The organism is Stenotrophomonas maltophilia group sp. msm1, from assembly GCF_032025805.1.
In the GTDB taxonomy this organism is placed as follows: domain Bacteria; phylum Pseudomonadota; class Gammaproteobacteria; order Xanthomonadales; family Xanthomonadaceae; genus Stenotrophomonas; species Stenotrophomonas hibiscicola.
The window spans coordinates 108,922-221,751 of record NZ_JAVSKH010000005.1; the positions used below are offsets into that span (position 1 = coordinate 108,922).

General features: G+C 65.5%; 101 protein-coding genes (2 of these 101 cut by a window edge). 56 read left to right on the forward strand and 45 right to left on the reverse strand.

Features of this window, described 5'->3' with window-relative positions; genetic code table 11:
* The 4 genes from ROV95_RS19515 to ROV95_RS19530 all read right to left on the reverse strand — a co-directional run.
* Positions 1-1,700, reverse strand: partial view of a TonB-dependent receptor gene (locus tag ROV95_RS19515; protein WP_312545941.1) — the 5' portion only. 607 nt of this gene lie to the left of the window's left edge; only the first 1,700 of its 2,307 coding nucleotides appear in the window; it begins with the start codon at positions 1,698-1,700; the stop codon falls past the left edge of the window.
* Between the two features lie 148 nt (positions 1,701-1,848).
* Complete coding sequence (locus tag ROV95_RS19520) at positions 1,849-2,253, reverse strand: hypothetical protein (protein ID WP_312545943.1); 405 nt, start codon at positions 2,251-2,253, stop codon at positions 1,849-1,851.
* A 204-nt stretch (positions 2,254-2,457) separates the two neighbouring features.
* The gene (locus ROV95_RS19525) at positions 2,458-2,790 is read right to left on the reverse strand and encodes a non-heme iron oxygenase ferredoxin subunit (RefSeq protein ID WP_010483575.1); all 333 of its coding nucleotides are present in this window, start codon (positions 2,788-2,790) and stop codon (positions 2,458-2,460) included.
* On the reverse strand, positions 2,787-3,326 hold the full coding sequence (locus ROV95_RS19530) for a GNAT family N-acetyltransferase (protein WP_021202565.1): 540 nt from the start codon (positions 3,324-3,326) through the stop codon (positions 2,787-2,789). The genes ROV95_RS19525 and ROV95_RS19530 overlap by 4 nt, the downstream gene beginning before the upstream one ends.
* A gap of 241 nt (positions 3,327-3,567) precedes the next feature.
* On the opposite strand from ROV95_RS19530, the gene ROV95_RS19535 reads away from it, so the two are divergent.
* From ROV95_RS19535 to ROV95_RS19605, 15 genes are all read left to right on the forward strand, one after another.
* Positions 3,568-8,886 (forward strand): wall-associated protein, encoded by a 5,319-nt coding sequence (locus tag ROV95_RS19535; RefSeq protein ID WP_312545946.1) that lies wholly within the window; start codon positions 3,568-3,570, stop codon positions 8,884-8,886.
* Positions 8,887-8,889: 3 nt separating this feature from the next.
* Positions 8,890-9,831: an RHS repeat-associated core domain-containing protein gene (locus ROV95_RS19540; protein WP_312545948.1), complete on the forward strand. Its 942-nt coding sequence runs from the start codon at positions 8,890-8,892 to the stop codon at positions 9,829-9,831.
* Complete coding sequence (locus ROV95_RS19545; protein ID WP_262088559.1) at positions 9,828-10,157, forward strand: hypothetical protein; 330 nt, start codon at positions 9,828-9,830, stop codon at positions 10,155-10,157. Before ROV95_RS19540 ends, ROV95_RS19545 begins: the two co-directional genes overlap by 4 nt.
* 460 nt (positions 10,158-10,617) lie before the next feature.
* Complete coding sequence (locus tag ROV95_RS19550; protein WP_312545950.1) at positions 10,618-10,878, forward strand: hypothetical protein; 261 nt, start codon at positions 10,618-10,620, stop codon at positions 10,876-10,878.
* Positions 10,879-11,139: 261 nt separating this feature from the next.
* Positions 11,140-11,475, forward strand: coding sequence for a hypothetical protein (locus ROV95_RS19555; protein WP_279937795.1), 336 nt, complete (start codon positions 11,140-11,142; stop codon positions 11,473-11,475).
* Between the two features lie 608 nt (positions 11,476-12,083).
* Positions 12,084-12,644 carry a hypothetical protein gene (locus ROV95_RS19560; protein WP_312545954.1) on the forward strand — a complete coding sequence of 187 codons (561 nt, stop codon included), beginning with the start codon at positions 12,084-12,086 and terminating at the stop codon, positions 12,642-12,644.
* A gap of 3 nt (positions 12,645-12,647) precedes the next feature.
* Positions 12,648-13,091 (forward strand): RHS repeat-associated core domain-containing protein, encoded by a 444-nt coding sequence (locus ROV95_RS19565; protein ID WP_312545956.1) that lies wholly within the window; start codon positions 12,648-12,650, stop codon positions 13,089-13,091.
* 1,267 nt (positions 13,092-14,358) lie between these two features.
* Entirely contained in the window at positions 14,359-14,955 is a 597-nt protein-coding gene (locus ROV95_RS19570) for an RHS repeat-associated core domain-containing protein (RefSeq protein WP_312545957.1), read from the forward strand.
* Positions 14,956-14,975: 20 nt separating this feature from the next.
* Positions 14,976-15,317 (forward strand): hypothetical protein, encoded by a 342-nt coding sequence (locus ROV95_RS19575; protein WP_312545958.1) that lies wholly within the window; start codon positions 14,976-14,978, stop codon positions 15,315-15,317.
* Positions 15,314-15,781 (forward strand): hypothetical protein, encoded by a 468-nt coding sequence (locus ROV95_RS19580; RefSeq protein ID WP_054171181.1) that lies wholly within the window; start codon positions 15,314-15,316, stop codon positions 15,779-15,781. The genes ROV95_RS19575 and ROV95_RS19580 overlap by 4 nt, the downstream gene beginning before the upstream one ends.
* Positions 15,782-16,293: 512 nt before the next feature.
* Complete coding sequence (locus ROV95_RS19585) at positions 16,294-16,707, forward strand: hypothetical protein (protein ID WP_312545959.1); 414 nt, start codon at positions 16,294-16,296, stop codon at positions 16,705-16,707.
* A gap of 43 nt (positions 16,708-16,750) precedes the next feature.
* Positions 16,751-16,972, forward strand: coding sequence for a hypothetical protein (locus tag ROV95_RS19590; protein ID WP_312545961.1), 222 nt, complete (start codon positions 16,751-16,753; stop codon positions 16,970-16,972).
* A gap of 542 nt (positions 16,973-17,514) precedes the next feature.
* Positions 17,515-18,021 (forward strand): hypothetical protein, encoded by a 507-nt coding sequence (locus ROV95_RS19595; protein WP_134730473.1) that lies wholly within the window; start codon positions 17,515-17,517, stop codon positions 18,019-18,021.
* Between the two features lie 686 nt (positions 18,022-18,707).
* A complete protein-coding gene (locus ROV95_RS19600) occupies positions 18,708-19,145 on the forward strand; it encodes a hypothetical protein (RefSeq protein WP_058979329.1) in 438 nt (145 codons plus the stop codon).
* Positions 19,146-19,844: 699 nt separating this feature from the next.
* Positions 19,845-20,147 carry a hypothetical protein gene (locus ROV95_RS19605; protein WP_312545963.1) on the forward strand — a complete coding sequence of 101 codons (303 nt, stop codon included), beginning with the start codon at positions 19,845-19,847 and terminating at the stop codon, positions 20,145-20,147.
* Between the two features lie 176 nt (positions 20,148-20,323).
* On the opposite strand, the gene ROV95_RS19610 is transcribed toward ROV95_RS19605, so the two are convergent.
* From ROV95_RS19610 to ROV95_RS19630, 5 genes are all read right to left on the reverse strand, one after another.
* Positions 20,324-21,580 carry a cysteine desulfurase gene (locus ROV95_RS19610; protein WP_010483557.1) on the reverse strand — a complete coding sequence of 419 codons (1,257 nt, stop codon included), beginning with the start codon at positions 21,578-21,580 and terminating at the stop codon, positions 20,324-20,326.
* Positions 21,577-22,839 (reverse strand): Fe-S cluster assembly protein SufD, encoded by a 1,263-nt coding sequence (gene sufD / locus ROV95_RS19615; RefSeq protein WP_134735517.1) that lies wholly within the window; start codon positions 22,837-22,839, stop codon positions 21,577-21,579. The genes ROV95_RS19610 and sufD overlap by 4 nt, the downstream gene beginning before the upstream one ends.
* Positions 22,839-23,603 carry a Fe-S cluster assembly ATPase SufC gene (gene sufC, locus ROV95_RS19620; RefSeq protein WP_058979323.1) on the reverse strand — a complete coding sequence of 255 codons (765 nt, stop codon included), beginning with the start codon at positions 23,601-23,603 and terminating at the stop codon, positions 22,839-22,841. Before sufC ends, sufD begins: the two co-directional genes overlap by 1 nt.
* A gap of 74 nt (positions 23,604-23,677) precedes the next feature.
* The gene (gene sufB, locus ROV95_RS19625; protein WP_019659402.1) at positions 23,678-25,153 is read right to left on the reverse strand and encodes a Fe-S cluster assembly protein SufB; all 1,476 of its coding nucleotides are present in this window, start codon (positions 25,151-25,153) and stop codon (positions 23,678-23,680) included.
* 18 nt (positions 25,154-25,171) lie between these two features.
* Positions 25,172-25,627, reverse strand: coding sequence for an SUF system Fe-S cluster assembly regulator (locus ROV95_RS19630; RefSeq protein ID WP_005408436.1), 456 nt, complete (start codon positions 25,625-25,627; stop codon positions 25,172-25,174).
* Between the two features lie 206 nt (positions 25,628-25,833).
* Between ROV95_RS19630 and ROV95_RS19635 the strand changes: the two genes are divergently transcribed.
* A complete protein-coding gene (locus ROV95_RS19635) occupies positions 25,834-26,301 on the forward strand; it encodes an SET domain-containing protein-lysine N-methyltransferase (protein WP_026346957.1) in 468 nt (155 codons plus the stop codon).
* Between the two features lie 161 nt (positions 26,302-26,462).
* The gene (locus ROV95_RS19640) at positions 26,463-27,005 is read left to right on the forward strand and encodes a type 1 glutamine amidotransferase domain-containing protein (protein WP_024956948.1); all 543 of its coding nucleotides are present in this window, start codon (positions 26,463-26,465) and stop codon (positions 27,003-27,005) included.
* Between the two features lie 38 nt (positions 27,006-27,043).
* Here the strand turns inward: ROV95_RS19640 and ROV95_RS19645 are convergent, their stop codons facing one another.
* From ROV95_RS19645 to ROV95_RS19660, 4 genes are all read right to left on the reverse strand, one after another.
* A complete protein-coding gene (locus ROV95_RS19645) occupies positions 27,044-27,640 on the reverse strand; it encodes a DUF1439 domain-containing protein (RefSeq protein WP_019659399.1) in 597 nt (198 codons plus the stop codon).
* Between the two features lie 82 nt (positions 27,641-27,722).
* Positions 27,723-28,271 (reverse strand): hypothetical protein, encoded by a 549-nt coding sequence (locus ROV95_RS19650; RefSeq protein WP_021203134.1) that lies wholly within the window; start codon positions 28,269-28,271, stop codon positions 27,723-27,725.
* 55 nt (positions 28,272-28,326) lie between these two features.
* Positions 28,327-28,635 (reverse strand): DUF3861 family protein, encoded by a 309-nt coding sequence (locus ROV95_RS19655; RefSeq protein WP_019659397.1) that lies wholly within the window; start codon positions 28,633-28,635, stop codon positions 28,327-28,329.
* A gap of 282 nt (positions 28,636-28,917) precedes the next feature.
* Positions 28,918-29,316 (reverse strand): HU family DNA-binding protein, encoded by a 399-nt coding sequence (locus ROV95_RS19660; RefSeq protein ID WP_005408442.1) that lies wholly within the window; start codon positions 29,314-29,316, stop codon positions 28,918-28,920.
* Between the two features lie 372 nt (positions 29,317-29,688).
* Here ROV95_RS19660 and ROV95_RS19665 point away from each other — a divergent pair, with 372 nt between their 5' ends.
* The gene (locus ROV95_RS19665; RefSeq protein WP_251102627.1) at positions 29,689-30,120 is read left to right on the forward strand and encodes an OsmC family protein; all 432 of its coding nucleotides are present in this window, start codon (positions 29,689-29,691) and stop codon (positions 30,118-30,120) included.
* A 99-nt stretch (positions 30,121-30,219) separates the two neighbouring features.
* On the opposite strand, the gene ROV95_RS19670 is transcribed toward ROV95_RS19665, so the two are convergent.
* On the reverse strand, positions 30,220-31,098 hold the full coding sequence (locus ROV95_RS19670) for a PhzF family phenazine biosynthesis protein (RefSeq protein WP_312545971.1): 879 nt from the start codon (positions 31,096-31,098) through the stop codon (positions 30,220-30,222).
* 113 nt (positions 31,099-31,211) lie between these two features.
* Positions 31,212-32,087, reverse strand: a complete 876-nt coding sequence (locus ROV95_RS19675) for a PhzF family phenazine biosynthesis protein (RefSeq protein ID WP_312545973.1) — start codon at positions 32,085-32,087, stop codon at positions 31,212-31,214.
* A 75-nt stretch (positions 32,088-32,162) separates the two neighbouring features.
* Between ROV95_RS19675 and ROV95_RS19680 the strand changes: the two genes are divergently transcribed.
* The 4 genes from ROV95_RS19680 (at position 32,163) to ROV95_RS19695 (ending at position 38,194) form a co-directional block, all read left to right on the forward strand.
* On the forward strand, positions 32,163-34,757 hold the full coding sequence (locus tag ROV95_RS19680) for a bifunctional aspartate kinase/diaminopimelate decarboxylase (protein WP_021203041.1): 2,595 nt from the start codon (positions 32,163-32,165) through the stop codon (positions 34,755-34,757).
* A gap of 76 nt (positions 34,758-34,833) precedes the next feature.
* Positions 34,834-36,186, forward strand: a complete 1,353-nt coding sequence (gene murL / locus ROV95_RS19685) for a UDP-N-acetyl-alpha-D-muramoyl-L-alanyl-L-glutamate epimerase (RefSeq protein ID WP_312545975.1) — start codon at positions 34,834-34,836, stop codon at positions 36,184-36,186.
* Positions 36,167-37,576, forward strand: a complete 1,410-nt coding sequence (gene murD / locus ROV95_RS19690; protein ID WP_312545977.1) for a UDP-N-acetylmuramoyl-L-alanine--D-glutamate ligase — start codon at positions 36,167-36,169, stop codon at positions 37,574-37,576. Before murL ends, murD begins: the two co-directional genes overlap by 20 nt.
* An 84-nt stretch (positions 37,577-37,660) precedes the next feature.
* Positions 37,661-38,194, forward strand: a complete 534-nt coding sequence (locus tag ROV95_RS19695) for a hypothetical protein (protein ID WP_312545979.1) — start codon at positions 37,661-37,663, stop codon at positions 38,192-38,194.
* A gap of 87 nt (positions 38,195-38,281) precedes the next feature.
* On the opposite strand, the gene ROV95_RS19700 is transcribed toward ROV95_RS19695, so the two are convergent.
* Entirely contained in the window at positions 38,282-38,875 is a 594-nt protein-coding gene (locus tag ROV95_RS19700) for an SMI1/KNR4 family protein (RefSeq protein WP_312545981.1), read from the reverse strand.
* 133 nt (positions 38,876-39,008) lie between these two features.
* Between ROV95_RS19700 and ROV95_RS19705 the strand changes: the two genes are divergently transcribed.
* Positions 39,009-39,800, forward strand: a complete 792-nt coding sequence (locus tag ROV95_RS19705; RefSeq protein ID WP_312545983.1) for a dienelactone hydrolase family protein — start codon at positions 39,009-39,011, stop codon at positions 39,798-39,800.
* A gap of 282 nt (positions 39,801-40,082) precedes the next feature.
* Here ROV95_RS19705 and ROV95_RS19710 read toward each other — a convergent pair whose 3' ends face one another.
* Positions 40,083-41,081 (reverse strand): polyprenyl synthetase family protein, encoded by a 999-nt coding sequence (locus tag ROV95_RS19710; RefSeq protein WP_019659387.1) that lies wholly within the window; start codon positions 41,079-41,081, stop codon positions 40,083-40,085.
* A 214-nt stretch (positions 41,082-41,295) separates the two neighbouring features.
* Here ROV95_RS19710 and ROV95_RS19715 point away from each other — a divergent pair, with 214 nt between their 5' ends.
* Positions 41,296-42,909: an alpha-glucosidase family protein gene (locus ROV95_RS19715; protein ID WP_312545985.1), complete on the forward strand. Its 1,614-nt coding sequence runs from the start codon at positions 41,296-41,298 to the stop codon at positions 42,907-42,909.
* Between the two features lie 230 nt (positions 42,910-43,139).
* Here ROV95_RS19715 and ROV95_RS19720 read toward each other — a convergent pair whose 3' ends face one another.
* Positions 43,140-45,896, reverse strand: a complete 2,757-nt coding sequence (locus ROV95_RS19720; protein ID WP_026346956.1) for a TonB-dependent receptor — start codon at positions 45,894-45,896, stop codon at positions 43,140-43,142.
* A gap of 275 nt (positions 45,897-46,171) precedes the next feature.
* Positions 46,172-48,226, reverse strand: a complete 2,055-nt coding sequence (locus ROV95_RS19725; RefSeq protein ID WP_312546104.1) for a glycoside hydrolase family 97 protein — start codon at positions 48,224-48,226, stop codon at positions 46,172-46,174.
* 237 nt (positions 48,227-48,463) lie between these two features.
* Between ROV95_RS19725 and ROV95_RS19730 the strand changes: the two genes are divergently transcribed.
* The 5 genes from ROV95_RS19730 (at position 48,464) to ROV95_RS19750 (ending at position 54,974) form a co-directional block, all read left to right on the forward strand.
* Entirely contained in the window at positions 48,464-50,656 is a 2,193-nt protein-coding gene (locus ROV95_RS19730; protein ID WP_312545986.1) for a Six-hairpin glycosidase-like protein, read from the forward strand.
* Positions 50,653-52,140: an MFS transporter gene (locus tag ROV95_RS19735; RefSeq protein ID WP_171952356.1), complete on the forward strand. Its 1,488-nt coding sequence runs from the start codon at positions 50,653-50,655 to the stop codon at positions 52,138-52,140. Before ROV95_RS19730 ends, ROV95_RS19735 begins: the two co-directional genes overlap by 4 nt.
* On the forward strand, positions 52,140-53,855 hold the full coding sequence (locus ROV95_RS19740) for an alpha-amylase family glycosyl hydrolase (protein WP_312545988.1): 1,716 nt from the start codon (positions 52,140-52,142) through the stop codon (positions 53,853-53,855). The genes ROV95_RS19735 and ROV95_RS19740 overlap by 1 nt, the downstream gene beginning before the upstream one ends.
* A gap of 123 nt (positions 53,856-53,978) precedes the next feature.
* Positions 53,979-54,365, forward strand: a complete 387-nt coding sequence (locus tag ROV95_RS19745; RefSeq protein WP_058980773.1) for an SseB family protein — start codon at positions 53,979-53,981, stop codon at positions 54,363-54,365.
* 150 nt (positions 54,366-54,515) lie between these two features.
* A complete protein-coding gene (locus ROV95_RS19750; RefSeq protein WP_312545990.1) occupies positions 54,516-54,974 on the forward strand; it encodes a GNAT family N-acetyltransferase in 459 nt (152 codons plus the stop codon).
* Between the two features lie 504 nt (positions 54,975-55,478).
* Here the strand turns inward: ROV95_RS19750 and ROV95_RS19755 are convergent.
* On the reverse strand, positions 55,479-56,378 hold the full coding sequence (locus ROV95_RS19755; RefSeq protein WP_144435337.1) for a hypothetical protein: 900 nt from the start codon (positions 56,376-56,378) through the stop codon (positions 55,479-55,481).
* 225 nt (positions 56,379-56,603) lie between these two features.
* On the opposite strand from ROV95_RS19755, the gene ROV95_RS19760 reads away from it, so the two are divergent.
* Positions 56,604-56,918 carry a hypothetical protein gene (locus tag ROV95_RS19760; RefSeq protein ID WP_312545991.1) on the forward strand — a complete coding sequence of 105 codons (315 nt, stop codon included), beginning with the start codon at positions 56,604-56,606 and terminating at the stop codon, positions 56,916-56,918.
* 44 nt (positions 56,919-56,962) lie between these two features.
* Here the strand turns inward: ROV95_RS19760 and ROV95_RS19765 are convergent, their stop codons facing one another.
* From ROV95_RS19765 to ROV95_RS19780, 4 genes are all read right to left on the reverse strand, one after another.
* Complete coding sequence (locus ROV95_RS19765) at positions 56,963-57,328, reverse strand: hypothetical protein (RefSeq protein WP_312545992.1); 366 nt, start codon at positions 57,326-57,328, stop codon at positions 56,963-56,965.
* A gap of 22 nt (positions 57,329-57,350) precedes the next feature.
* The gene (locus ROV95_RS19770) at positions 57,351-60,935 is read right to left on the reverse strand and encodes an ABC transporter permease subunit (RefSeq protein WP_312545993.1); all 3,585 of its coding nucleotides are present in this window, start codon (positions 60,933-60,935) and stop codon (positions 57,351-57,353) included.
* 12 nt (positions 60,936-60,947) lie between these two features.
* The gene (locus ROV95_RS19775) at positions 60,948-61,850 is read right to left on the reverse strand and encodes an ABC transporter ATP-binding protein (protein ID WP_019659375.1); all 903 of its coding nucleotides are present in this window, start codon (positions 61,848-61,850) and stop codon (positions 60,948-60,950) included.
* A gap of 131 nt (positions 61,851-61,981) precedes the next feature.
* Positions 61,982-63,013, reverse strand: a complete 1,032-nt coding sequence (locus tag ROV95_RS19780) for a LacI family DNA-binding transcriptional regulator (RefSeq protein WP_019659374.1) — start codon at positions 63,011-63,013, stop codon at positions 61,982-61,984.
* Between the two features lie 139 nt (positions 63,014-63,152).
* Here ROV95_RS19780 and ROV95_RS19785 point away from each other — a divergent pair, with 139 nt between their 5' ends.
* The 6 genes from ROV95_RS19785 to ROV95_RS19810 all read left to right on the forward strand — a co-directional run bounded on the left by ROV95_RS19785 (position 63,153) and on the right by ROV95_RS19810 (position 68,428).
* Positions 63,153-63,548, forward strand: coding sequence for a hypothetical protein (locus tag ROV95_RS19785; RefSeq protein WP_312545997.1), 396 nt, complete (start codon positions 63,153-63,155; stop codon positions 63,546-63,548).
* Positions 63,549-63,719: 171 nt separating this feature from the next.
* Positions 63,720-64,283 (forward strand): single-stranded DNA-binding protein, encoded by a 564-nt coding sequence (locus ROV95_RS19790; protein ID WP_111098242.1) that lies wholly within the window; start codon positions 63,720-63,722, stop codon positions 64,281-64,283.
* Positions 64,284-64,485: 202 nt separating this feature from the next.
* Entirely contained in the window at positions 64,486-65,382 is an 897-nt protein-coding gene (locus tag ROV95_RS19795) for a TIM barrel protein (RefSeq protein ID WP_227853942.1), read from the forward strand.
* Between the two features lie 27 nt (positions 65,383-65,409).
* Positions 65,410-67,095, forward strand: a complete 1,686-nt coding sequence (locus ROV95_RS19800) for a GMC family oxidoreductase (RefSeq protein WP_312545999.1) — start codon at positions 65,410-65,412, stop codon at positions 67,093-67,095.
* Positions 67,095-67,670 carry a gluconate 2-dehydrogenase subunit 3 family protein gene (locus tag ROV95_RS19805; protein WP_312546000.1) on the forward strand — a complete coding sequence of 192 codons (576 nt, stop codon included), beginning with the start codon at positions 67,095-67,097 and terminating at the stop codon, positions 67,668-67,670. Before ROV95_RS19800 ends, ROV95_RS19805 begins: the two co-directional genes overlap by 1 nt.
* Complete coding sequence (locus tag ROV95_RS19810; RefSeq protein ID WP_312546002.1) at positions 67,655-68,428, forward strand: DUF1080 domain-containing protein; 774 nt, start codon at positions 67,655-67,657, stop codon at positions 68,426-68,428. Before ROV95_RS19805 ends, ROV95_RS19810 begins: the two co-directional genes overlap by 16 nt.
* Positions 68,429-68,458: 30 nt before the next feature.
* Here the strand turns inward: ROV95_RS19810 and ROV95_RS19815 are convergent, their stop codons facing one another.
* The 5 genes from ROV95_RS19815 to ROV95_RS19835 are packed head-to-tail and all read right to left on the reverse strand — an operon-like array spanning position 68,459 to position 73,088.
* A complete protein-coding gene (locus ROV95_RS19815; protein ID WP_065198060.1) occupies positions 68,459-68,755 on the reverse strand; it encodes a cytochrome c in 297 nt (98 codons plus the stop codon).
* A gap of 18 nt (positions 68,756-68,773) precedes the next feature.
* The gene (locus ROV95_RS19820; RefSeq protein ID WP_206621306.1) at positions 68,774-69,634 is read right to left on the reverse strand and encodes a sugar phosphate isomerase/epimerase; all 861 of its coding nucleotides are present in this window, start codon (positions 69,632-69,634) and stop codon (positions 68,774-68,776) included.
* Between the two features lie 19 nt (positions 69,635-69,653).
* Positions 69,654-70,778 (reverse strand): Gfo/Idh/MocA family oxidoreductase, encoded by a 1,125-nt coding sequence (locus ROV95_RS19825; protein WP_312546007.1) that lies wholly within the window; start codon positions 70,776-70,778, stop codon positions 69,654-69,656.
* A gap of 12 nt (positions 70,779-70,790) precedes the next feature.
* Positions 70,791-72,008, reverse strand: a complete 1,218-nt coding sequence (locus tag ROV95_RS19830) for a nucleoside permease (RefSeq protein ID WP_312546008.1) — start codon at positions 72,006-72,008, stop codon at positions 70,791-70,793.
* Between the two features lie 27 nt (positions 72,009-72,035).
* The gene (locus tag ROV95_RS19835) at positions 72,036-73,088 is read right to left on the reverse strand and encodes a sugar phosphate isomerase/epimerase family protein (RefSeq protein ID WP_312546009.1); all 1,053 of its coding nucleotides are present in this window, start codon (positions 73,086-73,088) and stop codon (positions 72,036-72,038) included.
* A 95-nt stretch (positions 73,089-73,183) separates the two neighbouring features.
* Here ROV95_RS19835 and ROV95_RS19840 point away from each other — a divergent pair, with 95 nt between their 5' ends.
* The 3 genes from ROV95_RS19840 to ROV95_RS19850 all read left to right on the forward strand — a co-directional run bounded on the left by ROV95_RS19840 (position 73,184) and on the right by ROV95_RS19850 (position 76,500).
* A complete protein-coding gene (locus tag ROV95_RS19840) occupies positions 73,184-74,191 on the forward strand; it encodes a LacI family DNA-binding transcriptional regulator (RefSeq protein WP_058980811.1) in 1,008 nt (335 codons plus the stop codon).
* Between the two features lie 114 nt (positions 74,192-74,305).
* Entirely contained in the window at positions 74,306-75,358 is a 1,053-nt protein-coding gene (locus tag ROV95_RS19845) for a sensor domain-containing diguanylate cyclase (protein WP_019659361.1), read from the forward strand.
* Between the two features lie 116 nt (positions 75,359-75,474).
* On the forward strand, positions 75,475-76,500 hold the full coding sequence (locus tag ROV95_RS19850) for an AI-2E family transporter (RefSeq protein WP_019659360.1): 1,026 nt from the start codon (positions 75,475-75,477) through the stop codon (positions 76,498-76,500).
* Here the strand turns inward: ROV95_RS19850 and ROV95_RS19855 are convergent.
* Positions 76,461-76,754, reverse strand: a complete 294-nt coding sequence (locus ROV95_RS19855) for a hypothetical protein (protein WP_312546114.1) — start codon at positions 76,752-76,754, stop codon at positions 76,461-76,463. The genes ROV95_RS19850 and ROV95_RS19855 overlap by 40 nt on opposite strands.
* Between ROV95_RS19855 and ROV95_RS19860 the strand changes: the two genes are divergently transcribed.
* The 7 genes from ROV95_RS19860 to ROV95_RS19890 all read left to right on the forward strand — a co-directional run bounded on the left by ROV95_RS19860 (position 76,663) and on the right by ROV95_RS19890 (position 83,484).
* The gene (locus tag ROV95_RS19860) at positions 76,663-78,405 is read left to right on the forward strand and encodes a GGDEF domain-containing protein (RefSeq protein ID WP_312546013.1); all 1,743 of its coding nucleotides are present in this window, start codon (positions 76,663-76,665) and stop codon (positions 78,403-78,405) included. The two genes, ROV95_RS19855 and ROV95_RS19860, sit on opposite strands and share 92 nt — an antisense overlap.
* Positions 78,406-78,634: 229 nt before the next feature.
* Positions 78,635-79,066 (forward strand): pyridoxamine 5'-phosphate oxidase family protein, encoded by a 432-nt coding sequence (locus ROV95_RS19865; protein WP_026346954.1) that lies wholly within the window; start codon positions 78,635-78,637, stop codon positions 79,064-79,066.
* 94 nt (positions 79,067-79,160) lie between these two features.
* Positions 79,161-79,745, forward strand: a complete 585-nt coding sequence (locus ROV95_RS19870) for a hypothetical protein (protein WP_312546015.1) — start codon at positions 79,161-79,163, stop codon at positions 79,743-79,745.
* 203 nt (positions 79,746-79,948) lie between these two features.
* Positions 79,949-80,416, forward strand: a complete 468-nt coding sequence (locus ROV95_RS19875; protein WP_312546107.1) for a DUF2975 domain-containing protein — start codon at positions 79,949-79,951, stop codon at positions 80,414-80,416.
* Positions 80,416-80,640: a helix-turn-helix transcriptional regulator gene (locus ROV95_RS19880; protein ID WP_019659355.1), complete on the forward strand. Its 225-nt coding sequence runs from the start codon at positions 80,416-80,418 to the stop codon at positions 80,638-80,640. Before ROV95_RS19875 ends, ROV95_RS19880 begins: the two co-directional genes overlap by 1 nt.
* 43 nt (positions 80,641-80,683) lie before the next feature.
* Positions 80,684-82,225, forward strand: a complete 1,542-nt coding sequence (locus ROV95_RS19885) for a TerC family protein (protein ID WP_019659354.1) — start codon at positions 80,684-80,686, stop codon at positions 82,223-82,225.
* A 122-nt stretch (positions 82,226-82,347) separates the two neighbouring features.
* A complete protein-coding gene (locus ROV95_RS19890) occupies positions 82,348-83,484 on the forward strand; it encodes a metallophosphoesterase (RefSeq protein WP_312546018.1) in 1,137 nt (378 codons plus the stop codon).
* 135 nt (positions 83,485-83,619) lie between these two features.
* Here the strand turns inward: ROV95_RS19890 and ROV95_RS19895 are convergent, their stop codons facing one another.
* The 5 genes from ROV95_RS19895 to ROV95_RS19915 all read right to left on the reverse strand — a co-directional run bounded on the left by ROV95_RS19895 (position 83,620) and on the right by ROV95_RS19915 (position 87,151).
* Positions 83,620-84,258, reverse strand: a complete 639-nt coding sequence (locus ROV95_RS19895; RefSeq protein WP_111098249.1) for a ferric reductase-like transmembrane domain-containing protein — start codon at positions 84,256-84,258, stop codon at positions 83,620-83,622.
* Between the two features lie 14 nt (positions 84,259-84,272).
* Entirely contained in the window at positions 84,273-85,043 is a 771-nt protein-coding gene (locus ROV95_RS19900; RefSeq protein WP_233653119.1) for a putative DNA-binding domain-containing protein, read from the reverse strand.
* Positions 85,036-85,881, reverse strand: a complete 846-nt coding sequence (locus ROV95_RS19905; RefSeq protein WP_312546024.1) for a DUF692 domain-containing protein — start codon at positions 85,879-85,881, stop codon at positions 85,036-85,038. The genes ROV95_RS19900 and ROV95_RS19905 overlap by 8 nt, the downstream gene beginning before the upstream one ends.
* Before the next feature lie 56 nt (positions 85,882-85,937).
* The gene (locus ROV95_RS19910) at positions 85,938-86,411 is read right to left on the reverse strand and encodes an EF-hand domain-containing protein (RefSeq protein ID WP_312546025.1); all 474 of its coding nucleotides are present in this window, start codon (positions 86,409-86,411) and stop codon (positions 85,938-85,940) included.
* A 95-nt stretch (positions 86,412-86,506) separates the two neighbouring features.
* Positions 86,507-87,151 (reverse strand): DoxX family protein, encoded by a 645-nt coding sequence (locus tag ROV95_RS19915; protein WP_312546027.1) that lies wholly within the window; start codon positions 87,149-87,151, stop codon positions 86,507-86,509.
* Positions 87,152-87,493: 342 nt separating this feature from the next.
* Here ROV95_RS19915 and ROV95_RS19920 point away from each other — a divergent pair, with 342 nt between their 5' ends.
* From ROV95_RS19920 to ROV95_RS19940, 5 genes are all read left to right on the forward strand, one after another.
* On the forward strand, positions 87,494-88,282 hold the full coding sequence (locus ROV95_RS19920) for an alpha/beta hydrolase (protein ID WP_312546030.1): 789 nt from the start codon (positions 87,494-87,496) through the stop codon (positions 88,280-88,282).
* Positions 88,283-88,285: 3 nt separating this feature from the next.
* On the forward strand, positions 88,286-88,831 hold the full coding sequence (locus ROV95_RS19925; protein WP_021203082.1) for a redoxin family protein: 546 nt from the start codon (positions 88,286-88,288) through the stop codon (positions 88,829-88,831).
* A gap of 57 nt (positions 88,832-88,888) precedes the next feature.
* Complete coding sequence (locus ROV95_RS19930) at positions 88,889-89,629, forward strand: response regulator (RefSeq protein WP_312546032.1); 741 nt, start codon at positions 88,889-88,891, stop codon at positions 89,627-89,629.
* Positions 89,626-90,939 carry a HAMP domain-containing sensor histidine kinase gene (locus tag ROV95_RS19935; RefSeq protein ID WP_312546034.1) on the forward strand — a complete coding sequence of 438 codons (1,314 nt, stop codon included), beginning with the start codon at positions 89,626-89,628 and terminating at the stop codon, positions 90,937-90,939. The genes ROV95_RS19930 and ROV95_RS19935 overlap by 4 nt, the downstream gene beginning before the upstream one ends.
* Before the next feature lie 184 nt (positions 90,940-91,123).
* On the forward strand, positions 91,124-92,383 hold the full coding sequence (locus ROV95_RS19940; RefSeq protein WP_111101833.1) for an MFS transporter: 1,260 nt from the start codon (positions 91,124-91,126) through the stop codon (positions 92,381-92,383).
* Between the two features lie 4 nt (positions 92,384-92,387).
* On the opposite strand, the gene ROV95_RS19945 is transcribed toward ROV95_RS19940, so the two are convergent.
* Positions 92,388-93,335, reverse strand: a complete 948-nt coding sequence (locus ROV95_RS19945) for a nucleoside hydrolase (RefSeq protein WP_312546037.1) — start codon at positions 93,333-93,335, stop codon at positions 92,388-92,390.
* 148 nt (positions 93,336-93,483) lie between these two features.
* Between ROV95_RS19945 and ROV95_RS19950 the strand changes: the two genes are divergently transcribed.
* Positions 93,484-93,810 carry a hypothetical protein gene (locus ROV95_RS19950; RefSeq protein ID WP_312546038.1) on the forward strand — a complete coding sequence of 109 codons (327 nt, stop codon included), beginning with the start codon at positions 93,484-93,486 and terminating at the stop codon, positions 93,808-93,810.
* A 126-nt stretch (positions 93,811-93,936) separates the two neighbouring features.
* On the opposite strand, the gene ROV95_RS19955 is transcribed toward ROV95_RS19950, so the two are convergent.
* From ROV95_RS19955 to ROV95_RS19980, 6 genes are all read right to left on the reverse strand, one after another.
* The gene (locus tag ROV95_RS19955; protein ID WP_312546040.1) at positions 93,937-96,129 is read right to left on the reverse strand and encodes a TonB-dependent siderophore receptor; all 2,193 of its coding nucleotides are present in this window, start codon (positions 96,127-96,129) and stop codon (positions 93,937-93,939) included.
* Between the two features lie 323 nt (positions 96,130-96,452).
* Positions 96,453-98,141, reverse strand: coding sequence for a malate dehydrogenase (quinone) (gene mqo, locus ROV95_RS19960; RefSeq protein WP_019659330.1), 1,689 nt, complete (start codon positions 98,139-98,141; stop codon positions 96,453-96,455).
* A gap of 191 nt (positions 98,142-98,332) precedes the next feature.
* Positions 98,333-98,779, reverse strand: coding sequence for a GNAT family N-acetyltransferase (locus ROV95_RS19965; protein ID WP_171952333.1), 447 nt, complete (start codon positions 98,777-98,779; stop codon positions 98,333-98,335).
* Positions 98,780-98,964: 185 nt separating this feature from the next.
* Entirely contained in the window at positions 98,965-99,549 is a 585-nt protein-coding gene (locus ROV95_RS19970) for a hypothetical protein (protein ID WP_312546044.1), read from the reverse strand.
* Between the two features lie 198 nt (positions 99,550-99,747).
* Positions 99,748-100,182 carry a hypothetical protein gene (locus ROV95_RS19975; RefSeq protein ID WP_308304934.1) on the reverse strand — a complete coding sequence of 145 codons (435 nt, stop codon included), beginning with the start codon at positions 100,180-100,182 and terminating at the stop codon, positions 99,748-99,750.
* Between the two features lie 158 nt (positions 100,183-100,340).
* Positions 100,341-101,246: a LysR family transcriptional regulator ArgP gene (locus ROV95_RS19980; RefSeq protein WP_019659327.1), complete on the reverse strand. Its 906-nt coding sequence runs from the start codon at positions 101,244-101,246 to the stop codon at positions 100,341-100,343.
* Positions 101,247-101,384: 138 nt separating this feature from the next.
* Here ROV95_RS19980 and ROV95_RS19985 point away from each other — a divergent pair, with 138 nt between their 5' ends.
* Both ROV95_RS19985 and ROV95_RS19990 read left to right on the forward strand, forming a co-directional pair.
* Positions 101,385-102,020, forward strand: coding sequence for a LysE family transporter (locus tag ROV95_RS19985; protein WP_312546109.1), 636 nt, complete (start codon positions 101,385-101,387; stop codon positions 102,018-102,020).
* 167 nt (positions 102,021-102,187) lie between these two features.
* Positions 102,188-104,170: a S9 family peptidase gene (locus tag ROV95_RS19990; protein ID WP_312546049.1), complete on the forward strand. Its 1,983-nt coding sequence runs from the start codon at positions 102,188-102,190 to the stop codon at positions 104,168-104,170.
* A gap of 57 nt (positions 104,171-104,227) precedes the next feature.
* Here the strand turns inward: ROV95_RS19990 and ROV95_RS19995 are convergent, their stop codons facing one another.
* On the reverse strand, positions 104,228-105,982 hold the full coding sequence (locus ROV95_RS19995) for an oligopeptide:H+ symporter (RefSeq protein ID WP_019659324.1): 1,755 nt from the start codon (positions 105,980-105,982) through the stop codon (positions 104,228-104,230).
* Between the two features lie 79 nt (positions 105,983-106,061).
* Positions 106,062-107,210, reverse strand: a complete 1,149-nt coding sequence (locus tag ROV95_RS20000) for a heparan-alpha-glucosaminide N-acetyltransferase domain-containing protein (protein ID WP_312546051.1) — start codon at positions 107,208-107,210, stop codon at positions 106,062-106,064.
* Between the two features lie 200 nt (positions 107,211-107,410).
* On the opposite strand from ROV95_RS20000, the gene ROV95_RS20005 reads away from it, so the two are divergent.
* A complete protein-coding gene (locus ROV95_RS20005) occupies positions 107,411-109,375 on the forward strand; it encodes an oligopeptide transporter, OPT family (protein ID WP_049435318.1) in 1,965 nt (654 codons plus the stop codon).
* A gap of 207 nt (positions 109,376-109,582) precedes the next feature.
* Entirely contained in the window at positions 109,583-111,661 is a 2,079-nt protein-coding gene (locus tag ROV95_RS20010) for a S9 family peptidase (protein WP_019659321.1), read from the forward strand.
* Between the two features lie 308 nt (positions 111,662-111,969).
* Here ROV95_RS20010 and ROV95_RS20015 read toward each other — a convergent pair whose 3' ends face one another.
* Positions 111,970-112,830, reverse strand: the end of a protein-coding gene (locus ROV95_RS20015) for a TonB-dependent receptor (protein WP_312546054.1). Its footprint extends 2,115 nt past the window's final position; only the last 861 of its 2,976 coding nucleotides appear in the window; the start codon falls outside the window, past its right edge; it ends in the stop codon at positions 111,970-111,972.

The window sequence follows — 112,830 nt, forward strand, 5'->3', positions numbered from 1 at the left end:
TCGAGGTTCTTCGTGTCCTGCGGCTTGAGGTCGGCAACGGCCGCGCTCAGGCCGTCCGAACCGTCACCACCGTCCATGCCCGGCGGGGTCGAGGAGGTGCCCCAGGACAGGTAGATGCTGCCGTTGGCGGCCGGCTTGAACACCACGCCGGCCTGGTAGTTCAGGAAGTCGTTGCTGTTGCGCACGCGGGTCGGTGCCTTGCCGGCCACCGGCGTGGTCAGGGTGGTACGGAAGTCGTCGTAGCGCAGGCCGAGGTTGATCATCCACTGCTCATTGAGCTCGATGGTGTCGAACACGTAGGCCGAGGTGGTCCTGGTGCGCTGCTCGACGTCCAGCGCCTTGTCGCTGCGATAGACGATCTGACCGGCCGCCCACGGATCGTTCGGGTTCGGCTTGTTGAAGTCGGTGCAGTTGTAGCCGGTGGCCGCGCCGGACACCTGGCAGCGAGTGCTGTTGGCGCTGTTTTCAAGGGGATTGGCGGTGCCCGGCGACATCAGGTAGCTGCCACGGGTCATCTTCTCGTCGCTGTACTCCAGGCCCGCGCTGTAGCTGTGCTTGAGCGCGCCGGTCTGGAACGCACCGGTCAGGCCCAGCTGGTCGGCGAAGCTCTTGACGTCGACCGCACGGGTGTTGGTGCGACGCCACAAGGTGCCGTACAGGTTGGGGTTGCCCTTGCTGTCGTCCGGCTGGGTCCACAGGTAGTCGTTGCTGGTGTTGCCCAGGCGCGCTATGTTGCGAAGCTTGTGGCCACCGAAGTCGTAGCTGGCGTCCAGAGTGCTGATGTCGGCGCGGGTGCGCTGGAAATCACGGTCGACCAGGCCGTAGTAGTTGTTGCGGTCCGGCACCATCGGCCGGCCATCGCCGTTCCTGGCCACGTTCGGGCCGCTGGAGAACGGATTGCTGTAGGGGAAGCCACCCGCGTCCGGCAGGTCATCGCTCTGCATGTGGTAGTGGCTGGCGATCAGCTGCGCCGGTCCGTTCAGGCCGAACGCGATCGACGGCGCGATGCCCCAGCGGCTGACGTTGGCGGCGTCGCGGCCGGCGATGTCCGATTCGTGCTTCATCAGGTTCAGGCGGGCGGCGATGCCATCCCCCAGCACGTAGTTGGCGTCCACGGTGCCGCGCGCGTAGCTGTCGGTGCCGATGCCCATGCTGGCGCTGGTCTCGTTCTTCAGCTTCGGCGTCTTGCTCACCAGGTTCAGGCTGCCACCACCGGAGTCACGGCCGCCGTAGGCCGAGCTCGGGCCCTTGACCACTTCCACCTGCTCCAGGTCGAAGATCTCGCGGGTCTGCGAGCCGACGTCGCGCAGTCCGTCGACGAACACGTTGCTCTGCGAATCGAAGCCACGGATGAAGGGGCGGTCACCGGTCGGGTTGCCGCCTTCGCCGGCACCGAAGGTGATGCCCGGCACCATGCGCAGCGCATCCTGCAGGTTGGTCGCACCGGTTTCGGCGATCAGCTTCTCCGACACGATCGACACCGACTTCGGGGTGTCCAGCAGCTCGGCGGTGAACTTCGGCGAGGACGGGTTGAACCAGCTGCCGCGCACCTGCACCTTGTCCAGCTCGGTGGCGTTGCGGGAACCGGCGTCGGCGCCGTCGGCAGCCTGCGCAGCCAGCGGAGCAAAGCCCGCGGCCAGGGTGGCGGTGGCGAGCAGGGAAACGCGCGGGGCGTGCTTGCGGGACGTGATGTAGGTCATGGCGAAGGGTCGTGGCGTGGATCGGGAAAGGGGGAGAGCCGTAGCGCAGGCAGCGCGTGGGCACGTGGAGGGCTTCGTCTGTAGAGCCGAGCCGATGCTCGGCTATGGGCGAATGACGTCAGACGCACGGCAACAGCCGCAGGGCGTCTCAGCTGGCGTGCGGTGCGGGCGGTGCGTGGCCGGGGTTCAACCGCAGTGCGGGATCGTGCAGCTGCCAGCGCAGGGAGTTGGAGCGCCACAGCGGAACATGCACGACCAGGGCGGCGCGCGGGGGAGCCAGTCCGGTACAGGGCGTGGTGCCCTCGCCATCCAGCGGCGGCTCCGGTGCTGGCGCGGCAGGGTGCGGGCACTCGTCCGCCGGCGGGGCCGGCATCGGCATGACCTGCTGCAGATCTTCAGCCTGTGCCTGCCAGCCGTTGGCAGCAGGGCCGTTGTCGCGTCCTTCGTGCAGTGCCGACCAGCCCAGCAGCAGCGTCAGCAGCACGGCCACAAGCAGCGGCCACCCTTGACGGGCAAGCTGGCACAGCGTGGCGGTGGGCGCGGGCGAAGCCATGGCGCGAGGGGCGGAGTCGTTACGAAGATGTTACGTAGAATAACATCAACGATAATGATTCGCATGTACGGGGCGTGGCGGCCCCCCGAGGCGGCCACGGGGCGCCCTGGAAGGGTCCTCATGGCCTGCCGGTAGATCCACCCCATGGGTTGATGCTCTCTGGCGGGGCGCCCCGTGAATGGTCTCTCCGGGCGGAGCGCCGCCTCAATCCCGGTCGTCGCGGGTCCAGATGGCGTCGTGCTCGCGCTTCACCGGAAACTTGGGCACAGGGCTGTAGGCCGGCGCGCACAAAGCGCGCCCGTCACGCACGTCGAAGCGCGCCCCGTGCAGCACGCACTCCACACTGCCTTCGGTGGTGTTGAACTCGCCCGAGGACAGCTCGAACTCTTCATGCGTGCACTGGTCTTCCAGGGCGTACAGCTCGCCGTCGAGGTTGAACACCACGATCGGCGTGCCGGTCACCTCGTCGAACACACTCTTCATTTCGCCCGGCAACAGCTCGGCGCCGGCACAGACAAAGGTCCAGGCCTCGCTCACGCGACTGCTCCGGTCAACGGCTTTTCAAGGATCTCGAAGCGCAGGTCGTCGCGCTTGGGGATGCCGAAACGCTCGTCGCCATACGGGAACGGCTTCTTGATGCCGGTGCGGCTGTAGCCGCGACGCTCGTAGAAGGCGATCAGTTCGTCGCGCACGTCGATCACCGTCATCTGCATCACCGGCACGTTCCATTCGCGTGCGGCGTGCGCTTCGGCGGCGTCCATCAGCTGCTTGCCAACGCCGCCACCCTGCTGGGCCGGGTCGACCGAGAACATGCCGAAGTAGCCCTTGCCGTCGACATCGGCGACATGGGCGCAGGCCACCAGCTGGTCCCCGCGCTCGGCCAGCAGGATGGTGGAGCGCGGGCGGTCCAGGTCGGCCTGGATGCCTTCGGCGTCGATGCGGGCGCCGTCCAGCAGGTCGGCTTCGGTGGTCCAGCCGACGCGGCTGGCATCGCCGCGGTAGGCCGAGGTGACGAGGGCAATGAGGGCGGGAATGTCGGCCGGCGTGGCGGCGCGGAAGGTCAGGGTGCTCATGGGGACATTCTAGATGGAGCGGGGAAGGGCACGGGAGGCTGCTGGCTGACGTGACTTTGCCGAGTGTGGCCAATACGTGGACTTGACGCCATCTTCATTATTCGTTCATATCTGTGACCAGCACCCGCCCACCGTGAAGCAACGCGTGGCTGTCTGCCGGCGTGGGTGCCGCCTGGTCGAAGGTCAACTGCCGTTCGGCGCGGGTGGGGCACACAGGGACGTCGACCCAGGGAGGATCTGCATGCAGTCTGGCCTCATTTCATATCCGCGCGCCGCAATGGCTGCCAAGGGTCTGCTTCTCGGTGTCGTTGCCCTGTGCGTGCTGGCACCGGTCGGCGTTTCCGCCCAGATCGTTCCCACCTGGCGGCAGGAGTACGACAAGCGACTGAAGTACGGGGACCTCGTCGAGCCGCTGAAGGGCGAGATCTTCGGTGAGCAGGTCAACCTCTATGACGGTTCGATCAGCTTCAAGGCCACGGATGTTTCGATTCCGGGCAATGGCAGCCTGACGATGACCTTGGGCCGCAGCTACCGCGATGGCGATGGCAGTAGTGAGAGCCCATTCTCGGATTGGGATCTGGATATTCCGTCCATGTCCGGCGTCTATGGTGATCTACCGGAGACCGCTGCTGTCGGCTACTGGGCGCCTGCTGCGCGCTGCAGTACGGTGGCGGCGCCCCCCGCGCTGGAGGTCTGGAACCGTCGCCAAACCCAGACCGTCAATTTCAGTCCCACTACATTCTGGGATGGCGTGCGCCTTTCCCTGCCAGGCGGTGGCGGTGAGCCGGTCCTGGGAGGCAGCGGTGATGCGCGCCAGCCGCAGCCACAGTTTGGCGAACCGGCGCCTTGGAATACCAAGGGCGGCTGGACGTTCAGTTGCCTGACCGCCCTGAAGAGCGGACAGCCGGGACAAGGCTTCCTTGGTCATGCGCCCGACGGTACCAAGTACTACTTCGACTGGATGGTCGCCAAGCCCCACAACGGTGCAACGCTGCAACCCTACGGGCCAGAAAGCAATGCACTGCTGAATCGAAAGCGTGTGTTCCTGTACCCATCGCAGGTTGTGGATCGCTTCGGCAACTGGGTGCGCTACGAGTGGAGTGGCGACCGGCTGTTGCGCATGGTTGCCAACGATGGCCGCGAGATCAGCCTGGCCTACAACGCGAAAGGACTGATCGCGTCCGCAACCGCTGCAGGGCGCACCTGGACTTACGGGTACACGGAGGCCGATATCCTGCGGACAGTGACGCTGCCGGACGGAACCCAATGGGTCTACAACCTGCCGCCGCTGTCAGTCACCCACAAGTATGCCGACTACATCGGGCAGAGCATCTGGGAGTACATGGACTACCCGGCCACATGCTCGCGCGTCAACAAGATCGTGCCCAGCGAGATCACCCTGAGCATCCAGCATCCGTCGGGTGCGCTGGGAACGTTCCTGTTCCGCCCGTTCCGCCACGGGCGCAAGAATGTAAAGCTGGATTGCCAGACCTCTGGCGACAATCACCTGTTTGCCGATGGCTGGAACTACACGCCGGTCTACCGTGACGCAATGTCGCTGGTGACCAAGACCATCAGCGGTCCGGGCATGCCCACTGCACAGTGGACTTATCAATACACCAATCTCAACGGTGCTTTCGCCCAGGACCTGGGCGGTCCAGTAATCCCGGTGGGCCAGGCAGAGCCGAAGATCACCACCGAAACGCTGCCCGATGGTGTCGTTCGCGTCTATGAGTTCGGCAAGGAAGTTGCCTACAACGATGGCCTGTTGTTGTCGACGACAACACGATCGGGCGGCGCGGTCGTGCGCATTGACCGCAACAACTACTATCCGGATGCCCAGCTGGATGCGGCGCCCTTCCCGAAGGAGGCCGGCAAGGACTTCAAGTACGGTGCCAACGATCTCAAGGCCCATTACAACCGCCCCGTCCAATCCACCGTTGTGGAACAGGATGGCGTGCAGTTCACCCGCACCGTGCAGGCCTTTGATGCATTTGCGCGCGAAGTCACCGTTGTCGAAGCGAATTCCGCCGGCCAGAGTCGCACCAGCAGCACCAGCTACTACGACAATCCCGCGCTATGGGTGAACGGCCAAGTGGCGCGCAGTGTGCTCAATGGCATCGAGCAGTCGCGCACCGAATTCGATACGGCCAAAGCACTGCCGTTACGCGCCTATGCATTCGGCCGCCTGGCGCAGCAGGTGACCTACGCAGCCGACGGCACGGTTGCCTCGGTGGCCGATGGCCGCGGCAATACCAGCCATCTGTCGGGATGGAAGCGTGGCGTTCCGCAGCAGCTGCGCATGCCGGCCACGCCCGAAGCGCCCAATGGCGCGGTGCGCACGGTTGCCGTCGACGACAACGGTTGGATCACCTCGCTGACCGACGAAACCGGCGCAACCACCAGCTTCAGCTACGACAGCATGGGCAGGCTGCGCAGCCAGCAGTACCCTGGCGGCGACAGCGTGAACTGGAATGGCGTAACCATGGACCTGCAGCGGCTGGGTGGCGCGCAGCTGGGGGTGCCCGCCGGTGCGTGGAAGCATTCCCGCACGCAGGGCGGGCGGCGCACGGATACCTACCTGGATGCGATGTTCCGCCCGGTGCTGGTGACCGAAAACGCCAACAACGTGCTGGACAGCGCCGTGGTGACCCGCTACGACACCAGCGGCAAGACCGTGTTTGCCTCGTATCCCACGCGGCAGTTCTCCGATATCAATGCCACCCTGACCGGCACCACGACGCAGTACGACGCGTTGGGCCGCCCCACGGCGGTCAGTCAATCGTCCGAGCTGGGGGCACTGGTTACCCGCACCGAGTACGTGGGCAATCTGTCGGTGAAAGTGACCAACCCGCGAGGCCAGGCGACGACGACACGCCATCTTGCCTACGACCAGCCCAGCTATGAGATGCCGCTGACGCTGCAGCACCCGGAAGGCGTGGTGACCGAGATCCAGCGAGATACGCTGGGCAAGCCGCTGGCGATCACCCGCCGCAATGCAGACGGCAGCCAGTCGCTCACCCGCCGCTACGTCTATGACGGCTACCAGCAGCTGTGCAAGACCATCGAACCGGAAACCGGCGCGACCGTGCAGGATTACGACGCGGCAGGCAACGTGCTGTGGTCGGCGGCTGGCACGGGTTTGACCAGCACCACCGACTGCAACCGCAGTGAAGCGCTGGCCAGTGGACGTGCGGTGAAGCGTAGTTACGATGCTGCCAACCGCCTGTCGACCCTGATCTTCCCGGATGGGCGCGGAAATCAGATCTGGTCCTACGCGCCTGATGGCCTGCCTGCCGAGATCAGCACGCAGAACGATCCGGCCCGGCCGATGGTCGTCAACCGCTACCAGTACAACCGCCGCCGCCTGCTCAGCGGCGAAACCCTGCAGCATCCGGATCTGGGAAGCCTGAGCCTGGCCTATGGCTACGATGCCAACGGCACACTGGCCAGCAATACCTACCCGGGGGGGCGTGTCGTCAGCTATGCGCCGGATGCACTGGGTCGGGCGACGACGGTCGGCGGCTATGCAAAGGAGGCCAGTTACTTTGCCAATGGCGCGTTGGCCCGCTTTGTCTATGGCAACGGGATCGTGCACACGTTGACCCAGAATGCCCGCGGACTGCCTGACCGCAGCCGCGATGCCACTGCAGTGGCCGCAGTGCTGGATGACAGCTACGACTACGATGCTGGCGGCAATGTGATGGCCATTTCCGATGGTCTGCCCGGGGCGCCAGGCAACCGGGACATGACCTATGACGGCCTGGACCGGTTGCGGACGGTCACTGCACCGGGCTTCGGCAATGCACTGTATGAGTATGACGCGCTGGACAACCTGCGCCGTGCCAAGGTCGGCAGCCGCGATCGTACGCACTATTTCGATCCGACCAATCGGCTGGTCAACGTGATCGAAACCGGAACCGGGGCAACCGTGACCGGTCTTGGCTATGACGTGCAGGGCAATCTATCGGTGCGCAATGGCCAGGCTTTCGCGTTTGATTACGGCAACCGGCTGCGTGCGGCGGGTACAGCAGAGAGCTACGAGTACGACGCCCACGGGCGCCGGGTGAAGGCCAGCGCCAGTGGCAAGGGGGCAATCTACTCGTTCTACGACAACGGCGGTGTGCTGCGATTCCAGCGCAACGAACGTACCGGCAAACAGACCGACTATCTCTACCTGTCAGGCAGCCTGGTGTCCCAGGTGCATGGCGAAGCCGCACCCAGCGTTCCCGCGCTGAGTGCGCCGGGCTACATCACCCAGGGCAGCGTGAACCTGACCTGGAGCCCGGCCGGTGGTGCCAACCGCTATGAGCTGCAGCGCGCCCTTGCGGGCACCTGGAGCACGGTCTTTGATGGCGCGGCGCAATCGTTCACCAGCACCGGCCTGGTCACGGGAACCTATCAGTTCCGGGTGCGCGGCTGCCGGGCGGTGTGCGGCGGATGGAGCAATGTCGCATCAGTGGCCGTGGCACTGGCGCCATCCACCGTACCGACCTTGAACCTGCCTGCCACGGCCTTCAATGGCAGCTACAGCGTGGGGTGGTCTGCGGCTTCCGGTGCCGAGCGCTATGAGCTGGAGGAAAGCGCCAATGGTGGCGCTTGGGCCCAGGTGCACAACGCCATTGGTCAGTCCAAGGCCTTCAGTGGCAAGGCAGCGGGAAGCTACAACTACCGGGTTCGCGCATGTAACCCGGTGGGGTGCACGGGATACAGCGCCACGGCTGCGGTGACGGTGGTGTATCCGCCTGCCACTGCGCCAGGTCTTTCTGCGCCGGCACGCGCTGCGCCGGGCAGTATCGGCATCGGCTGGAACGGGGTGGCTGGTGCCACGCGCTACACCCTGCAGGAAAGCAGCAATGGTGGTGGATGGGTCACGCTGTTCGACGGCAACGCGGGTTCCTATGCCACCGCTGCGCGCGGGGTCGGCAGCTATGGCTATCGGGTTGCCGCCTGCAATGGCGCAGGCTGCGGACCGTGGTCGGCCACGTCGACGGTAGCGGTGATCGGACCGCCGACGATCGAGCCGGTGATCAGCGCGCCGGGCCTGGTGAACGTGCCGCAGTACAGCCTGAGCTGGTCGGTGCCGGCCAACAGCGAGAGCTTCGTGCTGGAGGAGAGTGCCAACGGTGGTGGCTGGACGGTGGTGCATAACGGCGGCGGGAACAGCTTTGGTGCCAGCCGTGGCAATGGCAGCTACGCCTATCGCGTGAGGGCATGCAATTTCGCGGGGTGCAGTCCCTACTCGGGCATCGCCAGTGTCTCCGTCGTGCTTCCTCCTGCAGCCACTCAGATCTACGTGGCGGAGTGGCTCAGCACGCGCAAGGCGCCCTATCAGGTGCAATGCAGCGTCGGCTGGCGCGCGGTTCCGGGGGCAACGGAGTATCAGCTTGAGCCTTCCGGAGCTGGACGGCGCCTGTACACCGGCCCCAATACCTACGTGCAGTCGAGCGGCGGGACCTACTGCGCCAGTCTCTACATTGTCAGGGCCTGCAACGCCGGTGGTTGTTCGGCATGGTCCGCAGACTTCCCCGTCACCCGTGGCGTATTGAACTGGGACTAAGCCATGAATGGACTCTGTTCGCTGTTGATTCGGGCGGTACTCGCGGTGGTGGTGCTGGCGGCCTGTGTGGCTCCGGCGGTCGCACAGGAAGTCGTCGAGTACATCCACACTGATGCACTGGGTTCACCGGTGGCGATCACCGATGCCAGCGGAAACGTCATCGAGCGTACGGTGTATGAGCCGTATGGGGCGGTGGTGAATCGGCCGTTGAAGGATGGGCCGGGATATACGGGGCATGTGACGGACTCGGGGACCGGGCTGAGTTATATGCAGCAGCGGTATTACGATCCAGAGGCGAGCGCGTTTCATTCTGTCGATCCCGTTGCTGCTACAGAAGTTGCGTTCGGACGGTATCACTACGCGCAAAGTAATCCATACGCGTTTACTGATCCTGATGGACGGCAAGCATGCGGAAAGGACACGGGGTGCAGGTTGGACAAAGGGGGGGAGCGCGGTGGAAGTATTGGTGGGTCGAGGATTTCGGCAGGAAACAGAAATTCGGAGCCTTCAATTCCTCCTGCGGGGAGTATGGGGGAACTGATCGAAAATACCGGGGAGCGTGCAATCAGAAGGACGTCGTTCACAGCAAGTGGTTCTCTTGCCCTGGGTCTTGGCGCGGAGGCTACCGCGACCAAGACGACGCGCCCGTGGCAAAGTGACCGGCTAGGCGTTTACAAAGTGATGGGCTTGGGCGGATTCATCGGCGCCCAGGCGAATTTCAAGGTGTTCTCTTGGGGTGACCCCAAAGGGACAACTGATCTGGCGCTTAAGGGTAACCCTCTGGGATACTTTAAGGTGCGAATAGGCGATGGCCTCGCTATTGGTTTGAGTGCCCGTTTCAATGATCACGGCGGAGGGTCTCTATCGGTTTCTGCTGGCGGTGGCTTTGGTGGACAGGCAATAGTCAAGCCTCCCGCGATGGGGGGATGGGAGAAAGAGCTATGAGCTGGTTGTTCTTGCTTTCAATTCTGGGAATCATCATCTTCTATCCAGCATATTTCTACTTTCTTCACGAGTTCAAGGTGAGACTGGAGCGTGATCATCCGGAGTTGAGCAGGCGCAAACGTCCGGGAGTTTCTTTGGAATTTGAAGGCGCCTATCAACGGCTCCGCGCAGTGAACAGAGGGCGCCTGGATGGAGTGATCTTGAGTAAGAGTGTTTGTGATTCGCATCGGCTGGCGAGCCGATTCCTGTACTTGGGGATGACTTCCTTCATGGTGCTTCTCATGCTGGGGCTTTACGACTCTGTATGGGGTGGCGGCAAGCGTTGATGCATGGTCGACATGTTTAGCGATTGTCGTTGAGGCTGCTATCAGCGTATCCGCAGCTGACGCCGCCTTCGCAGATGTCATTCCTGATCGTCGTACGGCATGTCAGAGTAGGTAGTCGCTGAAAACAAGAACACCACGGTTTACCGTGGTGTTCTCGCATGTCCTTGACTACGGCGAATCCTCAGCCAAGCAACTTACGCACCTGGTCAATGCGGTCACGAGTTGCTCGGCCTCGGCGTGCCGAGTCGGGCAGGGTGGCTAGGTCGTGTGCAAGCGCGCCATCGTTCAGGAACGAGATTACGGTAGCCTTCTCCAGCGCTTCGCCGATGCGATGCTGAACAACGATACGGCGTCTCCGCATCGACTTAGCAATTTCAAGGGGTTCTTCAGGGGCGAAGGTCGGCTCGACGCAAAGCGCCTTGATAAGCAACTTTAGGGAAAGTGACTTGGTTCGGTTTTGATGAAGATCGAAATTTTTCTATCTGCAGCCTTATCGATGCCGCTTCTTGCCTCCTGTGTGCAGGACCGCGGTTGTCTTCTTCGGGGGGGGGCTAACCCGGACCACGACAGCTCCTCATCTCAGAAGATCCATGCTGATATGGATGAACTCATACATTCGCGCCCTGTGGATGGGGCGCGGGAAGTGAAGGCAGAGTTGGTGGTATCGCAGCTCGAACGCTCTCGGAAGGTCGGAGAAATGGAAGGATCTTCTATGTATTGACTGATGGCGGCGGGAGATCCTTGACTGCGGGAACTTGCGGCACTGACGAGCGGTCAATGCTAGAACGAACCCTGGCGCGTACATCGCGGCCGAAGACTACTTCTTTAAGGTGAAATGATGGATCCCGGACGTCGGTGGTTTGCAGTTGTTACGCTGGTTTTCATCCTTGGCGCTTGTTCTTCATCCAGTCAGGAGGGGCGCGCGGCGGGGGCTCCAAGCGCCTGTAAATTTCGAGGCAATGACTTAGGGTATGAAACGTGCATGACCACGATGTCTGCGCTGTTGTCTCAGCCAGAAAAATTTGACGGGCGATTGGTTTCTTTCTATGCATGGATAGATCAGGTCAACGGTGTGATCTTGCTCTTTCCTTCGCGTGATGAACTGGACGCAAGGAACTCATTCAGTTCATTGGTGGCCTATCCAGAATCAAGCCCGGATGCCTTTCGAGAGATTCCTTCGGTTGAGAGTGGGGAGGAGAAATTCCTGCGGGTGACCGGCACGTTTCGCTGGAATCGCGATGGTGCCCCCAGGCCCCCAAGTGCTCCAGTGGATGTAGATCGAATGGGGGTGATGGAAGGCGTTCATTTGGGTTTATAGCGAATGAGTCGAGTGGGTTGGTGACAGGCGCTTGGCGAGCGTTGTCGGCACAGCTTGTCGTTGCTCGTTTGGTGCATGATGGAAGTGCTCGCCTCGTGGGCGTTCTATGCAGAGTTGCATTGGTTGGCGCTTGCGTTCTTTCCTACGCAAGTCGACGTTTATGCCCGACATCCAGCGGGTCGATCTGGGCAATTGTTAGGAACGGAAAGGCCGCAGTCTCCCGCGGCATTCTCGTCTTGCTCGCTGCTACTCAAAACACACCCCAGCAACTTCCGCGCCGTCGCCAACGCCGTCATGAACGGTTCGATCTTGGCGTGCGCCATGTAGGACGCTAGGGAGGTACGGCAGGTGGCCCCGACGCTGAAGTGCTGCATCAGCGGGCGGGCGTGGTGCGGGCCCTATCGCACTTTCATTCTTTCAGATTGTGCAGGATCACCAGTTGTTCATGGACGTGCTCGCCGCTGAGCACGGGCGAGACCGCGGCGGCCTTCCCTGCACCTCCCCGATAATCCGCAGGCCGGCGAGGCGGTGCAGCTCTTCGGTGAAGCGCGCCAGTAGTTCCACCTCGCGTGCTTTCGCGTTTTCCTGGCCTGGCTGCTACAGGAGAGATGATCGGGCCGCCGACGATCGAGCCGGTGATCAGCGCGCCGGGCCTGGTGAACGTGCCGCAGTACAGCCTGAGCTGGTCGGTGCCGGCCAACAGCGAGAGCTTCGTGCTGGAGGAGAGTGCCAACGGTGGTGGCTGGACGGTGGTGCATAACGGCGGCGGGAACAGCTTTGGTGCCAGCCGTGGCAATGGCAGCTACGCCTATCGCGTGAGGGCATGCAATTTCGCGGGGTGCAGTCCCTACTCGGGCATCGCCAGTGTCTCCGTCGTGCTTCCTCCTGCAGCCACTCAGATCTACGTGGCGGAGTGGCTCAGCACGCGCAAGGCGCCCTATCAGGTGCAATGCAGCGTCGGCTGGCGCGCGGTTCCGGGGGCAACGGAGTATCAGCTTGAGCCTTCCGGAGCTGGACGGCGCCTGTACACCGGCCCCAATACCTACGTGCAGTCGAGCGGCGGGACCTACTGCGCCAGTCTCTACATTGTCAGGGCCTGCAACGCCGGTGGCTGTTCGGCATGGTCCGCAGACTTCCCCGTCACCCGCGGCGTATTGAATTGGGACTAAGCCATGAATGGACTCTGTTCGCTGTTGATTCGGGCGGTGCTCACGGTGGTGGTGCTGGCGGCCTGTGTGGCTCCGGCGGTCGCACAGGAAGTCGTCGAGTACATCCACACTGATGCACTGGGTTCACCGGTGGCGATCACCGATGCCAGCGGAAATGTCATTGAGCGTACGGTGTATGAGCCGTATGGGGCGGTGGTCAATCGGCCGTTGAAGGATGGGCCGGGATATACGGGGCATGTGACGGACTCCGGGACCGGGCTGAGTTACATGCAGCAGCGGTACTATGATGTGGAGACTGGGGCATTTCTATCCGCCGATCCAATAGCTTCATCAGTGGCTGCTTTTGGGCGCTACGCGTATGCGCTGGGGAACCCGTATCGGTTCCTTGATCCGGATGGAAGGCAGCCCAAGGATGCTCGGCAGGCTATTACTGGGAGCAAAATATAAAACAATGGCATTGCGGCCGGGGTAAGAGTGGCGGCAATCGGAGGGGCTCTCCCGTCTGGCTTTACAAAGGAAAATGCACAGGCTCGATATGATGCCATGAAGGGTGTTGTTGATGCTACGAAGGTAAAGATGGAGTCAATTCCGAACGCGAATTCAGACAACGCTGCCAAGATTTTTTCAAAGGTTTATCAGAAGTACTCTGTTAGATTCGGATGGGAAGTGAGTGCGGAAATCGTGATGAAGAATAGCGGTGCCTTTCACCTTTCCGATATTGGGATATCCAGTCAGGTTCGTGACGTGGACTGGCTGGGTGGGACTGCCGGTAGGCCTCTCGTAGGGGGATCAATATCCACACGCATCCAGCATTGGACGGATACAATCGTGCCTACTCGCCATTCTCATATTGGGATGTTGAAACGTACAAGAAAACAAATTCGATTAATTACGTTTCGGATCCGTCGGGGGTCTATAGGCTGAACAAGGATGGTGTGTCGGAGGTTGTGAAATGAGAATAAATTATCAGCTTTTCGTGACCTTCTTCTTGGCGATTTCCGTGGTCGGTTGCGGTGATCAGGAAGGACGGCAGACGCCGCCCGCAAAGGATTGTGGGATCGGTCAGAATCCAGCTTGCCGAGTCGGCTTCCGGGCGCTGGCTGCGACCCCCCGTCTATTCGATGGGAAATCGATACGCGTGGAAGGCTATCTCGGAGTTAGTCGAGGGCTCTTTGTATTGAACTCCAGCAAGGAGCTGTTCGAAGCTGGAGTGACTGATGAGACCCAAGTTCGCATCAGGGGCCCAATAGATCTCCAGCGTGACGTTTTTAATCGGTATGCCTATTCGTGGGTATCAGTGACTGGGGAGTTCAGGCTTAGGAGGACGGACGGGTCGACGGATGATCTTCTTCTCGGCGAAATGCATGCCCCACTTGACGTTCAGTCGTTGAGAGTCCCAGGTCCGATTCCAAGAGCGACTTTCGGAGACGTGTCCGTTGATCTCGAAGATCTGAAGTGAGTTTCAAGTATCAATCGCGGCTCCCATGAAGCGGTTCGTGATAACAGGGATTTTCTGATGGTATCCGAGGCGGGTGCCGACAGGTCACTGCATACTGGACGGCGCCTGTACACCGGCCCCAATACCTACGTGCAGTCGAGCGGCGGGACCTACTGCGCCAGTCTCTACATTGTCAGGGCCTGCAACGCCGGTGGCTGTTCGGCATGGTCCGCAGACTTCCCCGTCACCCGCGGCGTATTGAATTGGGACTAAGCCATGAATGGACTCTGTTCGCTGTTGATTCGGGCGGTGCTCACGGTGGTGGTGCTGGCGGCCTGTGTGGCTCCGGCGGTCGCACAGGAAGTCGTCGAGTACATCCACACTGATGCACTGGGTTCACCGGTGGCGATCACCGATGCCAGCGGAAATGTCATTGAGCGTACGGTGTATGAGCCGTATGGGGCGGTGGTCAATCGGCCGTTGAAGGATGGGCCGGGATATGCGGGGCATGTGACGGACTCCGGGACCGGGCTGAGTTACATGCAGCAGCGGTACTATGACTTCCAAACTGTCGCATTTCTGGGGGCTGATCCAGTTGCAGCTAGTTCGGAAGGGGCTTCATTCAATCGCTATCGCTACGCTTCTGCCAATCCGTATAAGTTCAAGGATCCGGACGGCAGGGCAGACATGAACGTGTTCAGTGAAGCTGATCCGAACGGGCTGAGAGCGGCAGGAGATGCGCTCAACATTCCGGGCAAGTTCACGGTCGCAGGGCACGCCAATAACATGGTCATTCAGGACCAGCGAGGGGGCGCATGGAAAACTACTCCTCAGTCAGCTCATGGGATATGGCTCGGACCCAGTTTGGGCTAAAACAGGGCCAGGAAATATTCATGGCAGGTTGCCACCTTGGGGCGGAAATCGGTCAGGCAAAGGCTTTTGCTCAGGGATGGGCGAACCTGAATAAGTCGTCCGTCTATGCTCCCAACGGATTCGTTCGCTATCCAAAAAACTACAAGCCTGGAGATGATATGACGCTCCGTGTCAGTATGGGTGAGAACGGAACCGGAGGTGCAGGTGTATGGCAAAGGTTCTCGCCTGGAGGGACGGGGCCGACGGGTCCCGCCATTCGTTCGATTACGATCAAAGCTGATGGTTCAATATCCTATCAGTTTGCTGAGCCTGAATTGGGGTCCAGAATTCGTAGAATAGAAACGGTGAAGGTGAAGCAATGAAAATTCTTTCGAATTCCGTTGTTTTGTCTTTGCTGCTTGTTGGCTGCGGTAACGGGGAGCCCCAGGAAGAGCGGCTTTCCCGAAATGAGAAACATGATGAAGCGCCAAGTTTGGCCCTTTCCGAGGAAGAATTGGAACGTCAGATTTCGATGGCTGAAAACGGGAATGCAGAGGCCCGTCTAAAGCTCGAATGGCACTACTCGACGCGTGGCGACATGGAGCGGTATCGCTACTGGCTTGAGGAGGGGGTCGCACGAATGGACGTTAGTTCAATGCAGCGATTGGCACTGTTCCTCTCCCTTGAGCAAGGCGGGGGGGACTGTAAGCGCGCAATGCAAATCCTCGAGGAAGGCTTGCGTCTTGATCCGCCGGAGACTACGCGCGAACTGATGGAGATGGATCTTCAGAGATTGCGGCATGAACGGGTCGGGGTTCCACCTTGCGGGGTGGGGCTCTCCAATTAGAGGCAGCAGTTGCGCAAATGCCGATAATAATTCGTTCGGATTCGATGATAGGAACGGGTGGTGCGGAGCGCATTCTGGTTTGAACACGAGGTTATTGGTTGGGCAGGTCTCGATGAAGATCATAGTTTCTCTATCTGCTGCCTTATCGATGCCGCTTCTCGCCTCCTGTGTGCAGGACCGCGGTTGTCTTCTTCGGGTGGCCAACCAGGACCACGACAGCTCCTCATCTCAGAAGATCCATGCTGATATGGATGAGCTCATGCATTCGCGTCCTGTGGACGGGGCGCGGAAAGTGAATGCAGAGTTGGTGGTATCGCAGCTCGAACTCTCTCGGGAGGGTCGGAGAAATAGAAGGATTTTCTATGTACTGACTGATGGCGGCGGGAAATTCTTGACTGCGGGGACTTGTGGTATTGACGAAGGCCAGTGTGCCTCGGTCATCGTGAAGCGAATGATCGGGGCCTGTGAAAGGATGTAGATTGCGCGTGCGCTAAGTTTTGGGAGGGGATTCAGTGAAAAATTCCCAAGTGCTTGATCGCTTTGGGCGGCTGGTCGATATTATTGTAGCGGCGCTTTGCTTGTTAGGGCTTGCAGCCTGTGGCGGGAGAGATGGAGGTTTGGGTGTGGTCATAAATCATGAGCCAAGAAACGCAGCGGCTAATCACTACGCACAGGCGCTCGAGTCAGTTTTCAGTTCCGAAAGTGTGCCAGAAGCGCAAATATGCAGGGTGCATTTAATTGATGTCAGGAAATCATTTGATCAGGCTGGAAGCGAAAGATTGAGGGTATATTTCGTCTTAGCCGATCATCAAGGTGTCGTCAGGTCGGCGGACACCTGTGGGCTTCCTGTAAATGAGTGCGTGACGATTGTTGCCGAGAGGTCGAGGGCGGGCTGGCGGCTGGAAAAAGGGCTGGCTCTCCACTGATTCGGGCGGTACTCGCGGTGTTGGTGCGTGTGGCCTGAATATAGTGCTGGCCGCTGCCCAGGAAGTGGTCGAGTACAGTTACACCGATGCGTTGGTTTCAACGGTGGCGATCACCGCTGTCAATGGAAATGTCATCGAGCGTACGATGTATGAGCCTTCTGGTGAGCTGGTTCAGATGGCCATGGCTGAAGGGGCGAGGGGCGAAAGGCTATCCCAAGTAGAATGGGAGCACGTTGTCGTCAAACAGTCGCTGACGCGCTATTGATAGAATCATTACTGCAAACGCGGGGGGGGGGGGGCAGGCGGCCCACGGTGTTCCTTCCTGGGTTTCTCGACAAGTGGCGGGAGTGCTGTGAAATCCACAAGTTCATCTCGATGCCGACGACGAGCGATGGTTCTTCAAGGGCTTGCGCTAACTTCAGCGCTATGTCTCGTATCTGTCGCTGGTTGTTCGCTACATGAAATAGGAAGCGGTCGACTGGATGACGACTGTCTTTTGGTGGTGGCTGACTATGTAAAGTCGTCGCGGGGGTGGGGTGGGGATATCTACAACATTGCTCCTGAGGGGACGGTGGCAGGGTTGCGCGGATATGCAGTAATGCATCGCTCGGACGACGGGAAACTACCGTCCGAGGAGTTGAAATCATTTCATGTCGATTTGGATTCCAAGTGCAAGGCTGTTGTTGATGAACTTGGCTATCAATGATTCTGCGAATTTTTCGGCTGGCAGAGGAGGGGCGGTTTGCGGGAGTGCAGCGAAAGTGAGCGGTATCCCATGGCGCTGGATGGCGACGCGGGGGGGTGGGCGTGAATGTTGATTTCCGGTTTTTCGTGGTTATTGTTTTTATTTTTTATGGGGCTGGTTGCAGGTATCAAGAAGGTGTGGGCGTACCGTTTGGAACGACCTGTGGCGTCGAGGGCAGCTCCGCCTGCCGGGTCAGCTTCCGGGAACTGGCTGCTACGCCCCGGCTATTCGATGGAAAGTTGGTGCGGATGGAGGGCTATCTCGGGGTGAGCCGGGAGCTCTTTGTACTGAATTCAAGCAAAGAGTTGTTTGAGGCCGGAGTGACTGAGGAGACCCAAGTTCGAATTAGAGGGCCAATAGATCTGCAGCAAAGCGTATTTGATGAATACGCGTATTCATGGGTCTCGATAATCGGGGTGTTCAGGACAAGGGAGAGTGACAATTCGACAGGTGATCTGCTGCTTGGCGAAATTCACGCCCCCCTTGAAGTTCGCTCCCTACGAATCCCTGGTCCCGTTCCACGTGCGGAATTTGGAGATGTGCTCGTCAATCTTGAAGATTTGAAGTGAGTGATAGGTTGTGGAAATGGCGTTATTTGCTTTCATTTCTGCCTTCTGTGGCAGGAAAGCGGGATGATCCACAGGCGCGCCTAACATGTGATCGCATGGTCTCCATGTTAGGATTGACACTTGCCAGACAGAGACTTCGGAACATTCTCGATGGCTGGCAGAGTCACAGATATCACAGTACGCCATTTCACTCCTGGGCTGTTCAATTCTACACGTTGCGCGATTGCGTCTGTGTCATTGCGAGCTGATCGATCACGTCGATAGGCTTTGGGGCAATTTCCGCTTGGTTGAAGAATAGGAGGTTTCGCATTGAGCGCTATCGATGTAAAGAATCTCGTTCTAGCCTGTCTGCGGAGGCTTTTGGAATCCGAGCCTGCTTCCGTGGAGCAGGTGTCTAGCTGGTACCAGAGGGCGGAATTTATCAAGAACGTGCTTCGGTCAAGTTCGTATGAAATCGGTGTTCCTCACGTGATATGGCACTATCTTGATGATGGCGATATCCGTATTCGCGATCCCCGCTATGCCGAAGCACAGGTGTTGGCCGTTAGGCGGAGTATTGATGAGTGGGCTTGAGTGCATTCAGAGAAGCTATGAAAAATACATGTTGCTGGCCAGATTTCATTGCGGCATCTCTCTCAAACTCTAACCCTCCGGATCTCCCTCTCCTCCGGGAAGACTGGGCTGGGATGGCGTTTGATCGCAACCTGTATGAGGATTTTGCTCCGAATGATGTTTGGGTGGCGTGGCTGAGCGCACTTTCGGAGCACTTTGCAGATATCGCGATGTGCGCGGTTCGATGTTCAGAGAGCTCCGACGGCGGAAACCCCGTGGAAATTGAGCGAGGTCTGGATGGCCTGCGCTCCTACTGGTTGGAAGATGGGAACTTCATGCGTGATCATTTCTTGTTTTCGCGTGATGGTCGCTGGGTTGTAAAGCTGGATCAGGACGTGACGTTATTTGCGGGAGATGTCACTTTCCTTGCGGATGTTGTCGCGCGACTTGGTGGTGTAGAGCATGTCGAGAAGATGATGCGACGGGACCTGATTGGTACAGCTGAGGACGTAGTTGGTCTCGGTGGGTACGTCAAGGGGCTTCTTGCGCCATTGAACGCATCGAATCCATAGCTGATTGCTACGTAGAAGATTGGGTGTGCGGGCGCTATGTGATGGAGTAGCTTCAAAGGGCCTGCAACGCCGGTGATTGTTCGGCATGCTCCGCAGGCTTTTCCGCCACCCGCGGCGTATTGAATTGGGACTAAGCCATGAATGGCTCTGTTTGCTGTTGATTCGGGTGGTACTCGCGGTGGGGCCGTGGCTTGTGTGGCTCCGGCAGTCGCACAGGAAGTCGTTTCAATGTTCGGAGGCTGCAAGAAATGGCGAACTGCAAGTTGGGTGCTGAGCACTCAACCGCGTGGAGTGGTCGAATCCAATCATGCCTGGCTGCTGTGGTTATTTCGCTGGGGTTGCAGGGTTGTGATTGGTTGTCGGATCCGGTGATTGTTGTAAAGAATGTTGGAAGGGGCGTGATTTATGGCGTCAGCTTGGAGGTTGGCGGTGGTGTGGTAGGCGTAGGATCAATTCCTGTCGGTGAAAGCAGGGTTGTGAAGCCTGAGGTCGCTACTGATTCCTCACTTCTTGTAACTTACTACGAGAGCAGTGTCCGCGTGGTTTGCCATGGGGATGTGTATTTTACGAATAATCTGTACGTCAGAGTTGAGGCGGATGTGGGTGGAGGGGTTTGCCGTATTGCAGAAATTGCGGATTGATTTGATCTTCGGCGCCTGTTTGACGAGTTTTTATAGCGCGTAGCCAGGGTGAAGAACGATGAAAAGCCTTGTTGAGAGCTTCCCCATTTGGGCTTCCATCATCCTAGGTGCCATGTGGATAAACGCATTTGCGGCTCACAGGATGTTGCTGAAAATCGAGCGTGAACGGCCGGAAGTACTCGCTGCAGTCGGAATCATCAAGGTTGATTGGTGGCTTAGGTGCTTGCGCGGTATTGCAGTGCTTGCCCTTACTTCCAAAGGGCAGGCGCTCCATCAGGGGGAACGGTGGGTGTTGAGGGGCGTCGTGATGATGTACGTCTTCTTGATTGTCTCCGGGGTATCCATGCTTGTTGGCATGTAGGAGACGGTGCCTCAAGGCCGTTGATGGTGGATGGATCGGCATTAGGGTGAGATTGCCCGTTCCTGGCATCACTCAGCATTTCCCCGTTACGCCTCTGCTTGCTTGCGTCCAGCGCGCAATAAAAAACGCCGCAGTTCCCTGCGGCGTTCTCGTACTTCCCTGATTCTGGCGAATCCTCAGCCCAGCAGCTTCCGCACCTTGGTCAGTGCGGTCATGAACCGCTCGATCTCGGCATGCGTGTTGTAGAACGCCAGCGAGGCACGGCAGGTAGCCGCGACGCCGAAGTACTGCAGCAGCGGGTGTGCGCAGTGCTGGCCCGAGCGCACGGCCACGCCTTCCAGGTCGAGCAGGGTCGCCAGGTCGTGCGCATGCGCACCGTCGATCAGGAACGAGACCACGGCGGCCTTCTCCGGCGCTTCGCCGATGATGCGCAGACCGTCGACGCGGCGCAGCTCTTCGGTGAAGTGCGCCAGCAGTTCGGCTTCGCGTGCTTCCACGTTCTCCTGCCCAAGCTGCTGCAGGTAGTCGGCAGCCACACCCAGGCCGATGAAACCGGCAATGTTCGGGGTGCCGGCTTCGAACTTGTGCGGGGCATCGTTGAACACGGTGCCGTCGAAGCTGACTTCCTTGATCATCTCGCCGCCACCGAGGAACGGCGGCATCGCGTCCAGGTGCTCGCGGCGCGCCCACAGTGCGCCGGTACCGGTCGGGCCGCACATCTTGTGGCCGGTGATGGCGTAGAAGTCGCAGCCTATCGCGGCGACATCGACCTTGCGGTGCGGCACGGCCTGCGAGCCATCGACCACGGTGATGATGCCGCGCTTGCGCGCTTCACGGCAGATCTCGCGTACCGGATTGACCGTGCCCAGCACGTTGGAGACATGGGTGACGGCCAGCAGCTTGACCTCCGGGGTCATCGCCGCGCGCAGCGCATCCAGATCGAGTGCGCCGTCAGGCGTGATCTCGGCCACGCGGATGGTGGCGCCGGTACGCTGCGCGACCAGCTGCCACGGCACGATGTTGGCGTGGTGCTCCATGCGCGTGATCAGGATCACGTCACCGGCCTTCAGCCGCGGCAGCGCCCACGAATAGGCCACCAGGTTGATGGCGAAGGTGGTGCCACTGCACAGCACCAGGTCGCTGGGCCGGACGTTGAGGAAGCGCGCCAGCGTGTTGCGTGCGCCTTCGTAGGCGTCGGTGGCTTCGCTGCCCAGTGCATGCACCGCGCGGCTGACGTTGGCGTTGTAGCGGCGGTAGAACTCGTCCACCGCGCCGATCACCTGCACCGGCTTCTGGCCGGTGTTGGCATTGTCGAAATAGACCAGCGGCTTGCCGTGCACTTCACGCATCAGCAGCGGGAAGTCGAGGCGGACGCGGTCCCAGTCGGGGGCGCCGGTGCGTTCTTCGATCGGGCGCGGCGTGGACAGGTTCATGCCACACCCGCCTCGGCCAGTGCCTTGTCCAGGCGACGTGCCAGCTGCGCACGCAGCGCGTCGGGCAGGATCTTCAGCGGCTCGTGGCAGAACGCGGCGCTCAGCAGTGCCTGCGCCTGTGCCTGCGGCAGGCCGCGCGAGCGCAGGTAGAACAACGCGTTGGCGTCGAGCTGGCCGACGGTCGCGCCGTGCGCGGCCTTCACTTCATCGGCGTCGATCACCAGCGTCGGCTGGGTGTCGATCTCGGCATCGGCCGACAGCAGCAGGTTCTTGTTGGACAGGTTCGCGTCGGTGCCATCGGCGCCTTCGCGGATCTGGATGCCACCATGGAACACCACGCGGCTGCGGTTGGCGGCGACGCCGCGCCACAGCAGTTCGCAGGCGGTATCGCGTGCGATGTGGTCGATACCCAGGCGGGTTTCGACGTGGCGGCGGCCATTGCCAAGCAGCACGCCGTTGGCGGTCAGCTGGGCATTGTCGCCTTCCAGGCGCACGTTCAGTTCATGGCGGCTGAGCGCGGCGCCCAGTTCCAGGTCCACGCGGTGGTACTGCGCGTCGCGGGCCAGCACCGCGTCGGTGCGCAGGAAGCTGGTCTGGCGCGCGCTGCCGGCCTGCACGCGGGCGTGCTTGAGCACGGCATCGCGGGCGACATGGGCATGCAGCACGGTATTGTCCAGGTGGGCGGAGTCGCCCACGCTGAAGCGATGCTCGACTACGCCCAAGCTGGCGCCGGCACGCAGTTCGATCAGGTGGCGGTGATGCCAGGCCAGGTCGGTGTCACCGGCGACGCTGGCGAACACCAGCTGCAGCGGCACGTCGACCTGCACGCCTTCATCCACGCGCAGCACCACGCCTTCATCGGCCAGCGCAGCATTCAGGCGGGCGAAGATCTCCTCGCTGCGCTCGTAGCGGCGGCCGAGGAAACGCACGGCGTCTTCGCCAGCGGCCAGTGCGGCCGACAGCGGCTGCAGCTGCACGCCGGCCGGCAGGGCCTGCACGTCGCTCAGTGCGGCATCCAACCGGCCGTTGACGAACACCAAGCGCGGCGCTGGGATGTCGTCCAGCAGGGCGGCGTCCAGCGCCGGGCCCTGCAGCGGTGCCGCAGCGAACGCACGGCGTTCCAGCTGCCGCAGCGAGGTGTACTTCCAGGCCTCGTTGCGGGCGGCCGGCAGGCCGTCACGCAGGGCCGCATCCAGCACTTCGCGGCGCGCATCGCTGCCGCAGAAGGCCTGGGCCATCGAATCAAGCAAGGCGCTCATCAGACCGCCGCCTCGGGCACGACCCGGTCCTTCAGGAAATCATAGCCGTGCGCTTCCAGTTCCAGGGCCAGTTCCGGGCCACCGGTCTTGACGATGCGGCCATCGGCCAGCACGTGCACCACGTCCGGCTTGATGTAGTCCAGCAGGCGCTGGTAGTGGGTGATGACCAGGAACGAGCGATCAGCAGCGCGCAGTGCGTTGACACCATCGGCCACGCTCTTCAGTGCATCGATGTCCAGGCCCGAGTCGGTTTCGTCCAGGATCGCCAGCTTCGGTTCCAGCACGGCCAGCTGGAAGATCTCGTTGCGCTTCTTCTCGCCACCGGAGAAGCCTTCGTTGACGCCACGGTGCAGCAGTTCGTCCTTCAGGTGCAGCACGGCCAGCTTCTGGCGCACCAGCTTGAGGAACTGCATGGAATCGAGTTCCTCCTCACCGCGTGCCTTGCGCTGGGCGTTCAGTGCCGCGCGCAGGAAGTAGGTGTTGTTCACGCCCGGGATCTCCACCGGGTACTGGAACGCCAGGAACAGGCCGGCAGCGGCGCGCGCTTCCGGGTCCTGCTCCAGCAGGTCGACGCCGTCGAACTGCACGCTGCCTTCGGTCACTTCGTAGCCTTCGCGGCCGGCCAGGACATTGCCCAGGGTGGACTTGCCGGCGCCGTTCGGGCCCATGATGGCGTGCACCTGGCCCGGCTGGACGTCCAGCGACAGGCCCTTGAGGATTTCCTTGTCGCCGATGCGGGCGTGGAGGTTTTCGATCTTCAGCATGGTGGGGATTTCCGTGGGGCGGGCCGCGGCCCGCCGGTAAAGAGAATGCGTTTGCGAGGGGTAGGGGCGGGCGGTCAGCCCACCGAACCTTCCAGCGAGACTTCCAGCAGCTTCTTGGCTTCCACCGCGAACTCCATCGGCAGTTCGCGGAACACCTGCTTGCAGAAGCCGTCGACGATCATCGACACCGCGTCTTCCTGGCTGATGCCACGGGCGCGGCAGTAGAACAGCTGGTCGTCGGAGATCTTGGAGGTGGTGGCCTCGTGCTCGACGGTGGCGCCCGGGTTCTTCACCTCGATGTAGGGGAAGGTGTGCGCGCCGCACTGCTTGCCGATCAGCAGCGAATCGCACTGGGTGTAGTTGCGCGCGCCATCGGCATTGCGGTCCACACGCACCAGGCCGCGGTAGGTGTTCTGGCCGCGGCCGGCGCTGATGCCCTTGCTGACGATCTTGCTCTTGGTGCGCTTGCCGACGTGGATCATCTTGGTGCCGGTGTCGGCCTGCTGGCGGTGATGGGTCAGCGCCACGGAGTGGAACTCACCCACCGAGTCGTCGCCCAGCAGCACGCAGGACGGGTACTTCCAGGTGATCGCCGAGCCGGTCTCGACCTGGGTCCAGGTGACCTTGCTGCGCGCGCCGCGGCACTCGGCACGCTTGGTGACGAAGTTGTAGATGCCGCCAACGCCGTTCTCGTCGCCCGGGTACCAGTTCTGCACGGTGGAGTATTTGATCTCCGCGTCTTCCAGCGCGACCAGCTCGACCACTGCGGCGTGCAGCTGGTTCTCGTCGCGCATCGGCGCGGTGCAGCCTTCCAGGTAGGACACGTAGGCCTTGTCCTCACACACGATCAGGGTGCGCTCGAACTGGCCGGTGTGGCCGGCATTGATGCGGAAGTAGGTGCTCAGCTCCATCGGGCAGCGCACGCCCTTGGGAATGAACACGAAGCTGCCATCGGAAAACACCGCCGAATTGAGCGCGGCGAAGTAGTTGTCGCCCACCGGCACCACGGTGCCCAGGTACTGGCGGACCAGTTCCGGATGTTCCTTGATGGCCTCGGACATCGAGCAGAAGATGATGCCCTTCTCGGCCAGTTCCTTGCGGAACGTGGTACCGACGGACACCGAGTCGAACACCGCGTCCACCGCCACGCCTGCCAGCTTGGCACGCTCGTGCAGCGGCACGCCCAGCTTGTCGTAGGTGTCGAGCAGTTCCTTTGGCACGTCATCCAGCGAGGCGTACTTCGGGCCCTTGGGCGCGGAGTAGTAGCTGAGCGCCTGCAGGTCGATCGGGGCGATCTCCAGCTTGGCCCAGTCCGGCATCGGCAGGGTCAGGAAGTGGCGGTAGGCGTCCAGGCGCCACTGCGTCATCCACTCCGGCTCGTCCTTCTTGGCCGACAGGGCACGGATGGTGTCCTCGTCCAGGCCCGGCGGCAGGGAGTCCGATTCGATCTCGGTGATGAAGCCGGCCGAATACTTGCGGCCGAGCTGCTCGTGGATCTCGCGGTTGGGGGTGTCGTCGTGGGCGACGTTTTCGATGGTTTCGGTGGCCATGGGGGGGCTGCCTGTGGATCAGGAGACGACGTCGACAGCGATGGTGCGGCGCTGTTCGTCATCGGCAAGGGGAAGAGGGGGCAGGATCTGGGCGAGGGTGACATCGCGCAGGGCCTCGGAGACCACGTCGTTGATCAGCCGCCAGCTGCTGCGCGCGCCGCACTTGGGCGCCATGCCGCACTGGTGGTGGTCGTGGCTGCATTCGGTCAGGGCCAGCGGCCCTTCCATCGCTTCGACCACTTCGAACAGCGAGATCTCGATGGCCGGGCGGGTCAGGCGGTAGCCGCCACGGACACCGCGCAGGCCTTCGACCAGGCCGGCCTGGGCCAGTGGCTTGAGCACCTTGCTGACGGTGGGCGGCTCCAGGCCGGTGAATTCGGCCAGCTCGGTGGCACTGAGCACCTCGCCCGGACGGGCGGCAAGCACGGTCAGTACCACGGTGGCGTAATCGGTGAGCTTGGTGACACGCAACATGGGGATGCGAGTGGTTCTTAAAGCGGACTGAAATTGTACGCTTTTATTCGCCGCCGTCCAACCCGGGCATTCAGCCGGCGCTGGGCCGGGCGGGAGGACGCGCCGGGCCGTTGCCGGGGCGCCATGCTGCGCTACCGGGGTGATTTTCGCAATCACCCGGAATGGGCGAGAATCCAGGTTCCATCCGCTGCAAACAGCCCGTGCCGATGCCGAAGAAGATCCAAGCCCGCAAGTCCGCCATCCATGGCAACGGCGTGTTCGCCGTGGCCCCGATCAAGCAGGGCGAGCGCGTGATCCAGTACAAGGGCCTGCTGCGCAGCCACGGCGATGTTGATGCCGATGACAGCGGCGACGTCGAAAGCGGCCACACCTTCCTGTTCACCCTCAACGACGACTGGGTGATCGATGCCAACTACAAAGGCAATGACGCGCGCTGGATCAACCACAGCTGCGAGCCGAATTGCGAGGCCGTGATCGAGGAAGACGAGGACGGCGACAGCCGCGGTGACAAGGTGTTCATCGAGGCGCTGCGTGACATCACGCCCGGCGAGGAACTGACCTACAACTACGGCATCACCCTGGCCGAGCGTCACACTGCCAAGCTGAAGAAGATCTGGGAGTGCCGCTGCGGCTCGCCCAAGTGCACCGGCACCATGCTGCAGCCCAAGCGCTGACCGGTACCGGGTAGGGCCGGCCGCTGGCCGGCATGGCGCGATGCAGGTGCCGGCCAGCGGCCGGCACCACCTGGAGCTCTCCACCTGCCGTGCACGGCAGGGTCACTGCCCTGCAAGGGCCGTTCTTCCATTCTGTCGGCACCCCCAACCGGAGTGCACCCATGGCAGAACGATTGAAGGGCAAGCAGATTGCCATCCTTGCCACCCACGGCTTTGAACAGTCCGAACTGACCGAACCCAAGCGGCTGCTGGAAGCCGAAGGCGCGCGCGTCAGCGTCGTGTCGCCTGCAAAGGAGGCGACGATCAAGGGCTGGAAAGAGAAGAACTGGGGCGACGCCGTTGCAGTGGATATTCCGCTGGATGAGGCCGATCCGGCCAGCTTCGATGCCCTGGTGCTGCCGGGAGGGGTCATCAATCCGGACACGCTGCGTACCGACGAGGCTGTACTCGGCTTTGTCCGCGCAGTAGACGAAGCAGGCAAGCCTGTGGCGGCGATCTGCCATGGCCCGTGGCTGCTGATCAACAGTGGCCTCGCCGATGGCCGCGAGCTGACGTCCTGGCCGTCCCTGCAGCAGGATCTGACCAATGCGGGGGCGAACTGGCGCGATGCCGAGGTGGTGGTCGACGGTAACGTGATCACCAGCCGCAAGCCGGATGACATTCCGGCCTTCAGCGAGGCGGTGGTAAAAGCACTTGCCGCGTGATGCCTTGCCGGTAGTGCCGGCCCCTGGCCGGCACTACCTTATTTGCCCAGCAGGCCCGCTGGCACCAGGTTGCCCAGGTTCTGGTTGAAGGTGACCACCAGCTTGCCGTTCTTCACCTGTGCCGACTGCACCTGCAGGGCGCCGAGCATGCCGGCCACGGCCGGGTCCAGCTTGTAGATCGGCTCCCGCTGGGCGTAGTCGCTCAGCCAGGCGTTGAGCAGGCCGCGGGTACGGGAGTCGAGACGACCGCCCTGGTTGGCCGGGGTGAAGTCATCCACGCTCGGCTGCTGCAGGTGGAACCCCTGGGTCTGCGCGTCGTAGCGCAGGCCGCTGCTCAGCTTCACCGTACCCAGTTTGGCCGGGCTACCACCGGCAGTGGCCAGTGCCACGTCCATGCCAAGGTTCAAGCGCTCGCCGGCCGGAAGGCTCAGCTGCGGGTGGCTCATCGTCAGGGCGATCAGGCCGCCGAGCGCGTCCTGCGTGCGCGGGAAGCTGCCATCAAGGTACTGCTGTACGTCGCTGGCACCGACCGACAGTTCCCGGCCGGAAATGGAAGGCGCAGCCTGGGCGCCGATTGCAGCGGCGATCAGCACGGTGGAGGCCGCGAGGCGGGTCATCAGGGAACGCAGGCGCATGGCAGAGACCGATGGATGCGGAATGGATGGTTCAAAGAGTAGCCTTGCCGGCTGAATCGCGCGTGCATGCCGCCGCAACGGTTCAGTCCAGCGATGGCCGCAGTTGTGCCGACTGGATCTGCCAGGCGCTGCCGTCGGCGCTGGGTTGCACCCGGTACCAGCCGCCGAAGCGGAAGGTGCCCTCAGGAGTCACCGCGCGGATCCGCACCGGAACCTCCAGCAGCTGCGGCGGCTGGTGGCCGTCGCGCGCGATCGGCAGCTCGCTGGTCAGGCGCAGGCTGCGTACGTCCGTCAGCTGGCGCAATGCGGCATCGTCAGCGCGCCGGGCATCGCTGGGCGGGAAAGTCCACGCGGCGTCGGCGGCCTTGCGATCGCGATTGAGCAGGGCCATGACATACGCGTTGAGCATGGCCGCGGGCAGCTCGGCGTCGGCCGCGACGGCAGCAAACAGGGGATCGACATCGATGGCCCGCGCAGCCGCTGCATCGCTTGCTGCGGCGGTCTGCGGCTTCGTGCTGGCAGTCGTGCTGGCCGCTACCGGCGGTGCGGCATCCGCTGCGTCGGATTGCGATGGCGGCCTGGAGCAGGCCAGCAGCACCAGTGGTGCGATCAGTATCAGGAACCTGCGCATGCCAGCCTCCTCCCCGAGGCGAACGGAAGGAGGCAGTGTATCGGCTGTGCGGCGATCAGCGGGAGGAGGGCAGCTGTTCCAGTGCATCCAGCGCCGGCAGCACCTGCGCGGCGATGGCGGCCAGGGCATGGCCTTCTGTTTCGGCGTGGCGCTGCACGATGTCGCGCAGCAGCTGGGTGGCGATCACCAGGGTCGCGCGCTCGTCGCCGCTGACGCCAGCGGTGCGCGGCGCCGCTTCCAGCAGGCGCATGAGGTCTCGGCTGGCGCGATGTTCCAGTTCGATGGTGCAGCGCCCGGTGCACTGCAACCCGTCCTTTTCGATGGGGGTCACCGAGATCCGGTAGCGGGTGGAGGGGCTGGCCATGGGGGTGCTCGCCGTAGCTGTGGAGGATGTGCTCACCATAGGCAAGGCCACGGCCGGCTGCGACGGCTGGCGCCGCACGCAGTGTTCCACCCGGTACGTTCCGGGGCCTGCACAGGGCGCGCCCTGCCAGTGACGGCGGGCCTGAGCGGTCGTTTCCCGATATGCGGCAACGCTGTGTTGCGGATGGCCCCGGGGCGGCGCATCCACGCATGGCGCGGGAAGCGCGCAAAAAAAACGGGACGGCCAGAGCCGTCCCGTTGCAATCCGCGTTGGGGCGCGCGCTTACAGCGCGGCGTCCTTCAGCTTCTTCAGCGGACGCACCTTCAGCTTGGTGGTGGCCGGCTTGGCAGCGAACCACTGCTCTTCCTTGGTGAACGGGTTGATGCCCTTGCGCTTCGGCTTGGCCGGCACATTGACGGTGGTGATCTTCAGCAGGCCCGGCAGGGTGAACGAGCCAGCGCCCTTCTTGTGCACCGAGGAGGCGACGGCGCTTTCCAGCGAGGCCAGCACAGCGCGGACGTCCTTGGCGACGACGCCGGAGGCTTCAGCGATGTGTGCAACCAGGCCGGACTTGGTCAGCACTTCCTTGATCGGCTTCGGAGCGGCCGGCTTGGCGGCTGCCTTCGTCGCGACTTTCTTCACTGCCTTCTTCGGGGCAGCCTTCTTAGCGGTCTTTGCCATGGTTTCCTGTTCCGTGAACGGTTGGTTGTTTGGTCGGCGCCGAACCCCGTCGGCAAGCGCAATGTAGGGCAACTCTTGGGCGCCGCCAATAGCCCGAAGCGCGGAAAGTGCATGTTTTTTCATATCCAGGCCGATTCAGTACATGGCCGGCGGTGGGGGCTGGGGGCGTGTCAGCGTGCTCGAAGCCCGCCGCCTGCCCATTGGTGCACTGCGCGAAACCACTGAAAACAAGAGGAAAATGCGTTGCGCGCTGGCGAGGAAGTGTCCATCTTCCGGGGTCGGGGGCGACGTGGGGCGTGCGGCGGAGCGACGCAGGGCTAACGCGTGGCATGCGAGGGTGGCCGTTCATCACCGCCACGCAGGAGCAGCACAATGGGAATCTCGCGACACGCCACCGCGCACTGGGAAGGCGATCTGAAGTCGGGCAAGGGGCAGCTGAGCACGCCGCAGAGTGGACTGCTGGACAAGACCCGCTACGGCTTCAACAGCCGCTTCGGCGACGAAAAGGGCACCAATCCAGAAGAGCTGATTGCCGCCGCACATGCCGGCTGTTTCACCATGGCGCTGTCGGCCAAGCTCGGCGAGGCTGGCTTTACCCCGACCTCGCTGGACACCGAAGCCAAGGTCGACCTGTCGATGGAAGGCGGCCCGCAGCTGTCGCAGATCCGGCTGAAGGTAAAGGCGGTGGTGCCTGGCATCGACGCGACGCAGTTCCGCGCCATTGCCGATGACGCCAAGCAGAACTGCCCGGTGTCCAAGGCGCTCAGTGCGGTGCCGATCAGCCTGGAAGCCGAACTGGCCTGAGCCGACGCATCTGTAGAGCCGAGCCCATGCTCGGCTTCTGCAGCTCCCGTGATCTGGCCGGAGAGCAGCCGAGCGCGGGCTCGGCTCTACAGTGTCCCTTTACCAATCGATGGTGCCGGTGATGACGGTCTGCACCTGGCCGCCTGACCATACCTCGCCATCCTCATCGACCAGCAGGGTCAGGCGCGCGTCATGGCCGACTTCGCGGCCCTGGCTGACTTCGAACGGCGTCCGCCCACGCGGCAGCGCGTCGCGCAGGTCCAGCCATGCGGCAAGCACCGCATTGGCCGCACCCGAGGCGGCGTCCTCGAAGCGGCGACCGTTGCCGACGAAGGCACGCACGGCCAGATCGAATCCCTCACCGCCATCGCTGAAGGCATAGGCGAACACGCCCATGCTGTCGGTGGACTCGGCCAGTGCGGCCACCGCATCCCAGTCGGGTTGCAGGGCGCGCAACGCGGCTTCATCGGCCACCTGCACCACCCACCAGCTGCGCCCGCCCTGCATGCGCGCCGGCGGCAACGAACCCAGCGGCCAGCCCCTCAGTGCAGCCTGCAGGCGTGGATCGCAGGCCTCGGCAGTTTCGGCCAGCTGCGCGCGCGGGGTGCGGATGGCGATGCGCTGTTGCGTACCCTCACCGCTGACGCGCAGCGGCAGGGCGCCGGCAATGCCGTCCTGCACCAGCACACCGTCAACCGCTCCGGCCAGGCCCACCTGCAGCACCGCATGCGCGGTGCCGACGCTGGGGTGGCCGGCGAACGGCACTTCCTTCTGCGGGCTGAAGATGCGCAGCCGGTAGCTGGCACCGGCTGCCTGGGGCGGGAACACGAAGGTGGTCTCGGGCAGACGCGTCCAGCGCGCGATCGCCTGCATGCTGGCGTCGTCCAGGCCGTCGGCATCGAGTACCACGGCCAGCGGGTTGCCAGCGCCGGCGCGCGGGGAGAACACATCCAGCTGCAGGAAACGGCGGGTGGTCATCGGGGCGAAACTCCAGGATCGGTTGGCGCGCAGCTTAACGCGCGGTTGTAGAGCCGAGCCCATGCTCGGCTGTGTCGGGGTGTGAGAAGAAGCAGCCGAGCGTGGGCTCGGCTCTACAGCCAACGGATCTGGCCGTCGATGACCGGCTGCACCTGGCCGCCGATCCACACCGTGCCTTGCGCATCGACCTGTACCTGCACGCGACCATCGCGACCGACTTCGCGGCCCTGGCTGGCCACGTAGCGGCCCTCGCGGCCGGGGAGGGCATTGCGCTGCCGCAGCCAGGCGCCGATCAGTGCATTTGCACTGCCGGTCACGGGATCCTCGGGCACGGCGGGCGCATCAGCGGGGCAGAAGGCACGCACCACGCGGGTGTGGCCGGTGCCGGCTTCATCGGCGAAGACGGCCAGGCCTGTAGCGTCGGTGGCGAGGCTCCAGTCGGCCAGCGCGGCCATGTCCGGCAGCAGGCTGCGCACGGCGTCGGCATCGCGCAGTGGCAGCAGCCACCAGCGTGCGCCGTTGTCCCAGAGTTCGGGCACCTGCCCGTCGGCAGCGAGCGCCAACAGCGCGGCGGGCGCTCCGCCTGCCTCCGTGTCCAGTTGCCGTGCCGGCGGGCTGGCCAGCTGGATCTCCAGTGCCTCGGCCGGGCCGCTCACCCATACCGGCAGCAACCCTGCCGCGCACTGCTGCAGCAGGGCGCCGGCGCGAGGCTGGGCCAGGCCGCAGGTCACCGCCGCCCAGGCGGCGCCGACGCTGGGGTGGCCGGCAAACGCCAGCTCGCGGGTTGGGGTGAAGATGCGGATGTGGTAATCGGCGCCGGGCGCGGTGGGGCGCAGGAAGAACACCGTCTCGGAGAGGTTCAGCCAGGTAGCCAGGGCCTGCATCTGGCTGCTGGAGAGCCCGTCGGCGTCCAAGATGGCGCCCAGCGGGTTGCCGGTGCCGGGGCGGGCGGCGAAGACATCGAGCTGCAGGTAACGGAGGACGGCCATCTACGGGGATATTGCGCTTAGAATCAAAGGTTCCGCCCCCGAGGGCGGCTTCCCCACATTCTACATAGCCAATCCATGTCAGCTTCCCCCCTTGTCGATCGTTGGATCGTACTGAAGTTCGGCGGCACTTCGGTGTCGCGTCGTCACCGCTGGGACACGATCGGGAAGCTGGCGAAAAAACGCGCGGAAGAGACCGGCTCGCGCGTGCTGGTGGTGGTATCGGCGCTGTCCGGGGTCACCAACGAACTGACCGCGATTGCCGACGGCGCGCCCGATAGCCGGGACCGCGTGGCAGCGCTGGTCGAACGCCATGAAGGCTTCCTGGCCGAACTCGGCCTGGGTCGCGAGGTGCTGGCCGAACGGCTGGCCGCGCTGCAGGGCCTGCTCGACGATGCGCGTGCAGCCACCCGTCCGCTCGACTGGCAGGCCGAAGTGCTGGGCCAGGGCGAGCTGCTGTCCTCCACCCTGGGCGCGGCCTACCTGCGCGCCTCGGGCCTGGACATGGGCTGGATGGATGCCCGCCAGTGGCTGGACGCGATGCCGCCGCAGCCGAACCAGAGCGACTGGTCGCAGCGGCTGTCGGTGAACTGCCAGTGGCGCGCAGACGCGGAGTGGGTGCAGCGCTTCCGCGCGCAGCCGACCCGCCTGCTGATCACCCAGGGCTTCATTTCGCGGCATGCCGATGGCGGTACCGCCATCCTCGGCCGTGGTGGCTCGGATACCTCGGCGGCGTACTTCGGTGCGCTGCTCGGCGCCAGCCGGGTGGAGATCTGGACCGATGTGCCGGGCATGTTCAGCGCCAATCCCAAGGACGTGCCGGACGCGCGCCTGCTGACCCGCCTGGACTATTACGAAGCGCAGGAAATCGCCACCACCGGCGCCAAGGTGCTGCACCCGCGCTCGATCAAGCCGTGCCGCGATGCCGGCGTGCCGATGGCCATCCTCGATACCGAGCGCCCGGAACTGCCGGGCACCAGCATCGATGGCAGCGCCGCACCGGTGCCGGGGGTGAAGGCGATCAGCCGCCGCAACGGCATCGTGCTGGTGTCGATGGAAGGCATCGGCATGTGGCAGCAGGTCGGCTTCCTGGCCGATGTGTTCAACCTGTTCAAGAAGCACGGCCTGTCGGTGGACCTGATCGGTTCGGCCGAGACCAACGTCACCGTGTCGCTGGACCCGTCCGAGAACCTGGTCAACACCGATGTGCTGGCCGCGCTGTCGGCCGACCTGTCGCAGATCTGCAAGGTGAAGGTGATCGTGCCGTGCGCGGCGATCACCCTGGTGGGCCGCGGCATGCGCTCGCTGCTGCACAAGCTGTCGGACGTGTGGGCCACCTTCGGCCGCGAGCGCGTGCACATGATCTCGCAGTCGTCCAACGACCTGAACCTGACCTTCGTCATCGACGAGGCCGATGCCGATGGCCTGCTGCCGATCCTGCACGCAGAGCTGATCGACAGCGGCGCGATGCCGGTGGAGGAGACCGAAGTGTTCGGCCCGCGCTGGCGCGAGATTGCCGGCACCGTGCGCCCGCGCGGCACGCCGTGGTGGCGCGGCCAGCGTGCGCACCTGCTGCAGCTGGCCGATGCCGGTACGCCGCGCTACGTCTATCACCTGCCGACGGTGCGCGCCCGCGCCCGTGCACTGGCCGCAATCAAGCCGATCGACCAGCGCTACTACGCGATCAAGGCCAACAGCCACCCGGCCATCCTGCAGCTGCTGGAAGCCGAAGGCTTCGGCCTGGAGTGCGTGTCGCACGGCGAGCTGAAGCATGTGTTCCAGCACCTGCCGGAACTGTCGCCCAGGCGCGTGCTGTTCACCCCCAGCTTCTGCCCGCGCAGCGAGTACGAGGCGGCGTTCGCGCTGGGCGTGACCGTGACCGTCGACAACGTGGAAGCGCTGCAGCGCTGGCCGGACCTGTTCCGCAACCGCGAGCTGTGGCTGCGCGTCGATCTGGGCCGGGGCGAGGGCCACCACGCCAAGGTCCGCACCGGTGGCAAGGAGTCCAAGTTCGGCCTGCCGATCGCCCGCGTCGACGAGTTCGTGCGCGCGGCCACCGAACTGGGCAGCCGCGTGGTGGGCCTGCATGCGCACCTGGGCAGCGGCGTGGAAACCGCGCAGCACTGGCGCCTGATGTGCGATGAGCTGGCCGGTTTCGCCCGCCGCATCGGCAGCGTGCAGACCATCGATATCGGTGGCGGCCTGCCAATTCCGTACAGCGACGAAGACGAACCCTTCGACCTGGACGCCTGGGCCGAGGGCCTGGCCGAGGTCAAGGCGCTGCACCCGGCATTCCGCCTGGCGATCGAGCCGGGCCGCTACCTGGTGGCCGAATCGGGCGTGCTGCTGACCCATGCCACCCAGGTGGTGGAAAAGGACGGCGTGCGCCGTGTCGGCCTGGACGCCGGCATGAACGCACTGATGCGCCCGGCGCTGTACGACGCCTGGCATGACATCGAGAACCTCAGCCGCCAGGGCGGTTATGCCGAAGCGGCGTTCGATGTGGTCGGCCCGATCTGCGAATCCAGCGATGTGTTCGGCAAGCGCCGCAAGCTGCCGGTGTCCACCGCGCCGGACGACGTGATGCTGATCGCAGATGCCGGTGCCTACGGCTATGTGATGGCCAACACCTACAACCAGCGGATGTTGCCGCGCGAAGACGTGATCGAATGATCACCATGAGCGCTCTGCACCCGCCCACCGACACGCCCCGCGCCCTCGCGCGGGCCCGTGCCTGACCGGATACACCATGACTGCTTTCGACAAACACCAGGTTTCCCGCTTCCGCTTTGTCCGCTGCGAGTTCGCCGCAGAGACCGGCGTGGCCAAGCTGGTTTATGCCTTTGATGACGGCCCGGAGATGGTGGAAACCATCACCGTGCCGGGCGCCCCGTTCGTGCTGGACGAGGCGCGTGCCGCCGCCGTGCAGCGTGCGCTGCAGCTGCTGCACCTGATCGCCGGCGTCAGCTACTACAAGGCCGGCGTACCGGATACGGTCAGCATCGACAGTTACAGCATCGATGCCGATACCGCCGCACTGGTGGAGACCATTTACCTCAATGGCCTGGGCGAATTCGCCTACCGCAACGGCCTGAACCTGCGCGGCCGCTTCCGGTTGCCGGTGCAGGGCGAGGCCGTGCAGGCGCCGGCGCTGGGCCTGCGGCCGCACGCGCTGGTGGCCATCGGCGGCGGCAAGGATTCGCTGGTCAGCATCGAAGCGCTGCGCGGTGCCGGCGTGGACGAGACCGTGACCTGGATCGGTGGCTCGCAGCTGATCCGTGCGTGCGCTGAGCGCACCGGCCTGCCGACATTGAACCTGGGCCGCACGCTGGCGCCGGAACTGTTCGAGTTGAACCGCCAAGGCGCCTGGAACGGCCATATCCCGGTGACGGTGGTGAACTCGGCAATCATGGTGCTGGCCGCGTTGCTGCACGGCGTGGACCAGGTCGTGTTCTCCAACGAGCGTTCGGCCAGCTACGGCAGCCAGATTCCGGGCACCGGCGAAGTGAACCACCAGTGGTCCAAGGGCTGGGCCTGCGAGCAGGCGTTCGGCAGCCATGTGCGCAAGTACGTGGCGGCGGATCTGCAGTACTACTCGCTGCTGCGCCCGATGTCCGAGCTGGCGGTGGCCCGCCAGTTCGCCAAGACTGATTTCTACGACGCGCACTTCTCCAGCTGCAACCGCAATTTCCACATCCTCGGCGAGCGCCCGGTGAACCGCTGGTGCGGTGTCTGCCCGAAGTGCCATTTCGTCTTCCTGGCGCTGGCCCCGTTCATGCCCAAGACGCGCCTGGTGCGCATCTTTGGCCGCAACCTGCTGGACGATGCCGAACAGGCCGGTGGCTTCGATGCGCTGCTGGAATTCCAGGACCATAAGCCGTTCGAGTGCGTGGGCGAAGGCCGCGAATCGCGTGCGGCGATGGCGACCTTGGCGCAGCGCCCGGAATGGAAGGAAGACCTGTTGGTGAAGCGCTTCTGCAATGAGATCCAGCCGCAGCTGGATGCCGCCGAACTGGAACTGGCACCGCTGCTGCAGCTGCAGGGCGAGCACCGCGTTCCGGCTGCGCTGTGGGAACGGGTGCGTGAAGATTTCGAAGCTTGAAGGAAAGCGCATCGCGCTGTGGGGCTGGGGCCGCGAGGGCCGCGCCGCGTTTGCGGTGCTGCGTGAGCGCCTGCCCACGATGCCGCTGAGCCTGTTCTGCCCGGCGGCCGAAGTCGAGACCGCGCGTGCGGAAACGCAGGGCGCGCTGCAGGTACTTGGCGAACCCTCGGCCGAAGCGCTGGCCGCGTTCGATGTGGTGATCAAGTCGCCCGGCATCAGCCCTTACCAGCCGATCGCGCTGGCGGCGGCAGAGCAGGGCACCACCTTCATCGGCGGCACCGCGCTGTGGTTTGCGGAGCACGCGGCTGACGATGGCATCGTGCACGACACCGTGTGCGTGACCGGCACCAAGGGCAAGAGCACCACCACCGCGCTGGTCGCGCACCTGCTGCGGGCCGCTGGGCATCGCACCGGACTGGTCGGCAACATCGGCCTGCCGCTGCTGGAAGTGCTGGATCCGCAACCCGCGCCGGAATACTGGGCGGTGGAACTGTCCAGCTACCAGACCGGTGAAGTAGCGCGCAGTGGCGCCCGCCCGCAGGTGGCGGTGGTACTGAACCTGTTCCCCGAACACCTGGACTGGCACGGCAGCGAACAACGTTACATCGAGGACAAGCTGCGGCTGGTGACTGAAGCCGCACCGCGTATCGCCGTGCTCAATGCCGCAGATCCGCACCTGGCGGCACTGTCGCTGCCCGAGAGTGAGGTGGTCTGGTTCAACCAGCCGCAGGGCTGGCACATGCGGGGCGACATCGTGCATCGCGGTGAGCAGGCCGTGTTCGATACCCGTAACACGCCGCTGCCGGGCCGTCACAACCGCGGCAACCTGTGCGCGGTGCTGGCCGCGCTGGAAGCGCTGGGCCTGGATGCGGTGGCGCTGGCACCGGCGGTGCAGGATTTCCGTCCGCTGCCGAACCGCCTGCAGCGCATCGGCGTGGCCGATGGCCTGACCTACGTCAACGATTCGATCAGCACCACGCCGCACGCCAGCCTGGCCGCGCTGGAGTGCTTCGCCGGGCAGCGCATCGCGCTGCTGGTGGGCGGGCACGACCGTGGCCTGGACTGGACCGATTTCATGCAGCACATGGCCCACGACGTGCCACCGGTGGAGATCGTGACCATGGGCAGCAACGGCCCGCGCATCCATGCCATGCTGCAGCCGCTGGCCGATGCCGGCCGCTTCGGCCTGCACGCGGCGGGCGATCTTGCCGAGGCGATGGCGCTGGCACGTACCGCGCTGGGCGAGCAGGGCGGGGTGGTGCTGCTGTCGCCGGGCGCGCCCAGTTTTGGTGCCTACCGCGATTACGTGGCGCGTGGTCGCCATTTCGCCGAACTGGCCGGATTCGACCCGGACAGCATCAGCGCGATTCCGGGGCTGGGCATCGGGTAAGGGGTTGGATCCCTTTCCGCAGGAAAGGGCTCTGACCCCAGCGAGTTACCATCGGCGCATCCCCGGACGGACCCGGATACCTGCATGTGCACCTTCATCACCCTGTTCCTGCCCACCTCGTTTGCGCACGTGAAAGCCGCCGCAATCATGGAGCGCAGCGGCCGGCGCCTGTTCTTACAGGATTCACCCAGCCTGCAGGTGGCGGTCGGACCCCACTGGCAGCCGTGGCTGAGTGCCACGCACTGCGATTGCGGCACGGCGCTGGCCTCGGCGCAGGCGGAGCCGGAATGGGAGGGCGATGCCGAGCGCTGGCGGAAGAAGGGCTGGAGCGAAGCCAAGATCGCCCGCGCGCTGGCCGAGCAGCGAGCGCGGCATGAACAGGATCAGCAGGTTCGTCGCGATGAAGCGCTGGGCGACGCCGGCCAGTGGCTGCAGCGCATCGATGCCCTGCTGGCCGCAAGCGCGGCGCGCGTCGGACTGCTGGCGCGCGACTACGACGGTTCGGTCGGTGCCCGGCAGCCGAAGCCGCCGGAACGCCACTGGCCGCGGGGCCAGCTGGCCGCAGCGGATCTGCTGGCGTTCGAGCCGGGCACGTTGCACTGGATCGAACGCGGGTAGTGCCGGCCGCTGGCCGGCAACCTGCGGGGAAATTCATCCACGCATGGCGTGGCTCTACTATAGCGCCGAGCCCACGCTCGGCGGCCTTCATTCGTCTTCGTCGATGAACGCGTAACCGCCGTCAATGAGCTGCTGCAGGTACGCATCGAAGCTCGGCGCGATGACCACGTAGCTGTCCGGGTCATGCAGATAGCGCACCACTTGGCCGACGCTGCCGCCCGGTGCCGGATCGAAATCCAGATACAGCATCGAGGTGCCGCCGTTGTTCATGCAGTGCGAGAAGCACAGGCGGCGGCTCATCGGCAGATCACCGTCGATGCCTTCACCCAGGATCTCCGGCTCCTCATCCAGCCACTCTTCGTAGATGGAACGGATGCTGTCGTCCCACCGCTGCTGGTCCTCGAAGATCTGCGCGACCGATCGCAGGTAGTACGGGTAGCCACCGTCCTCCACGTCCGAGCCCAGCATCAGTACGCAGACCTTGCCGCCGGGGTACTCCCGGTAGTGGGTGCCATCCACGCGCGATAGGAGTTCCACCAGGCTGTCCGGCACCTGCGGCCACTGCACACGCAGGCGCTGCAGGTCTTCAGCGCTGGCGCCCTGCACGTGGACCCACTGCGGGGCATCCTCGGCAGGCAAACGCGGGATCAGGCCAGACAGAAAGCGATCAACAAGAGTCATGCGAAAAAAGGGGACGGAGGGGATCAAGTCGTATCCAACCACACCTGCGTCACGCCGCCAATGCAGAATGCGACGCGGGAGGGGCGAATACGGCTTAATCCCCTCCGTCCCCTTTTTCTTGCGGAGCAGGCGCATGAACCGTTGGCGTTGCGGCGTGGCGATGGTACTGGGACTGGCGGCGATGCCAGCGTGGGCGGCGATGAAGACGCAGCCGGTGGAATGGAAACACCAGGGCACGACCTTCAGTGGCGTGCTGGTCTATGACGATGGCGACAACGACAAGCGCCCGGGCCTGGTGATGGTGCCGAACTGGAAGGGTGTGAACGAGTCGGCAGTCGAGAAGGCCAAGCAACTGGCCGGCGACGACTACGTGGTGCTGGTGGCCGATGTCTATGGCAAGGACGTGCGGCCGAAGACCGATGCGGAGGCGGGGCCGGTGGCCAGCAAGCTGCGCAACGACCGGCCGCTGCTGCGTGCGCGTGCACTGGAAGCGGTGAACGTGCTCAAGGCGCAGGCCGGCAAGGTACCGCTGGATGCCAGCCGGATCGGTGCGGTCGGTTTCTGTTTCGGCGGCACCACGGTGCTGGAGCTGGCCCGCGCCGGTGCGCCGCTGGCCGCTGTGGTCAGCCTGCACGGCGGGCTGGGTTCACCGCTGCCGGCGCAGGCCGGTGGCAGCCATCCGTCGGTGCTGGTGCTCAACGGCGCCGACGACAGGAGCGTGACCGCCGAGGACATCGCTGGCTTCCAGAAGGAAATGGACGCGGCCAAGGTCGATTGGGAGTTCACCAACTACAGCGGTGCGGTGCACTGCTTCGCCGAGCGCGACGCCAACAGCCCGCCGGGGTGCCAGTACAACGAGCGGGCGGCCAAGCGCGCGTGGAAGGCGCTGGATGAGTTCTTCGAGGAGCGCTTCGAGAAACGTTGATTCGTGCAGCGGTAGTTGGGGGGGGGGGGGGGCGCGCCCCCCGGGGGGGGGGGGGGGGGGGGGGGGGGGGGGCGCCCCCCCCCCCCCCCCCCCCCCCGCGCGGCCCCCCCCCCCCCCCGGGGCCCCCCCCCCCCGGGGCGGGGCGGGGGGCGCGCGCCGCGGCGCGGAGGCCGGCCCCCCCCCCCCCCCCCCCCCCCCCCCCCCGCCCCCCCCCCCCCCCCCCCCCCCCCCCCCCCCTGGCGGCGGGGGGGCCCCCCCCCGCGCCCCCCCCCCCACTACCGGTCAATGCGAGCGCTGCACCGCGTAGCGGGCCAGGCCACGCAGGGCGGCCACGGCATCGTTGTCGCCCAGGCCATCGAGCGCGCGCTCGGCGGCTTCGGCATATTCCTCGGCACGCGCGCGGCTGTACTCCAGGCCGCCGGTGGCACGGATCGCGGCCAGCACTTCCGGCATTGCCGAGGCGTCGCCGTCCTGCACGATGGTGCGCAGGCGTTCGCGGGTAGCGTCGTCGGAGTGGGCCATCGCGTGGATCAGCGGCAGCGTGGCCTTGCCCTCGGCGAGGTCGTCGCCCAGGTTCTTGCCCAGCTCCTCGGCGTTGGCCGAGTAGTCCAGCACGTCGTCGGCAATCTGGAACGCGTAGCCCAGGTGCATGCCGTAGTCGAACAGGGCCTGTTGCTTGGCTTCGTCTACGCCACTGGCCAGCGCGCCCAGGCGGGTGCCGGCGGCGAACAGCACCGCGGTCTTGCGCTCGATCACGCGGAGGTACGCGGCTTCGTCGGTATCGGGGTTGTGCACGTGCAGCAGCTGCAGCACTTCACCCTCGGCGATGCGGTTGGTGGCATCGGCCAGGATCTGCATCACCGACATGCGCTCCAGCTCGACCATCAGCTGGAAGCTGCGCGAGTACAGGAAGTCGCCGACCAGCACGCTCGGCGCGTTGCCCCACAGCGCGTTGGCGGTGCTGCGGCCGCGGCGCAGGCTGGATTCGTCCACCACGTCATCGTGCAGCAGGGTGGAGGTGTGGATGAACTCGATGATCGCCGCCAGCTGGTGGTGTTCCGGGCCGGCCTGGCCCACCGCGTGGCCGGCCAGCATCACCAGCATCGGGCGCAGGCGTTTGCCGCCGGCGGAAATGATGTGGTCGGCGATCTGGTTGATCAGCACGACGTCCGAAGACAGCCGGCGCCGGATCAGGGCGTCGACGGCGGCCATGTCGGCCGCGGCAAGCGACTGGATCTGGGGCAGGCCCAGGGCGGGACGGGTGTCTTCGGTGATGGTCATGCGATCAGGCTTTCAGGCTCACCACTGATTATAGGCGCTGGCCGTGAATTCGGGCGCAAACCGGTCCGCGCGGCAATTACAGCCCGGCCTGCGCGGCCCTCCGCGTGAATACGTATGCAGGTTGCGCCATGCCCGGGAGCCCGCCGCTAAGCTTGCCGGATCAGGATTTCGGCCCGCTGCCGGCGGGTCCCGCATGCCCGGAGGGGGGCTGTCGATGTCGCACTATCCATGGTGGCGCGGAGCCGTCATCTATCAGATCTACCCGCGCAGTTACCTCGATGCCAACGGCGATGGCGTGGGCGATCTGCCCGGCATCATCCAGCGCCTGGACCACATTGCCGCGCTGGGCGTGGATGCAATCTGGATCTCGCCGTTCTTCAAGTCGCCGATGGCCGACTTCGGCTACGACATCGCCGATTACCGCGACGTTGATCCGCTGTTCGGCAGCCTGGACGACTTCGACCGCCTGTTGGCCAAGGCCCACGGCTTGGGCCTGAAGGTGATGATCGACCAGGTGCTGAGCCACACGTCGATCGAGCATGCCTGGTTCCGCGAGAGCCGCCAGGACCGCAGCAACCCGAAGGCCGACTGGTACGTCTGGGCCGACCCGCGCGAGGACGGCACCCCGCCCAACAACTGGCTGTCGCTGTTCGGCGGCTGTGCCTGGCAGTGGGAGCCGCGCCGCGAGCAGTACTACCTGCACAACTTCCTGGTCGACCAGCCGGACCTGAACTTCCATCACCCGGACGTGCAGCAGGCCACCCTGGACAATGTCCGTTTCTGGCTCGATCGCGGCGTGGATGGCTTCCGCCTGGATGCGATCAACTTCTGCTTCCACGACGCACAGCTGCGTGACAACCCGCCCAAGCCCGCCAACAAGCGGGTGGGGCGCGGCTTCAGCCCGGACAACCCGTACGCCTACCAGTACCACTACTACAACAACACGCAGCCGGAGAACCTGCCGTTCCTGGAGCGCCTGCGCGCGCTGCTGGACGAATACCCGGGGGCGGTCAGCCTGGGCGAGATCTCTTCGGAAGACTCGCTGGCCACCACGGCCGAGTACACCCGCGATGGCCGCCTGCACATGGGCTACAGCTTCGAGCTGCTGGTGGACGACTACAGTGCGGCCTACATCCGCGATACGGTATCGCGGCTGGAAGCGGCGATGACCGAAGGCTGGCCGTGCTGGGCGGTGTCCAATCACGACGTGGAGCGTGCGGTCAGCCGCTGGGGCGGTCACCCGGCCGATCCGCGCCTGGCGCGGATGCTGGTGGCGATGCTGTGCTCGCTGCGCGGCTCGGTCTGCCTGTACCAGGGCGAGGAGCTGGGCCTGGCCGAGGCCGAGGTACCGTTCGAGGCCCTGCAGGACCCGTATGGCATCACCTTCTGGCCGAATTTCAAGGGCCGCGACGGCTGCCGTACCCCGCTGCCATGGACCGATGCGCCATTAGCCGGTTTCACCACCGGGCAGCCCTGGCTGCCGATCCCGGCCGAGCACCGCGCGGCGGCGGTGGCCGTGCAGGAGCGCGACCCGCATTCGGTGCTGGCGGCGTTCCGCGCGTTCCTGGCCTGGCGGCATACCCAGCCGGCCCTCCTGCACGGCAGCATCAGATTCCTTGAAAGCGCCGAGCCTGTGCTGCTGTTCGAGCGTATGCTTGCAGATGAAACCCTCCTGCTGGCCTTCAACCTGTCGGCCGAGGCGGTGACCCATCCGCTGCCGCCGGGGAACTGGCAGCAGGTGGCGGTACCGGGCCCGGATGCGGGCACGGTGCAGGGCAACGAACTCCAGCTGCCGCCGCGCGCGGTGTATTGCGCCCGACGCAGCTGACCGTTTTCTCCGGTGGCGGTACTTGCGGGGACGGGGCCGAAGCGCCCCGTCCCTTTTTTGTGAGCGGCATGGCCGGGCGCCGGTCGGTGGCATGCCGGTGACCGGGCGAAAGAAAACCCGCTGCCTGCGCAGCGGGTTTCCGGTCCTGCTCCTGGCTTCCGTCGCCGGGCATGGCCCGGCGCTACCGATGGGGTGGTTGCCGGCCAGCGGCCGGCACTACCCGGCTGTGGTCAGAACTTGTAGTTCACGCCCAGCATGTAGGTGCGGCCCCATTCGATGTACTCCAGCGGGCGGTCCTTGCTGCCGGCGTAGGTGCGGTACGGCTCGTTGGTCAGGTTGCTGCCCTGCAGAAGCAGGGTCAGGCCACGCAGGGCGCTGCTGTCGCTGAAGGTGTAGCTGACCTGCGCATCGGTCACGTTCTCGCCAACCACGTAGCGCAGGCTGCGGTTGCCGTTGAAGTTACCGATCTCGCCGATGAAGTCCGAACGCCGGCGCTGGCTGACGCGTGCTTCAAAGCCACTGCGCTCGTAGTAGGCGGTGAAGTTGTAGACACGCTTGGACAGGCCGGGCAGGCTGATCGGGTCACTGCCCACGCTGGAGGCGCTCTCCGGATCCAGGATGGTGATGTCGCTCTTGTTGAAGGTCGCGCTGGCCTGCACGCCGAAGCCACGCAGGCTGTCGGTCAGCATCTCCAGCGGGAACGATGCGGTCAGCTCCAGGCCCTTCAGCGTGCCGCCCTTGCCGTTCTGCGGCGCGGAGAAGGTGCCGGTGGTCAGCACCGGTGCGGTCATGCCCGGCGGCGGCACGTAGCTGCCCAGCAGCGCGGTGAAGTCGTAGTTATCGACCGACTGGGTGTAGACGTAGCTCTTCAGGTCCTTGTAGAAGATCGCGGCGGCCACGTAAGCCTTCTCGCCGAAGTACTTCTCATAGGACAGGTCCAGCGCGGTGGCACGCCATGGGTCCAGCAGCGGATTGCCGCCGCTGCCGCCGGGGCGGCCGGTGCCGGTGTCCACGCCGAACTCCAGGCCGGCGCGCATCTGGTCCACACGTGGGCGTGCGACCTGCTTGGCGACGGCGAAGCGCAGCGTCTGCTGGTGCGGGAACAGGAAGGCCAGGTTCAGGCTCGGCAGCCAATCGTTGTAGGTGCGGCCGTTCGAGTACGGCTGCACGTTGTTGCCGGCCGACTGCGAGCTGTCCCAGTAGCGCGAATCCGAGCTCTGGTCGGTGTGCTGCATCTGCACGCCGATGTTGCCGCGCACGCCGACGTCGCCGATGTCGGCGTTGATGTTCAGGCGCGCCCAGGCGGTGGTGATCTTCTCCTGCACCGTCCACGACTTGGGAATCAGGTAGTCCAGGTTGTCGACCGGGTTGAAGGTCATGTAGCGGCCGACCGCGGCCGGGACGTTCCAGGCCGGGATGGTGCCGAGGCCGGCGAAGCCGAGGTTGACCGGGCGATACTGCAGGTCCGAGGCGATGTTGGCATCGCCCTGCGCACCCAGCAGGATGTTGCCTTCGGACTGGGTCTTCACCTTGCGGCGGTCGGCGTAGTTCACGCCGATGTCGATGTCCGGCGCCCACGACGCGATGGCATCGGGCAGCGCGATGGTGGCGGCCAGCTTGCCACCCTTCAGGCGGTCTTCCACCTGCGGCACCTTGCCGTAGCCGGAGCCGTAGATGGTGTTGGTCAGGAACAGCGCATCGGGATTGGAGTAGTTCAGGCCCGGGCTGATCTGCGAGAAGCCGTTCTGGCGGATCGACACGCCGACCGTATCCAGCTGTGGCATCGGGGTCAGCTGCAGGTTGTTTTCCAGGTTCAGCTCATCGCGCGTGGCCTTGGAATAGTTCAGGTCGGCGACCAGCTTGACGCCGCCGAAGTTGAACTCGTTGTTCCAGCCGAACGCATCGATCTTGTCCTTGCGCTTGTTGTACATGCCGCGCACCAGCGGATACACGCCGCTGGCGGTGCCGCCGGTGAACGAACCATTGGCGTTGACCTGCGGGTTGCTGACCAGCAGGCCCGGGGTGTAGTTGCCGTTGTAGTTGCTGAGGTTCAGCTCGAACTGGTTGGCGGTGTCGATCTGCTCGGCTTCGGTGTGGAATGCATCGAAGGTGCTGGTCCAGCTGTTGTTCGGCCGGAACTGGATCGTCGCCATCACGCCGTCGCGCTTGTTGTTGCCGGTGCGGCGCAGCGCCTTGATGCCATCGGAGAAGTAGGTGCCGACGCCCACGCCCGGACGGTCGCCCTTGTCGGTGTGCTCGGTGGTCCACGGCTCGTACAGGCCGACCTGGTTCTCCTGGATCGGCATGTCGCTGTGCGCGTAGCCGATGGCGATGCCCAGGGTCTTGTCCAGGAACTGGTCGATGTAGCTGGCGCTGAAGCGGTTGCCGTATGGATCGACGTTGGCGGCGCGGCCCAGCGAACTCTTCTGGTAGCGGCCACTGACCGCGATCACGCGCTCGCCGAAGCTGAGCGGGCGCGCGGTCTGCATGTCGATGGTGCCCGACAGGCCCTGGCCGACCAGCGCCGCGTCCGGGGTCTTGTACACCGTCACGCCGTTGACCAGCTCGGACGGGTACTGGTCGAACTCGACGCCGCGGTTGTCGCCGGTGCTGACCACTTCGCGGCCGTTGAGCAGGGTGGTGGCGAAGTCCGGCGACAGGCCGCGCACGCTGATCACTTGCGCACGGCCCGCCACGCGCTGCGCGGCCAGGCCGGGCAGGCGCGAGATGGACTCGGCGATGCTGACGTCGGGCAGCTTGCCGATGTCTTCGGCGGAGATCGCTTCGACCACCGAGGTGGCGTCCTGCTTGACCGCGATCGCGCTCTCGATGCCGCGGCGGATGCCGGTGACCTGCACCGTATCCAGGTTGGTGGCGGCGGTGCCGGCCGGCGTGGTGGTGCTCTGCGTGGACTGTGCCGACGCCAGCGTCGGCGCCAGGACAACGGCCAGCGCGATGCTCAGCGCGCTGCGCTTGTGGTTCAACATTTTCCCCTCCCAGGCAATGTTGCAGATCGATTTGTGAGCGTTCCGGCGGGGCCGTGAACGTGCGACGCGGTGGCTGCTGTCGTCGCCGCTATGGTAGGCAGCGCGTTCTTCGCGGGAATCACCCTGCATACGTATTCAATGGCGTTTGCAGGGATGTAATCGCTTTCAAGTGTCTCGTTCTGTAGAGCCGAGCCCATGCTCGGCTGCATTTCGGTGCTACGCACCGCCGCCCGAGCGTGGGCTCGGGCGCTACGGGGGTGCAGGCAGGAAAACGTTCAGCGGATCGGCGTGAAGCGAATGGCCTGGCCACCGCCCGGTGCCAGTACCAGCGTCAGTGCATCGGCGCTGGTCACTTCGCGGGTTTCGCGTGCGAACGCGAATGGATTGCTGCGGAAATCCGCGCCCTCGCCATCGCGATAGATCTCGGCGCGATAGCGCACGCCCGGCTCAAGGAAGCCCAGCGATACCGGCAGCATGCGGCCGTGCTCATCGGTGATGCTGCCGAGGAACCAGTCGCGGCTGTTGCGGTCGCGGCGCACGATCGTCACGTAGTCGCCCACTTCACCATCGAGCACGCGGCTCTGCTCCCAGTCCACCGCCACGTCCTCGATGAAACGGAACGCCTCGCGATGCTGCAGGTAGTGTTCGGGCAGGTCGGCGGCCATCTGGATCGGGCTGTACAGCACCACGTACAGCGCCAGTTGGCGCGCCAACGTACTGGGGATGGCCTGGCCGTGGCGGCCCTTCAGGCTGAGGATGCCGGGGGTGTAATCCATCGGCCCGGCCAGCATGCGGGTGAACACCAGGTTGACCTCGTGCTCCGGCGGGTTCGGCGGCTGGCCCCAGGCGTTGTACTCCATGCCGCGTGCGCCTTCGCGCGAGATCCAGTTGGGATAGGTGCGGCGCAGGCCGGTGTCCTTGATCGGCTCATGCGGGTTCACCGACAGGTGCCGGCGCGCGGCTTCCTCCACGACCTTCAGATGGTGGCGGGCCATGAACTGCCCGTCATGCCACTCGCGCCACAGTGGGCCCCCCGTGGGATTGCGGCGGTCGACCTGGCCGTCGTCGCAGACGTAGCCGGTCTTGAACTGGTCCACGCCCAGCCGTGCATACAGGTCCAGCGCGGCGCCCAGCTGGTCCTCGTAGTGCTCGATGGCGCAGCCGGTTTCATGGTGGCCGATCAGGTGTACGCCCTTCTTCAGGCCATATGCCGACAGCGCTTCAATGTCGAAATCGGGCGTGGCCCGGGTGAAATCGAAGTCATAACCATTGCCCACCCACATGCCGTCCCAGCCCGGGTTCCAACCCTCCACCAGCACGCCACGGAAGCCGTGCGCAGCGGCAAAGTCGATCACCTTCTTCGTCTTTGCGGTGGTGGCCGCGTGCTTCGGCCCGGTCGCCCAGCTCTCGTTGTCCAGGTGCATCGACCACCACACGCCCAGGTACTTGGCTGGCTTCACCCAGCTCACATCGCCCAGCGCGTTGGGTTCGTTGAGGTTGAGGATCAGGTCCGATTCGATCAGGCCACCGGCACGGTCGGCGATCTGCAGCGTGCGCCACGGCGTGGCGAAGGGCAGGGCGCGGCGTACCTTCCAGCCTTCGGCCGAGGGCGAGAGCTGCGCGCGCAGGCGCTGGCCCTCGGTGCGCCGCAGCCACATGCCGGCGTAGTCCACCAGCGCCGCCTCGTGGATCGCCAGATACAGGCCATCGCGGCTGCGCAGGGTCATCGGCGTATGCGCCAGCGGCACCTCGCGCAGCGGCGTGCGCTGGTAGAGGTATTCGTAGTGGATCGGTTCACCCGCGGGGATCCACCAGGCGGTGGATTCAGGCGCGATGGCGAACTCGGTCAGTTCGTCATCGATGATCGCCTCGCGCAGGTTCGGTTGCTCAGGGAACACATAGCGGAAGCCCAGGCCATCGTCGTAGGCGCGGAACACCACATCCAGCCGACGCTTGCTGCCGGTGGTTTCGGCCAGCTGCACGGTCAGCTCGTTGAAGTGGTTGCGGGTGAGCCGGCGCTCGCCCCACGGCTGCTCCCAAGTGTCATCGACGCTGCGCCGCTGCTGGCCAAGCAGGGCGAAATCGCGGTCCAGGCGGCCATCGCGCAGGGCGAAGCCGAGCTTCGAATCCTCCACCACGGGCTCGCCGAAACGCTCGACGCGGTAGCGGGCGGTCCCGCCGTCCAGCACCAGGCTGACCTTCAGCACCTTGCCGGGTGATTCGACGCTGGCGACCTGTGGCGCGGCCTGTGCCAGCGTGGCCCAGGCCAACAGGACCAGGCCGAGCAGGTGCGCGATTGCCGCGCGTACAGCAGTGGGTGACATCGGCAGTTCCCCTCCCAAGGCGCCGTTGGCAGACCCGGACCATAAGCCAGCACAGCAGGCGCGCTACCGCGTGGCGCCATGAATACGTATGCAGTTGGACGCAGCCGACAGCCCCGCGTCTACCATGGGGCCAAGGCACCTTGAGGGAGGGGCCGTGCCCGCCCGCCGGCAGCGACGGTGCGGACCTACAACGCGTGCAGAGAGGGAGGGAGGCCGACGGGCGCAAGCCGGTCCGCCGCTTCGATGCTGAAGATCATTTGCCTGACCGCTGCCCTGGGGGCAGCGCTGGGGACGACCGCGCAGGCGGCCGACCTGCAATTCGACGGCCGCCATGCGCGCGCCGAAGCCGCTGCCAAGGGCAGCTTCGTGCTGCATGCGCCGAAGGGCGCAATGCAGATTGCAGCCGCACCGATGCGCAGCCAGACCGGCAGCGTGATGTTCGACGCGTTGTTCGCGCTGGCCCAGCAGGAGATGGACCAGGACCGCGTGGACGCGATTCGCGATCCCGCGTTCGACGAAGGGCGGCCGGTGCCGTGCGAGTGCTTCCAGACCGGCGCGCGCTGGCCCTATGTGTGGACCCGCGATGTCAGCTTCGCCGCCGATCTGGCGCTGGCGCGGCTGGACCCGCAACGCACCCGGCAGTCGCTGCAGTTCAAGCTGTCGGCGGCGCGCGACGGGCACACGCCCGGCCTGTTCGTGGCGCAGGACACCGGTTCCGGCGGCAGCTGGCCGATCAGCAGCGATCGCGTGGTGTGGTTCCTGGCCGCGCGCCACCTGCTGGATGATCCGGCGTTTGCCGACCAGGTCTGGCAGGCGCTGCAGGGCACGCTGGCGCAGGACCGCACGATGGTGTTCGACGCGCAGATGGGCCTGTACCGTGGCGAAACCTCGTTCCTGGACTGGCGCGAGCAGACCTATCCGGACTGGACCCGCGAGGACGTGCGCTTCATCGGCGATTCCTACGCACTGTCCACCAACGTGCTGCACTACCAGGCACTGCGCCTGGCCGAACGCCTGGCCGGCCAGCGCGGCGATGCCCGCGTGGCCGACTACAAGGCGTGGGCCGATGCGTTGGCACGGCAGATCGATGCGCGCTTCTGGCGCGAGGATATCGGCCAGTACATGAGCTACATCGGAGAAGCCGCGCACCCGGTGCCGTACGCCAAGGTCGATCTGCTCGGCCTGTCGCTGGGCATCCTCGCCGAGGTGCTGCCGCCCGAGCGCGCGCGGCGTGCGCTGGCGGCGTATCCGATGGGCCCGGCCGGCAGCCCGGTAGTGTGGCCGCAGGAGGCGCAGCAGCCGATCTACCACAACCGCGCGATCTGGCCGTTCGTCAGTGCCTATTCGCTGCGCGCGGCGCGCCAGCTGGACGATGCACAGCGCATCGCCGCCGAGATCCGCTCGCTGATGCAGGGCGCCGCGCTGGCCGGTTCCAACATGGAGAACTACGAGCTGGTCAGCCAGGCGGTGCATGTTGATGAGGGCGTGCTGAGCGGCCCGGTGGTCAACTCCGAACGCCAGCTGTGGTCGGTGGCCGGGTATCTGTCGATGGTGGTTGAAGGCGTGTTCGGCGTGCAGGACGATGGCCGCGTGCAGCCCAAGCTGCCGGCCGCGCTGGTGCCGGAACTGTTCGGCACGCAGCGCAGCATCAGCCTGGAAGTCACTGGCAAGCGCTATGTGCTGGAGCGTCCGCAGAGCGTGGGCGATGGCTTGCTGGTGGCGGGCAGGACCACCACGCGCGGCACGACCACCACGGTGCAGCTGGTGACTGCCCCGGCAGCAACAGGCTTCGCTGCCACGACTGCGGATGCCAACGCGCGTGCGCCCGCAACACCGGCGGCACCGCAGGCCCTGCGCAGGGGCACGGGTTGGAACGTTCCGGTGCAAGCCGGGCAGGTTCTGTGGAAGGACGGCAGGGCCGTCGTCGCCAGCAATGGCCAGGTGCAGATCAGCGACGATGGGCTGCAGCATTGCCTCAGCCTGACCCGACGCGAAGGCGCGTTGGAATCGCTGCACAGCCCAATGGTCTGCGTCGGTCCGCAGCAGGTGCTGAAGGGTGCCGAGCGCTGGCAGTTCACCTCGGCCAGGGCCGGGCAGGTGCGCCTGCGCCTGCAGTACAGCAACCCGAATGGGCCGATCAACACCGGCGTCACCGCTGCGGTGAAGCAGCTGGTGCTGCAGTGCCCGGGCCAGCCGTTGCAGCGGCACACGGTTACGCTGCCGCACAGCGTGGCGGTGCAGGACTCGACTTCGGCAACGTTCGTTGTGGCCAAGGGGCAGTGCACCGTCGCGCTCGAAGAAGGCTTCAACATGAGCGCGCTTGAACATTTCGCGCACTACACCGGGGGCAAGGGTGGCCGCGACGGCGTGCTCAACCAGGCGCAGGTGCAGGCGCTGACGGTGGCGCCGGTGGCGATGGAAGAGGGTGCACGATGAATCGCACGGCAAAACCGCAGCTGTCGTTCTGGCAGATCTGGAACATGTGTTTCGGCTTCCTCGGCATCCAGTTCGGATTCGCCCTGCAGAACGCCAATGCCAGCCGCATCTTCGAGACGCTGGGCGCGGATATCGACGCGGTGCCAGGGCTGTGGATTGCCGCGCCGCTGACCGGCCTGCTGGTGCAGCCGGTAATCGGCTACCTGTCCGACCGCACCTGGACGCGCTGGGGGCGCCGTCGTCCCTACTTCATGATCGGTGCGGTGTTGACCACGCTGGCGCTGCTGGTGATGCCGAACTCGCCGACGCTGTGGATCGCGGCCGGCACGCTGTGGGTACTGGATGCCTCGATCAACGTATCGATGGAGCCGTTCCGTGCCTTCGTCGGTGACCAGCTGGCGCCACGCCAGCGTCCGGCCGGCTATGCCATGCAGAGCTTCTTCATCGGCGTGGGTGCCATCGTCGCCAGCTTTCTGCCGTTCATCCTGGCCCACTTCGGCGTTGCCAACACCGCGTCCGCGGGGGAAGTGCCCGACACTGTGCGCTATGCGTTCTACTTCGGCGCGGTGGTGCTGCTGGCGGCGATCACCTGGACGGTGGTCAGCACCCGCGAATATTCACCGGCGGAGCTGGCCGGGTTCGATGATGCCGAGCCACCGGAACATCACGCGGCGGCCGCGATCAACGGCCCGGCTTCATGGACGCGGGTCACCCTGTGGCTTGGGCTGGGTGTGTTGTTGGCGCTGCTGATCGCCTGGCGGCAAGGCGACCGGATGCTGTACGTGCTGGCCGGCCTGTGCGCCGGCTACGGCCTGCTGCTGGCGGCCGCGCGCGCGCTGCCGGCCACGCATATGCTGGCCGCCATCGTCGGCGACCTGCGCGCGATGCCGGTCACCATGCGCCGCCTGGCGTGGGTGCAGTTCTTCTCGTGGTTCGCGCTGTTCGCCATGTGGATCTACACCACCGCTGCGGTGGCCGGTACCCACTTCGGTTCGACCGATCCACAGTCGGCCGCCTACAACGAAGGTGCCAACTGGGTGGGCGTGCTGTTTGGCGCCTACAACGGCTTCGCTGCGCTGGCGGCGGTGCTGATTCCGCCGATGGTGCGTGCGATCGGCCTGCGCTGGAGCCACCTGGTCAACCTGTGGCTGGGCGGCGCCGGCTTGGTCTCGCTGATGTTCATCCGCGACCCGCACTGGCTGCTGCTGTCGATGGTGGGTGTGGGCTTTGCCTGGGCCTCGATCCTGTCGTTGCCGTATGCACTGCTGTCCGACAGCGTGCCGGCGTCGAAGATGGGTGTGTACATGGGCATCTTCAATTTCTTCATCGTGATCCCGCAGCTGGTGGCGGCCAGTGCGCTCGGCTTTGCCCTGCGCGCATGGCTGGGTGGCCAGCCGATGCATGTGCTGGTGCTGGGCGGCTGCAGCCTGTTCCTGGCCGGCCTGTGCGTGCTGCGGGTTCCGTCCCGTCCGGAGGTGGTGTGATGCGTGGTGTCCTGGCTGTTGCTGTTTCCCTTGCCCTGTTCGCCGGCCAGGCCGTGGCCACGCCGCGCCCGGACTACGTCGGCACCACCGAGCCGTTCGCCAGTGATGCGGTGTATTTCGTGGTCACCGACCGCTTCGTCAACGGCGATCCGTCCAACGATCACCGCGACCAGGGCGGCACGCATCGCACCTTCGACATCCCAGTGCCGTGCCCGGACAAGGTGGACGGCAACATCGGCTACCTCGGCGGCGACTTCCGCGGCGTGCTCGACAACGCGCAGTACATGCGCAACCTCGGCTTCGGCGCGGTGTGGATCACGCCTATCGTCGACAACCCGGACGAGGCCTTTACCGGCAGCAAGCCGATCAGCTGTACCAGCACGCTGACTGATCGCGGCAAGACCGGCTACCACGGCTACTGGGGCATCAACTTCTACAAGCTCGATGAGCACCTGCCCAGCAAGAACCTGGATTTCGCCGGGCTGACCAAGGGCCTGCACGGTGCTGGCTTGAAGGTGGTGCTGGATATCGTGGGCAACCACGGCTCGCCGGCCTGGACCATGCCGACGCGACAGCCGCAGTTCGGCCAGATCTTCGACAAGGACGGAAAACTGATCGCCGACCACCAGAACCTGCCGCCGCAGAAACTGGATCCGAAGCACAACCCGCTGCACGCGTTCTACAACAACATTGGACCGGTCGACAGCAAGGATGGCTCGATCTTCGATGGCAACCTGGCTGAGCTGTCCGACTTCAACCAGGACAATCCGGCGGTGATGGACTACCTGGTCGGTGCCTACCTGCAATGGACCGCGCAGGGCGTGGACGCGTTGCGCATCGACACCATCGGCTGGCTGCCGCACCCGTGGTGGCATGCCTTCGTCAAGCGCATCCGTGCCGAGCACCCGGGCATGTTCATGTTTGGCGAAGCCTTCGACTACAACGCGGCGACCATTGCCGAGCACACCTGGCCATCCAATGCCAACGTGAGCGTGCTCGATTTCCCGTTGCGCGGCGCACTGGAGCAGACCTTCGGCACCGCCAACAAGGGCTTCGAGACCCTGGCTGAGCCACTGCACCTGAGCGGTGGCCCGTATGCCAATCCGTACGAGCTGATGAGCTTCTACGACAACCACGACATGCCGCGCCTTCAGGCCAGCGACACCGGCTTCATCGACGCGCACAACTGGCTGTTCACCGCGCGCGGCATTCCGGTGGTCTATTACGGTTCGGAGACCGGCTTCATGCGCGGCCGCGCCGAGCACGCCGGCAACCGTGCCTACTTCGGCCAGCCGCGCGTGGACGCTGCACCGCAGAGCCCGATCTTCGCGCCGCTGCAGCGCATTGCGAAGCTGCGCGAGGCCACCCCGGCCCTGCAGCGCGGCCTGCAGGTGAACGAACGCCTGCAGGGCAATGAGGCGGTGTTCTTCCGCGTGCTGCAGCACGGTGACGTGGCGCAGACTGCGCTGGTGCTGCTGAACAAGGGCGACCAGGCCAGGACGCTCACCGTGGCGCGTTACGTCCAGTCCGGCCGCTGGCGCGATGCACTGGACGGCGGTTCGTTGCAGGTGGATGCCTCCCTGGAGGCCGAAGTGCCCGCACACGGCGTGAAGGTGTATGTGCTGGATGCCGCCGTGCAGCAGCCAGCGCTGCAGGCCGAGCTGGACAAGGCGATGGCCGACCAGCGGGCGCGGGACGTGCGGCTGGGGCGGTAGTGCCGGCCGCCGGCCGGCTACCCATGAATCCATGGCACCTTCAGGTGCCGGCCAGCGGCCGGCACTACCGGGGTGACCATATCCGGCACAATAGCCCCCCCCCTCACGCCCTGCCGTACCGCCATGACCGACCTCGCCCCGCAGACCCCGATCGAAACCCTGCTGAAGGCGGCGATGGACGGGGCGGTGCCGATCCGCGCCTTCATGGAGGCCTTCGTCGCCTCCGAGGTGGTGCTGCTGACCGGCAGCCTGGTCACTCCCGATGGCAGCGGCTTCGACCCGCTGCTGTTCGACAAGCAGGGCACCCTGCACGTGGCCGTGTTCACCGATCCGTCGCGGGTGGGCATCTACAGCCAGCAGGCCGAACACCAGATCCGCTGGCGGATGCTGGACGTGCTGCGCCGCGTGCCAGGTGGCTACGGCGTGGTGATCAACCCGGGCACCCAGCTGGGTTTCGAGATCTCGCCCAGCGGCGTCGGCGAGATCCTGAAGGACTTCGCCCAAGGCTGAGTTGCCGTCGCGCCATTTGTAGCGTCGAGCCATGCTCGACTGCCTTTCGCGCATGGCCTGATGTGTCGAGCATGGCTCGACTTTACAGAAGGCTTCCCTTCGGGCGCCGTCCATGGTCCCCTTGGGTGACATCGGGATCGAGGCATTGCCATGGAATTCAGGGGACTACCCGCCGACGCACCGGAACGGCAGCAATTGGCCCAGTGGTACCACGCGGAATGGGGCCAGGACGCGGGCCTGTCGCTGGAACAGGAACTGCAGCGGCTCAATCCGCCACAGGACGCCGAAGGTTTCCCGCACCTGATCGCCGTATTCGATGACGGTCAGGTGGTTGGCGCAGTCCAGCTCAAGCGGCGGGAAATGCAGGCGTTCCCACAGTACGAACATTGGCTGGGCAGCGTGTTCGTGGCCGACAGCCATCGCGGGCGTGGGCTGGCTGGCGCGTTGGTGGAGCAAGCAGCGACGCAGGCGGTGCGGATGGGGGTTTCCGATCTCTACCTGCAGACTGAGGCCCTGGACGGTGGGCTGTATGCGCGGCTGGGCTGGGCGCCGCTGCAGGTAGCCGATAGCTGCAGCTATCGCGTGCTGGTGATGGTGCGTTCACTGTAAGAGACGTGCCCTGGAAGAGAAGTTTCCTGGTGCTCCGTCCAGTCAGTGAACCGGATGTGCACTTTGAAAGAGCGCGGGAGCGCAGGCTGGTGGCTGGCGACATCGGGCATCGGATGCTCAATCCGCAGCCAGGTTGCCTGCCACCAGGACAGCGTTGTGTCGTACATCGTCGCGCTCGACGTATCGCAGGAGGTCCTGGGCGAGAACGCGTTGGCTGATTGCTGCCAAACGCGCATTCTCAGCATCCGATTTACCCTGGGAATGGGCAGAGAGCAAAAGCATGTTGACGATGTGGGATGAAACTCTGGACTGCAGTTCAGCCTGGGATCGTTCTTGGCCATCCTCGTCGAACAGCAGGTGAGGATGGACAACGCGAGATCATCACTGTACTGGCGCTTCAGGCTGGGGAGACCAAGGGTGATGTGAAATGCCCCAAGAAGTGAGAAGGCGACGGCGACCAAGGAATGCGTTCCCAGTTGCAACCATATCTTCATGACATATCTCCTAGCGGGGGCGGATCCATTCGCAGCGATCCAGCCTTCCGCTTACCGATCCGCATCGATAATAGCCGCCATTGAAGTTGTAGCGGATCTCGCGAGGCCAATCACCCTTGTCGACATCAATATCAATCTGTCCCCCATTCTTGATGGTGTCTGATTCAGGTAATGCCTGGCCGAAAATATCCTTGGCCGTACCTTTGATCAGTCGAGCCGCCCCTCTTGCCATTGGATTGATCTGCCAGCAAGCGGTGTCGCCGTTGTCCATCAGCAGGCAGCCGCCAACGCCTCTCCCGAAGAAATGCTCGAGTGATCGGAAAAGTGAGCCAAGGAGGTTTCCATTGATCTGCCCGTGTTGCCAGGCCGGATTGCTTGCCGTGTGCGCGATTCGGATCGCATCATCTACTGCTGGAATGAATTGGTTTGCGACATGCAGGCTGGAGAAGTATCCGCTGTCATTTGCAGGCTTTATGAACACCCATTCTTTCGACATGCGGACAACCGCTTCAAGCTGAAGTCGCTCGCCTTCTGCCAAACCTTGTGAACTGCTGTCGAAGTCGCCTTGCCCATCCCGGGTCTGCACCGGTTGGCTCGGTAGGCGCCAGCCTGGAACGTTGATGTCAGCAGCGATTCCCAATTCGCCCAGGGAAGGAGCTGGGTGGAGCCTTCTGGGAACCTCGCCAGGAGGAATGTAATTGACGGTGACGTAAAGCGCTTGGGCGGTGTGGGGGTTGACCACGAGGTAGACCTCCCAGCCACGACGGAATCCATGTGCCATTTCGCCAGCGGATTCGTATTGCCAGGATTGAGTGCAATTGCCACAGGTGACTACCTGGACGGCGTGCGCCTTGAACGTGGAAAGCGCGGAGCCTGCCAGAATCAAGCTAGCTGCAGAGATCATTTTCACAACGTGACTCCTTGGACGAATGGGTGCACCTGCTGCGGGTACACCTTCCTGATCCACGGCGTTCCCACTGATTCACCTTGCGCTTCGTGGCGATTGCCGCGTATCGGTATCCGCCGTGCGGTTCGTCGGAGATCCGAGGATCTTGATGTAGGGCATCCAATCTGGCCCCGATGGGACCATCTGCTGCATCCAAGGACCGTCGGCGTTATCCTGCAAGCGGGCTCCATGCTTCTGGTGGTTGATGACGTGACCATGGCCGCACCCTCCCATTCCCGCTCGGCGCTGATCTTCCTGATCGCGGCGATCGTTGCCGCGCTGGTGTCCATTCCGGTGCTGCGCGCGGTGGGCATGGTGCAGTGGCCGGTGTTCGTCATCGCCTGGCTGATCAACCTGGGCGCGGCTTGGCATCTGGCCCAGTGGGCGCGCCAGCAGGGGCGCTCGCGCTGGGCGTTCGGGGTACCGGCAGCGCTAGGTACGGTCGCCTCGATCGTGGTGTATGTGCTGCTGGCGTTGCTGGGGCCCAGGGCTGCGCTGCGCTGAGCGTTCGCGGCTTTCGTCGGCAGCGTGCCGAGCATGGCCCGGCACTACAGTGGAGCGGGGTAGTAGAGCAGGGCAGAGCCGGCTTCCAGCGCTTCCTCGTAGAAGGGAGCAAAGCCGCGGTAGGTATCGGTGTTGAGTACATCGACCTGCAGGCGGCCGCAGCGTAGATCCCGGATTTCATCGAAGCAGAAACGGAAGCACTCGGCCAACGCGAGGTCGAATGCATGGTGTTCACCGTCCTGCAGCAGGAACAGCATTGCCTGGTGGTGTGCACCGACGCTGGGCGCGTTCCACTCGAATTCGGCTTTGCCAGTGTATCGGCCAGTGAAACCGTAGATCATGACTGGCACGGCAGCTCTCCACAGAATCCATGTGCCCGCAGCAGCTTCGCCAGCGATGATGCCGGCCACGCTACCGGCACCACCACATACCTCATATCGTCACCTTGCGCCGGTTGTCATCGCTCACCCGGTCGATCAGCTTGTTGTAGGGATCGAAGCCTGCTTCGTCCGGCTTTTCATCCACCGTCACCGTGATCTTCGGCGCGGCGCTGGTGATGTGGTGGCGCTGCAGGTACAGCACCTTCTGGTCGCGCTCCTTGCCCGACGGCCCATTGGCGAACACGCCGATCTCCACCCAGTCATCCATCTTGCCGGCGGTCTCCTTGCCCTTGCCATCGGCATACTGCTTGCTGGCATGCAGGTCCAGGGTCACGTCGTAGCGACCGTCAGCACGCTTGCGGGCGCTGGCGGCCATCACGCGGTTGTCGTAGAAGCTGATCTTCTCGAACAGGTCAGTGACCAGCTGCTGGCGGTCGGCCGGGGTCTCGGCACGGATGTAGCCCAGCAGTTCGCGTGAGGTGGTGTACGGCGGCTGCTGGTAGCCCTTGTCCTGCAGGAAGCGCTTCAACGCACGGTTCAGGGCCACTTCGCCGATCTCTTCACGCAGCCGGTAGAACACCAGCGAACCCTTCTGGTAGTGGATGTACTGCTGGTTTTCCACGCGCTCCAGCGGCTGCTCCTCGATGGCCTCGCCGCCGCGGCCGGACAGGTAACCGTCCAGTTCGCGCTTGAGGAACTGGCGCATGTGCTGGCGGCCGTACTCCTGCTCCATCACCATCAGTGCCGAATACTGCGACAACGATTCGGACAGCACCGTGGCGCCCTGCACGTTGGCACCGATCACCTGGTGCGCCCACCACTGGTGTGCGATTTCGTGCGCGGTCACGTAGAGCACGTAGTCCACCTTGTCCGGGTCACGCAGGTCGGCGATGAAACCGATGGCTTCGGAGTAGGGGATGGTGTTGGCGAACGACTGCGCGAAGCGGGCATAACCCGGGAACTCGATGATGCGCACCTGGCGATGCTGGTACGGGGTGAAGTTCGCCTCGTAGTAGGCCAGCGATTTCTGCACCGCTTCGATCATCCGCTCCACGTTGTAGCCGTGCGCCGGGTCGAAGTAGACCTCAATCGGTATGTCCTTGTACTTTGCCTTGCGCACCTCCCAGCGCGCCGACAGATAGGCGTAGAAGTTCAGCATCGGTCGATCCATGGCATAGTTGAAGCAGCGCCGGCCATTGACCGTGCTCTCATGCTGCAGATAGCCCGGGGCCAGCGCCACCTGGTCCGGTGCCGTGCAGATCGTGGTGCGGAAGTCGAGCCAGTCGGCATCGTTGGCTATGTACGTGTTGGCACGCGCGGCTTCGTCTTCCAGCTTGGGCATGCGCCGCGGCTCACCCAGGTCGCGCTTGCGCCGCTCGTTGCGGTCGGTGATCTCCGCGCCCTCGTTGTAGCCGAACGACGGCAACACGCGGCTGTTGAAGAACGTGCCGTTGTCCACGATGTTGCTCGGCGCCTGGCCGGCGGTGATGCCATTGGGCTTCTGCACCACCCGGAAATGGACACGGCGGCTTTCGCCCGGTTGCAGAGGCTTGTCCAGCCGATAGATGCGATACCCCAGGTCCTTGGCATGGAAGGCCATCGTCTGTCCGCCAAGATCGGCGGCTACCAGCTGTTTGTCATCGCCCATCGAGACATGCAGTTCCGGGATCGGCTGCGCGTGGAGATTGCGGATCGTCCAGTTCGCATCGATCACCATCGACTGCGATTCGGGGGACAGGTCCACGCGGTTGTCCACCGCCACGATGCGGGGCTGCGGCAGGTTGCGGTACTTCGACAGCTCGCGCTCGTAGCGGGCCTGCAGATCAAGCTGCTGGTCCGGAGAAAGGAACTCGTTGCGGATGTTGGTGCTCCAGTACAGCCAGCCCCCCACGCCGACGAACGCCAATGCGGCGACTCCGGCGAAGACCCCGGTCGGGCCGCGCAGGCGGCGGCCGGCCAGGGCCAGGCGCTGGCGCAGGCCCTGGCTGACACCCCGTACCCAGAAGGCCGACGCCAAGCACATCAGCGTCAGCAGGAACAACGCCCAGTAGCCCTGGAACGCCAGTTGCCCGGTCAGGAAGTGGCCGTAGCCGTTCATGTCCGAATAGGGCGCGTTGGGCCAGCTGCCGAAGTTGTACAGGTTCTGCGTGTAGTCGAGCAGGCCGAGCACGCCCTGGCCGATCATCACCACGATCAGCAATGCGTATCCGACGAACTTGTTGTTGGTGAGCACCTGCAGCACCAGCGCCAGGCCCCCCATCAGGATGTAGACCACCGAATCCAGCGCGAGGCTGCGCAGGTACAGCAGCGGCTCCAGATGCGTGTAGCCCTTGGCCAGCTGCACGCCCATCGCGGCCAGCGCGCCGGCGGCCTGGAAGCAGATGATCACGGCCAGCAGTGCGGTGAACTTGGCCAGCAGAGGCACCCAGTTCGGCACCGGCATGGCATCGGTCACTTCATTGATGCGCGCACTGCGTTCCTTCCAGACCAGCTCACCGGCGAAGAACAGCACGATGATCACCAGCAGCCAGCTGAAGGCCCCCTGCAGGCCCATGATCATCTGCGAGGTGACCGGCCAGATCGAGGTGCCGTACAGGGTTTGCCGGAACAGCGCGCTGGGCAGGAAGTTGGCCAGGCCCAGTACCAGCAGCACGATGAACGGCACGCTGCGCAGGACACCGCGTGTATCGAAGCGGACTTGGCGCAGGAACTGCTGCCACGCCGTGCTGGCAGTGAACGCCGGTGTCACGCGCGGCAGTGTCGCGCGGGTGGGACGGACCACGCTGGCTTCGGAAGCCGGTTGCGCCTGCCTGCGGCCCCAGCGCCGACGGCCACTGCCGCTGCGTTCGGTGCGGAACAGCGCGAAGGTGGCGGCAAACAGCGCGGCAGCCACGCCCAACCACAGGGCGCGATTGGCCAGCAGGTAGCCGGCCAGCTCGGGAACCCCGCTGTTGCGTTCGGCGGTGGACCAGTAGCGGATGGTACGGCCGAGTGCGCGCATGCCCAGCGGTTCGCTCAGCACCGCGATCCACGTATTGTCGATGTCGCGCAGCAGGGCCGCGCTGGCGCCGTACAAGACCAGGTAGGCCACCAGGCCGATGTAGACCCAGAGGATCGAGCGGGTCAGCGCTGCCAGCAGCGACAGCAGCGCGGTGGTGAACAACAGGTTCGGAATGACGACGACCGCGAACGTCCAGGCATAGCCCTGCCAGCTGATCGGGCCCATGCGCTCGGGATCGACCCACGGCATGAACGGCGCCAGCCACAGGCCGAATGCGATCAGGATGTAGACCAGCAGCCCGGCCGCCAGGGCGGCAGCGATGCGCCCGGCCAGGTAATCGCGGCGCTTCACCGGGCTGGCGAAGATCAGTTCGGCAGTGCCGAGTTCGAAGTCACGCAACAGCGCGTTGCTGACGAACAGGGCGGTGACCAGCATGCCGAGCAGGGTGAAGATGCCCAGCATCTGTGCGATCACGGTGGGCGCGTTGCTGTGCACGTTGCCGGTGCCGCCACCGATCTGCACGGCGTCGCTGGACGCGGCGGCAAAGGCAAGCAGGACGAACAGCCCGGCCAGCAGCCACAGCAGCGGCGATCGCAGCTGCTCGCGCAGCTCGAAGCGGAAGAAGTTGAGGATCATGGCGTGCTCCGCTCAGGCTGCGACGCGGCTACGGGCCTGAAGGCGCAGGCGCTGGAAGTACACGTCCTCGAGGTCGGGAGCCACGGCCGCGAAGCCGTCGCCAGGGTCGTTGGCGCTGTGCACGTGGATCACCGGGCGGCCACCGACCAGGCGGGTGGACAGCACCACGTAGCGTGCCTCGTGGTCGGCCAGTTCCGAAGGATCAACCTGCTTGCGCCAGACCTGCTGCTGCAGGGCGTCGATGGCATCGGCCGGGCGCCCGGTCAGCAGCACCTGGCCTTTGTTCATGATCGCCATCGTCGGGCACAGATCGGTCACGTCCTCGACGATGTGGGTGGAGAGGATCACCGCCACGTTCTCGCCGATCGCCGCCAACAGGTTGAGGAAGCGGTTGCGCTCTTCCGGGTCGAGGCCGGCGGTGGGTTCATCGACGATCACCAACCGCGGGTCACCCAGCAGCGCCTGGGCAATGCCGAAGCGCTGGCGCATGCCGCCGGAGTAGGTGCCCAGCTTGCGCTTGCGCGCGTCCCACAGGTTCACCTGCTGCAGCAGCCCATCGACCACCTCGCGGCGCTGCGCGCGCTGCGTCAGGCCCTTGAGCACCGCGAAATGCTCCAGCAGGTCCAGCGCGCTGACTTTCGGGTACACGCCGAAATCCTGCGGCAGGTAACCCAGCCGGCGGCGCACCGCATCCTTGTCGCGCAGCACGTCGATCGGCGCCTCGCCTGGAATGCTGAGCGTCGCCGTGCCGCTGTCGGCTTCCTGCAGGGTGGACAGCGTGCGCATCAGCGAGGACTTGCCGGCGCCGTTGGGGCCGAGCAGGCCGAACATGCCCCGCGGAATGTCCAGGTTGACGTTGTTGAGGGCATGCACGCCGTTGGCGTACGTCTTGGACAGCGAATCGATCTTCAGCATGCGACGTACACCTTTCCATGGGCGATGTCTGCGCGTTATCCGCGCATCAGCCTCCGTGCGCATCCGCCGTTGGTCATGGGGGTAGAATTCCGCCGTCGCACGTTGAGGCGTGGCGTAAGGCCTGGTGGCGCTTACCGGCGCAGCGACGATTCCCGCACCACCAGCTTCACCGGGATGCTCTGGCTCTGCACCGGCTGCCGGCCGATCAACGCCAGCAGGCGCTCCACCAGCAGCTGGCCGGCCTGCTTGGTGTCCTGCTGGACCGTGGTCAGCGCCGGGGACACCGAGGCCGCCAGCGGGATGTCGTCGAAGCCGGTCACCGCCACGTCCTGCGGCACCCGTAGCCCGGCCTCGCGCAGGGCGCGCATCGCACCGATGGCGATCAGGTCGCTGGCGGCGCAGATCGCATCGATCGGCTCGCCACGCGCCAGCAGCGCCTGGCAGGCCTCCTGGCCGGAAGCCTCGGTGGTGATCGCATCGTGCTGCAGCGCCGGTTCGGCGGCCAGGCCGTGGTCCTGCAGGGCCGCGACGTGGCCGCGGTAGCGTTCCTGGAATTCGGGGTAATGGCTGGAGGCATGGCCGAGGAAGGCGATGCGGCGGCAGCCCTGCTGCAGCAGGTGGGTAGTGATGTCATGCCCGCCCTGGAAGTTGTCGCTGCCGATCGACACGCCCGGCTGGCCGGGCAGGGCGGCGCCCCAGCGCACGAAGTGCGTGCCCTGTTCGACCAGCCGCTGCAGGCGGTCGCGCGATTCGTGGTAGTCGCCGTAGCCGAGCAGGATGATGCCGTCGGCCTTGTTGCTGTCCTCGTAATCGGCCTGCCAGTCGGTGGACAGCTGCTGGAACGAGACCAGCAGGTCCTGCCCGTGCAGCGCGCAGGCGCGGGTGATCGAGCCCAGCATCGAATGGAAGAACGGATTGATCAGCGAATCGTCGTTGGTCGGGTCTTCGAAGAACAGCAGGGCCAGCGTGCCGGCGTTGCGCAGGCGCAGGCTGGAGGCGTTCTTGTCGACCTTGTAGTTCAGCTCGCGGGCGATGCGCAGGATGCGCTCGCGGGTTTCGGCGTTGACCATCGGGCTGCCGCGCAGGGCCCGCGACACGGTTGGCTGGGAGACCCCGGCCAGATGGGCGATGTCCAGGGAGGTGGCTTTGCCTTTGATCGTCATGGGAACGCGGGAGGGGGCAGGGGGAAGGGTGCCCGGGCATGATGCCATGGGGTGGCTGCCGGCCGTCCTGGCCGTCACTGCTTGTGGCCACGGTCGCGGTCGTGCGACGGTCAACACCATAGCCTGATGGAGCCAAGCGGTGACCTTTCGCCTGTACCCGGGTGTCCCCGACGATTTCGAGGCGCGGATCCGCATCCTTGCGCCAGAGGAGGGTGGGCGTCGCAGCCCGGCCCGGAACCGTATCCGCTGGGACTTTGCCTACGCCGATGACGCCGGGGCGCCAGAGCTGTTCATGATCTGGCCCGACTTCCGTCACGCCGAGGGCGACAGCTGGGCGACCGAGCTGCCGCTGCCGGTGGGCGAGCCCCTGTTGGCCGGCCTGACCGTGGTCAATGAGGTGCTCAGGGCGGGGCTGCACCGGGAGCGTATCCGGCCCGGCGTGCGCTTCCACTGCCATGAAGGGCCCAGGGTGGTGGCGGTGGGGGAGGTCACACGGGTCACCGGCTTGCTGCTGGATCGCCCCCTGCTTCGTTGAGGTCGGTTCCGACCCGGATCGGCCGGATTCCCGACGGGCCGGGGGCGAAGGGAATGGTAAGATGCCTCGTTCCGATATCCCCCCATTCGCAACCGCGGGAGGTCCAGCGTATCGGCACCCCGTCGGGTGTGCTATCACTGGTCCAGCCCCGGACAACGGAAGAATCCATCTATGGCGCGCGGCATCAACAAAGTCATCCTGGTCGGCAATCTCGGCAACGACCCGGACGTGAAGTACACCCAGAGCGGCATGGCGATCACCCGCATCAGCCTGGCCACCACCAGCGTCCGCAAGGACAAGGATGGCAACCAGCAGGAGCGCACCGAATGGCACCGCGTGGTGTTCTTCGGCAAGCTCGGCGAGATCGCCGGCGAGTACCTGCGCAAGGGCAGCTCGGTCTACGTCGAAGGCAGCCTGCGCTACGACAAGTACACCGGCCAGGACGGCGTGGAGAAGTACTCCACGGACATCATCGCCGATGAAATGCAGATGCTGGGCGGCCGCGGTGAAGGTGGCGGTGGTGGCAACTACGGCGGCGATCGTCCGCAGCGCCAGCAGGCGCCGCGCCAGGAGTACGGCGGCGGCGGTGGCCAGCGTGGCGGCCAGGGCGGTGGCTATGGCAACCAGGGCGGCAACCAGGGCGGCGGTTACGGCAACCAGGGCGGCAACCAGCGCCCGCAGCCGCAGCAGGCGCCGCCGATGGACGACTTCGCTGACGACGATATTCCGTTCTGATCGGACGCTCGCCTGCAGCAGAAAAGAAAGCCCCGCTCATGCGGGGCTTTTCTTTGTCCGCGATTGCTACGGAGTTGTGCCCCGCAGCATTGAATTTTCGTGCACCGCAACTTGCAAGCATCCAATTTGCTCCCCTATGGTGCAATCGATTGCATTGCTGTGAATCGTTGCGTTTGATACCGGTTGGGAGGCCGGAAGGTGGATGTCCATCCATTCGATCAGACCGGCTCCTTCGAGGGGGCTCACGCGGCGCGATGCGCTGCGCATGGCGGTTGCTGGAGGCGTAGCTCTGGGTACTGCGGGAGCGTTGCCTGCATTCGCCACCACTGCACCGCTGAAGGGCAACCTGAAGCAGGCCGTGGCCCGCTGGACCTTCCCGCAGCTGTCAGTTGCCCAGCTCTGCGCGACGGTGAAGGACATCGGCTTTGCCGCGATCGACCTGGTCGGCCCCGAAGACTGGCCCACGCTGAAGGCCCATGGCGTGTACAGCTCGATGTGCAATGGCGCGGAGCTGGGCCTGACCAAGGGCTTTGCCGGCCGTGAGTTCCACGACCAGCTGGTAGAGCGCTACACGCGGCACATCGATCTGGTGGCCGATGCCGGTTACCGGAATCTCATCTGCTTCTCTGGCAACCGCAACGGTATGGACCCGCATGATGGCATGGCCAATGCCGAGGCTGGCCTCAAGCGCATCCTCGGGCATGCCGAGAAGCGCGGTGTGGTGCTGGTGATGGAGCTGCTCAACTCCGAGGTCGATCACCGCGACTACCTGTGCGACCACTCGGCCTGGGGCGTGGAGCTGTGCCAGCGGCTCGGCTCGGACAACTTCGGCCTGCTGTACGACATCTACCACATGCAGATCATGGAGGGCGACATCATCGCCACCATCGGCAAGCATCACGCCTGCTTCAAGCACTACCACACCGCAGGCGTGCCTGGCCGGCATGAGATCGGAGACCAGCAGGAGCTGAACTATGCAGCGATCTGCCGCGCGATCCGCGACACCGGTTTCAAGGGGTATCTGGCGCAGGAGTTCACGCCTGCCGCGCCCGATCCCGTTGCCTCATTGCGCGAGGCGATCCGCCTCTGCGACGTCTGAAACGATATCCACCCAGGTGAGAGACCCATGGCAGATAATCACTACGACGCCATTGTTGTTGGCTCGGGAATCAGTGGCGGCTGGGCAGCGAAGGAGCTGACCGAGAAGGGCCTGAAGGTCCTGATGCTGGAACGCGGGCGCAACATCGAGCACGTCAAGGACTACGTCAACGCGATGAAGGAGGCGTGGGATTTCCCGCACCGCAACCGGCCAACGCAGGCAATGAAGGCCGCGTTCCCGGTGCTGATGCGCGACTACGGGCTGGCTGAGAACCTGGAAGGAATGTGGGCCAACGAGCAGGACTCGCCCTACATCGAGACCAAGCGCTTCGACTGGTTCCGTGGCTATCACGTCGGTGGTCGTTCCTTGATGTGGGGGCGGCAGAGCTATCGCTTCTCCGATCTGGATTTCGAGGCCAACCTCAAGGACGGCATCGCCACCGATTGGCCAATCCGCTATGCCGACATCGCGCCGTGGTACGACCATGTAGAGAGGTTCGCCGGCATTGCCGGCACGCGCGAAGGACTGGACGTGTTGCCGGACGGTGAGTTCCTGCCGCCGATCCCGTTGAACATCGTCGAGAAGGACGTGGCCGCGCGGATCAAGAAGGCCTTTGGCGGCACGCGGCACATGATCCACTCGCGCACGGCCAACATCACCCAGCCGATGCCCGAGCAGGGCCGCGTGAACTGCCAGTATCGCAACAAGTGCATTCTGGGCTGTCCCTTCGGTGCCTATTTTTCGACCCAGGCGGCGACGCTGCCGGCGGCGATGAAGACCGGCAACCTGACCCTGCGGCCGTTCTCGATCGTCAAGGAAGTGCTCTACGACAAGGATCGCAAGCGCGCGCGTGGCGTGGAGGTGATCGACGCCGAGACCGGGCAGACCTACCAGTACACGGCCAAGGTCATCTTCCTCAACGCATCGTCCTTCAACTCGACCTGGCTGCTGATGAATTCGGCGACCGACGTCTGGGAGGGGGGGCTGGGTTCTTCGTCGGGCGAGCTGGGGCACAACGTGATGGACCATCATTTCGGTGCGGGCGCCTCGGGCCGGGTCGAGGGCTACGAAGACAAGTACTACTTCGGCCGCCGTCCCTGCGGCTTCTACATTCCGCGGTTCCGCAATGTCGCCGCCGACAAGCGTGGCTACCTGCGCGGATTCGGCTACCAGGGCGGTGCCAGCCGCACCGGCTGGTCGCGCGAGATCGCCGAGCTGAACATCGGTGCCGACCTGAAGGAAGCGCTGACCGTGCCGGGCGACTGGCGCATCGGCATGACCGGGTTCGGTGAGATGCTGCCGCACCACGACAATGCGATCCGCCTGGACCGCAACCGCAAGGACAAGTGGGGGCTGCCGGTGCTGGCGATGGACGTGTCCATGCGCGCCAACGAACTGGCGATGCGCAAGGACATGGCCGCCGATGCTGCCGAAATGCTGGAGGCCGCCGGCGTCAAGGACGTGAAGATGCACGACAATGACTATGCCCCGGGCAAGGGCATCCATGAGATGGGAACCGCGCGCATGGGACGTGACCGCAAGAGCTCCGTACTGAACGCACACAACCAGGTCTGGGATGCGCCCAACGTCTATGTGACCGACGGTGCCTGCATGACTTCCAGCGCCTGTGTGAATCCCTCGCTGACGTACATGGCGTTGACGGCGCGTGCCGCCGACCATGCGGTGCGCGAACTGAAAGCGGGGAACCTCTGATGGATCGCCGCGAACTGCTGAAGATGATCGTCGCCGCCACCGGTGCGGCCATGGTCGGCCTGCCTGCGCTGGTGCAGGGCAAAGCGCCAGCGGCCGGGGCGATGGCCGCGTTCTCCGATGCCGAAATCAGCACGCTGGACGAGATCGCCGAGACCATCCTGCCGCGGACCCGGACACCCGGGGCGAAGGACGCGGGCGCCGGTGCCTTTATGGCGACGTTCGTCAGCGACTGCTACACCGCTCGCCAGCAGGCGGTGTTCCGTGCCGGCCTGGCCGACATCGACAAGCGTGCCGGTGGCCGCTTCCTGTCGCTCACGCCGGAGGCACGCACCGCGTTGCTGCGTACCCTGGATGCCGAAGCCAAGGCGCGCAATGCCGATGTGACCGAGACCGGTACGCCAGAAGAAGGCGAGGCGATGCCGCATTACTTCACGATGATCAAGCAACTGGCCATCTTTGGCTTCTTCACCTCCAAGGTCGGTGCGACCGGGGTGCTGCAATACGTCGCCGTGCCGGGACGTTACGACGGCGACCTTGCCTACGTTCCCGGTACGCCTGCATGGGGGACCAGCTGATGGACGACACCTGGATGATCCGCGCTCTGCTGGGCGCCGCCGGCCTGCTTGCCGCTGCGACGGCATTCGCACAGGACGGTGCCGATGCTGCGCGTGACCCGAAGAAGACCGAGGTGTGGACGCCGGTGCCTGCGGTGGTGGCCACGCCACCGGGCAAGGCGCCGTCGGACGCCATCGTGCTGTTCGATGGCAAGGATGTCTCGGCCTGGGAGGCGGAGCAGGGAGGGCGTGTACCCTGGAAGGTTGCCGATGGCGCCATGACCGTCGTTCCGGGCAGCAAGGGCATCCGCACCAGGCAACGCTTCTGCGATATCCAGCTGCATGTCGAATGGCGTACCCCCACCGAGACGAAAGGCTTCGACGGCCAGAACCGGGGCAACAGCGGCATCTTCCTGCAGGAACTGTATGAGTTGCAGGTGCTCGACAGCTACAACAACCCGACGTATGCCAACGGCCAGGCGGGGTCGATCTACAAGCAGGCGATGCCGTTGGTGAACGCCTCGCGCGCACCGGGGCAGTGGCAGGCCTACGACATCATCTGGAAGGGACCGCGCTTCTCTCCGGGCGGTGGGCTGCTCTCGCCGGCGCGCATCACGGTGCTGCACAACGGTGTTCTGGTGCAGGACGATACGGCTGTGGCGGGCAGGACCGAGTACATCGGTCCTCCCTCCTACTCACCGCACGGATGTGCGCCGCTCTATCTGCAGGAGCATGACTCCAGGGTCAGCTACCGCAACATCTGGGTGCGCGAACTGTAGCGGCACGCGGCCGGCGTGGTCGCCGGCCGCCTACTTCGCCAGATAGCTGGCGAGGTCGTCGATCTCCTGCTGCGACAGCTGGGCAAAGGGCGGCATCAATCCTCCGCCCTTCCTGATCTTGTCCTTGACCTGGGCGGGCTGAAGCCGCTTGCCGACGTCGGTAAGCGCCGGGAAGGTCGGCGGTACGCCGGCGCGTTCAGCACCGTGGCAGGCAGTGCAGTGCTGGGCGTAGAGTTTCGCGCCAGCGGCGGGATCGTCCTTGGCCCAGGCTGCGGCTGCATGGCTCACGCCGCCCAGGGCTACGGCCACTGCCAGGATCATTTTCATGGGGAACTCCTTCATGCGTCAGTGCCGTGCACGGGCGGGCACGTTGGGCAGGTGTTCACGCAGGTAGTCCGCGCCGGCCTGGATGACCTTGGCCGGATCGCGTGGCTGGTCGTGTTCGACGATGTACCACTGCACGCCAGCGGTGGCGGCGGCCGGCAGGATCGCGTTCCAGTCCAGCACGCCCTGGCCGACCGCAGCGAAACCACCTTCGTCTTCGGCCTGGCCCTTGGGTGCATTGTCCTTGGCGTGTACCGCAAAAACGTGACCGCGGAACTTGCCAAGCATCACCGCCGGGTCCAGTCCCGCTCGCGCGACCCAGGCCAGGTCCAGTTCGGTCTTCAGATCGGGTCCGGCCGCTGCGAACAGCAGCTCCAGCCCGGTCTGACCGTCGAAGTCGGCCAGCTCGAAATCGTGGTTGTGATAGGCCAGCTGCATGCCCTTGCCGCGCACCTGTCTGGCGATCCGGCCCAGCTCCTGGCCCAATGCGGTCCAGCCGGCGGCATCGCGCGGACGGTCCTTCTGGTCCAGGTAGGGCACCACCAGTGTGGTGTTGCCTATCGAGCGGTTGAAGGCCACCACGCCATCGAGGTTGTCGCGCAGCTCGGCCAGCTGCACGTGCGACGAAACCGCCCTGATCGAGTACCGGTCCAGCAGTCGCTTCAGTTCCGGAGCGCTGACGTTCTGCGTTCCGACGGTCTCCACCGCGCGCACGCCCGCGTCGTGGACGATTTTCAGCTGCTGGTCGAGCGAGCCTGCATTGCGCAGGGTGTACATCTGCACCGCGATCGGCTTCTGCGTGGTGGCCGCTTCGTCTGCGAAGGCGGGCAGGGCAGCGAGCAGCAGGATGAGACCTGCACTTCTACGGAAAAGAGCTTTCATCAACAGTTCCTCCCGGGATTCAACCGATGGCGGTCCAGGCGCGTGACCTGGCCGATGCAATGACGCGATCGACGATCCGCGCCGAGCGCAGGCCGTCTTCGAAGGTGGGCAGGCCTTCGAAGCGCTCGCCGTCAACGGCACGATAGGTGTCGGCGACGAACGCTTCGAAGCAGTGGCCGTAGCCCTGGGCATGCCCCGCTGGCAGCGGCGACAACCGGCGCTGTTCGGCACTGCCGGCACCCGGGCCGCGCACGAAGATTTCCTCGCGCTGCTCGGGCCGGCCGATCCACAGCCGCTCGGCATCCTCCTGGTTGAACGCCACGCTCGCATTGGCGCCATCGATCTCGAACCAGAGCCGGTTGTGGCGTCCGGCCGAGACCTGGCTGACCGTCAATGACGCCAGCGTGCCGGCGCCGGTCCTGAACATCGCTGCGGCCACGTCCTCGCTCTCGACCGCCTGCCTTGCGCCGCCTGTCGCCGGCGTGCTGAAGCTCTGGCCAGTGGTGGCGCTGCGCTCGGCGATCACCGTGGCAAACGCCGCGCTCGCTTCGGTGAAGCGTTCGCCACTGACCCATTCCACCAGGTCACACCAGTGCGAGCCGATGTCGGCGAACACGCGCGACGCGCCGCCCAGCGCCGGGTCAACCCGCCAGTTGTTGCTGGCCGGGTCCAGCAGCCAGTCCTGCAGGTAGCTGCCATGGATCAGGTGCAACGGCCCAAGTTCACCCTGCGCGATGCGTGCACGCGCCTCGCGGACCACCGGGTGGTAGCGGTAGACGAAGGGGACGGTGGCAACCAATCCGGTCGAGGCAGCCAGCGCCGCGAGCGCCCGTGCATCGTCCAGCGTCGTCGCCAACGGTTTCTCGCAGATCACGTGCTTGCCGGCTTCCAGCGCGGCCTGCGCCATCACGCGGTGCAGGTGGTTGGGCGTGCAGATGTGCACGACCTGCACCTGGGGGTCAGCGACGACGTCATTGATATCGCGATAGGCGTGCGGGACATTCCACGCGTGTGCCACCTCGCTCGCGCGCTGCGGCGACGAGGCCAGTACGCCGCGTACCGCGGCGCCCGCCAGCAGTGCCGCGCGGCGATGCACCGCGCCGATCATGCCGGTACCAACGATGGCGATTCCAAGCGGGGGCATCGTCCGGTCTCCTCAGGGTGTGTACGGCGCTGCAGCAGCTGCCGGGCGGTCGCGGAACAGCAGCAGGAAGGCGATCAGCACCACCAGTGCAACACCGGCCGGGAACAACCAGATCTGTTGCCAGTCCGGGCCTGCTGCGGTGGTGAAGTGCTCCACAACGGCACCGGACAGGAAGGTGCCGATCAGCATGCCCACGCCGTAGGTGGCCAGGGTGATGAAGCCCTGTGCGCTGCTGCGCGCGGCGGGGCCGGCATGGGCGTCGGTGTAGATCTGGCCGGTGACGAAGAAGAAGTCGTAGCAGATGCCATGCAGTACGATGCCGATCACAAGCAGGGAGAAGCCACTGCCCGCATCGCCGAAGGCGAATAGCGCGTAGCGCACCACCCAGGCCGCCATGCCGACCGCCAGCATGGTCTTCACCCCCAGCCGCACGAACAGGAACGGCATGGCCAGCATCAGCAGCACTTCGGAGACCTGACCCAGCGACTGCAGTCCGGCAGCGCCCTGCACGCCCAAGTCGTTGAGATACGGATTGGTGAAGTTGTAGTAGAACGACAGCGGAATGCAGATGGCGATGGAGGCCAGGAAGAACACCAGGTAGGCACGCGATTTCAGCAGCCGCAACGAATCCAGCCCCAGGATCTGTCCCAGCCCGGCCTCGCGCTGCTGCGCCAGTGGTGGCGTGTGCGGCAGGGTGAACGCATACAGGCCCAGCACCAGCGATGCCGCCGCCGCCATCCGGAACGTCAGTTCAAGCCGATGCGCCTGTTCCCAGCCCAGCCAGCCGATCAGCACGCCTGCGACGATCCAGCCGACGCTGCCGGCCACGCGTACCAGCGGGAACTGCTTCTCCGGCGATTGCATGTGCCGCATCGCCACGCTGTTGGCCAGGGCCAGCGTCGGCATGAACAGCAGCATGTAGCCCATGACGCACGCGGAAAACACGCTGAAACTGGTGGCGGTGGAAGCCAGCCACATCAGCACCGCGCCGGCCAGGTGCAGTACTGCCAGGATGCGCTGCGCCGCGAAATAGCGGTCCGCGATCAGGCCGACCAGGAAGGGTGCCACGATGGCGCCGATGGACTGGCTGAGGAACGCGGTTGCCACCTGGCTCGCGCTGGCCTGCAAGGGGCCCTGCACAAGGTACGTCCCCAGGGTGACGAACCACGCCCCCCAGATGAAGAACTGCAGAAACATCATCGCGCCCAGGCGCGACATCGCGTGCGTCATGGCTTGCCCTCCCGGGGCGGAAATGGTTCAGATTCCCAGCATGCGGTGAAGTGATTCCAGATCCGTGCCGCTCCCGGCAAAATCGTCGAAGGCGCGTTCGGTTACATGGATGATGTGATCGCGGATGAAGGCGGCGCCCTCGCGTGCACCGTCTTCCGGGTGCTTCAGGCAGCACTCCCATTCCAGTACCGCCCAGCCCGGGAAGTCGTACTGCGCGAATCTGGAGAAGATCGCCTTGAAGTCGATCTGGCCATCACCGAGTGAACGGAACCGGCCCGGGCGATCGATCCAGTCCTGGTAGCCGCCATACACGCCGCTGCGCGGGCTGGGCCGGTACTCCGCGTCCTTCACGTGGAAGACGCCGATGCGCGCGTGGTAGCGATCGATGAAACCGAGGTAGTCCATCTGCTGCAGCAGCAGGTGGCTGGGGTCGTACAGGATCTTCGCGCGCGGGTGGTGATCGACCACGTCAAGGAAGCGCTCGAAGGTTGCGCCATCGTGCAGATCCTCGCCCGGGTGGAGCTCGAAGCACAGGTCCACGCCACAGGTGTCGAAGACATCCAGGATCGGTCGCCAGCGGCGGCCGAGTTCGGCGAAGGCTTCTTCCACCAGGCCCGGCGGGCGCTGCGGCCACGGATAGAAATAGGGCCAGGCCAGTGCGCCGGAGAAGGTGGCATGCGCGGCCAGCCCCAGGCGCTGGCTGGCCTGAGCCGCCAGCCGCAGCTGCTCCACCGCCCACGCCTGGCGCGCCGGCGGGTTGCCGCGCACGTTCGCCGGGGCGAATCCGTCGAACAGGCTGTCGTAGGCAGGATGGACGGCGACCAGCTGCCCCTGCAGATGGGTAGACAATTCGGTGATCTGAAGGCCGTAACCGGCCAGCATGCCGGCAATATCGTCGCAGTACGCCTGGCTGCGTGCCGCCTCGGCCAGATCGAACAGGCGGGGCGCGGAGGTGGGAACTTGTACGCCAGAATAGCCCAGACCCGCGGCCCATCCGGCCAGCGTGTCCAGCCGATCAAAAGGAGCTGTGTCGCCGATGAACTGCGCCAGGAACAGCGCTGGACCCTTGAGCGTCTTCAACGTGATTCGCCCTCGATGCAATCGATTGCATTATCCTAGCAGGGGCGCACGCAGGACCTGTTGTGCACTGCACAGCGGACGGGAGAACTAACGCCATGGCCACCATCTACGACATCGCAAAGCACGTCGGCGTCTCCGCCGGCACGGTGTCGCGGGCACTGTCCCGGCCGGACAAGGTCCTGCCGGCCACCCGTGCGCGCATCGAGCAGGCGGCCGCCGCGCTGGGCTATGTGCCCAACACGGTGGCGCGCACGCTCAAGACCCACCGCAGCGGCAAGATCCTGGTCACCGTCCCGGACATTGCCAATCCGTTCTTCGCCCAGATCCTGCAGGGCGCGGAGGACGCAGCGCAGGCGGTCGGCTACGCGGTCCTGCTGGGGGATACCCAGCATCAACCGGACCGCGAGGAGCGCTACGCGCAGATGCTCCGGCGCAACGAGGCCGACGGCATGATCGTGCTGGGGCATCGCCTGCCACCTACGGCGCGTGACATCGTTGAGCAACGCGGTTCCGCCGCACCGGTGGTCAACGGCTGTGAATTCGATCCCGCACTGGGGATTCCCAGCGTCCACATCGACAATGCCGCCGCCGCGCGCACGGTGATGGAACACCTGTATGGACTGGGACACGAACGGATCGCGGTGGTGGGAGGACCCCCCGACAATCCGCTGCATCAGCAACGGATGGAAGGGGTCCGGGCGGCGGGCAAGGCGCGTGGGCGCCTGCGCCAGCTGAACATCATGCCGGGTGACTTTTCGGTGGAGTCCGGCCATGCAGCTGCGATGTCGATGTTGGCCGTCGCGCCGGTGCCGACTGCGGTCTTCTGTTTCAGCGACCAGATGGCGCTGGGCACTCTCGCTGCCTGCCGGGAGCTGGGCATCCGCGTGCCGGAGGACCTGTCCATCGTCGGCTTTGACGACTTGGCCTCCTCGCGCTACCTCACGCCGCCGCTGACGACGATCAGGCAGCCGATGCGGCAGATTGGCGAGCGCGCGGTCAACCTGCTGCTCGCCATCATCGAACAGGTCGATGTGCCGCTGCAGCAGACGCTGGAGTTCAGCTTCATGCTGCGCGGTTCCACGGCGGCCCCCAGGGGCGGGTGAACACCGCGCCACGGGGCGCCGCCTTGATCCCGGATTGACGCGAACCTGTCAGACTCACCGGCAGCCAGCCCGGCAAGGGCCGTAGCAGCAGGTGCGATCGCGCAGGAGGGGGCAATGCCATTCTTCACCGATTCGGCGGAAGGCGCGGTCGAAGGCATTGGCGCGGCACGTCGCATCGGCTGGATGCGTTTTGTCGGCAATGGACTGGGGGCGATCCCCATCGCGTCGATCATCCTCGAACGGCAGAATGGCGGATGGGCGTGGGTCCTGCTGCTGCTCAACGCGCTGGCGTGGCCCGCGCTGGCGCTGCTGCTGACCCGGCGCTCCCGCCAGCCGGCGCGCGTCCAGTTCCGCTGCATGGTGGCCGATTCCCTGTTCGGCGGCGGCTGGATCGCATTCATGGCGCTCAGTGCCGTGCCCAGCGCGCTGTTTGCCGCGCTGCTGGTGGCCGACAAGATCGCAGCCGGTGGCGTGCGCCTGGCGACGCGCGCCACGTTGGCGCTGCTGCTGGGCTTCGCACTCACCTGGTGGGCGCTCGGCTTCCCATTCCAGCCGGTGACCTCGCAACGTACGATCATGCTGAGCATCCCGTTCCTGTTCGTGTATGGCATCGGGCTGAGCATTCTCAGCTGGCAGCTGGCCCGTCGGGTGAAATCGCAGAACCGCCAGTTGAAGCGGCTGAGCCGGATGGACCCGCTGGTTGAGCTGGCCAACCGCGGCTTTCTGATCGTCCGCGCGCAGCAGGCACTGGACAAGGCGCAGGGTCAGGGTGGTTTCGCCTGCCTGCTGATGCTTGATGTGGATGACTTCAAGCGCATCAATGACTCGCATGGTCATCGTGCCGGGGACGAAGTGCTGCGCCATATCGCGTCCACCTTGCGCGCCTTCGCCCGGCCCGGTGATACCCCTGCGCGGCTGGGAGGCGACGAGTTCGTGGTGCTGCTGCACGACTGTGCGCCCATCGATGCGATGCAGGTGGCCGAGCGGGTCCGCCTGCACCTGCTGGAAGCAGCACGGCAGGCAACACCGGGCATCGAGTTCAGCGTCAGCATCGGCATCGCGGCAACGCCGCGCGGTGGCAGCGTCGAGGACTGGCTGGCACTGGCCGACCGTGCGCTCTACCACGCCAAGCGCCAGGGCAAGAACAACGCCAGCTATGGCGAATAGTGGGCCGGGGGCGGTGGGCATACCGCAGAACGAGGGCGTAGCGCTCGTCCATGCTGTACCCGGAATCATCGCCACCAATCCTCTACCATGGGCCAACCCGCCCGGACGCACCGCCCATGCAAGACGCCCTCGTTGCACAGCCCAAGCCCCCCGTTGCGCGGATCGCGGCGTGGTTGATGATGTTGCTGGGCATGTGGCTGGCGTTGAAGCTGGGCCTGGTGGTGACCCTGCTGTCGGGGCTGCTGGTGTTCCAGCTGACCCACGTGCTGGCCTCCACCGTGGAAGGCAAGCTGCCGCCGGGACGAGCGCGGGCGATCGCGGTGATCGTATTGTCGGCCATCATCATCAGCGCGCTGGTGCTGGCCGGGATCGGCGTGGCCTCGTTCTTCCGCAATGAGACCGGCGGACCGGACGCGCTGCTGGCGCGCCTGATGGAGATCCTCAATACCTCGCGGCACCAGGTGCCGGCGCTGCTGCAACCCTACATTCCCGAAGACATGCCGGCGCTGCGCGCGGCGCTGAACGACTGGGCCGCCGAGCACCAGCGCCAGCTGGGCGTGGCCGGCACGTCGGTGGTGCAGGTGGGCGTGCGCGTACTGATCGGCATGGTGCTGGGGGCGATGATCGCGCTGTACGACGAACTTCCCGTGCCCAAGATGGGGCCGTTGGCGCAGGAGCTGATCGGGCGCACCAGCCGCCTGGCCACCGCATTCCGCCAGGTGGTGTTCGCACAGGTGAAGATCTCGCTGCTCAACACCGTGTTCACCGCGATCTTCCTGCTGGGCGTGCTGCCGCTGTTCGGTGTGCACCTGCCGCTGTCCAAGACCCTGGTGTTGATCACCTTCGTCGCCGGCCTGCTGCCGGTGGTGGGCAACATCATTTCCAACACGATCATCACCATCGTTGCGCTGTCTGTCTCGTTCTACGTGGCAGTGGCGGCGCTGCTGTACCTGATCGTGATCCACAAGCTGGAGTACTTCCTCAATGCGCGCATCGTCGGCGGTGAAATCCAGGCCCGCGCCTGGGAGCTGCTGCTGGCCATGCTGGTGATGGAGGCGGCGTTCGGCCTGCCCGGCCTGGTGGCGGCGCCGGTGTTCTATGCCTACGTGAAGCGCGAACTGGTCGACCAGCGCTGGATCTGACCCGGCGTAACCTGTCGCATCTGATCGGCTGGCGTCGGGGCGCCGGCATTGCCGGGCGCGTTCGCGCGCGCTGCGCTATATCCCCGTCGCGGATCGGGCGGCACTGGCTTGGCGCCGCCGGAGCCGGTCGCTACAGTGAGCCGCACTTCAGGGGAATTCTGCATGGCCGGCAAGGTATCGCCCATCAGGTTGCGGACCTGGGTCTGGATCCTGGCTGGGCTGTTTGTCGTGTGCACGTTGCCGTTGATGGCCATCGCCCTGGTCCAGGGAACACTGCGCTACACCGACGCCGAAGGCAACCTGGCCAGCCTGCGGCAGCTGCGGCAGACCTTCGATCTTGCCAACCTGGCTTCGGCCGAGCGAGGCCCGGCCAACAGCCTGCTGGGGGCTGACCCGGCCGATGCCGCCGAACAGGCACGGCTGGCTGCGCAGCTGGCCGTCGCACGCCAGCGGGTCGACACTGCCCTGCTGCAGCTGGAGACCGTGTTCAAGGATGACCCGGGCGTGTACGACGAGCATCGCCTGCTGGCCAGCGCGCAGCGTCGCCTGAAGTCGGCGCGGGCTGCGGTCGATCATGTCGCGGCGCAACCGCATGACGCACGCCGTGTGGAGGAGGTGGAGCGTGCGATCAGCGGCATGTTCGCGGTGGTTGATCGCCTGCATCTGCTGACCTCGGCGCAGATCAACGCGCTGGTCAGTGCCGACCGTGAGGCGGCGATTCCGGCAATGCAGGGCCAGCTGTTGTTCGATCTTCGCGAGCATGGTGGCCGCCTGGCCTCGAACGTGATGGCGCCGGTGGCGGTACCGGGGGCGTGGCGCGAGGAACAGGTGCGCGCTGCGCTGCAGACCGAGGGCCGCCTGCTGGAGCTGTGGCGGTTGGCGAGCAGCCACGAGTCGGTGTTCCGCAGCGACCCGGAATTGTCCTGGCACTGGGACATGGCGCGGCGGCAGCTCTTCGGTGAGTCACTGCCGATGATCGAGCAGCTGATCGAGGATGGCCGCCGTGGCGTGCCGCCGTCGTGGACCGCCGCCGCGTTCACCAATCGCTACGTGCCGACCCTGCAGTCGCTGGAGGCGCTGCGCGATGGCTACCTGAGCGTGTCCATCGCCCGCTTCGAACGCAGTCGCAACCGTGAGGCCATGCGCCTGGCCGTGCTGGTGGCGACCGCGCTGGGCACGCTGGTGGTGCTGGGCATGGCCCTGCGCATTGCCCACCTGCAGATCCTGCAGCCACTGCTGCAGGCGCAGCAGCAGGTGATCCAGCTTGCCTCGGATACCCCCGGTCCGGAGGAGAATGTCACCCACCCGCTGGCCGAGATGCAGCGCCTGTTCGATGCCATCGAAGTGCTGCGCGAGAAATCGCGCGAGCGTTCGACGTTGACCAGCGAGCTGCGCCAGCTGGCCGGTACCGACCAACTGACCGGGCTGTTGAATCGGCGCGCGCTGGATGAGGTGGTGCAGCGGAGACATGCGGGGGGCGAGGCAAGCGCCGTGGTGATCCTGCTGGACGTGGATCGCTTCAAGGCCATCAACGATGGCCATGGCCATGAAGCCGGCGACGAAGTGCTGGTGCAGGTGGCGCAGTTGCTGCGGCACCACCTGCGGCGCAGCGACAACATTGCCCGCTATGGTGGCGAGGAGTTCCTGGTGCTGCTGGCCGACGGTGATCTGGCCGGCGGGCGCCAGCTGGCTGAATCATTGCGATTGGCGCTTCAGCAGATGGACATCGCGCTGGCCGGGGGCATCGTGCTGCGCGTGACCGCCAGTTTCGGGGTGGCCAGGGGCGGCACCGATTCGCTGGGCTGGCGCAGCCTGCTGCGTGCCGCCGATGCGGCCATGTACCAGGCCAAGGCACAGGGGCGTGACCGGGTACGGGTGGCGGGGGACGGTCGCATCACGCGCTGATGGCACGCGTCAGCCAATGCGTGCATGCACCCGTCGCAGCGTCTGCAGGACCGCCCGACGCGCGATGGGGCGTGCAGCTGCTGCAAGCGCAGGTGGTGTGGTGAGCAGCGCGTCACGCACGCGCCACGCGCCCTATCTCGTTTTCTGTGAAGAAGTCGCCATGGACCTTCCACGCTTCGGTCACCGCTCTGCGCAGACGCTGGGATTCCACTTGATGAAGGACGACACCATGACCCAGCTCACCCTGCCCGAACTGGCCAGGAAGATGGCCGACATCGATTTCACCATGCTGCAGACCCGCGCCGGCGGCGAAATTGCCGGTCGTCCGATGAGCAACAACGGTGACGTGGACTACGACGGTGACAGCTGGTTCTTCACCACGGAAGACACCGACATGGTGCACGAGATTGAGGCTGACCCCGCCGTTGCGCTGGGTTTTTCCGGCAGCAAGTCGCTGCTGGGCAAGCCGCCGTTGTTCGTGCACGTGCAGGGAAGGGCGGCGCTGGTGCGCGATCGCGCTGTGATGCGCGAGCACTGGGTGAAGGATCTTGAGCGCTGGTTCGAGCAGGGCGTGGATACACCGGGGCTGGTGCTGATTCATGTGCGCGCCAGCCGCATCCACTATTGGGATGGCGAGGACCAGGGCGAAATGGCCGTCTGACCCGGCAGCGGGAGGCTGGCGGCCATCGCGGCCATTGCGCGGCGCGCCAGGCCTTTGCCATCCTCCCCGCTGTTTTCCGTAGCGTGGAATCCCGATGCGTCCTGCGTTCTTCTGGCTGGCTTTGGCCCTGCTGCCCACACTGGTGGTGGCGCAACCCGCGCGTGCGCCCAAGGCCAAGGCCCCGGCGCAGGATCCCTTCAGCGAGCTGTTCGATACCGCCTGCATGCAGCACATCGGGGCCCCGGCGCGGTTGCAGTCGCTGATGGAATCCAATGGGCTGTCGCCGCTGCAGCCGGCCGAAGCCGCCACGCTGTTGCAGGGGCAATCGGGCGTGGCGTGGATGGTGCCGCTGGCCAGTGGCCGCTATGCGGTGAGCTGGGCTGACGATGGAACGTGTACGGTCTACGCCGAGAAGGCCGACGCGGCGGTGGTGCAGAAGGGGTTTGCCCGGTTGGTGCAGGCGGCGCCGACGCCGTTGCAGGCGCGCTCGCTGCCAGGCCGTGGGCCGTTGTCGGCGGACCAGGTGGCGATCCAGTACGGCTGGGCCACGCCCGGGCAGGCCAAGCTGCAGGTGCGTTTCAGGCTGGTCACGCGGCAGGCCGCCGAGGCCGGCGTGCAGGCGATGGCCTCGGTGACGCCGGGCGAAGCAATGCTGGAGCAGGCTGCACCCAGTCGGTAACGCTGGCCCCGCGCCGCGCAGGCTGCCCATGCCCGCGATTCAGCCTTTCACGCTGGTTGTGATATATCGTTTATCGATAAATACACCCGGGGAGGCGAGGCCGCCCCAATGCCGGAGGCCGCTTGAACGCTCGTCCCGCCCGCGCCAGACCCGCGCGAGGCTTGTTCACCTTGGCCCAGGCCGCCGTACAGGCCGTCCGGGCGATGTGCTGGCTGGGCATCCTGGCCGCACTGCTGGCCGTGCCACTGGTCGCCCACGACCGCCGCTGGCTGCTCGACAGCGTGCACGATGCCGCTGCTGCGGCCGCGCATGGGAACGATCTGTTCCTGCATTTCTGCCTCGGCCTGGGCGCGATCGTCGCGCTGCTGGTGCTGTGCCTGCTGTTCCTGCGGCACCTGCTGCGGCTGTTGAAGTCGGCTGCGCGCGAGCGGCCGTTCACCCACGCCAACGCACAGCGCCTGCAGCGCATGGCCTGGCTGATGCTGGCGATGGAGCTGCTGTCGATCCTGATCGGCGTCTACGCGGCCTGGATGGGCCCGGATTTCACCTGGATGGAGGTCGGCGGTGGCATGTCGATCACTGGCTTGGTGGCCGTGCTGATGCTGTTCGTGCTGGCGCGCGTGTTCGCCGTGGGCGCAGCGATGCGCGATGACCTCGACGGTGTCATCTGATGGCAATCGTCATTACCCTGGACCGCATGCTGCAGGAAAGGGGCATGACCCTGTCCGAGCTGGCCGGGCGCATCGACATCACCCTGGCCAACCTGTCGATCCTGAAGACCGGCAAGGCGCGCGCCATCCGCTTTTCCACCCTTGATGCGATCTGCCGCGAGCTGCAGTGCACGCCCGGTGACCTGCTCGGGCACGACCCGGCGCAGGCACATGACGCTGACTGAGCGGTCGCTCTTTTCCCTTATCTACTGACGAAACGGACCTGAAATGGAATGGTTGGCTGACCCCTCGATCTGGATGGGCCTTGCAACCCTGGTCGTGCTGGAGATCGTTCTCGGCATCGACAACCTGGTGTTCATCGCGATCCTTGCCGACAAGCTGCCGCCGCACCAGCGTGACCGCGCGCGGGTGATCGGCCTGGCCCTGGCCTTGCTGATGCGGCTGGTGCTGTTGGCCGCACTGGCCTGGATCATGAAACTGACCGCGCCGCTGCTGACGCTGTTCGACCACAGCTTTTCCGGGCGTGACCTGATCCTGCTTGGCGGTGGCCTGTTCCTGCTGTTCAAGGGCACCATGGAACTGCACGAACGGCTGGAAGGCCGCGAACACCACGAGGACGGCAAGAAGGTCTACGCCAGCTTCGCAATGGTGGTGGCGCAGATCGTGGTGCTCGACGCGGTGTTCTCGCTGGACTCGGTGATCACCGCGGTCGGCATGGTCGACAACCTCGGCGTGATGTATGCGGCCGTGACGATCGCCATGGCGCTGATGCTGCTGGCCAGCAAGCCGCTGACCCGCTTCGTCAACAAGCATCCCACCGTGGTGGTGCTGTGCCTGGGCTTCCTGCTGATGATCGGCTTCAGCCTGGTGGCCGAAGGACTGGGCTACAAGATCCCCAAGGGCTACCTGTACGCGGCGATCGCCTTCTCGATCCTGGTCGAGGCGTTCAACCAGTGGGTGCGTTTCAACCGCGAGCGCAACGAGCGCCGCCTGCCGTTCCGCCAGCGCACCGCCGATGCCGTGCTGCGCATGCTGGGCGCGCGCCCGGCCAATGGTCACGACGATGAAGGGGGGGACGGGCAGGTGGACACTGCAGAGCGCTTGCAGCCGGCCGAACACGAGATGATCCGCAGCGTGCTGGGCCTGGCCGATCGCCCGGTGTCGAGCGTGATGACGGTGCGTGCCGACGTGCAGTGGATCGACCTGGCGCGTGGGCAGGAGGATGTGGTGGCACGCCTGGTGGCGTCGCCGCACACCCGCCTGCTGGTGGGTGAGGGTGACCTGGACAGCCTGCGTGGCGTGGTGCAGAGCCGCGACCTGCTGGCCGACCTGCTGCAGGGCAGGCCGCTGCAGTTGGAGGGCAACCTGCGCGAGCCGCAGTACGTGCTGTCCAGTGCCAGCGCGCTGCAGGCGCTGGAACTGATCCGCCAGCACCCGGTGCCGTTGGCGGTGGCGGTGGACGAGTACGGCAGCGTGGAAGGCCTGGTGACCGCCAACGACCTGCTGGCGGCCATTGCCGGTGACCTGGTCGATACCCAGGACGAGCGCTATGGCGTGGTCGCGCAGGGCGAGGACCAATGGGAGGCCGACGGTGCGCTGACTCTGGACGACCTGCAGCGGCTGGCCGGCGTATCGCTGCCGCGCAGTGCCGACTACATGACCATCTCCGGGCTGGTGCTGGAGCAGTTGGGTCGGCTGCCGGACATCGGCGATGTGGTGGAGGTGGCGGGTGTGCGCATCACCGTGCTGGCGATGGAGAAGCGCCGCATCGCCCGCCTGCGGGTGCAGCGCCTCGACGGAATGGCCTGACCCACCTGTTGATGTAGAGCCGAGCCCATGCTCGGCTGCATGTTGAGAAGCCGAGCATGGGCTCGGCTCTACACAACACGGCCCGCAGCCGTCACCATGGCGGCCCCCACTTTCCCTCCCGGATGGTTGCAGTGCTGAGTACGATCGGTTTGTTGATGGGCCTGTATGTGGCCTGGCGCCTGTTCTGGCCACTGCGCATGCCCCCCTGGCAGAAGGTCGTGCTGTCGCTGCTGCTGGTGGGCGTAGCCGTGCAGCTGCGTATCGTCGCCACGTTCTGGGGCACGATGGCCTCGCCCGAGATTCCGAAACTGGCCATCGCCACGCTGGCTACCGGCTCCACGGCGGTGTTGCTGTTGGCGTTGCTGATGCTGGCGATGGATGCGGGCCTGCTCGCGTCCCGCCTGCTGCGCTGGCCACGTGCGGTAGCCGCATTGCGCACGCGGCGCTTGCGGCCGGCGGCCGGCGTGCTGGCGCTGCTGGTCAGTGGTTATGGTGTCAGCCAGGGCATGGCGGTGCCTCATGCCCGGCAGATCGAGGTGAGCATTGCCGGGCTGCCAGCGGCGTTCGACGGCTATCGCGTGCTGCAGCTGACCGACATCCATGCCAGCCGTCTGCTGACCGGCGACTGGGTGCGTAGAGTGGTGGTCGAGAGCAACGCGCTGAAGCCGGACCTGATCGTGATCACCGGCGATCTGATCGATGGCAGCGTCGAGGCCCGTCGCGACGACGCGCGTCCGTTGGCCGATCTGCAGGCGCCGGACGGCGTCATTGCCATCACCGGCAACCACGAGTACTACGCGCAGTACCAGGCATGGATGCAGGCGTTCCGCGCGCTGCACATGCAGGTGCTGGAGAACAGCCACCTGCAGGTGCGGCGCGGCGACGCGGCGCTGACCATTGCCGGGGTCACCGATCCGGTGGCCGCACGCTACGGCCTGCCGCTGCCGGATCTCCAGGCTGCACTTGAGGGTGCCAATCCGTCCGCACCGGTGATCCTGCTCGATCATCGCCCACGCAATGCGCGTGAGGCCGCTGCGCGCGGTGTGAAGCTGCAGTTGTCCGGGCATACCCACGGCGGGCAGATCATCGGCATGGACCAGCTGGTGAAGCGGGCCAATGGCGGTTTCGTGTCCGGCCGCTACGAGGTGGACGGGATGACCCTGTACGTGAGCAATGGCGCTGGCCTGTGGGCCGGATTCCCGGCGCGCATCGGGGTGTCCTCGGAAATCACCCTGATCACGCTGCGCCGCGCCCCGTGACCTGAAGTGGGGCATATCCCTTTCCGCAGGGAATTCGCTGCCTATCGTGCTGGGATCCCTCTGTAGAGCCGAGCCCATGCTCGGCTGAGCCAGGGGCAGCCGAGCATGGGCTCGGCTCTACAGGTAACCGCCTCCTCAAGAACTCCGCAGCGGTGGCCGCGCATGCGCATTGCGCCGCAGCGACTGCGCCCGCTTGGCGATCGCACGCACCACGACAGCGGTGAAGAGCAACGCGGAGGGTACCGCGTACCAGAAGTTGCCGGGCACGCGCTTGAAGTACGAATAGGTGAACACTGCGGCGATGATCCACATGCCGGTCACGTGCAGGCGACGCCACACGGTGGGGCCCATGCGGCGGGCGATGCCACGATGCGAGGTGATGGCCAGGGCGAGGATGGCTACATAGCCGATCGTGCCCGGCAGGTTGGCCAGGGCCGAGCGTGCCGGCCAGAACGCGGGGTTGAGGATGCCGAAGGCGGTGATCGCCACCGCATGCAGCAGGTGCGAGAACGCGAATGACAGGCCGATGATGCGCCGCTCGCGCAACATGTGCTGGGTGAACGGGCCGGGCAGCAGGCTGGCGAACGACGATGCGGTGAACGCGGCCAGGAAAAGCAGGAACGACGTGCGTGCAGTGACCCGGATCGCCGCGCGGCTGCCCTCGACCACGTCGGGCTGCAGGGTGAACGCCGCCAGTGCGACGGCGATCAGGACCACAGCCATGGTCACGAAAAGGCGCCAGCCGTGCAGGAAGGAAGTGTTGGAAGCAGCCATGATCAAACCTCGAATCAGACAGGGGTAGTGCCGGCCGCTGGCCGGCAGTCGCAGAACCCGGCCAGCGTGACCAGCACGCCGGCCGCGCATAGTTCGCCCAGCAAGGGCGTGGCCACCACGCGCAGTTCGTCGGCGGCCACGCCATGCGCATCGGCCAGTGCGTTCAGCGCGTCATCCACGTGGGTACCGTCATCAGCGAAGGCCGACAGCAGCGCATACGCCAGTGGTGCCAGTTCCTCGACCTGCAGCTGGTAGTCCGCCAGGCGGCGCAGCAGCAGAAGCGTCGGCTCGCTGGCGGCGGCATCGTCCAGCGCGGCGTCCTCATGCACCGGCCACCGGTAGCCCAATACCCGCACCAGCGGCGACAGCGCCAGCACATCGCTGCCCGCCGGCATGGACTGCAATGAATGCCCGGCATCACGTGCCTCGATGTGCAGCGTCTGCTGCGTGCTTTCGTAGTGCGCCAGTTCCGCCGCCCAGCCGGGCAGCGCGAACGCATACTGCACAGCCAGCCACGCAGCGAACTCGCTGGCGATCTGCGGGAACAACGGGGTATGGCAGACGTGATGTGCGTAGTAGTGCTCGACCAGACCGCGCCAGCGCGCTTCGCCCAGCTGTTCCAGCAGTCGCGGCAGGCTGCCTGCCAAAAGGGTGTCCAGGCTGTCGATGCACAGGCGGCGGTAGACCGCCATCCGCCGTGCCTCGACGCCATCGGGCGCAGGCATTGACGGGTCCCGTACATGATCGGCCCAGCGCCGTTGCACGATGGCCAGCGACTCAGCCATGGGCCACCTCCTGCCAACGTGCCTCAACCTGCGCCTGGCGGATGTGCGCAACCTCGGCCAGCAACTCCGCCAGCGGCGGAAAGTTGAAGTCGCGTTCGAGCAGCGTGGGGCGCACGCCCAACCGCGCATAGGCCTCGCGCAGGAGCGCCCAGACCACGCCTTTCACCGGCGCCCCATGGGTATCGATCTTGAAGCCGTCGTCTTCATCGAAGTGGCCAGCTACGTGCAGCGAGGCGACACGGTGGGACGGCACGCGGGCCAGGAACTCGAAGGCGTCGTAACCGTTGTTGCAGGCATTGACGAAGACGTTGTTGACGTCCAGCAGGAGGTCGCAGTCGGCTTCGGCGAGCACGGCGTTGATGAAGTCGATCTCGCTCATGTCCGCGCCGGCAACGGCGTAGTAGGAAATGTTCTCCACGGCGATGCGTCGGCCCAGCATGTCCTGCACCTGGGCGATACGGCCGGCGACATGGTGAACGGCCTCGGCGGTGAACGGCAGTGGCAGCAGGTCGTAGACATGGCCACCGGCGGCGCAGTAGCTCAGGTGTTCGCTGTACAGCTGCACCTGGTGCAGGTCGAGGAAGGCACGGGTCTGTGCCAGCAGGGTGCGGTCCAGCGGATCAGGACCGCCCAGCGACAGCGACAGGCCGTGGCAGGTCAAGGGGTGGCGCTCGCTGAGTTGGCGCAGCACGGCGCCGTGTGCACCGCCGACGCCGATCCAGTTGTCGGGGGAAACTTCGAGGAAGTCGATGGCACTGGCCGGCATTGCCAGCAGTTCATCGATCAGTCCACGACGCAGGCCAAGACCGGCGGCATTGGAGGGCAGGGGCAGGGACATGGCGGATGCTCCAGAAGGAGGGCGCCGCCCTGGAGGCGGCGCCGGGTGAACGTCGATCAATCGGCAACGCGGGAGAACAGGCCCTTCGGCATCGGCTTGCCGTTGGCGGTGTAGACGCTGCGCAGGTAGTCGTGCGCTTCCTGCTCGCTGATGTAACCGTCGTGGTCGGTGTCGATGCGGTCGAACTCGGCGGCACGCTTGGCGGCCACAGCGTTGAATTCGGCACGCGAGACCTTGCCGTCGTGGTCGCGATCAGTGCGGGCAAACGAGGCGTCGCCGCACTTGCCTTCGCCACACTGGCCCTCGGCCACCTTGGCCTTGCCGGCGGGCTTGCCGGTGGTGGCCTTGTTGGCCCCGCACTTGCCTTCACCGCACTTGCCTTCGGCGGCGCTCATGGCCACCGCGCTGATCGCCAGCGGCTGGATCGCCGCGGCCTGGCCGGCCAGCAGCAGGCCACTGGCCAGGGCGATGCCGATGGCACCGATGCGCGGCAGGCGAGAGGAAGAGGTGTTCTTGGTCGAGATGGACATGGTGGTGACTCCTTGGGAAAGCACGCGGGGCGTGCGGGATGGACGCCGCCGAAGAGGCGACGGAAAGCGAAACGCGCGGGAACAGGGGAGTCGGCTCAGGCGGCGCGGCGACAGCGCAGCAGATGGCCCAGCAGCAGCACACCGCCGAGCAGGGCACCGCCGAAGCCGATGCCGGGCAACAGCGCGGCAACCGGCAGCAGCAGGGCGATCAGGCTGACGCCCCAACCCAGGCCGTCATTGCCTGTCGTGGCACGGCCGGGGCCGGCCAGCAGCCGGTCCACGCTGAGTGCGCCACCGCCGTTGAGGATCAGTGGCAGCAGCATGGCCAGGAACATCAACGGCAGCTTGAAGTTGCCGTAGCCCTGGTCGGTGATCGCATAGCCCTGCCAGAGTTCACCCAGGCCGTTCCATTGGTCGGGCCAGTGCACGGCGGCGATGGCAACGATGGTGAGTACCCAGAACACGTAGGCCACCGAGCGCGTGGCCAGGCCGAGCAGCAGCATCACTGCACCCACCAGTTCCAGCCACGTGGCCAGCTGCCAGTTCAGCGACGCGGGCAGTGTGGAGAACGGGAACGGGAAGCGGCCTTCCAAGTCGGCGAACCAGTTCTGGCCGCCCAGCTTCTCGCGGCCGGATTCAAAGAACTCCCAGGCCAGCAGGGTGCGCAGCGCCAACGGCGAGAGCCAGCGGCCGACGGCGTCCAGGCGGGGCGTATACACGGAAGAAGCGGTGCTGATCATGGTGGTGTCCTGCGGGCCAGTGGTCGATGGAAGCCATTCCAGGCGGCGCAGGTATCGGCAACGTGTGCCGTTGCCCGGGGTTTTGTCAGCGACTGTGGCCGCGGCCGGGGTTTCGTACAGTCAGATACAAAGACGATGCGCTGATGCGCATCGGGGCGTTGCGCGCCCGCGTGCGGGCAGCGATATCCACCCGAAAGCGCCCGGCCAGGACCGGCGCGCGAATGTATCCCACTGTAGAAACCCGCCTGCGCCCTACAGTCCGGTACAACTCCGCGCTGCGGAGAAACAGCGCCGATACACCGGCAGGCGGAAATGGCCACTCCCAACTCCGGAGTGCCCCCCATGATCCGTACCTGCTTGCTGGCCGCCGCTCTCGCCCTCGCCGCCGCCCCTGCCTTCGCTGCCCAGGCCGATACCGTTGCACCGCCCACCGTCATCCTGGTGCACGGCGCGTTCGCTGATGGCTCCAGCTGGAGCAAGGTCATCAGCACCCTGCATGACTGGAAGCTGCCGGCGGTGGCCGTGCAGAATCCGCTCACCTCGTTGGCCGACGACGTCGCCGCCACCCGTCGTGCGATTGCCGCTGCGCCTGGCAAGGTGGTGCTGGTCGGCCACAGCTGGGGTGGCACGGTCATCACCGAAGCGGGCAATGACCCGAAGGTGCAGGCGCTGGTGTACGTGGCCGGGTTCGCACCGGATGCAGGACAGTCTTCGGCGCAACAGGGCGAGGGTTTCCCGGTTGGCCCGGGCCTGGCCCGACTGCAGGAAAGGGATGGCTACCTGACGTTGCCGGCTGATGCCGTCGCCCAGGACTTCGCGCCGGACGTGATGAAGAAGTCGGCCGCACTGCTGTACAGCACGCAGGTCCCGTTGAAGGCCAGCGCGCTGGGCGAAGTAGTGAACGTTGCGGCGTGGCGCAGCAAGCCGAGCTGGTACGTGCTCAGCCGCGATGACCGCATGCTGTCGCCGCAGCTGCAGGCCGCCACCGCCAAGCGCATCGGTGCACAGCTGCAATCGATCGGCAGCAGCCATGTGTCGCTGCTTTCGCATCCGGCGCAGGTGGCCGACAGCATCCTGGAAGCGGCGGGAGTGAAGCCGGCCGAATTGCCGCTGGCCGAGCAGGGGGGCTGAACGATGGCCGCCCTGCGTGTGTATGCGCTGCCGTTGCTGCTGAGCCTGCTGGGTGGGGCTGCGCTACTGATGGCCTGGCCCAGCCCGGAGGCCGACGCGCAGCCGGCACAGGCCGTTCCCGCTGCCGGGTTTGACGGTGGCGGGCCCTGGCACAACAGCCCACCGCTCACACTGAAGCAGTTGCGGGGGCAGGTGGTGCTGGTCGAGTTCTGGACCTACACCTGCAGCAACTGCCTCAACGTGGCGCCGTATGTTCACCGGTGGCATGCACGCTACGCGCCGCAGGGTCTGAGGGTGATCGGCGTGCATACGCCGGAGTTTGCCCATGAAGGGCTGCCCGGCAACGTGCGCAAGGCCATCGCACGGTTGGACATCACCTGGCCGGTGGTGCAGGACAACCAATACCGGATCTGGAACGCCTGGCGCAACCGCTTCTGGCCCGCACTGTACCTGCTCGACCGGCAGGGGCGGGTGGTCTACCGCCATTACGGCGAGGGCGACTACGCACGTACCGAAAGCGAGATCCAGCGCCTGCTGGCCAGCCCCTGAGCCGCGCTACCATGGCCGCGCAGCGCGGCCCTGACCTCCGTCTTCATCGAGAACGCAATGAACCATGTATCGCACGTCCTGGTCGTCGACGATGACAGCGAGATCCGCCAGATGCTGGCCGACTACCTCCAGCGCAACGGCCTGCGCGTGAGCCAGGCCGACGGTGGCCGGGCCATGCGGGCACTGATGGATACCCATGCCGTGGATCTGGTGGTGCTGGACGTGATGATGCCGGGCGAGGACGGACTGAGCCTGTGCCGCAACCTGCGCGCCGGCAAGCATCGGGCGGTACCGGTGGTGCTGCTGACCGCGCGCGACGACGAGACCGACCGCATCATCGGCCTTGAAATGGGCGCCGACGACTACGTGACCAAGCCCTTTTCTTCGCGCGAGCTACTGGCACGCATCAATGCGGTGATCCGTCGCACGCAGATGCTGCCGCCGAACCTGCAGGTGAGCGAAGCCGGCCGCCAGTTGGCCTTCGGCGAGTGGCGCCTGGATACCACCGCCCGCCACCTGCTGGATGCACAGGGCACCGCGTATCCGCTCAGCGGCGCCGAGTTCCGCCTGTTGCGCGTGTTCCTCGATCACGCCAATCGGGTGCTCAGCCGCGACCAGCTGCTCAGCCTCACCCAGGGCCGTGATGCCGAACTGTTTGATCGCTCGATCGACCTGCTGGTCAGCCGCGTGCGCCAGCGCCTGGGTGATGACGCGCGCGAGCCAACCTACATCAAGACCGTGCGCAGCGAAGGGTATGTGTTCAGCCTGCCGGTGCAATTGCTGGGGCCGGACGAATGAACACCGCCGCACGTCGTCCACGCTGGCCACGCACGCTGTCGGCGCGTCTGCTGCTGGTGCTGCTGGGCGGACTGTCCCTGGCCCACGCACTGTCCTTCGGCCTGCTGTTCTTCGAACGCTACCAGTCCACCCGCAGCATGATGCTGCGCAACCTCGACGAGGATGTGGCAGTGAGCGTCGCGCTGCTGGAACATTTGCCTGCGGAGCAGCGTGAGGCCTGGGTGCCGCGGCTGGAGCGGCGCACCTACCGCTATCTGCTGCGCCCGGCCGCGGCCGGACCAGGGCTGCAGACCGATCGTGCGCGCCAGGTCACGGCGATCATCGACGACAGCCTGCGGCACCGCTATCCGTTGCAGGCGCGCCAGGTGGCTCGCCTGCCGGAGCGGTTCGAGGTGGAACTGCGCCTGCACGACGGCACACCCTTGACCATTGAAGTCACCCCGTCGGGCCTGCCGCTGGCACGTTGGCTGCCCGCCGTGCTGCTGCTGCAGCTGGCGCTGCTGCTGGTGTGCGCGTGGCTGGCAGTGCGTCTGGCCATGCGCCCGCTGCAGCAGTTGTCGCATGCGGTGGAGCATCTGCAGCCGGGCAAGGACGGGCCTGCACTGCCTGAAGATGGCCCTGCGGAAGTAGGCGGCGCAGCAGCCGCACTCAATGCCCTGCAGGCACGCATTCGTGGCCATGTCAGTGAACGCCTGCAGATCCTGGCCGCGATCTCGCATGACCTGCAGACCCCCATCACGCGCATGAAGCTTCGGGTGGAGACCCTGCCTGAAGACAGCACCCAGCAGCGCCTGCTGGCCGACCTCGATCACCTTGGGCAGCTGGTGCGTGAGGGCGTGGCCTATGCGCGCAGCAGCCACGTTGCCGCTGGCGCGCCGGTGTCGATGGACCTGGGCGCGTTCCTCGCCAGTGTGGTCGGCGACTACGAGGACATGGGCAAGCCGGTCACTGGCGGTGCGCCCGCTGGACTGGTCGTGCAGACCTGGCCGCAGCCGCTGCGCCGCGTGGTCGGCAATCTGGTCGACAACGCATTGCGCTACGCCGGCGCCGCCGAGATCGAGGCGGGCCGCGATACGGCCGGAAGGGTGTGGATCAGCATTTCCGACCGTGGCCCCGGCATTCCCGAGGACCAGCTGCAGGCAGTGCTGGCACCGTTCCACCGGCTGGAGAGCTCGCGCAACCGCGATACCGGAGGGACCGGTCTGGGACTGGCCATCGCGGTGCAGCTGGCGCAGTCGCTGGGTGGTTCGCTGAGGTTGCACAACCGCGAGGGTGGCGGGCTGCGGGCGGAACTGCAGCTGCCGGGCTGAGTTGCCCGGCCTTGTGTTCCAGCAAGGATGCTTCTGCTTCGGCCCTGGCGGTGAGCGCTTCACCGGTCATGAAACCCAGTGCATGCACGCAGTCGACAGCCGATGACCGGCATTTCACCCCGTCCATGCCACGCTGCGCGGAACCTGCCCAACCGGGACCGAGGCTGTTGAAGGCGAACACGCAATGACTGCGGCGCGGCAGCGCTCGATGTGGGTGGCGGGCCTGTCCACGGTGGTGGAGTGGTACGACTTCACCCTGTACCTGTACTTCGCCACGGTGCTGTCGCGGGTGTTCTTCGGCGGTGGCGAGCAGGCGTTGCTGGTGACCTTGGCTGGCTTCGCGGTGTCCTACCTGATGCGTCCGCTGGGCGCGCTGTGCTTCGGCCACCTGGGCGACCGCCTGGGCCGGCGCTGGATGCTGCTGGCTTCGATGGCGTTGATGGCAGCGGCGATGCTGGCCACTGCACTGCTGCCGACAGAGGCCACGGCCGGTACGACGGCCGGCGTGCTGCTGCTGATCCTGCGCTGCGTGATGGCGTTTTCGGTGGGCGGTGAGTACACCGGGGTGGTGGCGTACCTGTTGGAAAGCGCACCGGCGCGACGACGTGGCCTGGTGACCTCGCTGGCCTCGGCCGCCAGCGAAGTGGGCGCCCTGCTGGCGGTAGCGATCTCTGCACTTACCGTCGCGCTGCTGCCCACACCGCAGCTGGACAGCTGGGGCTGGCGGATTCCGTTCTTCGTTGGGGCTGCGCTCGCGCTGGTGATCCTGGTTGCGCGTTCGGGCATGCACGAGTCGCCGGAGTTCGAGCGCCAGCGGCGCGAGGGCAGCATCCCGGCCACGCCACTTCGGCACGTGCTGCGCCACCACCCGCTGGCGGTGGCGCGCACCTTTGCGATCTCCGCCTTGGGCTCGATCACCTACTACGTGGGCATCACTTATGTACCGGCGTTCCTGCACGCACGGGGGCATGATGAAGGCGATGCGCTGTGGTTGTCGACGATCGCGGCGGTGGCGGTCATTGCGATCACGCCGCTGTGCGGCGCGTTGTCCGACCGCTTCGGACGGCGGCCGATGCTGCTGGGTTTGACCGTGCTGGCAGCGCTGCTGCCGCTGTCCCTGTTCGCGTGGATGGCGCAGGCGACCGCACTGGGCATCGCGCTGGCGGCGGTAGTGCTGGCCTGCGTGGCCGGTGGCATCAGCGCGGTGGCGGCGCCGGCCACGGCCGAGCAGTTCCCCGGCGAAGGCAGGGTCAGCGGGCTGGCACTGGGGGTAACCATGGCCACTGCATTCTTCGGTGGCGCAACGCCGTGGCTGGCGCAATGGTGGGTGGAGCGCAGCGGCTGGGCAGCGGCGCCGGGCGCGATGATCGCGTTGGTGGCGGTGCTGGTGCTGCCGGTGCTGTGGACCCTGCCCGAGACGGTCCCGGGCAGGGCCAGGCGCTAGCGGGTCAGACCTTCAGGGTCTGCTCGATGTCAGCCAGCACCGCGGCCGCATCCACGCCGATGGCAATCGACTGCACCACGTGGCCGTCCCACACGCTCGGGCCGAAGGCCAGGCCTTCCGGCTTGGGAATGGTCATGCCGCGGGCAACGCCGTCGGTGGCCACGCGCACGCTGGCGCGCTCGAACTGGAACAGCTCCGGGCGGGTCAGCGCGATGCACGCGCAGCAGTCGTGCACGACCATGCCCTTGTGGCCGGCCTGCAGGTAGAAGTCGACGTAGTCCTGTGACAGTGCACGGACCAGCTCGGCGTCGGCACCGCCGATGGCGGCCAGCGTGTCCAGGCCGTCATGGTCCATTTCCACGCGGGTGGTGACGTCCAGGCCGATGGCGGTCACCGGCCAGCTGGCGGTGAACACCACGTCGGCCGCTTCGGCATCGCCCCAGATATTGGCCTCCGCAGCCGGGGTGATGTTGCCGTTGACGTGGAAGGCGCCACCCATGATCACCACGCCGCGTACCAGGCCGGCGATATCCGGCGCCTGCTGCAGGGCCAGCGCGAGGTTGGTCATGCGGCCGACCGCGACCAGGGTCACTTCGCCCGGATGGGCGCGGATCAGGTCGATGATCAGCTGGTGGGCGGGGCGGGTGTCGGCGGCCACGTCCAGTTCGGCCGGCACCGGGTAGTTGCCCAGTCCGTTGTGGCCATGGATGTGGACCGGCCAGGCTTCCGGGGTGGCTTCCGGCTGCAGCGGGCCACCGGCGCCGCGCGCGACCGGGGCGGCAAAGCCCCAGGCCTGCTTCAGGTACAGCGCGTTGTGCGTGGTTGAGTCCACCGAGGCATTGCCGAAGGTGGTGGTGACGCCGATCAGGTCGATCTGGGCGTGCTTGTGCAGGTACAGCAGGGCCAGGGCGTCGTCGACGCCCGGGTCGGTATCAAAAATGACTTTCAGCATGTTGTTGTTCTTCTTCTTCCGTGTGGTGCGGGGGGCGCCGGCGGCCTGGAAGCAGGCCGGCGCACACATTGTCCCATCTTCATGACAGGCAGGGCCATTGCCGGGGCAGCAGGCCATAATGCCCCCAATCCGAGCACGGAGTCGCCGAATGCTGATCGCCGCCCTTCTGCTGGTCCTGCTGGTGCTGGGCCTGAACGCCGTGGCTACCGTGGTGATCGCCAAGCGTGATGGCCTGTCGACGGGCGGCCGGACGGTGCAGCTGCTGATGGTCTGGCTGCTTCCCCTGGTCGGGGCCATCGTGTGCCTGGCGGTGGCCACGGCCGACGGCTCCGGGATCCGGGGCGACAACAGTCTCGGCAGTGGCTACGATCATCCGGGCGGCCATTCCGGCGACAGCTACAGCCATCACAGCCACAGCAGCTTCGACTGCAGCAGTGACGGTGGCAGCGGTGACGGCGGCAGCTGCGGCGATTGAGGTCCCTGCAGCGTCGAGCCATGCTCGACTGCCCTTCGCTCCAAAGCCGCGACGCCTGATCGAAAAGCAGTCGAGCATGGCTCGACGCTACAAGGTGCCGGGCACAGCCGGCCACCCTTGCCTGCCTCAGAACTTCCAGCGCAGGCTGGCCGACACGAAGCGCGGCTCGCCGTAGTTGTTGTAGTCCAGGTTGGCCCAGTAGGTCTTGTCCAGTGCGTTGCGCACGCTCAGCGTTGCGGTCCAGCTGTCGCTGATGCGGTAGTTGGCATTGAACTGCACCAGCATGTAGGCCGGCTGGTTCACCGTGGCCGTGCCGCCCAGCGGGTAAGCGATGTTGTAGCCCTGCACCTTGCTCTGCCACTGCAGGCCGCCGCCAACGCTCAGGCGTTCCAGCGCGCCGCGCAGCTGCAGTTGGGTGTTGAGCTGCAACAGATCCTTCGGCGGATTGGCGTACAGCAGGTCGGTAGCCGCTCGGGTGACCTTGACGTGGGTGTAGCCGGCATTGACCGTCCAGCCCGGCAGGATCTCGCCGTTGACGTCCATCTCCCAGCCGCGCGCCTTGGTGCCGTTGACGCCGATGTAGGCCGAGGTGCCATCGCTGAGCGAACCCTCCGGCACGCCCATGTCGCGCACCGCGTAGTTGTCCTGCTTGGCCTCGAACACCGCCGCATTGGCGGTCAGGCGGCCATCGAACCACTGCGTCTTGATGCCCGCTTCCAGGTTGGAGCCCTGTACCGGCGCCAGCAGGTTCTCGTTGCGGTCCTTGTAGTTCTGTGGATTGAAGATCTCGGTGTAGCTGGCATAGGCCGACACGTTCGGGGTGATCTCGTAGACCAGGCCCACGTACGGAGTGACTTCATCGCTCACCTTGTACGCACCGCTGGTGCCGGTATAGGCGCCGGCAGCGTTGTACGAGCGGCTGAGCGTTTCCCACCGGCTCAGGCGTGCACCGGCGATCAGCGACAGCGGATCGGCCAGGTGCACGCGGGTAGCCAGATAGACGCCGCTCTGCGTGGTCTTCGCTACACGGCGTGCGCCGGTGCGACGGTAGGTCACTTCGGAGATGTCGCCGTTCCAGCTGTACACATTGGGGATGTAGTAGCAGCGTTCGCTGCCACAGCGCGCCCAGTCGGTCGGGTAGTTCAGCGCGAGGGTATTCGTCGTGCCTTCCAGGTCCGACCACTGTGCGCCAACGGTGAGGTCGTGCTCGCGGCCGAACAGGTCGAAGCTGCCGGTCAGGTAGGCATCGACGTTGCGCCGGGTGTCCTTCGAATCACCGGCGGCCGCGCGCAGGTAGATGCCCGCGCCGGTCACCGGGTCCGGGTTGCCGGTGCCGTACAGGCGCACGTTCTGCACGTTTCCGCGGGTGTAGGCGGTGTTGACCTTCAACAGCCAGTTGTCGCCGAAACGCTGTTCCAGGTTGGCGAAGGCGGTGTTGCTCTCGCGCTTCCAGTAGCTCCATTTCGGCGACAGGTTGGTCGAGCGCGGCAGGTGCGCGAAATTGCCCTGGCTGTCGAAGAACGGCACGGTGCCCCAGGTCGAGCCGGTCGGGTTGTTGTCCTGGGTCTGGTAGCCGAGGGTGAGCGTGGTGCTGTCGGTGACGTCGCCTTCCAGTACCGCCATGCCGGCCATCTTGTTCTCGTCGTAGCGGTCGTAGTACAGGCCACGATCGGTATAGGCGGCGACCACGCGGCTGCGGAAGCGGCCGTCATCGGTCAGCGGCGCGGTCACGTCCGCTTCCATGCGGCGATAGTCCCAACTGCCCGTGCTGACCGCGAGCGAGGCATCGAATTCCCTGCCCGGACGCTTGCGCAGCAGATTGACCGTGGCCGACGGCACACCCGCACCACTGAGCAGGCCGTTGGCGCCGCGGATCACTTCGATGCGGTCGTAGAAGGCGGTGTCGTATTCCTGGTTGGTGGACCCGCTGTAAGTGGGGATGCCGTCGACCTGGAAGTCGGTGATGGCGAAGCCGCGCGCGTAGTACAGCGGGCGCTGCGTGTCATAGAAGGACACGCTGACGCCGGTCACGTTGCGCATCACGTCATTGATGCTGAACAGCGATTCGTCCTGCAGGCGCTGCAGGCTGATCGCAGTGGCCGACTGCGGGGTTTCCTGCAGGGTGATCGGCAGGCGCGTGGTGCTGGCCGGCGGAGCGGACTGCTCGGCTCGCACGCTGACCCGGTCCAGGGTCTTGGCATCGGCTGAGCCGTCGGCGGCAGCAAACGCGCTGGGCGCCGCCAGCAGGGTCAACGACGAAAGCAGGGCAGCCGGCAGCAGCGCGCGGCGGGGCAGGCGGTTACGCAGGGTCAAGGACATGGTGGGCTCGAGGCTTGGAAGCGGGGAAGGGTGGCGACAGTCGTCCAGTACCCGGGGCGGCGGCTTCGGGCACATCAGGTCCATCTGGGAGGGCGCGGTCACTGCGCAGGGCGCAAATGTAAATAATTCTTAACAACATTACAATTCGTATCAGTGCGCATGGGCGTCCAGGCGCCGGGCACGGCCGTCTGTAGAGCCGAGCCCATGCTCGGCTGCTTTTGGCTGGAGCCGAGCATGCGCTCGGCTCTACACCAGGGAGCCGCCCAAAAGCGAACGGCCACCCGAAGGTGGCCGTCCGTCTGCATCGAAAGGAACGTGCGGGCTTACAGCGCCTGCAGTTCCTCATTGGCGTTGCGCTTTTCCTTGGCCTGCGCAGGCACCGTGGCCGCAGCGGGCGATGCCGCGTTCGCATCCACCGGCACCTCCAGATACGGCAGGTGCAGGGTCTGGCTGGTCAGCGTACGGATCTCGTTGACCAGCGCCGGGCTGTCGTTGAGCTTGCGCCCATACGACGGCACGATCTCGCGCAGGCGGGTTTCCCAGCCGGCCTTCATCTGCTCCGGGAAGGCCTTGGCCATCAGGTCCAGCATGATCGGCGGCGAGGTCGATGCACCCGGCGAGGCGCCGAGCAGGGCCGCAATGGTGTGGTCCTTGTCGGTCACGATTTCGGTACCGAACTGCAGCACCGCGCCCTTCAGCGGATCGCGCTTGATGATCTGCACGCGCTGGCCGGCGGTGATCAGCTTCCAGTCACCCGGCTTGGCACTGGGGAAGTACTTGACCAGCTCGGCCTGGCGGTCGGCATCGTTCAGGCGTGCCTGGCCCATCAGGTACTGCACCAGGTCCAGGTTGTCCTTGCCCACTTCCAGCATCGGGCCGACGTTGTTGTGGGTGACCGATGAATACAGGTCCCACCACGAGCCGTGCTTGAGGAACTTGGTGCTGTACAGCGCGAACGGCCCGAACAGGACCACCGGCTTGCCGTCCAGCTTGCGTGCATCCAGGTGCGGCACCGACATCGGCGGCGAACCGGTCTCGGCCATGCCGTAGGCCTTCACCCCATGGCGCGAGGTCACGTCCTGGCCCTGGAAGGCGAGGAACTGGCCACCGACCGGGAAGCCGGCATAGTCCTTCGATTCCGGAATGCCGGACATCTGCAGCAGCTTGAGCGCGGCGCCACCGGCGCCGATGAACACGAACCGGGCGTGGGTGGTGGTCTCGGTGCCGGCCTTGAGATCCTTCACCGTCACGTTCCAGCTCTTGTCGGCGTTCTGCCGCAGCGCGGTCACTTCATGGTTCAGGTGCAGGCTGAAGTTCGGGCTGCGCTGCAGGCCGGCGGTCAGCTGGCGGGTGATCACGCCGAAATTGACGTCGGTGCCCAGCGGCATCCAGGTCGCGGCAACCTTCTGCTTCGGGTCACGGCCTTCCATCAGCAGCGGGGCCCACTGTTTGATCTGCGCCGGATCCTCGGAGTACTGCATGCCGTAGAACAGCGGATTCTTGACCAGGGCCTGCTGGCGCTTGTGCAGGTAGGCGATGTTGTCATCGCCCCAGACGAAGCTCATGTGCGGCGTCGGGTTGATGAAGTCGCTGGGCTGGCTCAGCCGGCCTTCCTTCACCTGGTGCGACCAGAACTGGCGCGAGACTTCGAACGACTCGGCGATGCCGACCGCGCGCTTGGTCTCGATGCTGCCATCGGGCAGCTCCGGGGTGTAGTTCAGTTCGGCGAAGGCCGAATGGCCGGTGCCGGCGTTGTTCCAGCCATCGGAGCTTTCACCGGCGACGCCATCGAGGCGTTCGTAGACCTGGATGTTCCAGTCCGGCTGCAGTTCCTGCAGGTAGGTGGCCAGGGTGATGCTCATGATGCCGGCGCCGACCAGCACAACATCGACGGGCTTGTCGTTGCTGGCGGCGGGCACCGAGCGCTGGGTCAGCGGCCAGTACAGGAACAGCGCGGCGGCCAGCAACAGCAGCACGAGCAGGGCGAGAAGAGCCTTGCCAAATTTCTTCATGGGGGCGGGATCGTTGGCGGAGGGGAAGGGGTCAGGATGCGCGTGGGGCAGGGAAAGGGCGTGAAGAAACAACGCCTTGCAGCATCCATCCGCGATTCTAACCGGATCCGGTCCTTTTTTGATGCAACGCAGCATCCGACGTTTCGCGGCGCTGTCACATGGACGGCAGGCGACGCCCGGCAACGGTGGGATCAGACCAGCTCAAGGATCTCGTCGCCGGCCTCATCGACCCTGCCGGTCGGGCGCCAGCCCAGGCGGCGGTAGAAGCCATGCGAGCGCGAACGCGGGTCGGCGGAGCAGGCCAGGAACAGCCGCTGGTGGCCGGCATCGCGGGTCAGGCTGACCACGTCCTGCAGCAGCTGGCGGCCAATGCCGCGGCCCTCGTAGTCCGGCAGCAGGGCCAGCACCAGCACCTCGCCGCTGTCACGGTCGGCGAAGCAGTAGCCGGCCATGCGCTCGCCGTCCCAGGCGATGCGGCCGATCGAATCGCCCTGGGCGATGCCGGCCGCCCAGCTGTCCACCGTGATGCCCCGTTCCGCAAGCTGGGCCGCGCTGAAGGCGTTCTCGCGGGTGCGCCCGCGCAGGTCGATGCAGGCGGCGGCATCTTCGGGGCGGGCGTCGCGGACGAATACAGGCATGCAGGGCATCCTTGCGGTGATCGGCCGCTCAGTATCTGCATGGCGCATGGAATCGATGTGTAGGGTTGATGGAGATTGGATGGAGGCCCCGCAGCAGCAGGGGATAGGGGGGATCGGTGCCGCTGATGCCGATGTCGCCCGGCGGCGTGGCAGTGAAAGGCTTTCAGCAGGTGCTTGCACCCCGGTCAGTCACTGCCGACGGTGAAGTACTCCACGGCGAAGTAGCCGATCTGGTAAGCCAGCGTTGCCAGCACCAGGCGCAGCTGTGTGCGTTGGCTGCGCAGCCGCCAGCCGAGCACCGCCACCGCCAGCATCAGCGCGGCATGCAACGGGTATGCGGTTCCCAGCAGTTTCCAGCGGCTGCTGCCCTTGATGGCGGTATCGACCAGGTCGAGCAGGGTCAGTGCGGCAATTACGCTGAAGATCCAGCGCCGGCGCTGCATGAGATAGTTCGCGTAGTTGCCGTATTCACGCAGGTCGTCGGGAAACAGCAACGCGCACAGCAGGAACCAGGTCGCGCAGTACACGATCACGAACAGGTAGGTTTCAAACGTCCAGCGGTGCACCTCGATAAGGCGGAACTCCCACCACCAGAAGGTCACCAGCGATATCAGCGTCCACGCCACCCAGCCCAGGTGCAGGGCCGAGCAGCCGCGGCGCTGCGGATGCTCGATGATCTGCGCCAGGCCCTTGAGCACGGTGGTGATCGACAGGCCGAGGATGATGCCCATCACCACCCGGATGTGCAGGAACAGCGGATCGGTCTGCATCGCGGCGCTCCGTGTCGGGTGCTGCGATGCTGGCACAACCGGGCGCCCCGGAACGGACCCCGGTCACGCACAGAAGAGCGGAGAAAAAAGGGACGGAGGGGATTAAGTCGCTCTCGCCCTGATTCGTCCATGGCTGAGGACTGGCCACGTCCTGGCGACCAGGCGCGGTATTCTCAGCGCTTGGCCGGCTTGGTGGTATCAGGGCGAAGTAAGGCCCTGCTGTCGCAGCAGGGCAAGATACTTCCCGCCTTCATCGTCAGCGTTGAATATGTCCTCGCCGTCCAGTGCATACGCCCTGAGCAGGTATTCAAGGGCCCGATCCCGCTGCCCCAGAAGTTCGTTGCATTGGCCAGCGCGATACAGAATGAAGGGATTGGCACGCCCGTCCGGACCATTCAATGCATCCATGAAGTACTTCAGGGCGGCCACTACGTCACCGGAAAGAAAGCTCGCGTCTCCAAGTGAAGCACAGAGCCAAGTGTAGGCCTCCCAATCCTTGGCAGGAGCTGGCAACGCTTCTAAAGCCTGCAGCCAGCACCGAGTCGCGCCAGCATGGTCATCGGCATCCATGAGGACGTTTCCCTGCTCTGAGAGGTCAGTGACCTGCTCATAGATTTCGTCAGGAAGTTCCATTCGGTTTGACTCACAGATGACAAGCCTTCCAGCCTACGTAAAAAAAGTGCACCTGTCGGCTGGCAAGTGCGCTATCTGGTGTCGCGATCGTCTCGCATTTTGGCCCCGTGAGCCGAAAGCGCCTGTCAACCAAGATCTACACCCCCTGAGAAGCCAACTCAGCGCTTGCGCCGGATCAGCGCGGAGGAGGCATCCAGCACCGCGCGGGTCAGCAGGGCCATGGTCTGCACGTCGCCCTTCCAGTGCTGCCAGTACAGCGGCACGTCTTCCCACGCGCGCTGGCGCACGTAGACCAGGCGGCCGGCGTCCAGGTGCCGCTTGACCAGTGGCAGCGGGTTCATGGTCCAGCCCAGTCCGCCGAGGTTGGCCTGCACGAAGGCGCGCGTGGACGGAATCCACCAGGTCGGTGCAGTGCTGGGCAGGTCGTCGCCGGCCATGCGCCGGGCGAAGCGCGACTGCATGTCGTCCTTGCGGTTGAATACCAGCACCGGTGCCTGTGCCAGCGCCTGCGCGGTCACGCCCTTGGCGAAGTGGCGTTCGCGAAATTCGGGGGTGCACGTCGCTGCGTAGCGGATGCTGCCCAGCGCATGGATCTGGCAGCCCTGCACCGGCTCGTCCAGCGTGGTCACTGCGCCCAGCACCGTGCCCTGGCGCAGCAGCTCCACGGTGTGGTCCTGGTCTTCCACACGCAGGTCCAGGGTGGTGCCGGTGGTCTGCGCGAACTGGTAGGCGGCCTGCGGAAACCAGGTTTCCAGGCTGTCGTGGTTCACCGCCACCGGGATGCTGGCCTGGGGCAGATCCTCATCGGCCAGGCCCATCCGGTGCAGCGCATCGTGTTCGAGCAGGGCGGTCTGCTCGGCCAGCTGAACGAGCAGCTGCCCCTCGGCGGTGGCGGTGGCAGGCGTGCCGCGCTTGACCAGCAGGCGGCCGATCCGGTCCTCCAGTGCCTTGACCCGCTGCGAGATGGCCGAGGGCGTGACATTCAGCGACTGTGCGGCGCGGTCGAAGCTGCCTTCGCGGATCACCGCGGCCAGGGCGCGCAGCTGGGCATGATCGATACGCATCGAATTAAGCTCCGCTAATGTTGGTTTAGGAAGTTTAGCTCGTCTTTTTCATGTTGCGGCGCGACAATGGCGCCCGTTCCGGTGCTGTCCGCCTTCGCGAGGCACCGTCCCCCCAAGCAAGTTAAGGCAGTGAATCCCATGTTCTCGGTCATCTCCGCCAGCACCGGCCTCGGTGCCTGGTTCTCTGGTGCAGCTACCGGCATCGGCCTGTTCGCCGTGGTCGGCGCCCAGAGCGCCTTCATTCTGCGCCAGGGCATCCTGCGCAAGCACATCGTGCCGGTGGTTGCCACCTGTGCGGCCATCGATGCGATCTTCATTTTCGCCAGCGTTGCCGGCCTGCGCACGCTCACCTCGGCGCTGCCGTGGCTGACCAGCGCCGTGCTGTGGACCGGCGTGGCATTCCTGGCCTGGTACGCGATGAAGTCGGCACGCCGTGCGATCGCCGGTGGCGGCGGCATGGGCGAGGCTGACAGCGATGACGGCAGCCGCCGCGCGGTGCTGATGGCCGCAGTCGGCTTTTCGCTGATCAACCCGCACTTCTGGCTGGACATGATGGTGATCGGCTCGATCGCCGAGAACTTCGGCAACGCCCGCATGGCCTTCGCCGCCGGCGTGGTGACCGCCAGCTGCCTTTGGCTGACCGCGCAGGGACTGGGCGCACGCCTGCTGGCGTCGCTGTTCACCAAGCCCAGCACCTGGCGTGTGCTTGACGGCACCATCGCCGTGATCCTCAGCATCCTGGCCCTAACGTTGGCGGTGCGCGGGGTCCACTGACCCGGCGCATGCCCCCCGAACCCACGTCCTGACTCTCTCTCCAAGGTAGTGGTAACGACGGCACCGGCAACGGTGCCGTCGTTTTTTCTGCCGATGTGGCGCGGCAAACGGTCACGTGCCTAGAATCGTGCATCCGGACAGGGTGTCCGGTTTTCCATGGGGGAAGGATGCGCAGGATTGTGCTTGCTGTACTGCTGGGAGCGGTTGTGGGCGGAGCATCGGCGGCGACGCTGGACCTGGATCGCTATCTGCGGCAGGAGTCGTTTACCGACATCAAGATTTCACCGGGGGGCGAGTACATCGCCGCGACGGTTCCGCTGGAGGCCGGGACCGCATTGGCGATCTACCGCATTGCCGACATGAAGATGGTGGGCAGCTTCCGCCCGCCCCGCAACGATCACGCCCACACCTTCGACTGGGTCAGCAACGAGCGGCTTCTGGTCGGCATGGCACAGAAGTTCGGGGTGCTGGAGCGGCCGACGCCGACTGGCGAATTGTTCGGCATCAATGCCAATGGCAAGGGCGGCGAGCTGCTGGTGGGTTACCGGGTTGCCGACCAGAGCCTGGGTACCAACATCAAGGTCAAGCCGGCGGGCCTGGTGGCCGCGTACCTCAGTGATGAACTCAAGGACGACGACCGCAACGCACTGGTGACGGTAATCCCGCTGGTCGGCAGTTCGCATGCACAGGTCGAGCGCATGGACGTGATCACCGGTCGCCGCAATGCGGTGGCACGGGCTCCCATTCCCGATGCGGACTTCACGACCGATGAGCAGGGCGAGGTGCGGTTCGCGCGCGCTGTCGTTACCGACGGCACGCAGAAGCTCTATTACCGCACGGGCAGCAACAGCGACTGGATCCTGCTCAACGATGAATCCCTGAGCAAGCGCATCGAGCTGCCGCTCGGCTTTTCGGCCGATGGTCGCCTGGCGTACCTGCAGGTCGAGCAGGCAGACGGGCCTGACGCCATTGTGAGCTGGGATCCGCACAGCAATGAGCGACGCACCGTGCTGCGCGATGGGACGGCCGACCCTGCGCGCATCATCCGGCGCCCCGGCAGCCGCGTACCGGTCGGGGCGCTGTTCCTTGGCAGTGCACCGCGAACGGCATTCTTCGATGATGCCTCGGACGAAGCCCGCCTTTACCGCAGCCTCGAAGCGGGCTTGGGCGGAGCGGTCTACATTACCTCCAGCACGCGCGATGGCAGGACGGTGCTGGTGGAAACCTGGTCAGGCAGCAACCCAGGCGATTTCTATCTCTATGACACGGTGGCCAAGAGTGCTCGGCACCTGATCAGCCGCAGCGACTGGATCGACCCTGCGCTGGCCGCGCAGGTGCGTCCGATCAGCCTGAAGGCGCGTGACGGGCGTACGCTGCATGGTTTCCTTACCGTCCCGCATGGCCACGAGGCCGGTGCGCTGCCGATGGTAGTGGTGCCACACGGAGGCCCGATCGGCGTTGCCGACGATGGCACCTACGACACCGAGGCACAGATGCTGGCGGCGGCAGGCTATGCGGTGTTGCAGGTGAATTTCCGCGGATCTTCCGGCTATGGCCGGGCCCACATGCAGGCTGCGCGCAAGCAATGGGGGCTGTCGATGCAGGATGACGTCACCGATGCCACGCGGTGGGCGATCGACCAGGGCGTGGCCGACAAGAACCGCATCTGCATCTACGGGGCCAGTTACGGTGCCTATGCGGCAATGATGGGGGCAGTGCGCGAACCAGGCCTCTACCAGTGCGCGGCCGGCTACGTCGGCATCTACGATCTGCCGTTGATGTACGCCCGCGGAGATATCCAGAGTGATGAGTCAGGCCTGGCCTACCTGCGCAACTGGCTGGGATCGCCCAAGGATCTGGCAGAGCGTTCCCCGGTGAATCTGGCTGCGCAGGTACGGGTGCCGGTATTCCTGGCCGCAGGTGGCCAGGACCAGCGTGCGCCGATCGTGCACAGCGAACGCATGGAAGCGGCCTTGAAGAAGGCGGGTTCGCCGGTGGAAACCCTGTACGTCAGGAACGAAGGGCATGGCTTCTATTCGCCTGCCAACCAACGCACGTACTACAGCAGGTTGCTGGCCTTCCTCTCGCGCAGCCTGGGGGGACAGGTGGCCGCGCAGGCCGCGCCTGCGGAAAAGAGCAGCGCGCCCTGAGCACGCCGGGAGCGGCGGATGATCGATCCGCCGCCCCGGATTTCGCCTGCACCGGGCTTACTTGACCCCGTGCATCATCTTCTTCAGCAGCGGCGCGGCAATGAAGGCGGCCAGCGCACAGCCCAAGCCGATCCACATCAGCAGCCAGAACAGGTGCGCATAGGCGCCGGCGGCGGCCACCATGTCCAGCGATTCGCCTTCCGGCACCTCGATCGCGGCCAGCTTGCCGAACAGCGCGGCCAGCGTCTCCGAGAAGGCGGTGGCGAGGAACCAGGTGCCCATCATCAGGCTCATCACCCGCGGCACGGCCAACTGGGTGACCGCCGACAGGCCGACCGGCGACAGGCACATCTCGCCACTGGCCAGCAGGAAGTAGGCCAGCACCAGCCACCACACACTGGCCATCTCGCCGGTGGCGCCGACCTGCTGTGCGGCCAGTGCCAGCGGCACGAACGACAGCGCGCCGATCACCAGACCCCAGGCCGATTTGACCGGCTTGCCCGGTTCCCAGCCGCGGCGGTCCATCCACGTCCACAGTGCGGCGAAGGCCGGTGCCAGCAGCACCAGGAACAGGCCACCCAGGTAGGTCAGCGAGCCTGCGGTCTGCGGGATCACCAGGCAGTCGCGCACCAGCAGCACCAGCATCAGCACGACGATGGCCGCGAAGAACGTGCGCGGCGCAGCCGAGCCCGGGCGCCGTTCCGACAGGCGCGCGCTGACCACGAAGCCGAGCGGTGCCAGCAGCAGCGAGAGAATCGACCACGGCAGCGGCGTGCCGCCGGTGATCACCAGCGAGGGCACGATGTCCTTGGTCAGCAGGCGGTCGGTGAAGGTCACCCACGAGCCGTAGGACTGCTCGTACATCGTGAAGAACACCAGCGCCATGAAGATCAGCACCATCAGCGCGATCATCTGCTGACGCTGCACCGGCGTGCATTTCGTGCCGGTGAACCAGGCGAACCAGACCAGCACGCCGCCCAGCACCACCAGCATCAGCATCAGCGCCAGGCTGATTTCACCGCCCAGCGCGAACGCGCCATTGCCGGCGGCCCACATCAGCCAGGCGACCGGCAGCACACCGAGCACCGCGCACAGGTAGATCAGCCATTCGCGCGGCAGGCCCAGCACCTTCTGTTTCAGCGCTGCCGGCTGCGGCGGTTCGGCGTGGCCCTGCAGGTATTTCTGGCCCCACAGGAACATTGCCAGGCCGGCCAGCATGCCGACGCCGGCCGCACCGAATCCATACTTCCAGCCGTAGGCCTCACCAAGGAAGCCGCACACCAGCGATGAGAACAGCGCACCAAGGTTGATGCCGGCGTAGAACAGCGAGAAGCCCGAATCGCGGCGCGGATCGTCCTTGGCGTACAGCTTGCCGACGATGGTGGAGATGTTCGGCTTGAGGAAGCCGACGCCCATGATGATCAGCGCCAGCGACAGGTAGGTCACCGCCAGTGCCGAGGTGTCGCGCACCACTTCGCCGTTCACCCGATAGGCTGCATGGCCCTCGAAGGCCATGCCGAGGTGGCCGAGCACCAGCAGGATGCCGCCGAACAGCACCGCCCGGCGCATGCCCAGCCAGCGGTCGGCCAGCATGCCGCCGAACACCGGGATGCAGTACACCAGGCCGCCGTAGGCGCCGAGCAGGTCCAGGCCGGCCTTGTCGCCGAACAGGTGGTATTTGGTCAGGTACAGCAGCAGCAGCGCCTTCATGCCGTAGAAGGAGAAGCGCTCCCACATTTCAGTGAAGAAGCAGACGTAGACGCCCTTGGGGTGGCCCAGGAAATCGTCGGAAGCGATAGCGGTGGAATTCATCGCGGAATTATAGGCCTGTGGCCCGATCCGCTTTCAGTGGATCCACGCCATGCGTGGATTGCCGGACTGGTCAGGGCGATCACAGGTATCGCAACCACGGCAGATCGCGCCTTCGCGCTTTGAACCGCGCGAAGGCCCGCGTCGGCGGGTACAGCACCACCGCCAGCGCACAGGCCACCAGCAGCAGGCCGGTCACCGAATCCAGTGCGTACAGGTCACCGTGCGTCGGTCCCCAGATCGCCAGCGCGGCCAGGTACAGCCCCTTCAGCACATACAGGTGCAGCAGGTAGAAGAACATCGGCGCGGCGCCGATATCGGCCAGCGGGCGCAGCGCAAGCGCCAGGGGCGGCCATTCGTACAGGCGCAGCAACAGCAGGCCCACGCCCAGGGTCAGCAGCAGGAACTGCAATGACGGCGGGTACTTGGTGATGTTGAGGATGCTCAGCCAGGTGCGCAGCGTGGTGGTCTGGTACTGCCACGGTGCATCCCCGTACTGGTTGGCGAACCGCAGCAGTGCGAACAGGGCCAGCGCGCCGATGCCTGCCCACAGCAGCCAGCGCTGGCGCTGCTCTGGCGCGCGCTCGCGACCGAACCACAGCCCCATCAGGTAGCCCAGTGCCATCACCCCGATCCACGGCAGCAGCGGATAGGACGTGCGCAGGCGCAGCGCACCGGCCTCGATCCAGTCGCGCTGGTGCAGCACTTTCCACAGCACCGCCAGCAGGCCATTGCCTTGCACCCGTAAGCCGTCGAACAGGTTGTGCCCGGCCACCACCGCGATTGCCAGCACCAGCAGTGCCGGGCGTGGCAGCCAAAGCAGCCCGGCCAGCGCGATCATGCTCAGCCCGATGGCCCAGATCACCTGCAGGTACAGCGTGTCCGGCGGCAGCTGGAAGGTCCAGGCGAAGTTCACCAGGGTAAGTTCCAGCACGACCAGGAACAGCCCGCGCTTGAGCAGGAAGGCTGCGGTGGCCCGCCGCGGATCCGCCTGGCGCTGGCCGTACAGCCAGGCCGACAGGCCGGTCAACAGGACGAACACGGGCGCACACAGGTGCGCCAGCAGACGGCAGGTGAACAGCGCAGGGGAGACCGTCGCCGCGTCCATCGGGTCGCTTACCTGGTGCTGCAGGAAGAAGGTCTCGCGCACGTGGTCGAGCAACATCAGCAGCATCACGGTGCCGCGCAGCTGGTCGATGGAGGCCAGGCGAGGGGAGGGGGAAGGGGGCATGCGATGCAGTAACAACAAGGTAGCATTAAGATATAACATATCATTTGCTGTGTGCCCAACCGGACTTTGCCGGGTCGGTCGATTGCCGGTCCACTTACTGGCCCATTGCGCTGCAGCACACGCCCCCATCCTTTGGCACGCTGGACTTGATCTGTCCTGAACGCTAGCGTGGCAGGGATTTTTTGCCAGCAGGGGCTTCCATGAACCACGACGCTGCGCCCAAGCAGCTCACCTTCCGCGCAGTGGCCCTGGCCATCGTGCTGGCGGTGGTGCTGTCGGCCGCAAACGCCTACCTCGGCCTGTTCGCAGGCCTGACCATCGCCACCGCCATTCCCGCCGCGGTGATTTCCATGGGCGTGCTGCGCCTGCTGGGCGGTGGCTCCATCCTTGAAAACAACATCGTGCAGACCGGCGCTTCGGCCGGTTCGTCGATCGCCGCCGGCGTGATCTTCACCATCCCCGCGCTGGTGATCATGGGCTACTGGCCGGACTTCAAGTACTGGTGGGTGCTGGGCATCGCCGGCCTCGGCGGCCTGCTGGGCGTGCTGTTCTCGGTGCCGCTGCGCCGTTCGATGATCGTCGAAGATCCGCTGCCGTTCCCGGAAGGCAAGGCGGCGGCCGAAGTGCTCAAGGCCGGCGAGAACCCGGGCCCGGGCCTGAAGATCCTCGGCCTGTCGGCGGTGATCGGCGCCTTCGTCAAGCTGGCCGCGGAAAGCGGCATGCGCCTGATTCCAGATGCCTGGGCCACCTCGGCCTATGTCGGCAGCTCCAAGGTCACCGCCTTCATCGGTACCAACCTGTCACCGGCGTTGCTGGGCGTGGGGTACATCGTCGGCCTCAACGTCGGCATCGTGGTGGTGTCCGGTTCGATCCTGACCTGGCACATCGCCATCCCGATCTATCAGGCGTTCTTCATGAACACCGATCCGGCGCTGGCCGCGTCGGTTGCCGCGGCTTCGTCCACCGAGGCGGCGTTCGCCATCTGGGGCGCGAAGATGCGCTACCTGGGTGTCGGCGCGATGCTGATCGGTGGCATCTGGACCCTGATCTCGCTGCGCAAGTCGCTGCTCAACGGCGTCAAGAGCGGCTTTGCCGCCGCCCGCAAGAGCGGTGGCCCGGTGCTGGCGCATACCGAGCGCGACCTGCCGATGAAGTGGATGCTGGTTGCCCTGGTGGCGTTCGTGCTGCCGCTGCTGGCCCTGTACCAGGCCATCGTCGGCCAGTGGCACGTGTCGATCCCGATGACCCTCATCATGATCGTCGCCGGCTTCCTGTTCGTCTCGGTCTCCGCCTACCTGGCCGGCCTGATCGGTTCGTCCAACAACCCGGTCTCGGGCATCACCATCTCCACCATCCTGTTCGCCTCGGCCGTGCTGGTCGTGCTGCTGGGCGCTGACGGCCTCAAGCCGGTCGGTGCCGGCGGGGCGCCGCTGGGCGCGGTGGCCGCGATCATGATCGGTGCGGTGGTGTGCTGTGCCGCTGCGGTCGGTGGTGACAACCTGCAGGACCTCAAGGCCGGTTACATCGTCGGTGCCACCCCGTGGAAGCAGCAGCTGATGCTGGGCATCGGTGCGTTCTCGTGCGCGCTGATCATGGCCCCGGTACTGAACCTGCTGGCCACTGCCTACGGCATCGGCGTGAAGTCCGAGCTGCACCCGAACGCGCTGGCTGCGCCGCAGGCCAACCTGATGGCCTCGGTGGCCAAGGGCCTGTTTGGTGGTGAACTGCCGTGGACCTTCATCGGCATCGGTGCCGTGGTCGGTGCCGCCATCATCGCCTTCGACAGCTGGCTGAAGTCCCGCAACGCGCGCTTCCGCGTGCCGGTGCTGGCCGCCGCCATCGGCATCTACCTGCCGCTGGAACTGATGGTGCCGATCTTCCTCGGCGGCCTGATCGCCCATCTGGTCGAGCGCTTCCACAAGGTGCGCGCCGATGACGAAGAAGGCCGCGACCGCGTGCACAAGCCGGGCGTGCTGTTTGCCGCCGGCCTGATCACCGGTGAGGCACTGATGGGCATCGCCATCGCGATTCCGATCGTGGTCAGCAGCCGCGCCGATGTGCTGGCAGTGCCGTTCCACCTGCCGGGCGCACAGTGGATCGGCCTGGCCGTGCTGTTCCTGGTCGGCTGGCTGATCTACCGCACCGGCAAGTACGCCAAGGCGTAAGGGACGGCTAGTGCCGACCGCTGGCCGGCAATCCCGGAATCCCGTGATACCCCTGGTTGCCGGCCAGCGGCCGGCAGTACCGCAAACCCCGCTTCGGCGGGGTTTGCTGTTTATGGCGATTGCCCGCCTGCAGCCATGACCGATGGCCTTGGCAGCCCCGGCCATGCGGGCCTACCATCGGTTTTTTGCCGTCCTGCGGAGACCCCGATGAAACTGCGTCATGCCCTGCTGCCATTGAGCCTGCTGGCCGCCCTGCCCAGTGTTGCCGCTGCCCGTGGCCTGGAAGTCCGCGACATGGTGGCGATGGACCGCGTTTCCGCGCCGGTGCTGACCGCAGACGGTGGCACCGTGGTGTTCGCCAAGCGCAGCGTGGACGCCAACCTGAAGGCCTCCACCGCGCTGTTCGCGCGCAACCTGCGCACCCGCGACGCAGCGCCGCCGAAGCAGATCACCCCGGCCGGCTGGAACGTCAATTCCGCCTCGCTGTCGGCCGATGGCCAGACGGTGTATTTCCTGAGCGCCAAAAACGGCAGCCAGCAGCTGTACGCGCAGCCGATCAACGGCGGTACTCCGCGCCAGCTGACCGACTTCCCGGTCGACGTGGACAGCTACCACGTGTCGCCGCAGGACGACCGCGTGTTGTTCAGCGCCGGCGTGTTCCAGGCCTGCGCCTCGGACCTGGCCTGCACCGAGAAGAAGCTGAAGGAAAAGAAGGACGCCAAGGCCAGCGGCCAGGTATGGGATTCGCTGTTCGTGCGCCACTGGGACACCTGGAACGACGGCCGCCGCAACACCCTGTTCGTCGCTCCGCTGCCCGCGGCCAAGGCCGGTGCAGTCAAGGGCGCCTCGGCACTGAGCGCGACCATCGATGGTGATGCGCCGTCCAAGCCGTTCGGCGGCAATGATGACTTCGCGTGGTCGCCGGATGGCGCCAGCGTAGTGGCCAGCATCCGTGTGGCCGGCAAGCAGGAACCGTGGTCGACCAACTTCGATCTGTACCGCTTCGACGCCGCGGGCAAGCAGGCGCCGGTCAACCTGACCGCCTCCAACCCGGCCTGGGATGCCGGCCCGGTGTTCAGCGCCGACGGCAAGACGCTGTTCTATCGTGCGATGAAGCGCCCGGGCTTCGAGGCCGACCGCTTCGGCCTGATGGCGATGGACCTGGCCAGCGGCAAGACCCGCGAGATCGCGCCGCAGTGGGACCGTTCGGCGGGCGGCATCACCCTGTCCGCCGACGGCGCCAGCATCTACACCACCGCCGACGACCTCGGCGAGCATCCGCTGTTCCAGATCGACGTGGCCAGCGGCAAGGCCACCAAGCTGGTTGGCGACGGCAGCGTGACCTCGGTCGATGTGGCCGGCAACAGCGTGGCGATCACCCGCAACAGCCTGAAGAGCAACGACCAGGTGCTGGTCGGACTGCTGCCGGCCGCAGGCCAGCCGATCGGCGAACTGCGCGCGCTGACCCCGGCTGCTGGCGACGTACTCAAGGACGTGTCCTTCGGCGACTACGAACAGTTCGAGTTCAAGGGCTGGAACAACGACACCGTGCATGGCTACGTGGTCAAGCCGCACAACTATCAGGAAGGCAAGTCCTACCCGGTGGCGTTCCTGATCCATGGCGGCCCGCAGGGCAGCTTCGGCAATGGCTGGAGCTACCGCTGGAATCCGCAGACCTATGCGGGCCAGGGCTACGCGGTGGTGATGATCGACTTCCACGGCTCCACCGGCTACGGCCAGGCGTTCACCGATGCGATCAGCCAGCACTGGGGCGACCGCCCGCTGGAAGACCTGCAGAAGGGCTGGGATGCGGCGCTGAAGAAGTATTCCTTCCTCAACGGTGACAAGGCCTGTGCGCTGGGCGCCAGCTACGGCGGCTTCATGGTCAACTGGATCGCCGGCAACTGGAACAGCCCGTTCAAGTGCCTGGTCAACCACGACGGCGTGTTCGACCAGCGCATGATGGGCTACGCCACCGAAGAACTGTGGTTCACCGAGTGGGAGCAGGGCGGCACGCCGTACCAGAAGGCCGCGAACTACGAGAAGTTCAACCCGGTCAACCACGTGGCGGACTGGAAGAAGCCGATCCTGGTCATCCACGGCCAGCAGGACTTCCGCATCCCGGTCGAGCAGGGCCTGGCCGCGTTCACCGCCGCCCAGCGCCAGGGCATCGAATCGAAGTTCCTGTACTTCCCGGATGAAAACCACTGGGTGCTCAAGCCGAACAACAGCATCCTGTGGCATGACACCGTCAATGCCTGGCTGAAGCAGCACATCGGCAACTGATGGTTGCGGGGGGGGGGGCCCCCCGGGGGGGGGGGGGGGGGGGGGGGGGGGGGGGGGGGGGGGGGGGGGGGCGGGGGGGGGGGGGGCCGCCGGGGCGCGGGCCCCCCCCCCCCCCCCCCCCCCCCCCCCCCCCCCCCCCCCCCCCCCCCCCCCCCCCCCCCCCCCCCCCCCCCCCCCCCCCCCCCCCCCCCCCCCCCCCCCCCCCCCCCCCCCCCCCCCCCCCCCCCCCCCCCCCCCCCCCCCCCCCCCCCCCGCCCCCGCCCGCGCCCCCCCCCCCCCCCCCCCCCCGCCAGGTCACGCAAACGGAATTACTTGAATCGGTAGCCGATGGTCACACTGTAACCACGACCGAAGATGGTGGCGTAGTCACTGGAGTCACCCAGGAAGCTGTTCGGATCGTAGAACGGCAGGCGGTTGAACAGGTTCTTGACAGTGAAGCTCAGGTTCCACGCATCGTCCGGGCGCCAGGTGACGCTCATGTTGGCGGTCCACCACGACGGTGCACCATCGCACTTGCTCTTCTGCAGGGCCAGGTAGCCGCCGGTGCAGGTTTCCTTGTTGTTGCTCTCTTCGTCGATCTGGTCGGTGGCCCACTTGGTGCCGCCCACGTAGTTGACGAACATGCTGGTGGTCACTTGCTTGTAGGTCCAGTCTGCATTGAGCGTGGCACGCAGGCGCGGGTTGTTGTAGTAGCCCACCACGTCGCCGTAGTACCAGCCGTTCTCCGCGTCCATGTAGAAGCGGTTGCGGTTGGCGATGGTGGCGGCCAGGCCGATGTTCAGGTTGCCCCAGTCGCCCAGCGAAAAGCGGCTGCGCGCGTCGATGTCGAAGCCGTCGATCAGCGTCTTGCCGCGGTTCTTGTACTGGCCGACCACGCTGGCCACGTTGCCGGCGGAGTAGCCCGGCAGGGTGGCCGGGCAGCTCACGCCGCTGGCCGGGTCGGCGCACATCGCCGCCAACTGGGCAAGATTGGCACGGTCGCTGTCGGTGATCGGCGAGCGCGACATCGAGATGATGTCTTCCATGCGGCGGTAGTCCGGCGCGACGATTTCATTGTCACGGTAGATGAACCAGTAGTCGGCCGACACCGACAGCCAGGTTGCTGGCTCGTATACGAGGCCGAGGGTGGCGATCTTGGCCTTTTCCGGCTTCAGGTCCTTGTTCGGCTG

What these genes read in the sequence shown, in the direction of transcription:
- ROV95_RS19520 (WP_312545943.1), bottom strand. Translation starts at nt 2,253, where the DNA reads ATGGCTTCGCCCGCGCCCACCGCCACGCTGTGCCAGCTTGCCCGTCAA.
- ROV95_RS19530 (WP_021202565.1), bottom strand. Translation starts at nt 3,326, where the DNA reads ATGAGCACCCTGACCTTCCGCGCCGCCACGCCGGCCGACATTCCCGCC.
- ROV95_RS19535 (WP_312545946.1), top strand. Translation starts at nt 3,568, where the DNA reads ATGCAGTCTGGCCTCATTTCATATCCGCGCGCCGCAATGGCTGCCAAG.
- ROV95_RS19540 (WP_312545948.1), top strand. Translation starts at nt 8,890, where the DNA reads ATGAATGGACTCTGTTCGCTGTTGATTCGGGCGGTACTCGCGGTGGTG.
- ROV95_RS19545 (WP_262088559.1), top strand. Translation starts at nt 9,828, where the DNA reads ATGAGCTGGTTGTTCTTGCTTTCAATTCTGGGAATCATCATCTTCTAT.
- ROV95_RS19550 (WP_312545950.1), top strand. Translation starts at nt 10,618, where the DNA reads ATGAAGATCGAAATTTTTCTATCTGCAGCCTTATCGATGCCGCTTCTT.
- ROV95_RS19555 (WP_279937795.1), top strand. Translation starts at nt 11,140, where the DNA reads ATGACCACGATGTCTGCGCTGTTGTCTCAGCCAGAAAAATTTGACGGG.
- ROV95_RS19560 (WP_312545954.1), top strand. Translation starts at nt 12,084, where the DNA reads ATGATCGGGCCGCCGACGATCGAGCCGGTGATCAGCGCGCCGGGCCTG.
- ROV95_RS19565 (WP_312545956.1), top strand. Translation starts at nt 12,648, where the DNA reads ATGAATGGACTCTGTTCGCTGTTGATTCGGGCGGTGCTCACGGTGGTG.
- ROV95_RS19570 (WP_312545957.1), top strand. Translation starts at nt 14,359, where the DNA reads ATGAATGGACTCTGTTCGCTGTTGATTCGGGCGGTGCTCACGGTGGTG.
- ROV95_RS19575 (WP_312545958.1), top strand. Translation starts at nt 14,976, where the DNA reads ATGGCAGGTTGCCACCTTGGGGCGGAAATCGGTCAGGCAAAGGCTTTT.
- ROV95_RS19580 (WP_054171181.1), top strand. Translation starts at nt 15,314, where the DNA reads ATGAAAATTCTTTCGAATTCCGTTGTTTTGTCTTTGCTGCTTGTTGGC.
- ROV95_RS19600 (WP_058979329.1), top strand. Translation starts at nt 18,708, where the DNA reads ATGGCGTTTGATCGCAACCTGTATGAGGATTTTGCTCCGAATGATGTT.
- ROV95_RS19605 (WP_312545963.1), top strand. Translation starts at nt 19,845, where the DNA reads ATGAAAAGCCTTGTTGAGAGCTTCCCCATTTGGGCTTCCATCATCCTA.
- ROV95_RS19610 (WP_010483557.1), bottom strand. Translation starts at nt 21,580, where the DNA reads ATGAACCTGTCCACGCCGCGCCCGATCGAAGAACGCACCGGCGCCCCC.
- sufD (WP_134735517.1), bottom strand. Translation starts at nt 22,839, where the DNA reads ATGAGCGCCTTGCTTGATTCGATGGCCCAGGCCTTCTGCGGCAGCGAT.
- sufC (WP_058979323.1), bottom strand. Translation starts at nt 23,603, where the DNA reads ATGCTGAAGATCGAAAACCTCCACGCCCGCATCGGCGACAAGGAAATC.
- sufB (WP_019659402.1), bottom strand. Translation starts at nt 25,153, where the DNA reads ATGGCCACCGAAACCATCGAAAACGTCGCCCACGACGACACCCCCAAC.
- ROV95_RS19630 (WP_005408436.1), bottom strand. Translation starts at nt 25,627, where the DNA reads ATGTTGCGTGTCACCAAGCTCACCGATTACGCCACCGTGGTACTGACC.
- ROV95_RS19635 (WP_026346957.1), top strand. Translation starts at nt 25,834, where the DNA reads ATGCCGAAGAAGATCCAAGCCCGCAAGTCCGCCATCCATGGCAACGGC.
- ROV95_RS19640 (WP_024956948.1), top strand. Translation starts at nt 26,463, where the DNA reads ATGGCAGAACGATTGAAGGGCAAGCAGATTGCCATCCTTGCCACCCAC.
- ROV95_RS19645 (WP_019659399.1), bottom strand. Translation starts at nt 27,640, where the DNA reads ATGCGCCTGCGTTCCCTGATGACCCGCCTCGCGGCCTCCACCGTGCTG.
- ROV95_RS19650 (WP_021203134.1), bottom strand. Translation starts at nt 28,271, where the DNA reads ATGCGCAGGTTCCTGATACTGATCGCACCACTGGTGCTGCTGGCCTGC.
- ROV95_RS19655 (WP_019659397.1), bottom strand. Translation starts at nt 28,635, where the DNA reads ATGGCCAGCCCCTCCACCCGCTACCGGATCTCGGTGACCCCCATCGAA.
- ROV95_RS19660 (WP_005408442.1), bottom strand. Translation starts at nt 29,316, where the DNA reads ATGGCAAAGACCGCTAAGAAGGCTGCCCCGAAGAAGGCAGTGAAGAAA.
- ROV95_RS19665 (WP_251102627.1), top strand. Translation starts at nt 29,689, where the DNA reads ATGGGAATCTCGCGACACGCCACCGCGCACTGGGAAGGCGATCTGAAG.
- ROV95_RS19670 (WP_312545971.1), bottom strand. Translation starts at nt 31,098, where the DNA reads ATGACCACCCGCCGTTTCCTGCAGCTGGATGTGTTCTCCCCGCGCGCC.
- ROV95_RS19675 (WP_312545973.1), bottom strand. Translation starts at nt 32,087, where the DNA reads ATGGCCGTCCTCCGTTACCTGCAGCTCGATGTCTTCGCCGCCCGCCCC.
- ROV95_RS19680 (WP_021203041.1), top strand. Translation starts at nt 32,163, where the DNA reads ATGTCAGCTTCCCCCCTTGTCGATCGTTGGATCGTACTGAAGTTCGGC.
- murL (WP_312545975.1), top strand. Translation starts at nt 34,834, where the DNA reads ATGACTGCTTTCGACAAACACCAGGTTTCCCGCTTCCGCTTTGTCCGC.
- ROV95_RS19695 (WP_312545979.1), top strand. Translation starts at nt 37,661, where the DNA reads ATGTGCACCTTCATCACCCTGTTCCTGCCCACCTCGTTTGCGCACGTG.
- ROV95_RS19700 (WP_312545981.1), bottom strand. Translation starts at nt 38,875, where the DNA reads ATGACTCTTGTTGATCGCTTTCTGTCTGGCCTGATCCCGCGTTTGCCT.
- ROV95_RS19705 (WP_312545983.1), top strand. Translation starts at nt 39,009, where the DNA reads ATGAACCGTTGGCGTTGCGGCGTGGCGATGGTACTGGGACTGGCGGCG.
- ROV95_RS19710 (WP_019659387.1), bottom strand. Translation starts at nt 41,081, where the DNA reads ATGACCATCACCGAAGACACCCGTCCCGCCCTGGGCCTGCCCCAGATC.
- ROV95_RS19715 (WP_312545985.1), top strand. Translation starts at nt 41,296, where the DNA reads ATGTCGCACTATCCATGGTGGCGCGGAGCCGTCATCTATCAGATCTAC.
- ROV95_RS19720 (WP_026346956.1), bottom strand. Translation starts at nt 45,896, where the DNA reads ATGTTGAACCACAAGCGCAGCGCGCTGAGCATCGCGCTGGCCGTTGTC.
- ROV95_RS19730 (WP_312545986.1), top strand. Translation starts at nt 48,464, where the DNA reads ATGCTGAAGATCATTTGCCTGACCGCTGCCCTGGGGGCAGCGCTGGGG.
- ROV95_RS19735 (WP_171952356.1), top strand. Translation starts at nt 50,653, where the DNA reads ATGAATCGCACGGCAAAACCGCAGCTGTCGTTCTGGCAGATCTGGAAC.
- ROV95_RS19740 (WP_312545988.1), top strand. Translation starts at nt 52,140, where the DNA reads ATGCGTGGTGTCCTGGCTGTTGCTGTTTCCCTTGCCCTGTTCGCCGGC.
- ROV95_RS19745 (WP_058980773.1), top strand. Translation starts at nt 53,979, where the DNA reads ATGACCGACCTCGCCCCGCAGACCCCGATCGAAACCCTGCTGAAGGCG.
- ROV95_RS19750 (WP_312545990.1), top strand. Translation starts at nt 54,516, where the DNA reads ATGGAATTCAGGGGACTACCCGCCGACGCACCGGAACGGCAGCAATTG.
- ROV95_RS19760 (WP_312545991.1), top strand. Translation starts at nt 56,604, where the DNA reads ATGCTTCTGGTGGTTGATGACGTGACCATGGCCGCACCCTCCCATTCC.
- ROV95_RS19770 (WP_312545993.1), bottom strand. Translation starts at nt 60,935, where the DNA reads ATGATCCTCAACTTCTTCCGCTTCGAGCTGCGCGAGCAGCTGCGATCG.
- ROV95_RS19775 (WP_019659375.1), bottom strand. Translation starts at nt 61,850, where the DNA reads ATGCTGAAGATCGATTCGCTGTCCAAGACGTACGCCAACGGCGTGCAT.
- ROV95_RS19780 (WP_019659374.1), bottom strand. Translation starts at nt 63,013, where the DNA reads ATGACGATCAAAGGCAAAGCCACCTCCCTGGACATCGCCCATCTGGCC.
- ROV95_RS19790 (WP_111098242.1), top strand. Translation starts at nt 63,720, where the DNA reads ATGGCGCGCGGCATCAACAAAGTCATCCTGGTCGGCAATCTCGGCAAC.
- ROV95_RS19795 (WP_227853942.1), top strand. Translation starts at nt 64,486, where the DNA reads ATGTCCATCCATTCGATCAGACCGGCTCCTTCGAGGGGGCTCACGCGG.
- ROV95_RS19800 (WP_312545999.1), top strand. Translation starts at nt 65,410, where the DNA reads ATGGCAGATAATCACTACGACGCCATTGTTGTTGGCTCGGGAATCAGT.
- ROV95_RS19805 (WP_312546000.1), top strand. Translation starts at nt 67,095, where the DNA reads ATGGATCGCCGCGAACTGCTGAAGATGATCGTCGCCGCCACCGGTGCG.
- ROV95_RS19810 (WP_312546002.1), top strand. Translation starts at nt 67,655, where the DNA reads ATGGGGGACCAGCTGATGGACGACACCTGGATGATCCGCGCTCTGCTG.
- ROV95_RS19815 (WP_065198060.1), bottom strand. Translation starts at nt 68,755, where the DNA reads ATGAAAATGATCCTGGCAGTGGCCGTAGCCCTGGGCGGCGTGAGCCAT.
- ROV95_RS19820 (WP_206621306.1), bottom strand. Translation starts at nt 69,634, where the DNA reads ATGAAAGCTCTTTTCCGTAGAAGTGCAGGTCTCATCCTGCTGCTCGCT.
- ROV95_RS19825 (WP_312546007.1), bottom strand. Translation starts at nt 70,778, where the DNA reads ATGCCCCCGCTTGGAATCGCCATCGTTGGTACCGGCATGATCGGCGCG.
- ROV95_RS19830 (WP_312546008.1), bottom strand. Translation starts at nt 72,008, where the DNA reads ATGACGCACGCGATGTCGCGCCTGGGCGCGATGATGTTTCTGCAGTTC.
- ROV95_RS19840 (WP_058980811.1), top strand. Translation starts at nt 73,184, where the DNA reads ATGGCCACCATCTACGACATCGCAAAGCACGTCGGCGTCTCCGCCGGC.
- ROV95_RS19845 (WP_019659361.1), top strand. Translation starts at nt 74,306, where the DNA reads ATGCCATTCTTCACCGATTCGGCGGAAGGCGCGGTCGAAGGCATTGGC.
- ROV95_RS19850 (WP_019659360.1), top strand. Translation starts at nt 75,475, where the DNA reads ATGCAAGACGCCCTCGTTGCACAGCCCAAGCCCCCCGTTGCGCGGATC.
- ROV95_RS19860 (WP_312546013.1), top strand. Translation starts at nt 76,663, where the DNA reads ATGGCCGGCAAGGTATCGCCCATCAGGTTGCGGACCTGGGTCTGGATC.
- ROV95_RS19855 (WP_312546114.1), bottom strand. Translation starts at nt 76,754, where the DNA reads ATGGCCATCAACGGCAACGTGCACACGACAAACAGCCCAGCCAGGATC.
- ROV95_RS19865 (WP_026346954.1), top strand. Translation starts at nt 78,635, where the DNA reads ATGACCCAGCTCACCCTGCCCGAACTGGCCAGGAAGATGGCCGACATC.
- ROV95_RS19870 (WP_312546015.1), top strand. Translation starts at nt 79,161, where the DNA reads ATGCGTCCTGCGTTCTTCTGGCTGGCTTTGGCCCTGCTGCCCACACTG.
- ROV95_RS19875 (WP_312546107.1), top strand. Translation starts at nt 79,949, where the DNA reads ATGTGCTGGCTGGGCATCCTGGCCGCACTGCTGGCCGTGCCACTGGTC.
- ROV95_RS19880 (WP_019659355.1), top strand. Translation starts at nt 80,416, where the DNA reads ATGGCAATCGTCATTACCCTGGACCGCATGCTGCAGGAAAGGGGCATG.
- ROV95_RS19885 (WP_019659354.1), top strand. Translation starts at nt 80,684, where the DNA reads ATGGAATGGTTGGCTGACCCCTCGATCTGGATGGGCCTTGCAACCCTG.
- ROV95_RS19890 (WP_312546018.1), top strand. Translation starts at nt 82,348, where the DNA reads ATGGTTGCAGTGCTGAGTACGATCGGTTTGTTGATGGGCCTGTATGTG.
- ROV95_RS19895 (WP_111098249.1), bottom strand. Translation starts at nt 84,258, where the DNA reads ATGGCTGCTTCCAACACTTCCTTCCTGCACGGCTGGCGCCTTTTCGTG.
- ROV95_RS19900 (WP_233653119.1), bottom strand. Translation starts at nt 85,043, where the DNA reads ATGGCTGAGTCGCTGGCCATCGTGCAACGGCGCTGGGCCGATCATGTA.
- ROV95_RS19905 (WP_312546024.1), bottom strand. Translation starts at nt 85,881, where the DNA reads ATGTCCCTGCCCCTGCCCTCCAATGCCGCCGGTCTTGGCCTGCGTCGT.
- ROV95_RS19910 (WP_312546025.1), bottom strand. Translation starts at nt 86,411, where the DNA reads ATGTCCATCTCGACCAAGAACACCTCTTCCTCTCGCCTGCCGCGCATC.
- ROV95_RS19915 (WP_312546027.1), bottom strand. Translation starts at nt 87,151, where the DNA reads ATGATCAGCACCGCTTCTTCCGTGTATACGCCCCGCCTGGACGCCGTC.
- ROV95_RS19920 (WP_312546030.1), top strand. Translation starts at nt 87,494, where the DNA reads ATGATCCGTACCTGCTTGCTGGCCGCCGCTCTCGCCCTCGCCGCCGCC.
- ROV95_RS19925 (WP_021203082.1), top strand. Translation starts at nt 88,286, where the DNA reads ATGGCCGCCCTGCGTGTGTATGCGCTGCCGTTGCTGCTGAGCCTGCTG.
- ROV95_RS19930 (WP_312546032.1), top strand. Translation starts at nt 88,889, where the DNA reads ATGAACCATGTATCGCACGTCCTGGTCGTCGACGATGACAGCGAGATC.
- ROV95_RS19935 (WP_312546034.1), top strand. Translation starts at nt 89,626, where the DNA reads ATGAACACCGCCGCACGTCGTCCACGCTGGCCACGCACGCTGTCGGCG.
- ROV95_RS19940 (WP_111101833.1), top strand. Translation starts at nt 91,124, where the DNA reads ATGACTGCGGCGCGGCAGCGCTCGATGTGGGTGGCGGGCCTGTCCACG.
- ROV95_RS19945 (WP_312546037.1), bottom strand. Translation starts at nt 93,335, where the DNA reads ATGCTGAAAGTCATTTTTGATACCGACCCGGGCGTCGACGACGCCCTG.
- ROV95_RS19950 (WP_312546038.1), top strand. Translation starts at nt 93,484, where the DNA reads ATGCTGATCGCCGCCCTTCTGCTGGTCCTGCTGGTGCTGGGCCTGAAC.
- ROV95_RS19955 (WP_312546040.1), bottom strand. Translation starts at nt 96,129, where the DNA reads ATGTCCTTGACCCTGCGTAACCGCCTGCCCCGCCGCGCGCTGCTGCCG.
- mqo (WP_019659330.1), bottom strand. Translation starts at nt 98,141, where the DNA reads ATGAAGAAATTTGGCAAGGCTCTTCTCGCCCTGCTCGTGCTGCTGTTG.
- ROV95_RS19965 (WP_171952333.1), bottom strand. Translation starts at nt 98,779, where the DNA reads ATGCCTGTATTCGTCCGCGACGCCCGCCCCGAAGATGCCGCCGCCTGC.
- ROV95_RS19970 (WP_312546044.1), bottom strand. Translation starts at nt 99,549, where the DNA reads ATGCAGACCGATCCGCTGTTCCTGCACATCCGGGTGGTGATGGGCATC.
- ROV95_RS19975 (WP_308304934.1), bottom strand. Translation starts at nt 100,182, where the DNA reads ATGGAACTTCCTGACGAAATCTATGAGCAGGTCACTGACCTCTCAGAG.
- ROV95_RS19980 (WP_019659327.1), bottom strand. Translation starts at nt 101,246, where the DNA reads ATGCGTATCGATCATGCCCAGCTGCGCGCCCTGGCCGCGGTGATCCGC.
- ROV95_RS19985 (WP_312546109.1), top strand. Translation starts at nt 101,385, where the DNA reads ATGTTCTCGGTCATCTCCGCCAGCACCGGCCTCGGTGCCTGGTTCTCT.
- ROV95_RS19990 (WP_312546049.1), top strand. Translation starts at nt 102,188, where the DNA reads ATGCGCAGGATTGTGCTTGCTGTACTGCTGGGAGCGGTTGTGGGCGGA.
- ROV95_RS19995 (WP_019659324.1), bottom strand. Translation starts at nt 105,982, where the DNA reads ATGAATTCCACCGCTATCGCTTCCGACGATTTCCTGGGCCACCCCAAG.
- ROV95_RS20000 (WP_312546051.1), bottom strand. Translation starts at nt 107,210, where the DNA reads ATGCCCCCTTCCCCCTCCCCTCGCCTGGCCTCCATCGACCAGCTGCGC.
- ROV95_RS20005 (WP_049435318.1), top strand. Translation starts at nt 107,411, where the DNA reads ATGAACCACGACGCTGCGCCCAAGCAGCTCACCTTCCGCGCAGTGGCC.
- ROV95_RS20010 (WP_019659321.1), top strand. Translation starts at nt 109,583, where the DNA reads ATGAAACTGCGTCATGCCCTGCTGCCATTGAGCCTGCTGGCCGCCCTG.